This window comes from Pararhizobium sp. DWP3-4, from assembly GCF_049898205.1.
GTDB lineage: Bacteria > Pseudomonadota > Alphaproteobacteria > Rhizobiales > Rhizobiaceae > Pararhizobium.
The window spans coordinates 732,094-844,948 of sequence record NZ_JAFCXF010000001.1; the positions used below are offsets into that span (position 1 = coordinate 732,094).

Annotated in this window: 107 protein-coding genes, 1 pseudogene and 1 riboswitch (2 of these 109 running past the window's edge); of the genes and pseudogenes, 63 read left to right on the forward strand and 45 right to left on the reverse strand. The window is 60.3% G+C overall.

What is annotated here, in order from left to right; genetic code table 11:
- From ACP7E6_RS03450 to ACP7E6_RS03470, 5 genes are all read left to right on the forward strand, one after another.
- Positions 1–353: the end of a trimethylamine methyltransferase family protein gene (locus ACP7E6_RS03450; RefSeq protein ID WP_426227922.1), read on the forward strand. Its footprint begins 1,219 nt before the window's first position; 353 of the gene's 1,572 nt are visible here — the last part of the coding sequence; its start codon lies beyond the left edge, outside the window; the stop codon is at positions 351–353.
- Between the two features lie 107 nt (positions 354–460).
- Positions 461–1,162 (forward strand): ferredoxin, encoded by a 702-nt coding sequence (locus ACP7E6_RS03455; RefSeq protein ID WP_426227923.1) that lies wholly within the window; start codon positions 461–463, stop codon positions 1,160–1,162.
- 64 nt (positions 1,163–1,226) lie between these two features.
- Positions 1,227–1,982, forward strand: coding sequence for a phosphodiester glycosidase family protein (locus tag ACP7E6_RS03460; RefSeq protein WP_426227925.1), 756 nt, complete (start codon positions 1,227–1,229; stop codon positions 1,980–1,982).
- A 73-nt stretch (positions 1,983–2,055) separates the two neighbouring features.
- On the forward strand, positions 2,056–2,577 hold the full coding sequence (locus ACP7E6_RS03465; protein ID WP_426227927.1) for an RNA polymerase sigma factor: 522 nt from the start codon (positions 2,056–2,058) through the stop codon (positions 2,575–2,577).
- Positions 2,577–4,718, forward strand: a complete 2,142-nt coding sequence (locus ACP7E6_RS03470; RefSeq protein ID WP_426227929.1) for a YfbK domain-containing protein — start codon at positions 2,577–2,579, stop codon at positions 4,716–4,718. The genes ACP7E6_RS03465 and ACP7E6_RS03470 overlap by 1 nt, the downstream gene beginning before the upstream one ends.
- Before the next feature lie 92 nt (positions 4,719–4,810).
- Here the strand turns inward: ACP7E6_RS03470 and ACP7E6_RS03475 are convergent, their stop codons facing one another.
- Positions 4,811–5,158 (reverse strand): hypothetical protein, encoded by a 348-nt coding sequence (locus ACP7E6_RS03475; protein ID WP_426227930.1) that lies wholly within the window; start codon positions 5,156–5,158, stop codon positions 4,811–4,813.
- Between the two features lie 174 nt (positions 5,159–5,332).
- Here ACP7E6_RS03475 and ACP7E6_RS03480 point away from each other — a divergent pair, with 174 nt between their 5' ends.
- Positions 5,333–6,364 (forward strand): hypothetical protein, encoded by a 1,032-nt coding sequence (locus ACP7E6_RS03480; RefSeq protein WP_426227932.1) that lies wholly within the window; start codon positions 5,333–5,335, stop codon positions 6,362–6,364.
- Positions 6,365–6,427: 63 nt separating this feature from the next.
- On the opposite strand, the gene bmt is transcribed toward ACP7E6_RS03480, so the two are convergent.
- Entirely contained in the window at positions 6,428–7,447 is a 1,020-nt protein-coding gene (bmt, locus tag ACP7E6_RS03485) for a betaine--homocysteine S-methyltransferase (RefSeq protein ID WP_426228534.1), read from the reverse strand.
- A gap of 80 nt (positions 7,448–7,527) precedes the next feature.
- Positions 7,528–8,793 carry an O-antigen ligase family protein gene (locus ACP7E6_RS03490; RefSeq protein ID WP_426227934.1) on the reverse strand — a complete coding sequence of 422 codons (1,266 nt, stop codon included), beginning with the start codon at positions 8,791–8,793 and terminating at the stop codon, positions 7,528–7,530.
- 402 nt (positions 8,794–9,195) lie between these two features.
- On the opposite strand from ACP7E6_RS03490, the gene ACP7E6_RS03495 reads away from it, so the two are divergent.
- Complete coding sequence (locus ACP7E6_RS03495; protein ID WP_426227936.1) at positions 9,196–10,467, forward strand: acyltransferase family protein; 1,272 nt, start codon at positions 9,196–9,198, stop codon at positions 10,465–10,467.
- 12 nt (positions 10,468–10,479) lie between these two features.
- On the opposite strand, the gene ACP7E6_RS03500 is transcribed toward ACP7E6_RS03495, so the two are convergent.
- From ACP7E6_RS03500 to ACP7E6_RS03515, 4 genes are all read right to left on the reverse strand, one after another.
- A complete protein-coding gene (locus ACP7E6_RS03500; RefSeq protein ID WP_426227938.1) occupies positions 10,480–11,523 on the reverse strand; it encodes a quaternary amine ABC transporter ATP-binding protein in 1,044 nt (347 codons plus the stop codon).
- Entirely contained in the window at positions 11,516–12,424 is a 909-nt protein-coding gene (locus ACP7E6_RS03505; RefSeq protein ID WP_426227940.1) for an ABC transporter permease, read from the reverse strand. Before ACP7E6_RS03505 ends, ACP7E6_RS03500 begins: the two co-directional genes overlap by 8 nt.
- Before the next feature lie 306 nt (positions 12,425–12,730).
- Positions 12,731–13,729, reverse strand: a complete 999-nt coding sequence (locus ACP7E6_RS03510) for an ABC transporter substrate-binding protein (protein WP_426227942.1) — start codon at positions 13,727–13,729, stop codon at positions 12,731–12,733.
- 767 nt (positions 13,730–14,496) lie between these two features.
- Positions 14,497–14,826, reverse strand: coding sequence for a hypothetical protein (locus ACP7E6_RS03515; protein ID WP_426228566.1), 330 nt, complete (start codon positions 14,824–14,826; stop codon positions 14,497–14,499).
- 60 nt (positions 14,827–14,886) lie between these two features.
- On the opposite strand from ACP7E6_RS03515, the gene ACP7E6_RS03520 reads away from it, so the two are divergent.
- Positions 14,887–16,341 carry a cobyric acid synthase gene (locus tag ACP7E6_RS03520; protein WP_426227944.1) on the forward strand — a complete coding sequence of 485 codons (1,455 nt, stop codon included), beginning with the start codon at positions 14,887–14,889 and terminating at the stop codon, positions 16,339–16,341.
- Between the two features lie 14 nt (positions 16,342–16,355).
- Here ACP7E6_RS03520 and ACP7E6_RS03525 read toward each other — a convergent pair whose 3' ends face one another.
- Entirely contained in the window at positions 16,356–18,146 is a 1,791-nt protein-coding gene (locus tag ACP7E6_RS03525; protein WP_426228536.1) for a chloride channel protein, read from the reverse strand.
- 241 nt (positions 18,147–18,387) lie between these two features.
- A riboswitch (cobalamin riboswitch) is annotated at positions 18,388–18,783 on the forward strand.
- 174 nt (positions 18,784–18,957) lie between these two features.
- Here ACP7E6_RS03525 and cobU point away from each other — a divergent pair.
- From cobU to cobO, 4 genes are all read left to right on the forward strand, one after another.
- On the forward strand, positions 18,958–19,482 hold the full coding sequence (gene cobU, locus ACP7E6_RS03530; protein ID WP_426227946.1) for a bifunctional adenosylcobinamide kinase/adenosylcobinamide-phosphate guanylyltransferase: 525 nt from the start codon (positions 18,958–18,960) through the stop codon (positions 19,480–19,482).
- A gap of 3 nt (positions 19,483–19,485) precedes the next feature.
- A complete protein-coding gene (gene cobW, locus ACP7E6_RS03535) occupies positions 19,486–20,550 on the forward strand; it encodes a cobalamin biosynthesis protein CobW (protein WP_426227948.1) in 1,065 nt (354 codons plus the stop codon).
- Between the two features lie 225 nt (positions 20,551–20,775).
- Positions 20,776–24,945, forward strand: a complete 4,170-nt coding sequence (cobN, locus tag ACP7E6_RS03540; RefSeq protein ID WP_426227950.1) for a cobaltochelatase subunit CobN — start codon at positions 20,776–20,778, stop codon at positions 24,943–24,945.
- A gap of 48 nt (positions 24,946–24,993) precedes the next feature.
- The gene (gene cobO, locus ACP7E6_RS03545; RefSeq protein WP_426130148.1) at positions 24,994–25,638 is read left to right on the forward strand and encodes a cob(I)yrinic acid a,c-diamide adenosyltransferase; all 645 of its coding nucleotides are present in this window, start codon (positions 24,994–24,996) and stop codon (positions 25,636–25,638) included.
- A gap of 12 nt (positions 25,639–25,650) precedes the next feature.
- On the opposite strand, the gene ACP7E6_RS03550 is transcribed toward cobO, so the two are convergent.
- The 3 genes from ACP7E6_RS03550 to ACP7E6_RS03560 all read right to left on the reverse strand — a co-directional run bounded on the left by ACP7E6_RS03550 (position 25,651) and on the right by ACP7E6_RS03560 (position 27,046).
- A complete protein-coding gene (locus tag ACP7E6_RS03550) occupies positions 25,651–26,436 on the reverse strand; it encodes a TSUP family transporter (protein WP_426227952.1) in 786 nt (261 codons plus the stop codon).
- Between the two features lie 124 nt (positions 26,437–26,560).
- Complete coding sequence (locus ACP7E6_RS03555; protein ID WP_113247803.1) at positions 26,561–26,824, reverse strand: DUF1488 domain-containing protein; 264 nt, start codon at positions 26,822–26,824, stop codon at positions 26,561–26,563.
- Between the two features lie 57 nt (positions 26,825–26,881).
- The gene (locus ACP7E6_RS03560; protein ID WP_426227954.1) at positions 26,882–27,046 is read right to left on the reverse strand and encodes a hypothetical protein; all 165 of its coding nucleotides are present in this window, start codon (positions 27,044–27,046) and stop codon (positions 26,882–26,884) included.
- A gap of 536 nt (positions 27,047–27,582) precedes the next feature.
- On the opposite strand from ACP7E6_RS03560, the pseudogene ACP7E6_RS03565 reads away from it, so the two are divergent.
- The 6 genes and pseudogenes from ACP7E6_RS03565 to ACP7E6_RS03590 form a co-directional block, all read left to right on the forward strand.
- A pseudogene (locus tag ACP7E6_RS03565) lies at positions 27,583–27,978 on the forward strand (cobalamin biosynthesis protein); the annotation flags it as partial.
- A gap of 116 nt (positions 27,979–28,094) precedes the next feature.
- On the forward strand, positions 28,095–28,937 hold the full coding sequence (gene cobA, locus ACP7E6_RS03570; RefSeq protein ID WP_426227955.1) for a uroporphyrinogen-III C-methyltransferase: 843 nt from the start codon (positions 28,095–28,097) through the stop codon (positions 28,935–28,937).
- Positions 28,934–30,238, forward strand: coding sequence for a cobyrinate a,c-diamide synthase (locus ACP7E6_RS03575; RefSeq protein ID WP_426227957.1), 1,305 nt, complete (start codon positions 28,934–28,936; stop codon positions 30,236–30,238). Before cobA ends, ACP7E6_RS03575 begins: the two co-directional genes overlap by 4 nt.
- Complete coding sequence (gene cobD, locus ACP7E6_RS03580) at positions 30,235–31,239, forward strand: threonine-phosphate decarboxylase CobD (RefSeq protein ID WP_426227959.1); 1,005 nt, start codon at positions 30,235–30,237, stop codon at positions 31,237–31,239. Before ACP7E6_RS03575 ends, cobD begins: the two co-directional genes overlap by 4 nt.
- 12 nt (positions 31,240–31,251) lie before the next feature.
- Entirely contained in the window at positions 31,252–32,235 is a 984-nt protein-coding gene (gene cbiB / locus ACP7E6_RS03585) for an adenosylcobinamide-phosphate synthase CbiB (protein ID WP_426227961.1), read from the forward strand.
- 149 nt (positions 32,236–32,384) lie between these two features.
- Positions 32,385–32,813, forward strand: coding sequence for a L,D-transpeptidase (locus tag ACP7E6_RS03590; RefSeq protein WP_426227962.1), 429 nt, complete (start codon positions 32,385–32,387; stop codon positions 32,811–32,813).
- 59 nt (positions 32,814–32,872) lie between these two features.
- Here the strand turns inward: ACP7E6_RS03590 and ACP7E6_RS03595 are convergent, their stop codons facing one another.
- Entirely contained in the window at positions 32,873–33,898 is a 1,026-nt protein-coding gene (locus ACP7E6_RS03595) for a zinc-dependent alcohol dehydrogenase family protein (protein ID WP_426227964.1), read from the reverse strand.
- Positions 33,899–34,013: 115 nt separating this feature from the next.
- Between ACP7E6_RS03595 and ACP7E6_RS03600 the strand changes: the two genes are divergently transcribed.
- The 8 genes from ACP7E6_RS03600 (at position 34,014) to ACP7E6_RS03635 (ending at position 41,690) form a co-directional block, all read left to right on the forward strand.
- On the forward strand, positions 34,014–34,919 hold the full coding sequence (locus tag ACP7E6_RS03600) for a LysR substrate-binding domain-containing protein (protein ID WP_426227966.1): 906 nt from the start codon (positions 34,014–34,016) through the stop codon (positions 34,917–34,919).
- Positions 34,920–35,052: 133 nt separating this feature from the next.
- Entirely contained in the window at positions 35,053–35,337 is a 285-nt protein-coding gene (locus ACP7E6_RS03605) for an acyl carrier protein (protein WP_112834592.1), read from the forward strand.
- 225 nt (positions 35,338–35,562) lie between these two features.
- Positions 35,563–36,048 (forward strand): 3-hydroxyacyl-ACP dehydratase FabZ family protein, encoded by a 486-nt coding sequence (locus tag ACP7E6_RS03610; RefSeq protein ID WP_426227968.1) that lies wholly within the window; start codon positions 35,563–35,565, stop codon positions 36,046–36,048.
- Between the two features lie 2 nt (positions 36,049–36,050).
- The gene (locus ACP7E6_RS03615) at positions 36,051–37,256 is read left to right on the forward strand and encodes a beta-ketoacyl-ACP synthase (protein WP_426227970.1); all 1,206 of its coding nucleotides are present in this window, start codon (positions 36,051–36,053) and stop codon (positions 37,254–37,256) included.
- A gap of 12 nt (positions 37,257–37,268) precedes the next feature.
- The gene (locus ACP7E6_RS03620) at positions 37,269–38,552 is read left to right on the forward strand and encodes a beta-ketoacyl-ACP synthase (protein WP_426227972.1); all 1,284 of its coding nucleotides are present in this window, start codon (positions 37,269–37,271) and stop codon (positions 38,550–38,552) included.
- A gap of 53 nt (positions 38,553–38,605) precedes the next feature.
- Complete coding sequence (locus ACP7E6_RS03625) at positions 38,606–39,634, forward strand: zinc-binding dehydrogenase (RefSeq protein WP_426227974.1); 1,029 nt, start codon at positions 38,606–38,608, stop codon at positions 39,632–39,634.
- Positions 39,635–39,645: 11 nt separating this feature from the next.
- Positions 39,646–40,578, forward strand: a complete 933-nt coding sequence (locus ACP7E6_RS03630) for a lipid A biosynthesis lauroyl acyltransferase (protein ID WP_426228538.1) — start codon at positions 39,646–39,648, stop codon at positions 40,576–40,578.
- A gap of 398 nt (positions 40,579–40,976) precedes the next feature.
- Positions 40,977–41,690: a PAS domain-containing protein gene (locus ACP7E6_RS03635; RefSeq protein ID WP_426227975.1), complete on the forward strand. Its 714-nt coding sequence runs from the start codon at positions 40,977–40,979 to the stop codon at positions 41,688–41,690.
- A 46-nt stretch (positions 41,691–41,736) separates the two neighbouring features.
- Here ACP7E6_RS03635 and ACP7E6_RS03640 read toward each other — a convergent pair whose 3' ends face one another.
- Entirely contained in the window at positions 41,737–42,087 is a 351-nt protein-coding gene (locus ACP7E6_RS03640; protein ID WP_426227976.1) for a VOC family protein, read from the reverse strand.
- Positions 42,088–42,099: 12 nt separating this feature from the next.
- A complete protein-coding gene (locus tag ACP7E6_RS03645) occupies positions 42,100–42,498 on the reverse strand; it encodes an SRPBCC family protein (RefSeq protein WP_426227978.1) in 399 nt (132 codons plus the stop codon).
- Positions 42,499–42,871: 373 nt separating this feature from the next.
- Between ACP7E6_RS03645 and gndA the strand changes: the two genes are divergently transcribed.
- On the forward strand, positions 42,872–44,302 hold the full coding sequence (gndA, locus tag ACP7E6_RS03650) for an NADP-dependent phosphogluconate dehydrogenase (RefSeq protein ID WP_426227979.1): 1,431 nt from the start codon (positions 42,872–42,874) through the stop codon (positions 44,300–44,302).
- Positions 44,303–44,388: 86 nt separating this feature from the next.
- On the opposite strand, the gene ACP7E6_RS03655 is transcribed toward gndA, so the two are convergent.
- Positions 44,389–45,426, reverse strand: a complete 1,038-nt coding sequence (locus ACP7E6_RS03655; protein ID WP_426227981.1) for a LacI family transcriptional regulator — start codon at positions 45,424–45,426, stop codon at positions 44,389–44,391.
- 493 nt (positions 45,427–45,919) lie between these two features.
- On the opposite strand from ACP7E6_RS03655, the gene ACP7E6_RS03660 reads away from it, so the two are divergent.
- The 9 genes from ACP7E6_RS03660 to mgrA all read left to right on the forward strand — a co-directional run bounded on the left by ACP7E6_RS03660 (position 45,920) and on the right by mgrA (position 56,717).
- The gene (locus ACP7E6_RS03660) at positions 45,920–47,152 is read left to right on the forward strand and encodes an ABC transporter substrate-binding protein (protein ID WP_426227983.1); all 1,233 of its coding nucleotides are present in this window, start codon (positions 45,920–45,922) and stop codon (positions 47,150–47,152) included.
- A gap of 120 nt (positions 47,153–47,272) precedes the next feature.
- Positions 47,273–48,175, forward strand: a complete 903-nt coding sequence (locus ACP7E6_RS03665) for a carbohydrate ABC transporter permease (RefSeq protein WP_426227985.1) — start codon at positions 47,273–47,275, stop codon at positions 48,173–48,175.
- 85 nt (positions 48,176–48,260) lie between these two features.
- Positions 48,261–49,109 carry a carbohydrate ABC transporter permease gene (locus tag ACP7E6_RS03670; protein ID WP_426228540.1) on the forward strand — a complete coding sequence of 283 codons (849 nt, stop codon included), beginning with the start codon at positions 48,261–48,263 and terminating at the stop codon, positions 49,107–49,109.
- A gap of 4 nt (positions 49,110–49,113) precedes the next feature.
- The gene (locus tag ACP7E6_RS03675) at positions 49,114–50,199 is read left to right on the forward strand and encodes an ABC transporter ATP-binding protein (RefSeq protein WP_426227987.1); all 1,086 of its coding nucleotides are present in this window, start codon (positions 49,114–49,116) and stop codon (positions 50,197–50,199) included.
- A 191-nt stretch (positions 50,200–50,390) separates the two neighbouring features.
- Positions 50,391–52,856, forward strand: a complete 2,466-nt coding sequence (locus ACP7E6_RS03680; protein ID WP_426227989.1) for a beta-mannosidase — start codon at positions 50,391–50,393, stop codon at positions 52,854–52,856.
- Positions 52,857–52,865: 9 nt separating this feature from the next.
- Complete coding sequence (locus ACP7E6_RS03685) at positions 52,866–53,555, forward strand: D-lyxose/D-mannose family sugar isomerase (protein WP_426227991.1); 690 nt, start codon at positions 52,866–52,868, stop codon at positions 53,553–53,555.
- Between the two features lie 22 nt (positions 53,556–53,577).
- Entirely contained in the window at positions 53,578–54,339 is a 762-nt protein-coding gene (locus tag ACP7E6_RS03690; RefSeq protein WP_426227993.1) for a sugar phosphate isomerase/epimerase family protein, read from the forward strand.
- Between the two features lie 29 nt (positions 54,340–54,368).
- Positions 54,369–55,502, forward strand: a complete 1,134-nt coding sequence (locus ACP7E6_RS03695; protein WP_426228542.1) for a Gfo/Idh/MocA family protein — start codon at positions 54,369–54,371, stop codon at positions 55,500–55,502.
- A 183-nt stretch (positions 55,503–55,685) separates the two neighbouring features.
- Positions 55,686–56,717: an L-glyceraldehyde 3-phosphate reductase gene (mgrA, locus tag ACP7E6_RS03700; protein WP_426227995.1), complete on the forward strand. Its 1,032-nt coding sequence runs from the start codon at positions 55,686–55,688 to the stop codon at positions 56,715–56,717.
- A gap of 79 nt (positions 56,718–56,796) precedes the next feature.
- On the opposite strand, the gene ACP7E6_RS03705 is transcribed toward mgrA, so the two are convergent.
- The 4 genes from ACP7E6_RS03705 to ACP7E6_RS03720 all read right to left on the reverse strand — a co-directional run bounded on the left by ACP7E6_RS03705 (position 56,797) and on the right by ACP7E6_RS03720 (position 60,618).
- Entirely contained in the window at positions 56,797–57,816 is a 1,020-nt protein-coding gene (locus ACP7E6_RS03705) for a sulfate/molybdate ABC transporter ATP-binding protein (protein WP_426227997.1), read from the reverse strand.
- Positions 57,813–58,718 carry a sulfate ABC transporter permease subunit CysW gene (gene cysW / locus ACP7E6_RS03710; RefSeq protein WP_426227999.1) on the reverse strand — a complete coding sequence of 302 codons (906 nt, stop codon included), beginning with the start codon at positions 58,716–58,718 and terminating at the stop codon, positions 57,813–57,815. Before cysW ends, ACP7E6_RS03705 begins: the two co-directional genes overlap by 4 nt.
- Positions 58,719–58,720: 2 nt before the next feature.
- Positions 58,721–59,548 carry a sulfate ABC transporter permease subunit CysT gene (gene cysT, locus ACP7E6_RS03715; RefSeq protein WP_426228001.1) on the reverse strand — a complete coding sequence of 276 codons (828 nt, stop codon included), beginning with the start codon at positions 59,546–59,548 and terminating at the stop codon, positions 58,721–58,723.
- Between the two features lie 92 nt (positions 59,549–59,640).
- The gene (locus ACP7E6_RS03720) at positions 59,641–60,618 is read right to left on the reverse strand and encodes a sulfate ABC transporter substrate-binding protein (RefSeq protein ID WP_426228003.1); all 978 of its coding nucleotides are present in this window, start codon (positions 60,616–60,618) and stop codon (positions 59,641–59,643) included.
- 508 nt (positions 60,619–61,126) lie between these two features.
- On the opposite strand from ACP7E6_RS03720, the gene ACP7E6_RS03725 reads away from it, so the two are divergent.
- Positions 61,127–62,233, forward strand: a complete 1,107-nt coding sequence (locus tag ACP7E6_RS03725) for a TRAP transporter substrate-binding protein (protein WP_426228005.1) — start codon at positions 61,127–61,129, stop codon at positions 62,231–62,233.
- Positions 62,234–62,349: 116 nt separating this feature from the next.
- On the opposite strand, the gene ACP7E6_RS03730 is transcribed toward ACP7E6_RS03725, so the two are convergent.
- Positions 62,350–64,125, reverse strand: a complete 1,776-nt coding sequence (locus tag ACP7E6_RS03730; RefSeq protein ID WP_426228007.1) for a TRAP transporter large permease — start codon at positions 64,123–64,125, stop codon at positions 62,350–62,352.
- On the reverse strand, positions 64,122–64,697 hold the full coding sequence (locus tag ACP7E6_RS03735; protein WP_426228009.1) for a TRAP transporter small permease subunit: 576 nt from the start codon (positions 64,695–64,697) through the stop codon (positions 64,122–64,124). The genes ACP7E6_RS03730 and ACP7E6_RS03735 overlap by 4 nt, the downstream gene beginning before the upstream one ends.
- 359 nt (positions 64,698–65,056) lie before the next feature.
- Here ACP7E6_RS03735 and ACP7E6_RS03740 point away from each other — a divergent pair, with 359 nt between their 5' ends.
- A complete protein-coding gene (locus ACP7E6_RS03740; protein ID WP_426228544.1) occupies positions 65,057–66,667 on the forward strand; it encodes a glycoside hydrolase family 43 protein in 1,611 nt (536 codons plus the stop codon).
- Positions 66,668–66,808: 141 nt separating this feature from the next.
- A complete protein-coding gene (locus ACP7E6_RS03745) occupies positions 66,809–67,162 on the forward strand; it encodes an RcnB family protein (RefSeq protein WP_426228011.1) in 354 nt (117 codons plus the stop codon).
- A gap of 64 nt (positions 67,163–67,226) precedes the next feature.
- Here the strand turns inward: ACP7E6_RS03745 and zigA are convergent, their stop codons facing one another.
- Together zigA and znuA are read right to left on the reverse strand one after the other, a co-directional pair.
- Complete coding sequence (zigA, locus tag ACP7E6_RS03750; RefSeq protein WP_426228013.1) at positions 67,227–68,432, reverse strand: zinc metallochaperone GTPase ZigA; 1,206 nt, start codon at positions 68,430–68,432, stop codon at positions 67,227–67,229.
- Between the two features lie 95 nt (positions 68,433–68,527).
- On the reverse strand, positions 68,528–69,520 hold the full coding sequence (znuA, locus tag ACP7E6_RS03755; protein ID WP_426228015.1) for a zinc ABC transporter substrate-binding protein ZnuA: 993 nt from the start codon (positions 69,518–69,520) through the stop codon (positions 68,528–68,530).
- A gap of 104 nt (positions 69,521–69,624) precedes the next feature.
- Between znuA and ACP7E6_RS03760 the strand changes: the two genes are divergently transcribed.
- From ACP7E6_RS03760 to ACP7E6_RS03770, 3 genes are read left to right on the forward strand one after another with little or no spacing between them, the layout of a single operon-like run.
- A complete protein-coding gene (locus ACP7E6_RS03760; protein WP_426228016.1) occupies positions 69,625–70,548 on the forward strand; it encodes an ATP-binding cassette domain-containing protein in 924 nt (307 codons plus the stop codon).
- Positions 70,541–71,374, forward strand: a complete 834-nt coding sequence (gene znuB / locus ACP7E6_RS03765) for a zinc ABC transporter permease subunit ZnuB (RefSeq protein ID WP_426228018.1) — start codon at positions 70,541–70,543, stop codon at positions 71,372–71,374. Before ACP7E6_RS03760 ends, znuB begins: the two co-directional genes overlap by 8 nt.
- Positions 71,374–71,778 (forward strand): Fur family transcriptional regulator, encoded by a 405-nt coding sequence (locus tag ACP7E6_RS03770; protein WP_426228020.1) that lies wholly within the window; start codon positions 71,374–71,376, stop codon positions 71,776–71,778. Before znuB ends, ACP7E6_RS03770 begins: the two co-directional genes overlap by 1 nt.
- 88 nt (positions 71,779–71,866) lie before the next feature.
- Here ACP7E6_RS03770 and ACP7E6_RS03775 read toward each other — a convergent pair whose 3' ends face one another.
- The 3 genes from ACP7E6_RS03775 to ACP7E6_RS03785 all read right to left on the reverse strand — a co-directional run bounded on the left by ACP7E6_RS03775 (position 71,867) and on the right by ACP7E6_RS03785 (position 73,362).
- Positions 71,867–72,397 (reverse strand): gamma carbonic anhydrase family protein, encoded by a 531-nt coding sequence (locus ACP7E6_RS03775; RefSeq protein ID WP_426228022.1) that lies wholly within the window; start codon positions 72,395–72,397, stop codon positions 71,867–71,869.
- A gap of 11 nt (positions 72,398–72,408) precedes the next feature.
- Positions 72,409–73,092 carry a fumarylacetoacetate hydrolase family protein gene (locus ACP7E6_RS03780; protein ID WP_426228024.1) on the reverse strand — a complete coding sequence of 228 codons (684 nt, stop codon included), beginning with the start codon at positions 73,090–73,092 and terminating at the stop codon, positions 72,409–72,411.
- A 66-nt stretch (positions 73,093–73,158) separates the two neighbouring features.
- A complete protein-coding gene (locus ACP7E6_RS03785) occupies positions 73,159–73,362 on the reverse strand; it encodes a hypothetical protein (protein WP_426228026.1) in 204 nt (67 codons plus the stop codon).
- Positions 73,363–73,620: 258 nt separating this feature from the next.
- Between ACP7E6_RS03785 and ACP7E6_RS03790 the strand changes: the two genes are divergently transcribed.
- From ACP7E6_RS03790 to dusA, 3 genes are all read left to right on the forward strand, one after another.
- Positions 73,621–73,869 carry a hypothetical protein gene (locus ACP7E6_RS03790; RefSeq protein WP_426228028.1) on the forward strand — a complete coding sequence of 83 codons (249 nt, stop codon included), beginning with the start codon at positions 73,621–73,623 and terminating at the stop codon, positions 73,867–73,869.
- 252 nt (positions 73,870–74,121) lie between these two features.
- Complete coding sequence (locus tag ACP7E6_RS03795) at positions 74,122–74,364, forward strand: DUF982 domain-containing protein (RefSeq protein WP_426131813.1); 243 nt, start codon at positions 74,122–74,124, stop codon at positions 74,362–74,364.
- A gap of 343 nt (positions 74,365–74,707) precedes the next feature.
- Positions 74,708–75,814, forward strand: coding sequence for a tRNA dihydrouridine(20/20a) synthase DusA (dusA, locus tag ACP7E6_RS03800; RefSeq protein WP_426228030.1), 1,107 nt, complete (start codon positions 74,708–74,710; stop codon positions 75,812–75,814).
- Between the two features lie 223 nt (positions 75,815–76,037).
- On the opposite strand, the gene ACP7E6_RS03805 is transcribed toward dusA, so the two are convergent.
- Positions 76,038–76,250: a cold-shock protein gene (locus ACP7E6_RS03805; RefSeq protein WP_037095903.1), complete on the reverse strand. Its 213-nt coding sequence runs from the start codon at positions 76,248–76,250 to the stop codon at positions 76,038–76,040.
- A gap of 495 nt (positions 76,251–76,745) precedes the next feature.
- Here ACP7E6_RS03805 and ACP7E6_RS03810 point away from each other — a divergent pair, with 495 nt between their 5' ends.
- The gene (locus ACP7E6_RS03810) at positions 76,746–77,330 is read left to right on the forward strand and encodes a J domain-containing protein (protein ID WP_426228032.1); all 585 of its coding nucleotides are present in this window, start codon (positions 76,746–76,748) and stop codon (positions 77,328–77,330) included.
- Between the two features lie 11 nt (positions 77,331–77,341).
- On the opposite strand, the gene ACP7E6_RS03815 is transcribed toward ACP7E6_RS03810, so the two are convergent.
- Positions 77,342–77,761 (reverse strand): hypothetical protein, encoded by a 420-nt coding sequence (locus ACP7E6_RS03815; protein WP_426228033.1) that lies wholly within the window; start codon positions 77,759–77,761, stop codon positions 77,342–77,344.
- A gap of 679 nt (positions 77,762–78,440) precedes the next feature.
- On the opposite strand from ACP7E6_RS03815, the gene ACP7E6_RS03820 reads away from it, so the two are divergent.
- Positions 78,441–80,183 (forward strand): ATP-dependent nuclease, encoded by a 1,743-nt coding sequence (locus ACP7E6_RS03820; protein WP_426228035.1) that lies wholly within the window; start codon positions 78,441–78,443, stop codon positions 80,181–80,183.
- Positions 80,184–80,238: 55 nt separating this feature from the next.
- On the opposite strand, the gene ACP7E6_RS03825 is transcribed toward ACP7E6_RS03820, so the two are convergent.
- From ACP7E6_RS03825 to ACP7E6_RS03835, 3 genes are all read right to left on the reverse strand, one after another.
- The gene (locus tag ACP7E6_RS03825; RefSeq protein WP_426228037.1) at positions 80,239–80,712 is read right to left on the reverse strand and encodes a DUF3828 domain-containing protein; all 474 of its coding nucleotides are present in this window, start codon (positions 80,710–80,712) and stop codon (positions 80,239–80,241) included.
- Between the two features lie 390 nt (positions 80,713–81,102).
- A complete protein-coding gene (gene uvrB, locus ACP7E6_RS03830; RefSeq protein WP_426228038.1) occupies positions 81,103–84,477 on the reverse strand; it encodes an excinuclease ABC subunit UvrB in 3,375 nt (1,124 codons plus the stop codon).
- A 119-nt stretch (positions 84,478–84,596) separates the two neighbouring features.
- Positions 84,597–85,463: an RDD family protein gene (locus tag ACP7E6_RS03835; protein WP_426228040.1), complete on the reverse strand. Its 867-nt coding sequence runs from the start codon at positions 85,461–85,463 to the stop codon at positions 84,597–84,599.
- Between the two features lie 271 nt (positions 85,464–85,734).
- On the opposite strand from ACP7E6_RS03835, the gene ACP7E6_RS03840 reads away from it, so the two are divergent.
- Positions 85,735–86,088: a DMT family protein gene (locus ACP7E6_RS03840; protein WP_426228042.1), complete on the forward strand. Its 354-nt coding sequence runs from the start codon at positions 85,735–85,737 to the stop codon at positions 86,086–86,088.
- Positions 86,089–86,100: 12 nt separating this feature from the next.
- Here the strand turns inward: ACP7E6_RS03840 and ACP7E6_RS03845 are convergent, their stop codons facing one another.
- Positions 86,101–86,985, reverse strand: a complete 885-nt coding sequence (locus tag ACP7E6_RS03845) for an RDD family protein (RefSeq protein WP_426228044.1) — start codon at positions 86,983–86,985, stop codon at positions 86,101–86,103.
- Positions 86,986–87,203: 218 nt separating this feature from the next.
- Here ACP7E6_RS03845 and ACP7E6_RS03850 point away from each other — a divergent pair, with 218 nt between their 5' ends.
- The gene (locus ACP7E6_RS03850; RefSeq protein WP_426228045.1) at positions 87,204–87,977 is read left to right on the forward strand and encodes a hypothetical protein; all 774 of its coding nucleotides are present in this window, start codon (positions 87,204–87,206) and stop codon (positions 87,975–87,977) included.
- A 93-nt stretch (positions 87,978–88,070) separates the two neighbouring features.
- Here ACP7E6_RS03850 and ACP7E6_RS03855 read toward each other — a convergent pair whose 3' ends face one another.
- The 5 genes from ACP7E6_RS03855 to ACP7E6_RS03875 form a co-directional block, all read right to left on the reverse strand.
- Complete coding sequence (locus tag ACP7E6_RS03855) at positions 88,071–88,913, reverse strand: N-acetylmuramoyl-L-alanine amidase (protein ID WP_426228047.1); 843 nt, start codon at positions 88,911–88,913, stop codon at positions 88,071–88,073.
- Between the two features lie 250 nt (positions 88,914–89,163).
- Positions 89,164–90,030: an ATP-binding cassette domain-containing protein gene (locus tag ACP7E6_RS03860; RefSeq protein WP_426228049.1), complete on the reverse strand. Its 867-nt coding sequence runs from the start codon at positions 90,028–90,030 to the stop codon at positions 89,164–89,166.
- A gap of 32 nt (positions 90,031–90,062) precedes the next feature.
- Positions 90,063–90,842 (reverse strand): ABC transporter permease subunit, encoded by a 780-nt coding sequence (locus tag ACP7E6_RS03865; protein ID WP_426228546.1) that lies wholly within the window; start codon positions 90,840–90,842, stop codon positions 90,063–90,065.
- 171 nt (positions 90,843–91,013) lie between these two features.
- On the reverse strand, positions 91,014–91,982 hold the full coding sequence (locus ACP7E6_RS03870) for a sulfonate ABC transporter substrate-binding protein (protein WP_426228051.1): 969 nt from the start codon (positions 91,980–91,982) through the stop codon (positions 91,014–91,016).
- Positions 91,983–92,065: 83 nt separating this feature from the next.
- Positions 92,066–92,233: a hypothetical protein gene (locus ACP7E6_RS03875; protein WP_426228053.1), complete on the reverse strand. Its 168-nt coding sequence runs from the start codon at positions 92,231–92,233 to the stop codon at positions 92,066–92,068.
- A 68-nt stretch (positions 92,234–92,301) separates the two neighbouring features.
- Between ACP7E6_RS03875 and ACP7E6_RS03880 the strand changes: the two genes are divergently transcribed.
- Positions 92,302–92,871 (forward strand): hypothetical protein, encoded by a 570-nt coding sequence (locus tag ACP7E6_RS03880; protein WP_426228055.1) that lies wholly within the window; start codon positions 92,302–92,304, stop codon positions 92,869–92,871.
- A 28-nt stretch (positions 92,872–92,899) separates the two neighbouring features.
- Here ACP7E6_RS03880 and ACP7E6_RS03885 read toward each other — a convergent pair whose 3' ends face one another.
- Positions 92,900–93,487 carry a hypothetical protein gene (locus tag ACP7E6_RS03885; RefSeq protein WP_426228057.1) on the reverse strand — a complete coding sequence of 196 codons (588 nt, stop codon included), beginning with the start codon at positions 93,485–93,487 and terminating at the stop codon, positions 92,900–92,902.
- Between the two features lie 118 nt (positions 93,488–93,605).
- Positions 93,606–93,992: an acyl-CoA thioesterase gene (locus ACP7E6_RS03890; RefSeq protein WP_113549946.1), complete on the reverse strand. Its 387-nt coding sequence runs from the start codon at positions 93,990–93,992 to the stop codon at positions 93,606–93,608.
- A 204-nt stretch (positions 93,993–94,196) separates the two neighbouring features.
- Here ACP7E6_RS03890 and ACP7E6_RS03895 point away from each other — a divergent pair, with 204 nt between their 5' ends.
- The 8 genes from ACP7E6_RS03895 (at position 94,197) to ACP7E6_RS03930 (ending at position 102,283) form a co-directional block, all read left to right on the forward strand.
- Positions 94,197–96,011, forward strand: a complete 1,815-nt coding sequence (locus ACP7E6_RS03895; protein ID WP_426228059.1) for a methyl-accepting chemotaxis protein — start codon at positions 94,197–94,199, stop codon at positions 96,009–96,011.
- Positions 96,012–96,244: 233 nt separating this feature from the next.
- Positions 96,245–96,829, forward strand: a complete 585-nt coding sequence (locus ACP7E6_RS03900) for a Kazal-type serine protease inhibitor domain-containing protein (protein ID WP_426228061.1) — start codon at positions 96,245–96,247, stop codon at positions 96,827–96,829.
- Between the two features lie 73 nt (positions 96,830–96,902).
- Complete coding sequence (locus ACP7E6_RS03905; protein WP_426228548.1) at positions 96,903–97,712, forward strand: endonuclease/exonuclease/phosphatase family protein; 810 nt, start codon at positions 96,903–96,905, stop codon at positions 97,710–97,712.
- Between the two features lie 49 nt (positions 97,713–97,761).
- Positions 97,762–98,205, forward strand: a complete 444-nt coding sequence (locus ACP7E6_RS03910; RefSeq protein ID WP_426228063.1) for a DUF488 family protein — start codon at positions 97,762–97,764, stop codon at positions 98,203–98,205.
- Positions 98,206–98,419: 214 nt separating this feature from the next.
- Entirely contained in the window at positions 98,420–99,751 is a 1,332-nt protein-coding gene (locus ACP7E6_RS03915) for an extensin family protein (RefSeq protein ID WP_426228065.1), read from the forward strand.
- A 105-nt stretch (positions 99,752–99,856) separates the two neighbouring features.
- Complete coding sequence (locus ACP7E6_RS03920; RefSeq protein ID WP_426228067.1) at positions 99,857–100,243, forward strand: GFA family protein; 387 nt, start codon at positions 99,857–99,859, stop codon at positions 100,241–100,243.
- A gap of 355 nt (positions 100,244–100,598) precedes the next feature.
- Positions 100,599–101,525, forward strand: a complete 927-nt coding sequence (locus tag ACP7E6_RS03925) for an ATP-binding cassette domain-containing protein (protein ID WP_426228069.1) — start codon at positions 100,599–100,601, stop codon at positions 101,523–101,525.
- Positions 101,522–102,283: an ABC transporter permease gene (locus ACP7E6_RS03930; RefSeq protein WP_426228071.1), complete on the forward strand. Its 762-nt coding sequence runs from the start codon at positions 101,522–101,524 to the stop codon at positions 102,281–102,283. The genes ACP7E6_RS03925 and ACP7E6_RS03930 overlap by 4 nt, the downstream gene beginning before the upstream one ends.
- A gap of 112 nt (positions 102,284–102,395) precedes the next feature.
- Here ACP7E6_RS03930 and ACP7E6_RS03935 read toward each other — a convergent pair whose 3' ends face one another.
- From ACP7E6_RS03935 to ACP7E6_RS03955, 5 genes are all read right to left on the reverse strand, one after another.
- Entirely contained in the window at positions 102,396–103,535 is a 1,140-nt protein-coding gene (locus ACP7E6_RS03935) for a glycosyltransferase (RefSeq protein WP_426228073.1), read from the reverse strand.
- Between the two features lie 124 nt (positions 103,536–103,659).
- A complete protein-coding gene (locus ACP7E6_RS03940; protein ID WP_426228075.1) occupies positions 103,660–104,157 on the reverse strand; it encodes a hypothetical protein in 498 nt (165 codons plus the stop codon).
- 22 nt (positions 104,158–104,179) lie between these two features.
- A complete protein-coding gene (locus ACP7E6_RS03945; RefSeq protein ID WP_426228077.1) occupies positions 104,180–104,881 on the reverse strand; it encodes a TIGR02281 family clan AA aspartic protease in 702 nt (233 codons plus the stop codon).
- Positions 104,878–105,102: a DUF1289 domain-containing protein gene (locus tag ACP7E6_RS03950; RefSeq protein ID WP_426228079.1), complete on the reverse strand. Its 225-nt coding sequence runs from the start codon at positions 105,100–105,102 to the stop codon at positions 104,878–104,880. The genes ACP7E6_RS03945 and ACP7E6_RS03950 overlap by 4 nt, the downstream gene beginning before the upstream one ends.
- Positions 105,103–105,151: 49 nt before the next feature.
- Positions 105,152–105,940 carry an adenosylcobinamide-GDP ribazoletransferase gene (locus ACP7E6_RS03955; RefSeq protein ID WP_426228081.1) on the reverse strand — a complete coding sequence of 263 codons (789 nt, stop codon included), beginning with the start codon at positions 105,938–105,940 and terminating at the stop codon, positions 105,152–105,154.
- A 175-nt stretch (positions 105,941–106,115) separates the two neighbouring features.
- Between ACP7E6_RS03955 and cobT the strand changes: the two genes are divergently transcribed.
- The 5 genes from cobT to ACP7E6_RS03980 all read left to right on the forward strand — a co-directional run bounded on the left by cobT (position 106,116) and on the right by ACP7E6_RS03980 (position 111,767).
- Positions 106,116–107,132: a nicotinate-nucleotide--dimethylbenzimidazole phosphoribosyltransferase gene (gene cobT / locus ACP7E6_RS03960; protein WP_426228083.1), complete on the forward strand. Its 1,017-nt coding sequence runs from the start codon at positions 106,116–106,118 to the stop codon at positions 107,130–107,132.
- Positions 107,133–107,396: 264 nt separating this feature from the next.
- Entirely contained in the window at positions 107,397–107,813 is a 417-nt protein-coding gene (locus ACP7E6_RS03965; RefSeq protein WP_426228085.1) for a diacylglycerol kinase, read from the forward strand.
- Between the two features lie 162 nt (positions 107,814–107,975).
- Positions 107,976–108,995 carry an iron ABC transporter substrate-binding protein gene (locus ACP7E6_RS03970; RefSeq protein ID WP_426228087.1) on the forward strand — a complete coding sequence of 340 codons (1,020 nt, stop codon included), beginning with the start codon at positions 107,976–107,978 and terminating at the stop codon, positions 108,993–108,995.
- Positions 108,996–109,170: 175 nt separating this feature from the next.
- On the forward strand, positions 109,171–110,712 hold the full coding sequence (locus ACP7E6_RS03975) for an ABC transporter permease (RefSeq protein ID WP_426228550.1): 1,542 nt from the start codon (positions 109,171–109,173) through the stop codon (positions 110,710–110,712).
- Positions 110,709–111,767, forward strand: coding sequence for an ABC transporter ATP-binding protein (locus tag ACP7E6_RS03980; protein ID WP_426228089.1), 1,059 nt, complete (start codon positions 110,709–110,711; stop codon positions 111,765–111,767). Before ACP7E6_RS03975 ends, ACP7E6_RS03980 begins: the two co-directional genes overlap by 4 nt.
- Before the next feature lie 62 nt (positions 111,768–111,829).
- Here ACP7E6_RS03980 and ACP7E6_RS03985 read toward each other — a convergent pair whose 3' ends face one another.
- Positions 111,830–112,855: the 3' portion of a sensor histidine kinase gene (locus tag ACP7E6_RS03985; protein WP_426228091.1), read on the reverse strand. It continues 510 nt past the right edge of the window; 1,026 of the gene's 1,536 nt are visible here — the last part of the coding sequence; the start codon falls outside the window, past its right edge; the stop codon is at positions 111,830–111,832.

Sequence of the window (112,855 nt, forward strand, 5' to 3'; positions counted from 1 at the left end):
TCGATCAGGACCAGCTCGGCATGATGCAGAAGATGGCTGAAGGCATCGATCTCTCCGAAGATGCGCAGGCACTCGATGCTATCCGCGAAGTCGGACCGGGCAGCCATTATCTCGGCTGCGCCCATACCCAGGCCAATTTCCAGACGGCATTCTACCGCTCGGCTCTCGCAGACAACAATTCCTTCGAACAGTGGGAAATCGAGGGCGAAAAGCGCGTCGAGCAGCGCGCTAACGCGCTCGCCCGCAGCTGGCTGGAACATTACGAACGGCCGCCGCTGGATGCCGCGATCGATGAAGCGCTGCTCGATTTCATCGCCAAGAAGAAGGATTCGATGCCCGACGCCTTCACTTGAAGAGAGCCCGAACAAGCCAGGGAGCAAGGCGGAGCGGCGCAAGTAGCAGATTTCATCCAGAAGGAAGTCTGGCGCCCACATTACGACAGGCAGGGGCCGAAACCGAAATGACCGGTCCCGTGACATCCAACGATGTTTTGAGTGAACTCCGTGCAGCGCTTGCGCCGCACGGAGTTTTTTTACGCGGTGTCGTCAGCTTTGCCGATGGCGAAACGGCGCCTGTCTTGAGTGACGGACAGGCGGCCCGCAGTGTCGTGCTTCTGGGGAATGTGGGCGGCTCTATCTGGACGGCGTTCGAGCGCTGGCGCAATTCCTTGCCCGACCGTGGTGGCGAACATCCGCTCGATGCCTGGTCTAAAGTCGTGATCCAACCGGTCGCGGGCGCTTTTGGCGCCACCGCCTATTTCCCCTCGGATCCGCCCTGGCAGCCGTTCCAGCAATGGGCGATGCAGGCGGAGGGCTTGAAAGCGTCACCGCTCGGCATTCTCATTCATCCGCAGTATGGTCTTTGGCACGGATATCGCGGCGCGCTGGGTTTCGCGCAGGCTTTTCCACCGGCGGCGAGCCCCAATCATCTACATCCCTGCGATCACTGTCCCAGCAAGCCCTGTCTCACCAGCTGTCCGGCGCAGGCTGTTTTGCCTTCCGGATTTCAAATTACGCCGTGCCGGGCCTATCTCAAGACAGCGGAGGGGCAGGGCGGCTGCATGGCTGGGGGATGTATCGCCCGCAATGCCTGCCCTGCCGGGGCCGGGTATCGGTACCCGGCGGAGCAGCTGCATTTCCATATGGCTTCCCTCGGTTTATAGAACTCCTGCCTCCATTTTGCTGTTGTCGCGCGACAGGGTCGGACGCGTGTGAAATGAGGTGGATATGTTTCGTTCCTTAAGCATCGGGTTGGCCATGACCGCATCGATTCTGTCCGCAGAGGAATCAGAGGCTGCCTGCCGTAAGGTGACGCATCTGACGCAACGCTATGCGGTCTGCAGTTTCGATCCTGCCGCCAGTGATATCGGCATTTTTCATCGTGGCCGCGATGGGCAACCCTATGGCGGCTTTGAACCTCTCTTGCGGGATTTGCGGCAGGAGGGCGAATATCTGGAATTCGCCATGAACGGCGGCATGTACGAGCGCGATCTGACGTCGGTCGGCCTGCTGGTCACCGATGGCGTCGAGCGCAAAACCCTCGACCGCGGCCACAGCTGGGGTAATTTCTACCTGAAGCCCAATGGCGTTTTCTTTCTGCAGGGTGGCCGCGCCGGTGTCCTGGAAACCGAAGCCTATGTCGATGCAGCGATCAAGCCGGATTTCGCCACGCAATCCGGACCGATGCTGGTGATCGACGGTGCTGTGCATCCGGCCTTCCTCCCGAAAAGCGATAGCCTGCAGATTCGCAATGGTGTCGGCGTCGATCGGCAGGGCATGGCGGTTTTTGCCGTCGCGCTGGAGCCGGTGCGCTTCCACGATTTTGCGACCCTGTTTCGCGATCAGCTGGGTTGTGCCAACGCGCTCTTTCTCGATGGATCGATCTCCAGCCTGTTTTCTCCGGCTTTGGCGCGCTACGACAACACCCATCCGATGGGGCCGATCATTGCGGTGACACGGAAAATTCCAGGATCGTCAAAATAATTTCGATCCCGACCCAAGGATCGGCTAGGACCGAACGTCTTAGTACCAGTTGCATCAAATCCGGGCGGGTGATTTGGACGAGGATCTTATCGAACGGGCACAGAAGGGCGATCGAGACGCCTTCGGCCTGCTCGTCGAAAAGCATTATGATTTCGTCCATGCCGTTGCCTGGCGCTGGTCCGGCAATGTGGGCGATGCCGAGGATATCGCCCAGACGGTATGCCTGAAGCTGGGGCAGGCGATCCGGGCGTTTCGCGGTGCCAGCCGTTTTCGCACCTGGCTCTACACGCTGACCTTGAATGCCGCGCGCGATCATCAGCGCAGTCAATCACGGGAAAGACGCAACGCCGCAAACTTCCTGGCCGACCCGACCAGCGCAGCGGCAAACGACAATCACGGTCAGGCCGAGGCTTTATGGGAGGCCGTGCGGAAATTGCCTGATAAACAGAGCGATGCCGTGCTGCTGGTCTATGGGGAAGGTTTGTCCCACGCCGCCGCAGCCGATGTGATGGGATGTTCGGAAGCAACGGTGTCCTGGCATGTGCATGAAGCCCGCAAACGGTTGAAAATCCTGCTCGGCAGGGAGACGATGTGATGAACGACGATCTGAAAAACCTCGGTCAGATGACCCCGCCGGCGCCTTCACCGGCGGCGCGCGCACGCGCCCTGTCGCTGGCAATGCAGGCTTTCGATGCATCTGAAAATAATTCCGACGCCACCCAAGGAACCGCCGGTGGCCGGCGTCAAAGCTCCATATTCAACAGGCTATGGAGCTACGTCATGAACAAAAGATTCCTCGCAGGTTCGGCACTTGCCACACTTTTGGTGGTGCCCGCCGCCGCCTTTCTCACGCTGGAGCTGACGCGGCAGGGCTTGCCGGTGGATACGGTTAAGTCGACGGGTGTAGCGATGGATAACAAGGTGGCGAAAACGGAACAGGCCGATGCGCCTGCAAGTTTAGACAGTGAAGCGCAAAAACCTCATGCGGAAATGGCTTTGCAGGACCGTCAGCTGGTGCAGCCAGAGCCGCAGCAGAAAAAACAGCCAGGCGGCTATTCTGCCGACGAAACTGCGGCGCTTTTGAACAGCCAGGATACGCAGGGGGGAAGCGCAAAAAGGGTTGCCTCTGGAACTGCGGCCGCTTCATCAGCTGAACAGGCAGATGCCGTCGCCCAACCGGAAATGGCACCGCAAGTTCAAGGAGCCATGGCGGCGGCACCTGCTATTGAGCAAGGGATGATCAGCGAACGCCTCGCCATGCCATCTCCGTCCCCCGCCCCTGTCGATACCCTGGCGCAACCGGAAGAAAACCGCGACCGTTTTAGCTCGGCCGATACCAATCCGGTCAAGTCCGTCGCCACCGATCCTGTCTCTACCTTTTCGGCGGATGTCGATACGGCATCCTATTCCTTCGTGCGTAAATCGCTGATAGCGGGGGAAATGCCGGATCCCGAGAGCGTGCGGGTCGAGGAGATGATCAACTATTTCCCGTATGACTGGCCGGGTCCGGACGGCAAGGACACGCCGTTCAGGGCGACGGTTACCGTGCTGCCGACGCCGTGGAATGCCAACACGCGGCTGATGCATGTCGGGATCAGGGGATATGATGTTGCCCCGGCGGTGGCACCGCGCGCCAACCTGGTGTTCCTGATCGACGTGTCCGGTTCCATGGACGAGCCCGACAAGCTGCCGCTTCTGAAAAGTGCCTTCCGGCTTCTGGTCGAGAAGCTGAAGCCTGAAGATACCGTCTCCATCGTCACCTATGCCGGCAATGCCGGTACGGTGCTGGAACCGACGGCCATCAAGGACAAGGCGAAAATCCTATCCGCGATCGATACGCTGCAGCCGGGCGGCTCGACAGCGGGGGCGCAGGGGCTGGAGGCCGCTTACAATCTGGCGCAGCAGGCTTTCGTCAAAGGCGGCGTCAACCGGATCATGCTGGCCACCGACGGCGATTTCAATGTCGGCCCGTCCAGTGATGACGAATTGAAGGCAACGATCGAGGCCGAGCGCAAAAGCGGCATTTTCCTGTCGGTGCTCGGCTTTGGCCGTGGCAATTACAACGATGCGCTGATGCAGACGCTGGCGCAGAACGGCAATGGCACCGCTGCCTATATCGACACGCTGGCCGAAGCGCAGAAAACGCTGGTCGAGGAGGCCGGATCGTCGCTCTTCCCAATTGCCAAGGACCTGAAATTTCAGGTGGAATTCAATCCGCAGCAAATCGCCGAGTATCGCCTGATCGGTTACGAAACCCGTGCGTTGAACCGCGAGGATTTCAACAATGACAAGGTCGATGCCGGCGATATCGGCTCCGGCCACCGGGTCACTGCGATCTACGAGATCACGCCGAAGGGAAGCCCGGCGGTTCTCAATGACGATCTGCGCTATGGTGCCGCTGCTCTGGCTGAGGAGGTCGATGTCAAGGCATCCCCGGAGCTGGCCTTTCTGAAAATCCGCTACAAGCAGCCGGATAGCGATACGAGCCAGTTGATCACCACGCCGGTGACGCAAACGAATACCGTGGCAACGCTTGAACAGGCGGGACGGGATGTCCGGTTCTCCGTCGCCGTTGCGGCCTTTGGTCAAAAACTGCGGGGAACGGATGCCGTGTCCGCCTATCCCTATGGCTCGATCCTTGACCTTGCGTCTGGCGCAAAGGGCGAGGATGGCTATGGCTACCGGGCAGAGTTCCTCAATCTGGTACGGCTCGCCAAAAGCCTCAGTGGAGAATGATGTATCTGTTCTGACTTGCAACCAGACGCTTTCCGGTGAAACGGAGGGCGTCTTGCGATCGCCCCAAAGCCGCAGCCACATCGTTTGCGCATTCAGGCTTTTGGATAAGCCTTTTCCAAGCCGCCCGAACGCACCAGCCCGGCGCGGAACGCCTGATAGGCGGCATGGTGGCTGGATTTGGCCGCTTCCATCAGGCGGATCTGCAGCCGGGCAGGGGCATTTGAGCCCATCCATTCGCCAAGCTTTTCGAGCTTGAGCGAGTTCAACAGTTTGGCTGTCGAGGCAAGGTCGAGTTGGCGATACAGACCTTCGATCAAATTTTCGTCCTGCGCGGCATTTTGCATCATCAGCAAAAGGTAGGCTTGTTCGCTTTTGCCAAGCGCCGTCAGCTTTTCGGCAACGGAATCACGGGTGGAAAACGGGGTGGGTGTACCGTTCATCTCTAGGCTTTCTTTGTGTCACGACGGATCAGTCGAACGGAGGATTATCGGCCGAGGCTGGGGCAAAACTGGATTCAGCCCGCAAGGCTGGCGCAGCCTTGCCGGTGGTAATGGAGAATATTCGAATGTTATGGTCGGCCGATGGCGCCGATTGGATGTTCAGACATTTTTCGAATGGTACCCAGTATGGCCCAGCTTTCGATCTGCATGCCCAGCAACCGGCCGTTGACGCAGTCGCTTAGTGCGATCGAGAGTGCGCTGGCCTATGCCGAGAAAACCGGCGCGCGGCTGATCGTGTCCGACAATTCCCGCGATCCGGAAAAGCGCGCGTTTCTTCAAAACCGTTCGCCCAATCTGCTCTATCATTCTTCGCCGAGCGAGGATGCGTCCGGCAATTGGCTGGAAGCCATGTCACTCGCTGACACGCCGTTCCTGCTGCCGATGGGCGATGACGATCAGATCCATTTCAACGCGGGCGAAACGCCGGTCGATCTTTCCTCGCTGCCAGGTGACGTTATTGGTGTTCGTCCGCACACGCAGATCTGGACGGCGGAGACTGGGGTTTGCCAGACGGAGTGTTTTGCGATCGATGCGTTGTCACCGGCCGAGCGTTTGCAGGAATTTTCCCGCAAGGTGATGGGCAATAACAGCATTTTCTACAGCATTTACCGGACCAGCGCTTTTGTGCCGTTGCTGCGGTTCTTCACGCAGGCTCACCCGACCAAGGGCGGCTATTGCGACTGGAGCCTGACCTTTGCATTGATCACCGCCGGCAGAATTCTCCATGATCCGTCGCTGATCTACCGGTACGATCTCGGCATCTGGGCGACGGGAAAAGGGATTGCGGACGCCTCCAGCAATCTTTACGTGAAAGCAGGCCTTCCTGCGGACAGCGAAAAATATGCCGCCCTTTTGCGGTTTTTGGACGTGCACGTTTTCACGCTGCGCGGCTCGCTGCGATTGTCACCTGCGGAACGCGGCGACGTGCTGCTGATGAACGGCCGGCTCGCCATGGCGGAATTTCTGCAGAGTGTGCGGACCAAGGCTGCAGAGTATGATGAGGTGGTGGTTTATCTGGCCGAAATGATCGAACAGGAGCGGGAGATCGAAACGATCTTCCATCTGGCGCTGTTGATGACGGATTGCATCAAGCCGGGCTTGAAGGATGGCTACATCCGCTTCTTCCAGGCCGCTGCCACAGCCTGAAACGAGAATAGCCTGAAAACCATTTGATTTTCAGGCCCTTCAAGTTTGACGACTGTGTTCCGCTCAGCCGCGGCGGCGGTTGCCGCGTTCACGCGCCGGGGCGGATGGGCCTTCATTGGCGGTCTTGTTGCGCATCGGGCCGATACGCTCGACGATGGCTTCGACGGTCGGCCGTTCACCCGGTACATAGGTGTCGAGCGCTACGCGCATCGCGGCCAGATGCTCGCAGGATGTGCCGCAGCAGCCGCCGATGATCTTGGCGCCGGCATCTCGGGCAAGACGGGCATAGTCGGCCATCAGCGGCGGTGTGCCGGAATAGTAGATTTCCGAACCGCGGAATTCCGGAATGCCGCAATTGCCCTTGATGATGATGTTCGCTTCTGGATTGGCGTCCGTCATGTCGAGCAGTGACGACAGGATATCGGAAGCACCGACGCCGCAATTGGCGCCGGTTGCGACCGGGCCGCTGCCGATGTCCTGGGCGACGGCGAACATATCTTTCGGATGCAGGCCCATCATCGTCTTGCCGGCCGTGTCGAACGAGCCGGTATAGACATAAGGCAGCCCGACCTTGACGGCTGCTTCCGCTGCAGCGCGGATTTCGTCCGTTGCGGACATCGTCTCGATCCAGGCGACTTCGGCGCCGCCGGCCTTCAGGCCCTCGATCTGCTCGACAAATGCCTCGACCGCATCCTCATAGCTCATGGCGCCCAGCGGGATCAGCAATTCGCCGGTCGGACCGACGGAGCCTGCCGTGATCACCTTGCGGGGAGCCTTGTCGGCAACGGCACGGGCGATTTCGGCGGCGCGCTTGTTGAGATCGTAAACGCGATCCTGCGCCTGATGCAGTTTCAGGCGATGACGTGTGCCGCCGAACGAATTGGTCAGGATGATGTCGGCGCCTGCATCGACGAAATCCTGATGCAGCTTGGTGATGTTTTCAGGCTTGGCTTCGTTCCAGAGCTCCGGCGCTTCGCCCGCTTCCAGTCCCATTGCAAACAACGAGGTGCCGGTCGCACCATCGGCGAGCAGAACACCCTTTTCGGCGAGCAGGTCGGAAAGCGGATTGGCGTGCACGGTCATGGGGGATCCTGATCTCATCGGGTTTTCCAATCATATAAAGATATCCTTATATGATTGCAAGTGCGCAGTACCTGATGTTCTCAGTCCGCATTGCGCCGCAAGTTGCAGTGTGCCGCCATGTTCAGTCCGAAAACCGCCAGTGCCAGAAGCATCCACTGCGGGTCGGCTCGGTTGAGAATAAAGGACTCCATCATGCCGTTATAGGTCATGAAGATGATGACCATCATGCAGAACTCGGAGAAATTCCTGCTGTCACTACGGCGGGCGGCGCGGATATAGTCGATGAGCGGTTTGACGAAGAGAAGCAGGATGATCACCACGCCGCCCGGAATGCCGAAGGTCAGCAGCGCGTCGAGAAAGGTGTTGTGGGCCGATACGATACCGCGCACGTCCCAATCCGCTTCGAAATTGGCCTCCATGCCGCGAATGACCGGCGATTGCCAAAAGCTGGCATAGCCATGTCCAAACCAGGGATGCGCGGCGATGCTGTCTGATGCAAACTGCCAGATTGCATCGCGGCCGGTGAAGGTCGGATCATCCAGCACGGCTGCGGTCATCGCAAGCAGGCTGGGGGAATAGATCGTGCCGACGGTGAGGCAGGTGACGAGCACCGCGAAACACAGGTGCACGATGACGATGGCGCCGGAACTGCGGATGGCGCTGCCGCACAGCACGATGCCGATCGCCAGCGGCAGGAAGCCGATGGTCGTCTTCGAGCCGGTATGAAGAACGAAGATGACGGCAAGCAGCGTGATGGCCCATCCGCGCATGCGCGCGCCGGAGCGAATACAGTAGATGCCGAACATGGCGATCACCGAAAAAACCGGGGCCGACACATTCTTGTGCGAAAGATGACCGCGCCAATAGCCGGCGTGCCATGACTCCAGAGCAGAGGCCTGATGGATCGCCCTTTCGGGCAATAGCACGAGGGCGGCATAATTGATGATGAGCAGGAGCAGCACGGCATTGGCACAGGCCTCGACAAAGTCCTTCTCGCTGCGCGGCAGGACCAGCACGCCGGCGACCACAAGCATGGCGACAAGGCTAAGCGTCAAGCCGCGTGCCGAGGCCGTCGGATCGTAGGACTGCAGGCAGGAGAAATAGGCGATGGCAAAAATGATCAGCCAGCTGGGTGAGACCAGCTTCATCAATGTGCGGGGATCAACGGAGGCCAGCATGGAGAAAATGAACAGCGCGCCCAGCCCGAGATAGCCGATCTGGTTGACCACATTCGCCGTCGTTCCAACGTCGCCCTCGGACACCACATCTCCCATGAAGGGATTGAGGGTGAAGATCATGACGAACAGGCCGAACGCCGACAGCAATGTCGTTGCGGCGCGCCTCATCGTCGCAACCCCTTCGGGCGCCGGCCGCGGTATGAACATTCTGGTGTCTGCGTTTCGCAAGGCGGTGTCCGTAACTGGCGGCGAAGACGTTGGCGGTCATTGCCGTCCATCCCATTCCGGAGCGACCCGTTCTAGTCGCGCGACGGGCGTGGAACAGCGGTTTGGGTGCCTTTTTGCACAGTGCCTCGACATGGTTAAATCGTGGTAAAGATCGGTTCATTGGCAGGCGGGTGTTGAGCTGGCGGCGGTCCCGTCTGCCGAATTCATTTACCTATTTGCCGGATTTTTGCCTATGCAGCGGTCCGGTTAACGCAAAATTTCGGGCGCGCCGCATAACGCTTTCTCCATCGTCATGCGCGTTAGGCGTGCATGTTTTGCGCCGTGGGTGGAGCCAGCAGGATCATGACCAGTTCCGAAATCCGCAACTATGCTGCCGCCGATCCCAACGGCACCGGAAGCCCGGCCAGGGTTCGCTTCGCGGTGCTGGATTCCTGGCGGGGGATTTGCGCGCTGCTCGTCGCTATGATGCACTTTCCTGCGTCCGGGCCGCTGTCGGAAAGTCTTGTCATCCGCAACGCCTATCTGTTCGTCGATTACTTTTTCGTTCTGTCCGGTTTCGTCATCGCCCACCGTTACCGCTCCAGTATTTCCAACCGTACCGCCTATCTCCGGTTCGCGATCGTACGGCTCGGCCGTGTTTATCCGCTGCACCTGGCGGTGCTTGCGGTTTTCGTCGCGTTCGAACTGCTCCGGCTGACGGTACCGGCACTGCGAGGCGACGGCGCCCCGCCTTTTTCGGATGGCAACAGCATCGGCGAGCTGATCAACAGCCTGCTGCTTCTGAACGGGATTGGGATGGACGTGCGCCTGGCCTGGAATAGTCCCAGCTGGAGCATTTCGGCGGAGGTCTGGACCTATCTTCTGTTCGGTCTTGCCGTCCTGTCGCTCGGCCGCCGCCACTGGATCGTCTTCATTCCGGTGATCGCGGCCGGGATGGCGGCAATCTATGCCTGGTCGCCGGACCATATGGACACCACATGGCATCTTGGCCTTGTCCGTTGCCTCTACGGCTTTTCACTGGGGGCGCTGCTCTATCACGTCCTCGGGCCGTGGCTGGTCGCCCGCCACCTTGGCGCGGCTACGCCGCGCGGCACCTCCGTTGCTGCCACATGCGTCGAATTTCTCGCGCTGGGTGCCATTCTTGGGTTCGTCGCGCTTGCCGGCAAGGGGCCGGTGAACATTTTTGCGCCCTTTGTGTTTGCGCTGGCCATCTGCGTGTTCAGTTACGAAGGCGGTGCGCTCAGCCGCATTCTCAACCACCGGATTTTCCTGTGGCTGGGGACGTTGTCCTACGGCATCTACATGGTGCACATTTTCGTCCAGGCCCGCATGATCAACGCCGCCAGCGTCATCGAAAAACTGACGGGACAAGCCTTCGTCGGCCCGTTCTCGATTGCACAGGAGGAGTTCTTCGGGTTCGGCGTGCGCGGGGCGGCTTTCGGCGTGATCATGACCCTTGTGATGGTCACACTCGTTGTCGTGACCGCACTTGTGGCTCATTTCGCCATCGAAAAGCCCGGCGTTCGGTTGTCGAAAACAATTGCCGATAGATTGGGAGGCGAGCCTCGCAAGACGGGGGCGGGACAGGCCGGGTTGTCCGCCCTGTCCTCCTGAGAAAGGCAGTTCTCAGGCTGCCTGCAGTTCATGGCCGATCGGCGTCACCATGGCGGAAATGATCGTGCGAAGGTCGAGCGAGCCGACCGGCCGGCCATTGGCATCGACGACATGGGCAATATTCTGATTGGCCATCGTCATCAGCCGGGCAGCGCTTTCGAGCACGGTTCCGATCGTGACCGGCACGCCTTCGGGGTTGCCGGATAGCGGTTTCATGATCGTTTCGACATTGATGACGCGACCGCGGTTCACTTCCTTGACGAAGGCGGTGATGTATTCGTCAGCCGGTTTGAGCACGATATCCTGGCCGGTACCTTGCTGGATCACCTTGCCGTCGCGCAGGATGGCGATCTTGTCGCCGAGCCGAAGGGCTTCGTCGAGATCGTGGGTGATGAACACCACGGTTTTCTTCAGCTCCTTCTGCAGGTCGAGTAGCACCGTCTGCATATCGACGCGGATCAGCGGATCAAGCGCCGAATAGGCCTCGTCCATCAACAGGATATCGGCATCGTTTGTCAGCGCCCGGGCAAGCCCGACGCGCTGCTGCATACCGCCCGAGAGCTGGTTGGGGTAGTGGTTTTCAAACCCCTTGAGGCCGACGCGTTCGATCCAGCCCTGCGCCCGCTTGCGGCTCTCCTCCATCGGCACGCCCTGGATTTCCAGGCCGTAGACGGTGTTTTCGATGATCGTGCGGTGGGGCAGAAGCGCAAACTTCTGAAAGACCATCGCCGTCTTGTGGCGCCGGAATTCGCGCAGGTCGTTTTCGTTCATCTTGCAGACATCGACGCCATCGTAGAGCACTTCGCCGGCCGTCGGGTCGATCAGGCGGTTGATGTGGCGGATCAGCGTCGATTTGCCGGAGCCGGACAGGCCCATGACCACCATGACGCCGCCGGCCGGCATGGAGATGTTGATGTCCTGCAGGCCGAGCACATGGCCATGCTTTTCATTGAGTTCGGTCTTGCCGAGCCCGGTTTTGACCTGATCGACGAAGTCGCGGCCGCGTGGTCCGAAGATCTTGTAGAGGTTCTTGACCTCGATTGCGTGACTAGCCATGGATCACCTCCGAGTGCTTTTGCAGCCGCTTGCCATAGGCCTGGCTGGTGCGGTCAAAAATGATGGCGATCGCAACAAGCGCGAAACCATTGAAGAAGCCGACGGTGAAGAACTGGTTGTTGATCGCCTGCAGCACGTTGCGGCCAAGACCGCCAACGCCAACCATCGATGCGACCACGACCATGGCGAGAGACATCATGATGGTCTGGTTGATGCCGGCCATGATGGTCGGCAGCGCCAGCGGCATCTGGACATTTTTCAGCCGCTGCCAAGGCGAAGAGCCGAACGCATCGGCCGCTTCGAGCACTTCCTTGTCGACCAATCGGATGCCGAGGTTGGTCAGCCGGATCATCGGCGGGACGGCATAGATGACGACGGCGATCAGGCCCGGAACCTTGCCGATACCGAAGATCATCACCACAGGGATCAGATAGACGAAACTCGGCATCGTCTGCATGACGTCGAGTATCGGATTGATGATCGACTGGGCGCGCTCGGAGCGGGCCATCAGGATACCGATCGGCAGCCCGACGATGATGGCGATGAACGTGCAGACCGTGACCATGGCCAGGGTCACCATCGTGTCGTTCCACAGGCCGACAAGGCCGATCAACACCATTGAGAGGATCGTGCCGATGGTGATGCGCATGTCGCGGCTGCCATAGTAGACGATGGCAACCATCACGGCCAGGATAACGATCCAAGGCGAGCTCACGAACAATTTTTCAAGAAAATTCAGAAACACCTGAAGCGGCTGGACCAGAGCATCGATGATATTGACATATTCGCGGACGAGGGCCTTGAAGCCATCATCAACGCTTTTGCGAGCCATTCGTATCGTCGTATCGTCGATTGCCGGAAATTTACAAAGCAGATCTGGCAAGTAACTGCATATTGCCATGTTGTTCCCCTTTAAACCGGAAGTTTTATAGTGCCGGCCGCGTCATCAGGACCTTGTTCAGGGCTACGCGCAGACTTGGGTGGTTTCTTCCGAACCCCGGCATGTCGAAAATGTGACAGCTTTTCGTCACAAGCGACTATGCCGTTTGCGACGATTTTCGTTTTTTTACTCGTATTTGATGGAAATACCGGCGGCATTTCGTGTCGCCGGTATCGGGTTCACCTGTCTTCCGGTGCTGCGGCAACGTGCCGTGTGATTGACCGAAAGCCGGCAGCGACGTCAGCGCCGCTGCCGCAGGACAATCCCTTAGAGGGCTGCCTTGACCTTTTCGGCCACGTCCGGTGCCACCCACTTGGTCCACATGTCGGGATAGGTTTCCAGGAAGTACTTGGCAGCGTCTTCGTTGGTGCCCTGGTTGTCGGTCATCCAGGCGAGTACCTTGTTGACGGTGCCATTGTCCCACTTGCGGACCTTGACATAGTCCATGGCAACGCCGGCCTTCTCGGAGAAGGCCTTGGTCACGACCGTGTAGACGTCCGACGTTGGATAGGAGTTGACCTTCGGATCGGCGCAATCTGGAACCGCCGTGCAGGCGTCCCAGTCGGCCTTGCTATGTTCGACGCCGAAGCTCAGCCGTGTCATCTGGTACTTGCCGAGGATAGCCGTGGGCGCCCAGTAGTAGCCGAGCCAGCCCGACTTCTTTTCAAAGGCGTTGGAGATCGAGCCGTCGAGGCCCGCTGCCGACCCGGTATCGACCAGTTCGAAGCCTTCTTTTTCGGCGTTCAGGGCCTTGTAGAGGTTTGCAGTCGAGACCTGGCAGTTCCAGCCCGACGGACAATTGAAGATGGCGGCCTTCGAAGCGTCTTCTGGCGCCGGGAACAGTTCCGGATGCTTCAGCGCGTCCTGAACGGTCTTGATGTCAGGATGAGCGTCAGCCAGGAATTTCGGAATCCACCAGCCTTCGACGCCGCCTTCGCTGAGCAGCGGCGCTGCTTCGATCAAGCGGCCTTCCTTGATGGCGGCATCAAGCGGGGTGCGCACGGCATTGACCCACAATTCGGGCGCCATGTCCGGCTGGGCTTTTTCATTCATGGAAGTGAAGGTCGGCATGGTATCGCCGGTCACAAGCGTCACCGTGCAACCATAGCCGTTTTCAAGAATATACTTGTCGACATGCGCGGCGACGCCGGCCGATGCCCAGTTCATTTCTGCAATGCTGACTTCGCCGCATTCAGCGGCCTGAGCGGAGCCGGCAAGCGCATAGAGGCCGGCGGCGAGAATTGTGGAAGCGAGGAGCTTCTTCATGTTTAAGACCTCCCAGTCTTATGCAGCCAAAATCGTGGGGTCCATCGGGATACTGCATCTCCCGGAAACCCGATCGTTCAGGTTGAAGCAGGCCGGGGGGCTCTTGTGGCAAGGCCAATCTTTCATCCCCGCTGCGACGGCGTTGGAGTTTTATTGTCTGGCCGCGGAACTCTGCCGCCAGCCATCTCTCCTTTTACCGTTAGGATCAGCGTAAGTATTCCACAGGAGAAATCAACCTCCGGAATCGCTTTAAGCCACGCAGGCAGCATTTTCGCGGCCTTGAAAGGTCCGTGCAAGCTGTTGAATTTTAATGAGCCGGGCAAGATTTTTGTGCAAATGCGCCCCTCTTTGGCGCAAAATTAGCACTGCTTCACACAAGAGTTGCAGAGCGTGTTTTATCGCAGACAAATTGTGTTCCGTATGCGCCTTCACATTGATTTTCATCCGGCACGAAAAAAAGTGAAAAAAACACGCAATTCATCTTTGGTTAAGCTCTCACTAACCATCCGGTAACACTGTCAGGCTAATTGTTTTCCTGCGGCGGGGGATACTTGGCCGCCCGGCTGGATCAGGTTTTGCGTCCCGGCCGGAGCGATCTCCGGGTGTATGCCGGAGCGGCCATGTGTAGCTTTGGCAGACCGCACGGTTCCGCAAGGAACGGGTGCGGTTTTCGCGTTTCTGAGATATCGTTATCCGTGGCCAGGCACAAAAAAACCGCGCCATTCAAACAAGGGCGCGGTTCGAAGTGTCAGTCTGGGAGAGGGGGTTCAGCCGACGCTGCGTGTCCGGATGAAGCCAAGCGGACCGAAAGGCGCGGACATGACCGTGTTGCGCACACGCGACTGGCTGTCGGGAACCTTCGAGTTCCAGGCGATCTGAACGAAATTTGGCTTGCTGAAGATGAACAACATCGGGGTTTGACCTTGGGTGTGGAGCGTCTTTCGCTCCGTGATTTGATGGTGCTGATATAAGCCCGTTTTCGCCGAATACAACGAGTATTTTTGCCACGCGATGTCGCTTTTTGGACAGTTCGACATCCGTGCCGCACAAGCCTCGCAGCAGCTTGAAATATCGCGTGAAAAACCGGCATCAAACACGGCGGAAATGCGGCGGAATATGGCTTTTCTTGCGGTGGATGCAATGCTAGATCAGGCGCCATGACAAAGACGATCATGCTTCAGGGAACCGGCTCCGATGTCGGAAAAACGGTACTCGTGGCGGGGCTCTGCCGCATCGCTGCCAATCGCGGCCTGAAGGTCGCTCCGTTCAAGCCGCAGAACATGTCCAACAACGCGGCAGTCTCCGACGATGGCGGCGAGATCGGCCGGGCTCAATGGCTGCAATCGATGGCGGCACGCATCCCATCATCGGTGCATATGAACCCGGTTCTGTTGAAACCCCAGTCGGAGACGGGCAGCCAGATCATCGTCCAGGGCAAGGTGGCGGGGCAGGCGAGAGGGCGCGATTATCAGGCCTTGAAGCCGAAGCTGATGGGCGCCGTCATGGACAGTTTCGAGATCGTCCGGTCCGGCGTCGATCTGGTCGTCGTCGAAGGGGCGGGGTCACCGGCCGAAATTAACCTGCGTGCCGGCGATATCGCCAATATGGGCTTTGCCACGCGCGCCAATGTGCCCGTGGTCCTGGTCGGTGACATCGATCGCGGCGGCGTTATCGCATCGCTGGTCGGTACCCACACCATTCTGTCCGGCGAAGACCGCGCGATGATCAGCGGCTACATCATCAACAAGTTCCGTGGTGACGTGTCGCTGTTTGACGATGGGATCGCAGCGGTGAACGGCTTTACCGGCTGGTCTTGTTTCGGCGTCGTGCCCTGGCTGAAAAGTGCTGCCCGTCTGCCGGCCGAAGATTCCGTGGTTCTGGAAAAGCTGGCGCGAGGGACGGGAAGGGCGCTCAAGGTCGCCGTGCCGGTTCTGTCGCGCATCGCCAATTTCGACGATCTTGATCCGTTGGCTGCCGAACCCGAGGTCGATCTCGTTTTTGTTCGGGCCGGCGAGCGCATTCCCGCTGACGCCGGTCTGGTGGTGATCCCGGGATCGAAGGCGACGATCGCCGATCTCGCCGATTTTCGCGCGCAAGGATGGGACCATGATCTGCAGGCACATGTGCGGCGCGGCGGCCGTGTCATCGGCATCTGCGGCGGCTTTCAGATGCTCGGAGCGCGCGTCACCGATCCGCACGGCATCGAGGGCAATATCAGTGAGATCGATGGGCTTGGCTTGCTCGCAGTCGAAACGGAGATGGCGGCGGAAAAAACGGTGCGTAACAGCAGCGCCCGCTCGGCGATCTACGATGTGACGCTGGAAGGCTATGAAATTCACCTCGGCCGCACCACCGGCGCTGACTGCGCCCGCCCGGCGGTGATTATCGACGGCCGGGCAGACGGGGCGGTGTCGGCCAACGGCATGGTCAGCGGGACCTATCTGCACGGCCTGTTTGCCAGCGACGCCTATCGTGCGGCACTGCTCAAAAGTTTCGGCATCGAAGGCGGCGGCGAAAACTACCGCCTCTCGGTTGACCGTGCGATCGACGATGTCGCAGCCGAGCTGGAAGCGGTGCTTGAGCCGCGATGGCTCGACAGCCTGATGTCCTGAGCGGGGCGAACCCTTCAGATTTCTCCGGATGCCTCGCGGCGTCTGCGGTCAAGCTCTTCGCTGTAGCGTCGCAGCGTATGGCTTTCCGTCAACAGGCCGACGACGCGCCGTTCGATGAGATTGTTGACTACGGCCAGCCCATCGCTCTCCGTGGTGTCGAACAAGGCGGCTGCCTGCTTGGCGTTCATGTTTGGCTGCAGGAAATCGTTGGGAAGGCGGATGAAGCCGGAAAGGTCCTGCTTTTCCTCGCTGGCTTCGATGGGGCTGGCATAGACTTCCGGCACCTGGATGATGCCTGCATATTTTGCGCCATCGACGACGACGACCCGTTGTGTCGATCCAAGCGGAAAATCTCTCCGGAAATCCTCCAGCGTTGCCTGCGCATCGATTGTACGGACATCTGTACGCATAAGGCGGCCGACGGTGAGGTTCCGGATCCAGCCAACATCATGAGCACTGCGGATGCTCTCGCCGCGCAGGTGAAAACGCCAGGTGGCGAACGAGTAGCCGAAGGTGGTGCGCACAACGAGCGAGGAGGTGATCACGGCCGCCAGAACAAGGACGGTGATCGGGAAGTCGCCGGTGATTTCCAGCGCCAGGAACGTCATCGTCAACGGTCCGCCGATAATGGCAACCGCCAGCGAACTCATGCCGACGACCGCATAGATGACCGGCGTCAGCGTTGCCTGGGCAAAGACGTAGGGCGCGGAAAAGGCAAACAGCTTGCCGAGCAGCGCGCCCATGAACAGCGACGCAAAGAACAGGCCGCCGCGAAAGCCGGAACCGATCGAGACCGCCGAGGCGAGGGATTTCATCAGGAACAGGCCGATCAGCATCGGGATTGCGGGCGAACTGGCGAGATTGAGATGCAGGGCACCGTGACCGGCCGACAGCACCTGGGGCGACACCAGTGCCAGAAGGCCGACGACGATGCCGCCGAGCGCCGGGCGCGCGGGAGCGGGGATAAAACTGCGTCGGGCAAGCCCCTCGATCAGCGAGACGCCCTTCATCAAGAGGATGCCCATGGCAGCGCAGAAGCAGCCGAGCAGCAATGCCGGCAGATAGTCGGCCGGGACGACGGCGCCGAACTGGCCGACATCGATGGTGAAATCGCCCGCATACAGCCATCTGGCCACGAGATTGGCGATCAGGGCGGAAACGACGACCGGCGTCAGCGACACGATCGTATAGGTGCCGATGATCAGCTCGAAGGCATAGAAGGCACCGGTCAGCGGCGCATTGAACGCGGCGGCGATGGCGCCGGCAGCGCCGCAACCGACCAGGGTGCGCAGATCCGAGCGGCGAAGCTGCAGCGAGATGCCGAGCTTGGAGGCGATGCCGGATGCCAGCTGCGTGTAACCGGCCTCGAGCCCGACGGAGGCGCCAAAGCCGTTGGAGATCAGGTTCTGTATCGCGACGACGATGCTGTCGGTGAGCGAGAGACGGCCGCCATGCAGGGCGTTGGCCTCGATCGGATCGACCATCGGCTTCTTGCGCCAGGATGCCAGAAGCACCATCACCAGGCCGAGAATGATCCCACCGGCCACCGGCGCGATCAATACGGAAATTTCGCCCTGCAGATTGCTGGAACTCAGCCTTTCATCATCGGCAATACCGAAAATCAGGCTGTGCAGGCGGCTGGATATGATGCTCATCGCGGTGACGGCAAGACCCGACGTAACACCGACGATCATGCCCGCGACGACCAGGCCGAGTTCGCTCCGCCGCGCAAAGGCCCGCATCCGCCCGAGATCGAAAAGCAGCGAGAGATAGCCGAGCCGCCGCAGGTTAAGTTTCGGAATCATCTTCAGCTTCATTGCCTGGCCATCCTGTCTCTGCGCCGTCGTGGGCATTTCCGCTTTGCTTCGAATTGCGAAAACCGCCTGTCTTTTTTTCTACGCAATTTCGGACGCAAAACCGCTGCGCACTTCCGCTGGAATTGCTCTAGAAGGCATGGTCTGGGAGATCAAGCTTAGTCTTGCCGAGGCCGGGCCAAACCATGGCGGCGAGAGAGTGCCGCAATTGACTTGATCCAGGCGAGCGCCTAATCATCGGTCATTGGATGGTTCCCGATATGCCGTTGCATGTTGGGAGTAAATGGGAATGCGACGGGCCGGACCCAGACCGGGCGTCCTTATCGCAGCCGACCCCGCGACTGTAGAACGGTCAGGGTTCGCCATCCGGGAAAGCCGATGTTTCCGGACTGTCCGCATTCGCGGCAGCGGTAAGGATCGGCCCAACCGGAAAAGCCACTGGAGTAGCATCACGATCTGCCGGGGCCGGACGCCTCTAAATCTACGAATCGTCCACCTCTTCGTGATATCAGTCGGTTGCGGTGACGCAATCTGGCGCAAAAACTCCGGGAAGGCGAGGCGGGCCCGTTCGTCCCTTTTGGGGCGTGGCGCCGTGAGCCAGGAGACCTGCCATCCTCAAGGGCCCCGTCTTCGATAGGGCTCGCCCAATCCAGGGAGAGATACTCCCGACGCCAGCACGGAGGTTGTCATGGCTTTATTATCCCGTTCCCGGAACGGCCTGTTTCGCGTTGCCGCGAATGCCGCTTTGCGTGACCCAAGGGTTCCTGTCCTTTCCGGCGCGCGCTGAGGCCAGGATCTTTTCATGACATCGATACTGTCAGGCAGCGTGCTGGTTCTGGGCGGCGCCCGTTCCGGAAAATCCGCTTTCGCCGAAAAACTCGTGACGGCGTCGGGTCTGCGCATGCATTACGTCGCGACCGGAAGGGCCTGGGACGACGAGATGCAGGCAAGGATTTGCGAGCATCGCGATCGCCGCGGCGCCGATTGGCAGACCCATGAAGAGCCGCTCGACCTTGCCGGCTGCCTGAAGGCGATCGATGCGCCTGATCGCATCGTTCTGATCGATTGCCTGACGCTCTGGGTCACCAATCTGATGATGGAGCATCGGGATATCGCGGCGGAATTTGAACGGCTTGCGGCCTATGTGCCGCTGGCCAAGGCCAAGCTGGTCTTCGTCTCGAACGAAGTCGGGCTGGGCATCGTGCCGGAGAACCGGATGGCGCGCGACTTTCGCGACCATGCCGGCCGGCTGCACCAGATCATTGCGGAGATTTCCGCAGACGTCTATTTTATCGCGGCTGGATTGCCGCTGAAAATGAAGGGTTGATCCATGACCGTTGAAAAAGCCGCCCACGGCAAGATCCCAGCCACCGTTATCACCGGCTTTCTCGGTGCCGGCAAGACGACGATGATTCGCAACATCCTGCAGAATGCCGGCGGCCGGCGCATCGCGCTGATCATCAACGAATTCGGCGATCTCGGTGTCGATGGCGACGTGCTGAAGGGCTGCGGCGCCGAAGCCTGCAGCGAGGATGACATCATCGAGCTGACCAATGGCTGCATCTGCTGCACCGTCGCCGACGATTTCATCCCGACGATGACGAAGCTGCTCGAGCGTGAAAACCGCCCGGACCATATCATCATCGAAACGTCCGGTCTGGCGCTGCCACAGCCGCTGATCGCCGCCTTCAACTGGCCGGATATCCGCACGCAGGTGACCGTCGATGGCGTCATCACAGTGGTCGATAGTGCCGCCGTCGCTGCCGGACGCTTTGCCGACGATCATGAAAAGGTCGATGCCTTGCGCGTCAACGACGACAATCTCGATCATGAAAGCCCGATCGAGGAACTGTTCGAAGACCAGCTCACCGCTGCCGACCTGATCATTCTCAACAAAACCGACCTGCTCGATTCGACCGGCCTTGCCTTTGTCCGCAACGAGGTTGCGTCACGCACCAGCCGCAAGCCGGCGATGATCGAAGCGAAGAACGGCGAGGTTTCCGCCGCCGTCCTGCTCGGCCTCGGCGTCGGCACCGAAAGCGATATCGGCAACCGCAGGTCCCATCACGAGATGGAGCACGAGGCCGGCGAGGAGCACAGCCATGACGAATTCGACAGCTTCGTCGTCGAACTGGGTTCGATTGCCGATCCGGCCGCCTTCATCGAAAAGCTGAAGCCGATCATTGCCGCGCATGACGTGCTGCGTCTAAAGGGCTTTGCCGATATCCCCGGCAAGCCGATGCGCCTTTTGATCCAGGGCGTCGGCGCCCGCATCGACCAGTATTTCGACCGCCCCTGGGCTGCCGGCGAAGTGCGCCGCACCCGCCTGGTCGTCATCGGCCTCCACGACATGGATGAAGCCGCCGTGCGTGCCGCGATCGCTGCGGCGGTTTGAGGGCGCTTTGACCGGGCGAGACCATAACCCCTCCCCAACCCCTCCCCACAAGGGGGAGGGGCTTGGACTGCGTTTGCCGCGCCTTTCGTGGCTGTTTGAACCGTTCGGAGTACGCTTCTTGGATGAGGTTACCGGGTTTGGCATAAGGGTTCGGCAGATAAGCCCCGCCCCCTTGTGTGCAGGGGTTGGGGAGGGGACTTCCTTATCCAGCACGGGAGACAATGCATGCATCTCCTCCTAGCCCAGAAAGGCACGATTACCGACGGCGAGGAGGCGATCGATCTCGGTCAATCACCAGCCGATATTCTGTTCCTGTCGGCAGCCGATACCGAGCTTTCGTCGATTGCTGGCGCGCACCGCACGCGTGGAGGAAAGTCGAGCCTGCGGGTGGCAAGCCTTCTGACGCTCAAGCACCCGATGTCGGTCGATACCTATGTCGAGCGCACCGCCCGGCATGCCAGGCTGATCATCGTTCGCCCGCTCGGCGGCGCCAGCTATTTCCACTATGTGCTGGAGGCGCTGCATGCAGCCGCCGTCACCCATAAATTCCAGATTGCCGTGCTGCCGGGCTGCGACAAGCCTGATCCCGGGCTGGAGCCTTTCTCGACCGTCTCTGCCGAAGACCGCAACCGCATGTGGGCCTATTTCACCGAAGGCGGCGCCGACAACATGGCGCGGCTGCTGCGCTATGCCGAGGCGCTGATCGACGGCGCGGAAAAACCGGAATCGGCAGCGCCGCTGATGAAAGCCGGTATCTGGTGGCCGGGGCGGGGGGTGATCGGAGTTGAGGCCTGGAAGAAGGCTATTGGGTTTAGTGCCGCCGGTAAGATACCCCCCTCTGTCAGCTTTGCTGACATCTCCCCCTCAAGGGGGGAGATCAACGCGCGGCATACACGCCAATCCCAAGCGGAATTTGAGATTGCGGAACCTGATGTGGGAATGCGGGAGCGTGCTCCAGCGATCTCCCCCCTTGAGGGGGAGATGCCCGACAGGGCAGAGGGGGGTATGCCTCCGAGAAACAAGAGCATCCCATCCCATTCGACGGTGGTAGCGGGAGAGGGGCTCGAACCCCCGACCGTTGCCCTCTGCTTCTACCGCGCGCTGGTTCAAAGCGGTGAGACCAAACCTGTCGAGGCCCTGATCGAAGCACTCAGTGCCGAAGGTTTGACGGTGCTGCCGGTGTTCGTGTCCAGCCTCAAGGATGCCGTGTCGATCGGTACGCTGCAGGCGATCTTTGGCGAGGTGCCGCCCACCGTGGTGATGAATGCCACCGGGTTTGCGGTTTCCGCGCCCGGCGCCGACCGCAAGCCGACCGTGCTTGAGTTTTCCGATGCGCCGGTCCTTCAGGTGATCTTTTCAGGCTCCTCGCGGGCCGCCTGGGAAGCCTCGCCGCAGGGCTTGATGGCGCGCGATCTGGCGATGAACGTGGCACTGCCGGAGGTCGATGGGCGCATTCTGTCGCGGGCCGTCTCGTTCAAGGCGGCGGCTGTCTATGACACCGATGTCGAGGCCAATATCGTCGGTCACGAACCGCTGGCCGACCGCGTCATTTTTGCCGCCAAGCTGGCGGCCAACTGGGCGAGGCTGCGTCAGGCCGCAACGGCCGATCGGCGCGTGGCGATCATCATGGCGAATTACCCCAACCGCGACGGGCGGCTCGGCAATGGCGTCGGCCTCGATACGCCGGCCGGGACGATCGAGGTGATGAAGGCGATGGCCACCGAAGGCTACGTCATCGATTCCATCCCTACCGACGGCGACGCGCTGATCCGCCACCTGATGGACGGCCCGACCAATTCGGTACGGGCGGATTGCCAGATCCGCGAAACGCTTTCGTTGAATCAATACAACACCTTCTTTGCGTCCATTCCCGTTCAGATTCAGGCTGAAGTCACGGGCCGATGGGGCGAGCCGGAGAGTGATCCATTCTTCCGGGACGGCTGCTTCGCCTTGCCGCTGACGCGTTTTGGAAAAACGCTGGTCGGCATCCAGCCGGCGCGTGGCTACAATATCGATGCGAAGGAAACCTACCACTCGCCGGATCTCGTGCCGCCGCATGGTTATCTGGCGTTCTATGCGTACCTCCGCCGCGAATACGGCGCTCATGCCATTGTCCATATGGGCAAGCACGGCAATCTCGAATGGTTGCCTGGCAAGTCACTGGCGTTGTCGGAGACCTGCTACCCGGAAGCGGTCTTCGGTCCGATGCCACATCTCTATCCGTTCATCGTCAATGACCCGGGCGAGGGAACGCAGGCCAAGCGCCGCACCAGTGCCGTCATCATCGATCATCTGACGCCGCCGCTGACGCGGGCGGAATCCTATGGTCCATTGAAAGACCTGGAAGCGCTGGTTGACGAATATTATGACGCGGCCGGCGGCGATCCGCGCCGTCTGCGCTTGCTCAGCAAGCAGATCCTCGAACTGGTGCGCGATATCGGCCTTGATCATGACGCTGGCATTGCCGGTACGGACGGCGAGGACAAGGCGCTGGAAAAGCTCGATGCCTATCTCTGCGACCTCAAGGAACTGCAGATCCGCGATGGCCTGCATATCTTTGGCGTGGCGCCGGAAGGCCGCTTGCTGACGGATCTGACGGTGGCTCTGGCCCGCGTGCCGCGCGGGCAGAGCGAGGGCGGCGACCAGAGCCTGCAGCGGGCGATCGCGGCCGATGCTTTTCGGGGAAACCCCTCCCCAACCCCTCCCCACAAGGGGGAGGGGATTAACCCAGCGCGCGTTTCCGACCCCCATAGACCCACTGTTCAAGACATCGGGGTTGCTACGGCTGCAAAGGTTGGAGATGGGCAGACGGGCGAGCCGCAGATTAGTCCCTCCCCCTTGTGGGGAGGGGTTGGGGAGGGGTTCATTTCTTTTGACCCGCTCGACTGCGTCCTCTCAGATGGTTGGCTTGGCCCCAAGCCGGCCATCCTTGCCGAAGTCTCGGACGCCCCGTGGCGTACCGCCGGAGACACCGTCGAGCGCATCGAACTGCTGGCCGCCAGGTTCGTCTCTGGCGAATTGCCGTGCCCGGATGACTGGACTGCCACCCGCGCCGTTCTTCACGAGATCGAAACCTGCCTCAAACCCTCCATTACCCAATCCGGCCCCGCCGAAATCGCCGCCTTGATGACCGGTCTCGACGGCCGTTTCGTTGCGCCTGGCCCTTCCGGTGCGCCGACGCGCGGGCGGCCGGATGTGTTGCCGACGGGGCGCAACTTTTATTCGGTCGATAGCCGGGCCGTGCCGACGCCTGCGGCGTTCGAGCTCGGCAAGAAATCGGCGGAGCTGTTGATCCGCCGCTATCTGCAGGATCATGGCGACTGGCCGACATCCTTCGGGCTCACCGCCTGGGGCACGTCGAACATGCGTACGGGCGGCGACGATATCGCCCAGGCGATGGCGCTGATCGGCACCAAGCCGGTCTGGGATATGATGTCGCGGCGGGTGACCGGCTACGAGATCGTGCCGCTGGCCATGCTTGGCCGTCCGCGCGTCGATGTCACCTTGCGGATTTCCGGGTTTTTCCGCGACGCCTTTCCCGAGCAGATCGCCCTGTTCGACACGGCAATCCGCGCGGTTGGCGGGCTCGAAGAGGATGACGCCGACAACATGATTGCCGCTCGCATGCGCGCGGAAACCAAACGGCTGGAGGCCGCCGGCGTTGCGCCAAAGGAAGCGTCACGGCGGGCGTCCTACCGTGTCTTTGGGGCCAAGCCCGGCGCCTATGGTGCCGGATTGCAGGCGCTGATGGACGAGGGCGGCTGGGACAATCGCGCCGATCTTGCCGATGCCTATCTCACCTGGGGAAGCTACGCCTATGGCGCCGGCGAGGACGGCAAGGCCGAGCGCGGGCTTCTCGAAGCGCAGCTGAAGACCGTCGAAGCCGTCGTCCAGAACCAGGACAACCGCGAGCACGACCTGCTCGACAGCGACGACTACTACCAGTTCGAAGGCGGCATGAGCCTGGCCGTCGAGCAGATGGCCGGCACGCGGCCGGTGATCTATCACAATGACCATTCGCGTCCGGAAAAGCCGGTGATCCGCTCGCTGGAAGAAGAGATTGGCCGGGTGGTGCGCGGCCGCGTCGTCAATCCGAAATGGATTGAGGGCGTCATGCGCCACGGCTACAAGGGCGCCTTCGAGATCGCCGCCACGGTCGACTACATGTTTGCCTTCGCGGCAACGACCGGCGCTGTTCGCAGCCATCATTTCGAGGCGGTCTACCAGGCCTATGTGATGGACGAGCGCGTCCGCCGGTTCATGGAGGACAAGAACCCGGACGCTCTGCGCGAAATGACCGACAAGCTGATGGAGGCGATCGACCGCGGCCTCTGGTCGCCGCGCTCCAACTCGGCCCGGTTCGAGTTGCAGGGGCTTTCGACGGCGGCCGAGTAACGGCGCTTCGCCAATGACAAAAACAAACGAATTCGCAGAGGACACACCATGAGTGAAGACGACGTACAGACAACCGAGACCGGCCCAGTCCACGATGAGGCACGCCACGCCATGAAGATGGCGAAGAAGAAGACCGCGCGCGAAAAGATCATGGCGACGAAGACGGACCAGAAGGGCCTGATCATCGTCAATACCGGCAAGGGCAAGGGCAAATCGACGGCCGGTTTCGGGATGATCTTCCGTCACATCGCCCATGGCATGCCGTCAGCCGTCGTCCAGTTTATCAAGGGCGCCTGGGAAACCGGCGAGCGCGACCTGATCGAGAAGCATTTTGGCGATGTCTGCCAGTTCTATACGCTGGGCGAAGGCTTTACCTGGGAAACACAAGACCGTTCGCGCGATATCGCAATGGCGCAAAAAGCCTGGGAGAAGGCCAAGGAGTTGATCCGCGACGAGCGCAACTCCATGGTTCTACTCGACGAGATCAACATCGCGCTGCGCTACGATTATATCGACGTCGCGGAGGTGGTGCGGTTTTTGAAGGAAGAAAAGCCGCACATGACCCACGTCGTGCTGACCGGCCGCAACGCCAAGGAAGAATTGATCGAGGCTGCCGACCTCGTCACCGAAATGGAGCTGATCAAGCATCCCTTCCGCTCCGGCATCAAGGCGCAGGTCGGCGTCGAATTCTAAGGGGCGCTGCTGTTACCAGCCAAGCCAGATCCGGACCGGGTGGCCCGGATCGGCCAGGAGCTTGATCGCCAGCGCGATGCAGGTGACGACCAGAAGCGGCTTGATGATCTTGGCGCCGTTCTTCATCGCAAAGCGTGAGCCGACCTGCGCGCCGGCAAATTGGCCGACACCCATCACAAGGCCGACCTTCCAAAGGATCACGCCGTACAGCCCGAAGACGATGAAGCCGCCGACATTCGAGCCGAAATTCAGGAATTTCGTGTGCGCCGTCGCCTTCAAGACGCCGAAACCGGCCAGTGTCACAAAACCCAGCATGAAGAAAGAACCCGTGCCCGGGCCGAAGACGCCATCGTAAAAGCCGATCAGCGGAACGAAGATCAAGCCAAAGAGAAATGGTGTCATCCGGCGTGTCTGGTCGGTGTCGCTGATGTTCGGCTTGAGGCCGAAATAGAGCGCGATGGCGATCAGGAAAAACGGCAGCGCCACTTTGAGGACATCGCCGGGAACGATCGTCGCCAGCGCTGCGCCCAGCCCACCGCCTATCATCGCCAGCGCTGCCATCGGCAATTGTTCGACAAGGTTGACATGCCCACGCCGCGCATAGGCGATGCTGGCGGAGCCCGATCCGAACAGTGACTGCAGCTTGTTGGTGCCGAGCGTTTCGAGCGGCGGGATGCCAGCGATCAGCATCGCCGGTATGGTGATCATGCCGCCGCCACCGGCGATGGAATCGATGAAACCGGCAAGAAACGCGGCTGCAAACAGGAAGGCGAGGAGGTGGGGAGCAAGATCGTGCACGGGGAGACTCGGACAGCCAGAGCGGATGGAAATTCAGCCACTGTGTGTCAGAGCTTTGCCGGAAATGCAAAGGCCGCAGAAAGGACCACGCTGTCCCTTCCTGAAAATCATGACGGGTTTGTGCCTATTTGAAATGTGCCTCGGTCAGCACGTAGCTGTCGCGACGGTCGCGCCCATAGGCCTTGCGGGCGATATCGTGCACCGCGTTGCGTGCCGCATCGAAGGCGGCAAGGCAATCGGCCTCGCTCGGGGCGCGCGAAACGATCTTTGGAAGGGCGCCGATTTCGACGAAGAATTTGACCTCGAACATGCCGTCATGGCCGAGAAAGCGGACGCGTCTGGCAGTTTCGTCGTAACTGCGGCTGGTGTTCGGAAACGTCAATGCCATGTAGGGATATGCCTTGGATGATTGAAATACGTCATATTGACTGTCTGAGCCGTTAGATCACAGAAGGCGGTTGTCTTCGACGGTGCGCAGCATGCGGCGGTGTTGACCGTCGCTATCTGGTTTCCTCGTCGCCTTGATCTTGATCTCGGCCGTATTGCGCACCGGCTTGGGCGCGGTTGCCGAGAGAACCTTGATCAGCGGCTTTTGCTTGAAAAACATCATGCGCAGTCCTCCATCGGACCGGCGGCAGGCCGCGAACGATCGATGGTGTTGTGTCAAATGCCGCCACGCCGAACGCACATGTCCCGTGGTTCGTGCAATCACTCAATTTCATCGGTATCGCGGTGAGGAGAGCAGATGGAGCTCGTCACCTTCAGAAAATTCCAAAGCGGAATGGAGTGCCGCAGGCGTGTGCGTATTTTATGTGAACCTGTTTTCAGCCGTATGGGGCAAATGAGGTTTAAGTGAGTTGATGTTGCGGATCGGCCCAATTGACCTCCAAAGTCGCGGATAATCGTCTGTATGACGCGGCCTGCTCTGCGAATGGCGTAATCCGGTTTGACCGGGCAGGTGGCCTCCGGTAAACAGGAGGAACGTGCGACGGTGCCCATCACGGTGGGCTGAAAGAGCGTCCGGTGCGGCTGACCCAGTCAGGGGGCTTCATCCGGTGCTGTCCAGACCGCTTCGAAGCCTCTGGCTGTCGAGGACCCCGGCGCATTGTGATCATGCGGCTTGGGAGGCCCGTCTCTTTGATGCATATGGATATCGGCGATCAGGCTGGCCGCAGGCTGCTCGTTCTCGGCCTTGGCTGCGAGCGCGGTACACCTTCCGGCGAGGTGATATTGCTGGCCGAGAAAGCATTGGCAACGGCTGGCCTCGATCGCCTCATGCTCACTGGCATCGCTTCGCTGGATAGCCGTGAGGCGGAACCGGCGATGATTGCGGCTGCGGCGCATTTTTCAGTTCCCTTCGTGGTCTTTGATGCCGGAACGCTGGAGGCGCAGTCTTCGCGGCTGCAAAACCCGTCTGACATCGTCTTTTCTTTGACCGGCTGCCACGGCGTGGCGGAAGCGGCAGCCCTTGCCGCAACAGGAACGTCTGGCGTGCTGGTCGTTCCGAAGATCAAGTCGGCCCATGCGACAGCAGCCATTGCTTGTGGAGAATTTGCCGAATCAAGTCAGCAGGTTGCCGCCGGGCGTTGGCAAAGTGATTCCACGTCCTCACATCTGGAATCAGCGCTGGAAATGTTAACAGTATCGGGAGCAGCGCCATGACCGACGCAGTGTTTTCAGGTCTGCCCGAGCTGGCGCCAGGCTCGGTCTGGCTGGTCGGCGCGGGTCCGGGCGACCCCGGCCTGTTGACCCTGCATGCCGCCAATGCGCTGCGCCAGGCCGATATCATTGTCCATGATGCGCTGGTGAACGCCGATTGCCTCAGCCTGGCCAAGCCGGGCGCCATACTGGAATTTGCTGGAAAACGCGGCGGCAAACCATCGCCGAAACAACGCGATATTTCGCTGCGGCTGGTCGAACTGGCACGGCAGGGCAAGCGCGTATTGCGGCTAAAGGGCGGCGATCCCTTCGTCTTCGGCCGTGGCGGCGAGGAGGCGCTCATGCTGGTCGAGCATGGCATTCCGTTTAGGATCGTGCCGGGCATTACCGCAGGTATCGGCGGGCTGGCCTATGCCGGCATTCCGGTCACGCACCGGGAGGTCAATCACGCGGTGACGTTTCTCACCGGCCATGATTCCTCGGGTTTGGTTCCCGACCGGATCCACTGGGAAGGCATCGCCAAAGGCTCGCCGGTGATCGTCATGTATATGGCGATGAAACATATCGGCCAGATTGCTTCCAATCTCATTTCTGCCGGCCGCTCACCGGACGAACCCGTCGCCTTCGTTTGCAATGCCGCGACGCCGCAACAGACGGTTTTGGAAACGACGCTGTCGCGCGCCGAGGCCGATGTCATCGCATCTGGGCTTGAACCACCGGCCATCGTCGTTGTCGGCGAGGTGGTGCGCCTGCGGGCGTCGCTCGACTGGCTGGGCGCTCTCGACGGCCGCGTTTTGACGGCCGATCCGCTGTCGAGCCGGACTTACAAGGACCCGGCATGAGCGGTTTGTTGATCGCGGCGCCTTCGTCCGGTTCCGGCAAGACGACGGTGACGCTCGGAGTGATGCGAGCCTTGCGCAACCTTGGAATTCCGCTGGCACCGGGCAAGGCTGGCCCGGACTATATCGACCCGGCTTTCCATACAGCCGCGAGCGGCAAGATCTGCCTGAACTATGACCCGTGGGCGATGCGTCCGGAGCTGCTCCGCGCCAATGCAGTCCTATCGACTGCGGGCCGCGAGGCGCTGATCATCGAGGCGATGATGGGGCTCTATGACGGTGCGATCGACGGCACAGGCTCGCCCGCGGATCTCGCCGCGATGCTGGGTCTTTCCGTCATACTGGTGGTCGATTGCGGCCGTATGGCGCAATCGGTTGGGGCGCTGGTGCGCGGCTATGCCATGCACCGCGACGATGTGCATGTGTCCGGCGTCATCCTCAACAAGGTCGGTAGCGTCCGCCACGAAACGATGCTGCGCGGTGCGCTGCATGCGATCGGCATGCCGGTGCTGGGCGTCTTGCGGCAGGATGCTGCAATGAAGCTGCCGGAACGCCATCTCGGCCTTGTGCAGGCCGGGGAGCACGGTGCGCTGGATGCTTTCATCGAGCACGCAGCAATGCAGGTCGAAAAGGGTTGTGATCTGGACGCAATCCTGTCCCTTGCGCGGTTGAGCCCGTTCCCGCGTTCGCAGGGCGATGTCCCGCCCTTGAAACCGCTCGGCCAGAAAATCGCCATCGCCCGCGATGTCGCCTTTGCCTTTTGTTACGAGCATCTGCTGTCTGGCTGGCGGCGCGCCGGTGCCGAGCTGACATTCTTTTCGCCCCTCACCGACGAGGCGCCTGCTGCCGATGCCGATGCCGTCTATCTACCGGGTGGCTATCCCGAGCTTCACGCCGGGCTTCTGGCCGATGCCGGGCGGTTCAAATCCGGCATGGCAACGGTGCGGGATCGTGGTGCGCGGATTTTCGGCGAATGCGGGGGGTACATGGTGCTGGGTGAGGGGCTTGTCGCCGCCGATGGCAAGCGCTACGGAATGCTCGGTTTCCTGCCGCTCGCCACCAGTTTTGCCGAGCGCAAGCGGCATCTGGGCTACCGGCGGGTCACTCCGCTCGATGCCGTTTTTTTTGATGGTCCGATGATGGCGCATGAGTTTCACTATGCCACGATCCTGTCGGAGGGCGCTGCCGACCGGCTGTTCGATACGGCCGATGCCGCAGGCACACTGCTCGGGCCTGCCGGGTTGCGGCGCGGACAGGTGGCCGGTTCCTTCATGCATCTCATCGACACGGTTCGCTCCGCATGACTGCGCCGATCGTGCACGGTGGTGGAGTTACCGAGGCTGCGGCGGTGTTCGGCGGCAGACCCGAGGACTGGCTGGACCTCTCGACCGGCATCAATCCCAATCCTGTCGCGTTGCCGGATGTGCCGATCCAGGCATGGCACCGCCTGCCGGATCGTCATTTGGTGGACAGTGCGCGAAATGCGGCTGCGCGCTACTATCGCAGCGATGACAGTCTGCCGCTTCCCGTTCCCGGCACTCAATCGGTCATCCAGCTCTTGCCGCGGCTTGTCGCGCCGGGCAGGCGCATCGCCATTTTCGGACCGACTTACGGCGAATATGCGCGAGCCTTTACCGGTGCCGGTTTTGCGATCGACGAAATCTCGGCGACCGATCAACTGACGCCGGATCATGGTCTGGCCGTTCTGGTCAATCCCAACAATCCGACCGGACGGACCTTCTCGCCAACGGATATCCTCGATATGGCGCGGCGTATGAAGGCCAATGGCGGCCTTCTGCTTGTCGATGAAGCGTTTGGCGATACCGAGCCGCAGCTCAGTGTGGCAGCCCAGGCCGCCGGTCACGACACTCTCATCGTCTTCCGCTCCTTTGGCAAATTTTTCGGTCTGGCCGGGCTCCGGCTCGGTTTTGTCATCGCAGCAGAACCGGTTCTTTCGGCCTTCCAGGAATGGCTCGGCCCCTGGGCGGTGTCGGGACCGGCCCTGGTGATGGCGACAGAACTGATGGGGGGCGATACGCAAGCAATTCGGTCGCTGATTCTGGCGCGCAAGCAAGGTCTTGAAGCGGTCCTGCGGCAGGCCGGGCTGACGATCACCGGTGGCACGCCGCTTTTCACCCTGATCGAGCACAAACGGGCATCCGATCTGCACGAATATCTCTGCCGAGGGTGGATTTTGACGCGGAAATTCGCCTATGCGCCGTCCTGGCTGAGGATTGGGCTTGCACCCGATGCGGCAGGCGATACACGTTTGGCGGATGCCTTGCGCAGCGCGCACCTCGCCTGAACGGACCCTTCTATGTCGACCGGAATTCTGCTTGTCCTGATCGCCGCCCTTCTGCTCGACCGGATCGTCGGCGATCCCGATCGGCTGTGGCGCCGGCTGCCGCATCCGGTGGTGCTGTTCGGTGCGATGATCGGCTGGTGCGACCGGACGTTCAACCGCAAGCGCCTGGGGGAAGAGGCCTTGCGGATCAGCGGTGTTCTGGTCATTTCCGGATTGCTGCTGTGGAGCCTGTTTTGCGGCTGGTTGCTGCACAAGGTGTTCATGCACATCGGCATTTTCGGCTGGTTGCTTGAAACGATCGTCGTTGCGGTATTCCTGGCCCAGAAAAGCCTCGCCGATCATGTGACGCGGGTGGCCACCGGTCTTCGCACCGGCGGACTGGAAGGTGGCCGCAGGGCGGTGTCGATGATCGTCGGACGCGATCCGGAAACCCTGGACGAGCCGGCGGTTTGCCGGGCGGCGATCGAAAGCCTGGCGGAGAATTTTTCCGACGGTGTCGTCGCTCCGGCCTTCTGGTATGCGCTGCTCGGCCTGCCGGGCCTGATTGCCTACAAGATGCTCAACACCGCCGATTCGATGATCGGCCACAAGACCCCGAAATACCTTCATTTCGGCTGGGCTTCTGCCCGTCTCGACGATGCCGCCAATATTCCGGCTGCGCGGCTGTCGATCCTGCTGATTGCTGCCGGTGCCACCCTGACCACCGGGCGGCGCGCGGCCGGCAATGCCCTTGGTGTCGCATTGCGCGACCACGGACTGCATCGCTCGCCCAATTCCGGCTGGCCGGAAGCTGCGATGGCCGGCGCCCTTGATGTACAACTGGCAGGCCCCAGAATCTATGCGGGCGCACTGGTCAATGAACCGATGATCCACGGAGCGGGCAGGGCAGTGGCAACGGTCGCAGATGTGGAGACGGGCGTTTCCATATTCTACGGCGCTTGCGGATCACTGGTAGTCTTGGTGGCCATCGTGGCCGTTCTCTTCAGTATAGTTTAAAGTTTTTACTCGGATCGAAAAAATTGAACGCGTTCGCGTTAACGCAGAATTTTCCAATTGTCTTAAACGTCTATCATTTCAAAGACTGTAAAGTCTGTGTCGTGTCGGGACACCAGTAAAAATCTGCGTATTTTTCGGAGAGAGTTTTCATGCGTAAATTCTTCGTTGCCTCTTTGGCCGTCTTATTGATGCAATTTCAGTCGCCGTCGGTCTTTGCCGCCAATCTTGTTGCAAGGGTCAGTCTTTCTTCTCAAACCATGACTGTGTCGCAGAATGGTTTCGTGCGGTATCGCTGGAAGGTTTCCACCGCGCGCAAGGGCTATGTGACGCCGCAGGGAAGCTGGAAGGCAAAATGGCTGTCGAGAGATCATCGCTCGCGCAAATATGACAATGCACCAATGCCTTATGCGGTATTCTTCAACGGTGGCTATGCTGTTCACGCAACGTTTGACCTCAAGCGCCTCGGCCGTCCGGCTTCGCATGGCTGCATCCGCCTGCATCCGGAAAACGCCGCCGAGTTTTTCGCGCTGGCCAGTGAGTATGGTCTGAAGAACACCCAGATCGTCGTCAGCCGCTAAGGCGATGCGACCATCTTCTCGGAGCTGGCCAAGACGCCAGCCGAAGCCGTTTCGTGCGATCAGTTGAGATCGATGACGATCTTGCCGAATGCACCGCGATCGAGATGGTCGAGCACCTGGTGAAGGTCTTCCAGCCGATAGCGGCCATCGATGACCGGTTTGATCCCGGTCGAATCGATGGCGCGAACGAAATCCTCCAGCGATCGCCTGTGGCCGACGCTGATCCCCTGAATGACCGGCGATTTCAACAACAGTGGCCCTGCAGGCCCGGCGACCTCGAAACCTTCGAAAACACCGATGACCGAAATCCGTCCATGCACCGCCACGGCGCGGATGGACTGCCCAAGATTGGCGCCGCCGGCGATTTCCAGAATGTGATGGGCGCCTTCGTCGCCGGTGATCTTGTAGACTGCCTCGACCCAATCCTCCTTGCTGCTGTTGATGCCATGATCGGCGCCGAGCGCCTTGGCCCGTTCAAGCTTGCTGTCGCTACGGGAGGTGACGATGACATTTGCGCCATGCGCCTTGGCGATCTGAACCCCGAACAGCGCGACGCCGCCGGTGCCCTGGACGAGCACGGTCGATCCGGCCCTCAGCTTGCCGAGTTCGATCAGCGCAAACCAGGCGGTCAATCCAGCAACGGGCAGGGTGCTTGCCTCGGCATCGTCAAGGCTGCGCGGCGACGCGGCAAACCAGCCTTCCGGAAACACGACATAGTCGGCCAGAACGCCCTGATAGGCGCCGCCAAGGGTCTTGTAGGCCGGCGTGCGGGCAGTGCCATTGTCGCGACCGTCGATCCAGTCCGGCTTGAAGGTGGACATCACCCGGTCGCCGGGCTTGAAGCGGGTCACATCAGGTCCGATGGCATCGACAACGCCGGCCATGTCGGAAGCCGGGACTAACGGTGTTGGCAGAGGCAGGCCCATGCCCGTTTCGATGACCAGCTTGTCGCGATAGTTGAGCGAGGCGGCCGAAGCCTTTACGCGGATTTCGCCCGGTCCCGGCTCCGGGATTGCCACCGTCTCCAGTTTCAGATTGTCGCGGCCGACGGCCGCCATCGACCAGCGCCTCATTGTTTCCGTCATGTTTGTCTCCTGGCTCTTGGCTCGATTCAAGCGATGAGGCAAAGCTAGCATTGCGTTTCAGTCGCCAGTGGCGATATGATTTCCAATCATTGTTTCCTTCAGAGCTACAAAGCAGATGAACGATCGTTTGAATGGTGTATCGGTCTTCGTCGAGGCCGTGGAAGCCGACAGTTTTTCTGCGGCCGCACAGCGGCTCAATCTGTCCCGCTCTGCGGTCGGCAAGACTATTGCCAGGCTGGAAGACCGATTGGGGGCCCGGCTGTTTCACCGCACCACCCGCAGCCAGACCCTGACGGAGGATGGCCAGGCTTTCTATGAACGCTGCCTTCGGGCGCTGGAAGAGCTGAGAGCCGGCGAAGCCATGCTCGAATCGGGCCGCAAGGAGGTGGCGGGCCGGTTGCGGGTTTCAATGCCCGTCCTGTTTGGCCGCCGCTGTGTTGCTCCGATCCTCTTGAAACTGGCCGGCGAATATCCGAAGTTGGAGCTCGACCTGAATTTTACCGATAGCCGGATCGATATCGTCGAAGACGGGTTCGATCTCGCCATACGGAGTGGTCCGCTCGGTGAGTGGCCGGGACTGATGACACGCCGGCTGGCGCATCAGCGTATGACGGTCTGCGCCTCTCCGGACTATTTGCGCATCCATGGCACGCCAAAAACACGGCATGAGTTGGGGGATCACCATGGCATCCTTTATGCCCGCTCCGGACGGGTCCGCTCATGGCTTTTCCCCGTGGATGGGGGGCCAGACGCCGAAATCCTGCCGCGGTCGCGCATGCGTTTCGATGATTTGGAGATGATCGCCGACGCGGCCGTCGCGGGGCTCGGCCTTGTCTGGCTGCCCTGTTGGCTCGTTCAGGACAAGGTGCGCGACGGCCGCCTTGCCCGGCTGTTTACGGGTGAACGCCGCCTGTCTTTCGATTGTCACGCCGTCTGGCCGCAGACACCGCATCTGCCGCTGCGTGTCAGGCTCGCGATTGACGCTTTAGCTGCTGATCTGCCAGCCGCCACGGACCCTTGAGAGGCTTTATTGCAAGGCTTGGCTTGCTGTTTGGGCAACACCACGGGCATAAATGCAACTCTTGCGCCCAAGGCCATTGGCTTTTCAGCCGCATTTACCTATAGGTTCGCCAAAACATGTATTCTAACGAGGTATGCGCGTGACAGCTACATTCGACAAGGTTGCCGACATCATTGCGGAAACGAGCGAAATCGACCGCGAGACGATTACGCCGGAAAGCCACACTATCGACGATCTCGGCATTGACAGCCTGGACTTCCTCGACATCGTCTTTGCGATCGACAAGGAATTCGGCATCAAGATCCCGCTCGAGCAGTGGACGCAGGAAGTCAACGAAGGCAAGGTTTCGACGGAAGAATATTTCGTTCTGAAGAATCTCTGCGCCAAGATCGACGAGTTGAAGGCCGCCAAGGGCTGATGGCGATATCGCGCGTTTGATGCGCGCGAACACGTGCATGAAACATATCAATGCCGCCTGTCGCGTGGACCGCGCTTGACAGGCGGCATTTGCGTTTTTACTTGACGTCGCATGATCGCGACACCGGATCTGTTTCGGGCGGGGTCATGCGCGGATTTGAAATCCGGAGTGTTCAAGCGCTGCCTCCAAGGCGCCACGCTCCGGGCCAAGCTGGATTTGCTCCTGATGCTCCTTGAATATTTTCAGATGATCGATCGGGTTGAAACGGTCGATCTCAACGCCAGGACGCTGACGGCGCGTTCTGTGGTTCCGGCCAAAAGCCCCGTCTTTGAAGGCCATTTTCCCGGCTATCCGCTGGTGCCTGGTGTTCTCTTGATCGAGACGATGGCGCAGGCCTGCGGTTTCCTTGTTCTGGCCGCCACCGATTTCGCCGCCATGCCGTTCCTGATGTCAGTCGACAGCGCCAAGATGCGCAGTTTTGTCGAGCCGGAAGCCGTACTCGACATCGAGGCCTTTCTTGAACATGACGGTTCCGGCTTTGCCGTCGTCAAGGCGAAGATCACCTCGCAGGGCAAGAAGGTCTGCGACGCACAGTTGAAACTGCGCACCATGCCGTTCGATCAGGTGCCGCTCGGCCCGATCGTCCGGACACGTGCCGAAGACGTGGGGCTGATGGCTGCAATCGCTGCCTCGGCAGCGACGGGGGAATGACGATGAGCAAATCCGCCAATGATGTCGTGATCACCGGTGTCGGCATCGTAACCAGCCAAGGTGTCGGCACCGAGGTGCACACGGCTCTCCTGACTGCCGGAGAGCCGCCGGTGGTTCGTGTCGATACCGAGCGCTTTGCGCCCTATCCGATCCATCCGCTGCCGGAGATCGACTGGTCGCAGCAGATCGCCAAGCGTGGTGACCAGCGGCAGATGGAAAACTGGCAGCGTCTCGGCGTCTTCAGCGCCGGCCTGGCGCTTGACGATGCCGGTTTCAAGGACGATCTGGAAGCCTGCGGCAGCATGGACATGATCGTGGCCGCCGGTGGCGGCGAGCGCGACATCAATGTCGATTCGCTGATTGTCGACGAAGCGCTGAAGCGCAACGACCGCGAACAATTGCTCAACGAAAAGCTGACGACGGAACTGCGCCCCACTTTGTTCCTGGCCCAGCTTTCAAACCTGATGGCCGGCAACATCTCCATCGTCCACAAGATCACCGGCTCGTCGCGCACCTTCATGGGGGAGGAAGGGGCCGGCATCTCGGCGATCGAGACCGCCTTTGCCCGCATCAAGGCCGGGCAATCGACCCATACGCTGGTCGGCGGCGCGTTTGCGGCCGAGCGTCAGGACATGATCCTGCTGATCGAGGCTGTTCAGGGCCATGCGCTCGGCGAACACCACCCGATCTGGTCGCGCAAGCCTGAAAATGGCGGCGGCATGATCACCGGTTCCGTCGGCGCGTTCCTCATGCTGGAATCCCGCGAACATGCCGAGGCTCGTGGCGCCCGCATCTATGCAACGATCGATGCCGTCGGCGGAGATCGCGGCAGCCGCGAAGGGGATCGCTTCGAGCAGCGTCTGCAATATCTCTCCCAGCCTGCCGCCGGCACTGATCCGTCCACGACGGTGGTCTTTTCCGGCACCACCGGTTTTCATGCGCTTGCAGCGCGCGAGAAAGCGTTTCTCGACGCACAATTCCCCAAGGCTGCGGTGCGGGCCTATGGCGGTCTTGTCGGTCACACGCTGGAGGCCCAGTTTCCGCTGGGATTGGCTTTTGCGGCTCTGTCGCTCGGCGCGGGCGCCAAGGTGCCGCCATTCGATCCGGCGGGTGAGGCCCTCATGGAAAAGCCTGCAAAAACGGCCATCGTCACGACGATCGGTCATGCGCGCGGCGAAGGCATCGCCGTGCTTTCGGCAGAACAATAAGGAGCGGCAGATATGACCAGCGCTTACAAGGATCATCTCGGCCGCCCGCTGATCGCCGTCACCGGCATGGGTGTCATTACTTCGCTTGGCCAGGGCGTCGAGGACAACTGGAAGGCGCTGACATCGGGCGTCTCCGGCATCCACAAGATTACCCGGTTCCCGACCGAAGGCCTGTCGACCAGAATCAGCGGAACCGTCGATTTCATTGATATTCCAGCGGAAAACTCCGTCGAGCGGTCCTACGCTTTTGCGCGTGAAACGACGGCGGAAGCTCTGGCGCAAGCCGGCCTGTCCGGCGATTTCAACGGTCCGCTGTTTCTCGCGGCGCCGCCGATCGAGCCGGAATGGGGCGCCCGCTTCGAGCTTGCCGACCGTTCGCCGCCGTCGCAGAAACCGGGCGATGCCTATGACCGTTTTCTGGCCGCTATGCGCGATCGTGCCGATCCCGCGTTCCATGAGGCGGCGTTGTTCGGTGCCATCTCCGAGCGGCTGTCCGACCGGTTTGGGACGCGCGGCCTGCCTGTGACCCTATCGACGGCCTGCGCCTCGGGTGCAACCGCGATCCAGCTCGGTGTCGAAGCGATCCGCCAAGGACGCACCGACCGGGCACTGACGGTTGCCACGGACGGTTCGGTCAGTGCCGAAGCCCTGATCCGGTTCGCACTTCTGTCTGCTCTTTCGACCCAAAACGATCCGGCCGAGCGAGCCTCGAAGCCTTTCTCCAAGGATCGCGACGGTTTCGTCATTGCCGAAGGGGCTGCAACGCTGGTGCTGGAATCGCTGGAAGCTGCGGTTTCGCGTGGTGCAAAAATCTACGGCATCCTGAAAGGCTGCGGCGAAAAGGCGGATTCATTCCACCGCACGCGTTCGTCGCCGGATGGCGGCCCGGCGATCGCGACGATCCGCGCAGCGCTTGCCGATGCCGGCCTGAGCGAAGGCGATATCGGCTACATCAACGCCCATGGCACATCGACGCCAGAGAACGACAAGATGGAATATGGCGCGATGCTTTCCGTGTTCGGCGAAGCACTGCCGTCCATTCCAGTGTCGTCGAACAAGTCGATGATCGGTCACACATTGACGGCCGCCGGCGCCGTTGAGGCGGTGTTCTCGTTGCAGACGATCCTGACCGGCACCCTGCCGCCGACAATCAACTACCAGAACCCCGATCCGTCTATCGTTCTCGACGTCGTGCCGAATGTGAAGCGGGATGCGCAGGTTAATGCGGTCCTGTCGAACTCCTTCGGCTTCGGCGGCCAGAACGCCAGCCTTGTCATGGCTGCCGAACCGGCCTAATCGGACATCATATTTTTTCGAGGCAATACGCCTCGGGCTTAAGGACTTATCTCATGCGCGCTTTGCAACTGGTCGATGACCGCAAGCTGGAAATCACCGACCTTCCCGAGCCGGAAGCCCCAGGTCCCGGTGAAGTCACCCTTCGTGTGAAGGCCGTCGCGCTCAATCATATCGACGTCTGGGGCTGGCGAGGGATGGCCTTTGCCAAGCGCAAGATGCCGCTGGTGATCGGCGCCGAAGCATCCGGCGTGGTCGATCAGATCGGCCCTGGCGTTTCCAATGTTTTGCCGGGACAGCTTGTCTCCATCTATGGTGCGCGCACCTGTGGCCTCTGCCGTCCGTGCCGCGAAGGCCGCGACAATCTGTGCGAACATGTCGGCGGCGTGCACGGCTTCCATCTTGATGGCTTTGCCCAGGAGAAGGTCAATCTGCCGGCGCGCCTGCTCGTTCCGGCACCTCCGGGCATCGATGCGGTGGCTGCGGCCGTGGCGCCGGTCACCTTCGGTACCGTCGAGCACATGCTGTTCGACAATGCCAAGCTTGAACCCGGCGAAACGATCCTCATTCACGCCGGCGGTTCCGGCATCGGCTCGGCGGCTATCCAGCTCGCCAAGAAGATCGGCTGCACGGTCATCACCACCGTCGGTTCCGACGACAAGATCGAGAGGGCCAAGGCGCTCGGCGCCGATCACGTCATCAACTACCGCAAGGACCGTTTTGAGGGCGTGACGCGCAAGCTGACCAAGAAGAAGGGCGTCGATGTCGTCTTCGAACATGTCGGCAAGGATACTTTTGCAGCGTCCATGTTCGTTCTGAAGCGCGGCGGGCGCCTGGTGACCTGCGGCTCGACCTCGGGCGTTTCGACGGAAATGAACCTGATGATGCTGTTCCAGCAGCAGCTGAAGCTGTTCGGCTCCTTCGGTTGCCGCATGGAGAACATGGCCAACGCCATGCAGAAGATGGGGCGCGGGCTCGTTCATCCCGTCATCGATACCGAAGTGGGATTCTCGGAAATCGACAAGGCGCTGGAGCGCATGGAAACCCGCCAGGTCTTCGGCAAAATCATCCTGCGGATGGACTGAACGCCGTGCGCATGCTGATCACACGGCTGGTTCTGTCGGCGGAGCGTTTTCGCCAATGGTCGATCGCCCAGTTCGTCTTTCTGCTGCTGGGCACACTCAAGCTGTTCCCGGCCAGAGGGGCCATCGAATTCTCCGCCCGCTTCACCCGCTGGCTCGGGCCGAAGCTGAGGCATCGTCATCGATTGACGATGACCAATCTTCGCAACGCGTTTCCGGAAAAGAGCGAGGCGGAGATCGAAGCCATTGCCCTGGAAAGCTGGGGCAGTATCGGCCGGCTCGCGGCTGAATATGTATTCCTCGACGAACTGTTTGATTTCGATCCGGAGAACCCGAAACCCGGCCGTATCGAGGTTACCGGCACTCCGATTTTCCTCGAATTGCGCGACAACCCGCGCCCTTTCATCGTTTTTACCGCCCACACCGGCAATTTCGAGCTGCTACCGGTCGCAAGTGCCGCGTTCGGGCTGGATGTGACGGTGCTTTTCCGGCCGCCGAACAATCCCTATGTTGCTGAAAAGGTTTTTGATTTCCGCAAGCAGCGGATGGGCAATTTGGTTCCCTCGCATGCCGGTTCTTCATTCACGCTGGCGCGCAAGCTGGAGGCCGGAGGTGCTGTTGGGGTTCTGGTTGACCAAAAGTTCCGCAAAGGGCTAACGACGACGTTTTTCGGCCGTGATGTGAAGACCAATCCGTTACTGGCAAAGCTGGTGCGGCAATTTAATTGCGAAGTCTACCCGGCTCGCTCCATCCGGCTGCCGGATGGGCGCTTTCGCCTTGAGCTGGAGCCGGCGATTGAAATTCCGCGCAAGCCGGACGGCGGTGTCGATGTCAACGCCACGGCGCAGTTGCTGAACGACAAGGTCGAGAGCTGGGTACGTGAATATCCTGGCCAGTGGCTCTGGTACCATGATCGCTGGCACATCAAAAAACATTTGAAAGATTGAGTATATTCTTGGCCCTCCTGATCTCTGGGGGCGATCAATCCATCTTGGCGACACCCGGGTTGGATGCGTCAATCTTTGCTTTTAGGCATGCTGCCGTTGATTTGCCGGTTTACGGGGTGCCTGCGCGGCAGATGCAGCACCGGTTGCAGAAAACGGCGGAGCATTGCGGCGCATTTCATATGGGTTGCCTAAAATAAGTTCACCGGAAACGTTTCAGGTAATTTTTCAGGTGTTGAACCCCACCGTTTTGGGTGTAAACTTCAAATATTACTAAGGAGGATTGCAAGCGCTTCGGGTCCGTGAAAATAGCGCCTTCAATCGATTTATTTTTTTGATTGCGTTCAATAGTCCAAGCTTTTCAGGCTGAAATGGGAAATTGAATGGGAGTGGGGTGAAAATTGAAGGCACTGATCGAGCTCTTCTGGTTTAAATATTCTCAGCTGCAATATGCGGTCAAATCCGGTGATGATTTGCTGATCAGCATTCTTGATCGCGAGATCGATCCGGTTCTCACCACAATCTATGAGGAGAAGGCCGAGAACGTCGCCGACGCGCGCCTGCAGTTCCAGTTCGTTCTCGATCTTCTGCGCAAGGAAGCCGACGATGTATCGAGCGTGATGCGCCAGCGCGATGTGCTGCAGATGCTGGCCGATCGGTATTTTGCCGGTAACACCCATGATGTCGCTGGAAAACCGTGGATGTCGCCGCCTCCCGCTGTCGCAGCACTAAAGGGCCGGGCCGACGAAGGGTTTCTCAACGAAGCAATCCTCGACTGTTTGCCGGACCGGGTCGCCGTGATCACGCCGGACTACCGTTACCTCTATACCAATCCGGTCAACGCGGCCCGGCTGGAAGAGCGCCCGATGGATCTGGTCGGCCGCCATATTGTCGAGTTCGTCGGCATTCAGCGCTTCGAGCAGCGGGTGAAACCCAATCTTGACAAGTGTTTTTCCGGTGAACTGGTCGACTACACCTTCGCCAAGGATGTCGGCAACCGCACTGTCGTGGTCCGCTGCCGGATGACACCCTGCATGTCGGGTACGGGCAAGATCATCGGCGCCATTTTAGTGCTGCAGGAAATCGCCGACCGCCGCCGTTCAATCGCCGCCTGAGTGCGGGAGGCGAGGGCGGTTGTCCTCGCTCGCGGCTCGCTGGCGGCTATTTGTCCGACCAAACGGCCAGTTCGTACCCATCCGGATCCTGGAAGTGGAAGCGTCTTCCTCCTGGGAAGGAGAAGGTTTCGACGATAATGCGGGCGCCTTGCGCTTCGAGCCGCGCCTGAGTGTCCGCAAGATCGTCGGCATAGAGGATGATCAGCGGACCACCAGGCCTTGGTATTCCCGTGGACAGGCCGCCGGTTAGCCGGCCATCGGTGAATTCGCAATAGTCCGGACCGTAATCCGTGAACGTCCATCCGAATGCCGTGCCGTAGAAACCCTTTGAGCGCTCAATATCGGTCACCGCAAACTCGATATTATCGATCTGGCGATCGGTGCCCTTTTTTCCCATAGCGGTGCTCCTTTATGCTTCCAGCAGTTTTTTCAATGCGATGAGGTCCTTCTTAACGCAGTCGGCATCGCTGTCGAACTGTTCCTTGCTCATGCCGGGCTGTCTGAGCAGCGTGAACATCACTTCCGCTGCGCTGCCGTTGGGTACGACACGCAGAGCGTTGTGCACCGCAAGTCCCGTTTCCAGTGTGACGCGGTGGTCGAGTACGCCAAAATCATTCAGAGGGGTGAAGCGGATGCGGGCATTGCCGAGCGCGCCGTGTGCCGCCCATTCTTCGCCGTCCGGCTCCAGCCCTTCGGCAAGGCCGGACGCCCAAAGTGGCATATTGTCCGGCTTGGCCGCAAACGCATAGACGTCGCGCCAATTTCTCTCGATCGTGATATGGACGATTTTTGCTTCCATCGCAGCCACGCTGTTTCCTCCGTTCAAACCATTGCCGAATATGCCGCCGTCATGGAGCAGAAGATGGAGCAAATGGCGATCCCGCCGCAGTCTGCAGCCTGAAGCTCAACGGAGGCAATGCTTGATTCTACCGTTATCCGCGTGGTTTTCCCAGTGTGACGCTCACGGCTTCAAAGCCTAGCTCATGACACCGGAAAACTATCACTTTTGACAACAATCACTTGTCGTTAATCGATTTGAATGCCAAAACTCCCTCAGCATCCGCAGAGCGTGTTCAGGCATCCCGCAGCCGAACAAAATCACCCTGCAAGTTCAATCTGGTGGAGCCGTGCGCACGCCCAGCCGGGCCTTGGCACCTTCACTGTCCAACGGAGGCACATACGTGGCACAGGCAGAAATCGGCCTTATCGGTCTTGGCGTTATGGGATCGAATCTGGCGCTCAACATTGCCGAAAAGGGCAACAAGATCGCAGTCTTCAACCGCACCGTCGAGGCGACGCGGAAATTCTATGCCGAAGCAGGCAGCCTGCAGAGCCAGATTGTGCCTTGCGAGACCATTGAGGAATTCGTCGCGGCGATTCGCCCGCCGCGGCCGATCATCATCATGATCAAGGCCGGCGAGCCGGTCGATCAGCAGATGGAATTGCTCAAGCCCTATCTTCAGAATAACGACATCATGATCGATGCCGGAAACGCCAATTTCCGCGATACGATGCGCCGCTTCGACAATCTCAAGGATAGCGGCCTGACCTTTATCGGCATGGGCGTCTCGGGTGGCGAAGAGGGTGCGCGCCACGGCCCGTCCATCATGGTCGGCGGCAAGGAAGAGTCCTGGAAGCGCGTCGAAAAGGTGCTGACCTCGATCGCTGCCAAATACAACGATGATCCGTGCGTTGCCTGGCTGGGCGAGAACGGCGCCGGCCATTTCGTCAAGACCATCCACAACGGCATCGAATATGCCGACATGCAGATGATCGCCGAAATCTACGGCATCCTGCGCGATGGCCTGAAGATGAGCGCCACCGAAATCGGCGAAGTCTTTGGCGAATGGAACAGGGGCCGCCTCAATTCCTATCTGATCGAAATCACCGAGACGGTTCTCAAGGCCGCCGACCCGATCACCGGCAAGCCGATCGTCGATCTCATCCTCGACAAGGCTGGCCAGAAGGGCACCGGCAAATGGTCGGTGATCGAAGCCCAGAACATGGGTATCCCGGCAACTGCCATCGAAGCCGCCGTTGCTGCCCGCAGCATCTCGTCGGTCAAGGGCGAGCGCGAAGCAGCTGAAAAGGTGCTTGGCCTGCCGAATACCGGCGAGTTCAAGGTTGCCGACAAGGCTGCCTTCCTGAAGGATCTGGAAAGCGCGCTTCTGGCTGCCAAGATCGGTGCCTATGCGCAAGGCTTTGCGGTGATGGCGGAAGCTTCGCGCGAGTTCAAATGGAACCTGCCGATGCCGACGATCGCCAGGATCTGGCGCGCCGGCTGCATCATTCGTTCGGCCTTCCTCGACGAAATCACCACGGCCTTCACCAAGGATCCGAACGTTGCCAACCTGATCGTCACGCCGGCCTTTTCCGGCATGGTCAAGGAAACCGATGGTGCGCTTCGCCGGGTCGTTTCCGCAGCCGTCCTTGGCGGCCTGCCGGTTCCGGCCCTTGCCTCGGCACTCGGGTATTTCGACAGCTATCGCCGTGGCCGTGGCACGGCAAACGTCATCCAGGCGCAGCGCGATTTCTTTGGGGCGCACGGGTTTGACCGCATCGATGGTGCCGATTCCCATCACGGCCCGTGGGGCAGTGGCTTGAACGCCTGATCATTTGCTGAGCAGATAGATGAAATCGGGAACGGCCGCTGATCGACAGCGGCCGTTCTGCTTCCGAGGTCATGTTGCGAAGCGGATCAGTCCTGAAGAACTGGAAAACTTAAGGTCTGCAGCTCGGATGCCGGCCGGCCTTCGATGCGGGCGATCACTGCTTTTGCCAGGTCGCGCCCGGCCAGCCTGAAGTCCTCCCTGAGTGTCATAACTTCAGGACGAAGCCATTGCAGGAAGTCGTTCGACTGTTTCGAAACCATGTCGACATCGCGCGCCAGCTTCAATCCGGCGTCCTCGATGCCGGCAACCAGCGCGACGGCACCGCCGCCGCTGCCGGAGATCACGCCATCGGGAGCACCCGGAGCGCGCATCGCCGCCTCGCAGGCAGCCCGGATATCCACCAGGGTGTTGTCGAGATCGACCGTGTTGAACGGAACCGATATCGCCCCGAAGTCGCGTAAACCCCGTTCGAAGCCGGTGCGCATGTGCATGTGATAGGTCAGCGACGGCGGCGGATGCAGCAGCATGATCCGGCGCCGGCCGCGCTCCACCAGCATGCGAACGGCATCATAGGCGAAACGCTCGTTGTCGAAGTCGTGGTAGGGATGGACGAGGCCCATTTCCGTGCGGCCGTGTGTTCCGAAGGGAAAATTACGCTCCATCATCAGGGCGACGCGGGGATCCTTCGGCTCGGTTCGCGAGATAATGACACCGTCGGCCGCGCCCGTTTCAAGCACGTAACGTACCGGATCGAGCGGATCGCTTCGAGCGCTGTAGGGGGTGATGACGAGATGATACTGAGTGGCAGCCAGAATCTCCGAGATACCCACGACCATGGGGCTTGTCAGGCCGATGAATTCTTCTTCCAGGCTGAGGATCAAGCTGATGACATTGGTCTTGCCGGTGCGCAGGCGCACGCCGGCACGGTTGGGGTGATACCCGACCTGGGCTGCGACCAGTCGAACGCGCTCCTTCGTTTCGGCACCGATATCGGGTGCATCCTTCAAAGCCCGCGACACCGTGGTGATACCGAGCCCGGTCATGAAGGCAATGGTCTTCAAGGTCGGACGTTCATTTAGCGAGGGCGGCGCGATTGCTGCCCGGCTCTTGTGTTTCTCGTCCATTCCCCGCCCATCGCCTTCCCAATTTCAGGCCACAACGTCGCCGGGGCGGTGTTTGCCTGCAGCCGACCCAGGGAGCTCGCCAGCCTTATATATGATTCACGACGTCGGGGCACCCACCGCCCCGTTCTGGCTTTGAACTCAAAATCTGTAACGATACAGTAGGCTTGTCGAGCTGTTTTTTCGGTTTCCCTAACGTGGTTCTCTGTAAAGTTGCATCATGCACTGCGTCATAAGCTCTGTGCATCCGCGAGAAGTCGGTCGAGGCCAGTCGGTTGAAATTTCAAGAAAAATAAAGAAAAATCCGTGGTTTCTGGCGATTTTTAACCGAAAATGCGCCGCAACAATCCGTCGATCTCCGTATGAGCTCGACTAGCAATGCACCGCTTCAGGTTGTTTTAAGATTTTTATAAGGAATTATACGTTGTTGCGGTTGCGTCCGCTAATCGATTGAACTAAGTTTTTACGGTAACGTTACAGTGAGGGAGGAAAACTCATGAAACTGCGTTTGTTGGCTGCTGCATTGGCGGCGACTGTAGTGCTTCCATTGGGCATCGCTAACGCTGCCGATCTGGAAGTGACACATTGGTGGACGTCCGGTGGCGAAGCCGCCGCCGTTGCGGAACTGGCCAAGGCATTCGATGCCACCGGCAACAAGTGGATCGATGGCGCGATCGCCGGTTCCGGCGGCACGGCGCGGCCGATCATGGTCAGCCGCATCACCGGCGGCGATCCGATGGGCGCCACCCAGTTCAATCATGGCCGTCAGGCCGAAGAGCTGGTGCAAGCCGGCCTGATGCGCGATCTGACCGATGTCGCGACGAAAGAACACTGGAAGGACATCATCAAGCCTTCGAGCCTGCTCGACAGCTGCACGATCGACGGCAAAATCTATTGCGCCCCGGTCAATATCCATTCCTGGCAGTGGCTATGGCTTTCCAATGCCGCCTTCAAGACGGCCGGCGTCGAGGTGCCGAAGAACTGGGACGAGTTCGTCGCAGCCGCACCGGCGCTGGAAAAGGCCGGTATCGTTCCGCTTGCCGTTGGTGGCCAGCCCTGGCAGTCCGCCGGCGCGTTTGACGTGCTGATGGTGGCAATCGCCGGTAAGGACACCTTCAACAAGGTGTTCGGCGACAAGGACGAGGAAGTCGCCGCAGGTCCTGAAATCGCCAAGGTGTTCAAGGCTGCCGACGACGCCCGTAAAATGTCTAAGGGCAGCAATGTCCAGGATTGGAACCAGGCCACCAATATGGTCATCACCGGCAAGGCCGGCGGCCAGATCATGGGCGACTGGGCCCAGGGCGAGTTTCAGCTTGCGGGCCAGAAGGCCGGTACCGACTATACCTGCCTGCCGGGTCTCGGCGTCAATGAAATCATCTCGACCGGTGGGGACGCTTTCTACTTCCCCCTGCTGAAGGATGAAGAAAAGTCCAAGGCTCAGGAAGTGCTCGCTTCGACGCTCATCAATCCTAAGACACAGGTCGCCTTCAATTTGAAGAAGGGCTCGCTGCCGGTGCGTGGCGACGTCGATCTGGCTGCCGCCAACGATTGCATGAAGAAGGGTCTCGAAATCCTTGCCAAGGGCAATGTGATCCAGGGCACCGACCAGCTTCTGTCTGCCGACAGCCAAAAGCAGAAGGAAGACCTGTTCTCCGAGTTCTTCGCCTCCTCGATGACGCCGGAAGATGCGCAGAAGCGTTTCGCCGAAATCATCGCCGCCGCCGATTAACGGGGCAGTTTCTGTGGAAGACCGGCCCCGCTCGCGGGCCGGTCTGAAGCCCTTGGTGATTTCATGCCGGGCTTCGTCACGTCCTCATCAGAAAAACGCGATCCAGGGGAGGGTTGACCTATGACGGGCCAAGCAAACGCCGGCCGGCCAAACCAGTTGCTGCGCAATCTGCATTCGAAGATTGCCTCAATTCCAATGATACTCACCGCCGTCGTCATCTTTCTCGGCGGTACACTCTGGACGGTGTTTTATTCCTTCACCAATTCCAAGCTTCTTCCGCGCCTGACATTTGTCGGACTGGATCAGTACGAGCGTCTGTGGGCCGCACCCCGCTGGCTGATATCCATTCAGAATCTGGCCATCTACGGTATTTTTTCGCTGATTTTCAGCCTCGTCATCGGCTTCCTGCTGGCGGCGCTGATGGATCAGAAGATCCGCTTCGAAAATACCTTTCGCACGATCTTTCTTTATCCGTTCGCGCTCTCCTTCATCGTCACCGGCCTTGTCTGGCAGTGGATACTCAATCCGGAGTTCGGTATTCAGTCTGTTGTCCGCTCGCTCGGCTGGAGCACGTTTGCATTCGACCCGCTCTACAATCCCAGCATCGTCATCTACGGCATCCTGATTGCGGCACTCTGGCAGGGGACTGGACTTGTCATGTGCCTGATGCTGGCCGGTCTGCGCGGTATTGACGAGGATATTTGGAAGGCCTCGCGTGTCGATGGCATCCCGATGTGGAAGACCTATCTTTTCATCATCATTCCGATGATGCGCGCCGTGTTCATCACCACGCTGGTGATCATCGCCAGCGGCATCGTCCGGGTCTACGATCTCGTCGTCGCTCAGACCAGCGGCGGCCCCGGTATCGCTTCGGAGGTCCCTGCAAAGTACGTCTACGACTACATGTTCCAGGCGCAGAATCTCGGGCAGGGCTTTGCCGCCTCGACCATGATGCTGCTCACCGTCGCCATCATCGTCGTCCCCTGGGCCTATCTCGAATTCGGAGGACGCAAGCGTGGCTGAGGTCTTAACTCTCGACAATCCGTCTGCCAAAACTGGCACTGCAACCAAGCTTGCCGCAGGGCCACAAGGCAAGAAGCCGCGGCCGATGCTGTCGCCGCGAAACATCATGATCTACGGCGCTTTGATCTTTGCCGCCGCCTACTATCTGCTGCCGCTTTACGTGATGGTTGTCACCTCGCTGAAGGGCATGCCGGAAGTGCGGCTCGGCAACATTTTCTCGCCACCGCTGGAGATTACCTTCGAGCCCTGGGTCAAGGCTTGGTCCAGCGCCTGCACGGGTCTTAATTGTGACGGCCTGTCGCGCGGCTTCTGGAATTCGGTGCGGATCACCATCCCCTCGACGCTCGTCTCCATCGCGATCGCTTCGATCAATGGCTATGCGCTGGCCAACTGGCGCTTCAAGGGTGCTGACCTGTTTTTCACCATCCTGATCGTCGGTGCCTTCATCCCCTACCAGGTGATGATCTATCCGATCGTCATCGTGCTGCGGGAAATGGGGCTTTACGGCTCGCTGACCGGCCTGATCATCGTGCATTCGATTTTCGGCATGCCGATCCTGACACTGTTGTTCCGCAACTATTTCTCCTCGCTGCCGGAGGAATTGTTCAAGGCGGCGCGTGTCGATGGTGCCGGTTTCTGGACGATCTATTTCAAGATCATGCTGCCGATGTCGCTGCCGATCTTCGTCGTTGCGATGATCCTGCAGATCACCGGCATCTGGAACGACTTCCTTTTGGGCGTCGTGTTCACCCGGCCCGAATATTATCCGATGACCGTCCAGCTCAACAATATCGTCAATTCGGTCCAAGGCGTGAAGGAATACAACGTCAACATGGCGGCAACCATCCTGACCGGTGCCGTGCCGTTGATCGTCTATTTCGTCTCCGGACGGCTTTTCGTCCGTGGCATCGCCGCCGGCGCAGTGAAAGGGTAATTGCATGAATACCAACAGCGTATCGGTCAGGGATCTGTCGTTGAGTTTCGGTGCCGTCACCGTGCTTCAAACTCTCAATCTCGACGTCAAGGACGGCGAATTCCTGGTGCTTCTCGGCTCGTCCGGTTGCGGGAAATCGACGCTTCTCAATTGCATCGCCGGTCTTCTCGACGTGTCCGAAGGTCAGATCTTCATCAAGGACAAGAACGTCACCTGGGAAGAGCCCAAGGATCGCGGTATCGGCATGGTATTCCAGTCCTATGCGCTCTATCCGCAGATGACTGTGGAGGGCAATCTGTCCTTCGGCCTGAAGGTCGCCAAGCTGCCACAGGCGGAAATCGACAAGCGCGTGGCGCGTGCATCCGAAATCCTACAGATCCAGCCGTTGTTGAAGCGCAAACCATCCGAGCTTTCGGGCGGCCAGCGCCAGCGCGTGGCAATCGGCAGGGCGCTGGTGCGGGATGTCGACGTCTTCCTGTTCGACGAACCCTTGTCCAATCTCGACGCTAAGCTGCGCTCCGAACTGCGTGTCGAAATCAAGCGGCTGCACCAGTCGTTGAAGAACACGATGATCTACGTCACCCATGACCAGATCGAGGCGCTGACGCTGGCCGACCGGATCGCCGTGATGAAGAGCGGCGTCATCCAGCAGTTGGCCGATCCGATGACGATCTACAACATCCCGGAAAACCTGTTCGTTGCCGGCTTCATCGGTTCGCCGTCGATGAATTTCTTCCGGGGTGAGATCAAGGACAGGGGCGGGCGCAAGGTCATCGAGATCAACGGTGTCGATTTCGCTATGGATGCCTATCCGGCCCGCGGCCCGCTGGAGGCTGGCCGCAAGGTCGTTCTCGGGGTCCGCCCCGAACACGTCAAGGTCGATGAGCCCGGCGCGGAAATCCATGACGCGGTTGTCGATATCGAGGAGCCCATGGGTGCAGACAATCTGTTGTGGCTGAAACTGGCAGGGCAGACCATATCGGTGCGCATTGCCGGCGCCCGGCGCTATGCGCCCGGAACGGCGCTCAAGCTTAGCTTCGACATGTCGTTGGCATCTGTGTTCGATGCTGTGACGGAGAACAGGATTTAGCGTATTTGGGAGAGGCTTACCCCCTTTGTCCCTCTGGAACATCTCCCCTCAAGGGGGAGATCAGCCGAGAGTTTGTGCCACTCTTACGATTGAGGCACTGATGGTTGCGGTCATCTGCCCCTGAGGGGCAGATGTCACGACGTGACAGAGGGGGGTAACCCCCTACACGAAAATATATTGGATAGTTTCGCATGACCACATTCATCCAGAACACCGCCATCGACCTTTCCGGCGATTGGCAGCTTGCTTCGTCCGACAACAGCCACGCGCTGACGATCGCCATTCCCGGTGACGTCCACAGCGCGTTGCAAGCGGCAGGCATGATCGCCGACCCTTATGCCGGGCGCAACGAGGATGATGTGCAATGGGTGGCGCACAAGGACTGGGTACTGGAGCGGACGTTCGATATTGACGCGTCAGAGCTTTCGGGCAGCTGGTATCTCGACATCGAGAGCCTCGACACGGTAGCCGAGGTTTATCTCAACGATGAAGCCGTGCTCCATGCTGAGAATGCCTTCCGCCGGTATCGACCCGATGTCGGCTCCGTGCTGAAGGCTGGGCAGAACCGTTTGCGGATCGTCATCCGCTCTTCGATCGCCGCCGGCGAAAAAGCGCAGGCAGCTCAGCCGTTCTACATTCCCTATTCGACCGGCAATTCGCCGATCGCCAACGGCAACATGCTGCGCAAGCCGCAATGCCACTTCGGCTGGGACTGGAACATCGCGATCGCGCCGCTCGGCATCTATGGAACGATCGCGCTGAAAAAGCTCTCAGCCGCCCGCATCGAGCATGTGACAACGCGGCAGGTGCATCAGGTGGGCGGTGCCATCGATCTTCAGGTCACGGTGACGCTGTTTGCCCAGGAGCCCGGCGTCGTCGGAATCGATTTTGAACTTGATGGGCAGCACGAGCATCTGGATTGCGGCGTCAACGCCGGCGAAACCCGGGTCAGCCATGTCTTTAGCGTAGACAACCCACAATTCTGGTGGCCGGCAGGCAGTGGCGAGCAGGCATTGTCGCAGCTGACTGTCGGGGTGCCGGGCGAAACCGTCACCCGCCAGATCGGTTTTCGTACGGTCGAACTGCTGACCGACAAGGATGCGGCCGGCAGCCGTTTCGCATTCCGTGTCAATGGCCGTGAAATCTTCTGCAGGGGTGCCAACTGGATCCCTGCCGATGCGCTGGTTTCGCGCGTCACGCCCGAGGGTGTCGAGGACCTGTTGCAGTCGGCCGTCGATGCCAACATGAACATGATCCGCATTTGGGGCGGCGGCTTTTACGAACCCGACTGGTTCTACGATCTCTGCGACCGGCTCGGCATCATGGTCTGGCAGGATTTCATGTTCGCCTGCAATCTCTATCCCTCGACGCCGGATTTCCTTGAAAACGTCGCAGCCGAGGTCGACTATCAGGTCAAGCGGCTGTCTTCGCATCCCTCGATCGTTCTCTGGTGCGGCGACAACGAACTGGTCGGTGCGTTGACATGGTTCGAGGAAAGCCGGAAGGACAGGGATCGTTATCTCGTATCCTACGACCGTCTGAACCGTATCATCGAGACCGGCATCAAGGCGGCCGCACCCGAGGCGATCTGGTGGCCGTCTAGCCCGTCGGTCGGCCCGCTTAATTTCGGCGATGCGTGGCATGCCGATGGTTCGGGCGACATGCACTACTGGTCCGTCTGGCACGAGAACAAGTCGTTCGACAATTACCGCACCGTGCGGCCGCGCTTCTGCTCGGAATTCGGTTTCCAGTCCTATACCTCGATGCCAATCGTTCGGCAGTTTGCAGAGCAGAAGGATCTGAACGTTGCGTCTCCGGTGATGGAAGCGCATCAGAAGAATGCCGGTGGCAACGAGCGCATCGCCGCCACGATGTTCCGCTATTTCCGCTTCCCGAAGGATTTTTCCAATTTCGTCTATCTCAGCCAGATCCAGCAGGGACTGGCGATTCGCACCGCCGTCGATTTCTGGCGATCGCTGAAACCGCATTGCATGGGCACGCTCTACTGGCAGCTGAACGACACCTGGCCGGTCGCGTCCTGGGCCAGCCTCGACTACGGCGGCAACTGGAAGGCGATGCACTACATGACCCGGCGGTTCTTCCAGCCGGTCGCCGTCGCTGCCATCCCGTCCGATGATGGCAAAACCATCAGCTTTTCGATGGTCAACGACACGGCAGCGCCGGTCACGGTCGAATTGCAGACTTTTGCCGTTTCGCTGTCGGGTGAAAAACAGCCCTTGATGGCCGCTGCCGGCAGCTGCAGCCCGGATCGGGCCGATACGCTGATGACCATTGCCGCTTCCGAGATTCCCAGGGATGCGGTGCTGTTCTGGTCCTTTGAGGCCTCGAACGGCATGCGCGGCGAGGGACATCATGTTCAAGGCACCTACAAGGCGTTTGACCTTGAGCCTTCGGGGCTGTCCATCTCAGCGACACCCGTTGGTGACGGTTCCTATGGTGTCACGGTCTCTGCGACCGGTCTCGCCTTGCATGTGATGATCGAAGCCGATGTCGAAGGCCGCTATTCCGACAATGCCTTCGACCTGACGGCTGGTGAAAGCCGGGTCATTCGCTTTACGCCCCGGCAACCGCTCGCAGCTGGCGTTGCACCAGTCTTTACCGGCCACGACCTGCAGTCCTGTCAGGGCAATGGATAGGAGACCGTCATGCTGCGAAGCGAAGTCAACGCTATTATCGAGCGAAGCGATGCCTTCATGCGCCAGCATGGCTTCGTTCTGCCGCCGTTTGCCTACTGGTCGCCAGAGGAGCTGAAGACGCGGGTTGCGTCCGACACGCCATCGATCCGCGACACCCGTCTCGGCTGGGACATCACCGATTACGGCAAGGGCCGCTTCAGCGAGTTCGGCCTTGTGCTCTTCACCCTGCGCAACGGTTCGGCCGCAGCGCTCGCCCATGGCCGTGGCATGCTCTATGCCGAAAAGCTGATGATTACGGCCAAGGACCAGGTCAATCCACTGCATCGGCATGCGGTGAAAACCGAGGACATCATCAACCGCGGCGGCGGCACGCTGGTGCTGCAGATGTTCAATTCTTCAGCCGACGGCGATGTCGATGAGGCAACCGATGTGGTGGTTGCCACAGACGCCCGCCTGCGGACGCTGAAGGCCGGCGCCTTTCTGCGCCTGTCGCCCGGTGAAAGCGTCACGCTGCTGCCCGGCAACTGGCACGCCTTCTGGGCAGAAGGTGCTGATGTGCTGATGGGCGAGGTTTCCACCGTCAACGACGATCTCACCGACAATTATTTCCGCGAGCCCGTCGGCCGCTTTTCCACCATCCAGGAAGACACCAAGCCGAGCCATCTCTTGGTGTCGGACTACGACACCTGGCTCTCATAATCGATCCCAAGGAGGAATTCCCATGCAGACCGTCAGCTTCCAGCTTTACAGCGCCCGCAATTTCCCGCCGCTTGCCGATGTCCTGAAGACTGTCGGTGCCGCCGGCTACAAACAGGTCGAGGGATATGGCGCGCTCTATGCCGCACTCGACGATGCAGCTCTTGCCGCGCTGAAGGCCGACATGGACAACAGCGGTGTCACCATGCCGTCCGCCCATTTCAGCCTCGACCTCCTCGAATCCGATCCGGAACGCGCCCTGCACATCGCCAAGACGCTCGGTATCCAGTCGATCTATTGCCCTTACCTTGCTGTCGAGGACCGTCCGACGGATGCGAGCGGCTGGAAAGCCTTTGGCGAGCGTCTGGAAAAGGCCGGCAAGCCCTTCCGCGATGCCGGTCTCGATTTCGGCTGGCACAACCATGATTTCGAATTCTTGGCGCTGCCCGACGGATCGATCCCGCAGGACCACATCTTTGCTGGCGGACCAAACCTGTCCTGGGAGGCGGATATCGCCTGGGTTATCCGCGGCGGTGCCGATCCCTTCGCCTATATCGAGAAATACGGCCAGCGCATCACCGCCGTGCACGTCAAGGACATCGCTTCGGCGGGCGAGAATGCCGATCAGGACGGCTGGGCCGATGTCGGCCATGGCACCGTCGAATGGGCCAGACTGTTCAAGGCGCTGTCGGCGACACCTGCCAAATATTACATCGTCGAGCACGACAATCCCAAGGACTACAAAGTGACGGCCGAGCGCTCGATCGCTTCGATCAAGACCTACTGAGAGAAAGACAGACCATGACACAGGAACGAGTGACAGGGGACCTTGGCGTCGGCATCATCGGATGCGGCAACATCTCCACCACCTATTTCACGCTCTCGCCGCTCTTTAAGGGCATCAAGGTTATCGCCTGCGCCGATATCAATCCGGCCGCCGCCGAAGCGCGCGCGTCCGAATTTGGCGTCAAGGCACAGACCATCGCGGAACTGCTGGCCAATCCGGAGATCGACATTGTCGTCAATCTGACGATCCCGGACGCGCATTTTCCAGTCTCCAAGATGATCCTCGAAGCCGGCAAACACGTCTATTCGGAAAAACCGCTGGTGCTGTCGCTGGAGCAGGGCGAGCAGCTGCGTGGGATCGCCACCGCCAACAACCTCAAGGTTGGCTGCGCTCCCGACACGTTCCTCGGCGGTGCCCACCAGCTGGCGCGCGACTATATCGACCAGGGCAAGATCGGCCGTGTCACCTCCGGCACCTGCCACGTGCTCAGCCCCGGCATGGAGATGTGGCATCCGAACCCGGACTTCTTCTTCCTGCCCGGCGGCGGCCCGATCCTCGATCTCGGCCCTTACTACATCGCCAACCTCATCAACCTGATCGGCCCGGTCAAACGCGTCGCGGCACTGACCTCGATGGCCAGTCCAAACCGCACCATCACCAGCGAGCCGCGCAAGGGCGAGGTTATTCCGGTGGAGACGCCGACCAACATCCATGCGCTGCTTGAATTCCAGAACGGTGCGACGATCACCTTGTCGGCCAGCTGGGATGTGTGGGCGCACAACCACGCCAACATGGAACTTTATGGCACGGAGGGCTCGCTGTTCGTACCGGATCCGAACTTCTTCGGCGGCACGGTCTCGGCCAGCGGCCGCGACAAGGACATCCAGCCGCTGGAGACCTGGGATCACCCATTCTCCGTTCCTAACCAGGAACACAAGCAGGGCATGATGGCCAATTACCGCACCGCCGGCCTTGCCGACATGGCGCTCGCCATCCTGGACGGGCGCGACGCGCGTTGCTCGCTGGAACGGGCTTTGCACGGCGTCGATGTCATGGTGTCGATCCTGAAATCCGGCGAAGAGGGCCGGTTCATCGAATTGACGACGACCTGCACCCAGCCGGCAGCCCTCGGCATCGAGGAAGCCAGGGCGCTGTTGCGTTAAAGCAAGTCCAGCAAAAGTGCGCATCGGTTGTGTCCGGATTGCAAAAACAAAGCCAAATCTGCGGTTACCCGGCAGTATCGCTTTGCACCGTCATCGCAATAAAATATACCGGATCTATCCCAATCCTTCCCGGAGCATCGCTGCTCCGGGAATTCCATTTTCAAAACAGGGCAGGATAAAACGATGAGCTGGCAACCGGCTGATAATCGCTATGAGACGATGAAGTACAATCGCTGCGGCAAGACCGGGCTGAAGCTGCCGGCGATCTCGCTCGGCCTCTGGCACAATTTCGGCCATGAGACACCGCATGAGCGCAAGCTCGACATGTGCCGCACCGCGTTTGATCTCGGCATCACCCATTTCGACCTCGCCAACAATTACGGCCCGCCTCCAGGTGCTGCCGAAACCGCATTCGGCGAAATCCTGCGCACCGATTTTGCCGGTCTGCGCGACGAGCTGATCATCTCGTCCAAGGCCGGCTACGACATGTGGCCGGGTCCTTATGGCGAATGGGGCAGCCGCAAGTACATGATCGCCTCCTGCGACCAGAGCCTTGCCCGCATGGGTCTCGATTACGTCGATATCTTCTATTCGCACCGCTTCGATCCCGAAACGCCGCTGGAAGAAACCTGCGGCGCGCTCGACCATATCGTCCGCTCGGGCCGGGCGCTGTATGTCGGCATTTCCTCCTACAATTCGCAGCGCACCCGTGAAGCCGCCGCGATCCTGAAGGATCTCGGTACGCCGCTGATCATCCATCAGCCAAGCTATTCGATGCTCAACCGTTGGGTCGAGGATGACGGTCTGGTCGATACGTTGGAAGACCTCGGCATCGGTTCGATCGTGTTTTCGCCTTTGGCGCAAGGCATGCTGACGACCAAATATCTCGGCGGCATCCCGACCGACAGCCGCGCGGCGCAGAACCACTTCCTCAAGAAGGATTTCATCCGCCCGTCGATCATCGACAACATCAAAAAACTCAACGAGATCGCCGAAAAGCGCGGCCAGACCCTGGCACAGATGGCGATCGCCTGGGTCCTGCGCGGCGGCCGCATCACGTCGGCACTGATCGGCGCCAGCCGTTCGTCGCAGATCGTCGATTGCGTGGCAGCGCTGAAGAACGACACGTTCACGGCGGAAGAACTGGCCGAGATCGACGCCTACGCCAAGGAAGCCGACATCAACCTGTGGGCCTCCTCGGCCGAGCGCGACTAAGCATCGGCTTACCTCCTCACGCAATAGAAAAAGGCACCGGGTCGCAAGATCCGGTACCTTTCGCATTCAGGGAGCCTATTCAAGCCGGATACACGCGCGGGCGGCGGATATCGACGAAGCCGCGCGCATCGGTGCGGAATGGGAACTCCGGGGCGGCGTCGAACTCGATGGACTGACCATCGACCGTCAGGGCAAGCACACGTTTGGAATCGGGCCGGTCGATAACGCGGGCGATGGTTGCCTGAATGCCGTGGCCGTCTTCGCGCCATGTCACGTCGGCCGGCCGAAAGAAGAGCTCGGCCGGGCCGTTGGCGATATCGGGCGCATCGAAGGCGACGTTCTGGATTTCGGCCTTTTCGTTTGAAACCGTTACCTTCAAGCGGTTGGCGTCGCCAAGAAAATTCATCACGAAGGCGCTGGCCGGGGCGCGGCAGACTTCTTCCGGCGTTCCGGTCTGGACGATCCTGCCCTTGTCGAGAATGACGACACGGTCGGCGAGGTCGAGGGCTTCGGCCTGGTCATGGGTGACGAACAGGGTGGTGATGCCGAGTTCGTCGTGGATCTTGCGCAGCCAGCGGCGCAGGTCGCGCCGCACATTGGCATCGAGCGCGCCGAACGGTTCGTCAAGCAACAGTACCTTCGGATCGACGGCGAGCGCCCGGGCCAGCGCCACGCGCTGCCGTTGGCCTCCGGAAATCTGGGCCGGGAACCGGTCCTCGAGGCCTTCGAGTTGCACAAGACGCAGCAGATGCGCAACCCGGCTGGCAATCTCTGCAGTCGAACGCCTGGTCTTCGAGACCTTCATGCCGAAGGCGATGTTTTCGCCAACCGTCATATGCGGGAACAGCGCGTAGTGCTGGAACACGAAGCCGACGCCGCGATGGCGCACTTCTATATCGGTGGCGTTTTCATCGCCGAAATAGATGGCGCCGCCATCAGGAAATTCGAGGCCCGCCACCATACGCAGGATCGTCGTCTTGCCGGAACCGGAGGGCCCAAGCAGCGCCACCAGTTCGCCGCTTTCGATGTCGAGCGAGAGGCCATGCACGGCGCGAAACGTGTCGAATGTCTTGACGACGGTGTCGAGGCGGATTTTCACGGTGTGGTCTCCGAAATATCAGGCGCTGTGCCGGCAAGCGATGGGCGGCGGACGCGGCCGGCGCCCCGGCGCTCGAGCGCCACCTTGGCAATCAGGGTAACGACGGCAAGTGCTGCAAGGATCGATGCGGCGGCAAAGGCGCCGACGGCGTTATAGTCGTGATAGAGCAGTTCGATATGCAGCGGCAGGGTATTGGTCTGGCCGCGAATATTACCGGACACTACCGAGACGGCGCCGAATTCGCCCATCACCCGCGAATTGCAGAGAATGACGCCGTAGAGCAGTGCCCATTTGATGTTGGGCAGCGTCACGAAGAAAAATGTCCGCCAGCCGCTGGCGCCGAGCGAGGTGGCCGCTTCTTCCAGATCGCGGCCCTGCGCCTGCATCAGTGGAATGAGTTCACGGGCAACGAAGGGGGCGGTCACAAACATGCTGGCAAGCACGATGCCGGGCAGGGCGAAGAGGATTTTGACGTCGGCCGATTGCAGCGTCTCGCCGAACAGACCCTGCAGGCCATAGACGAATAGATAGGCGACGCCGGCAACGATCGGCGACACCGAGAAGGGGATCTCGATGACGATCAACAGCAGGCGACGCCCCGGGAAGTCGAACTTGGTGAGGGCCCAGGCCGCTGCCACGCCGAATGCGGTGTTGATGGGAACGGCGATCAGTGCCGTCATTGCCGTCATCAGGATGGCATGGCGGGTGTCGGAATTAGTGATGGTCTTGCCGAAATAGGCAATGCCCTTGGAGAAGGCTTCGAAGCCGATGACGGCGAGCGGTGCGATGATGACCAGGGCCACCAGCGTCAGCACGATGGCGATCATCGTGTTGCGAAACAGGGGCACTTCGCCGATCCGCGGCGGGCGCCTGGTCTTGGTTCTGGCTTGGGCTTTGGCCATGATCAACCCTTTACCGTGTAGCGCAGGGCGCGAGCCTGCAGGAGGTTGGTGACGGCCAGCATCGTGAAGGCGGCAATCAGCATCACCGAGGCGATCGCCGCCGATGCGGGATAATCGTATTCTTCCAGCCGGATGAAGGCGAGGAGGGCGGTGATTTCCGTGTCGAACGGCTGGTTCCCGGCGATGAAGATGATGGCGCCGAATTCGCCGAGGCTGCGCGCGAACGAGAGCGACAATCCGGCCAGCAGCGCCGGCGCCAATTGCGGCAGGATCACCCGCAAAAAGATTTCCAGGTCGCTGGCGCCGAGTGTCTGGCCCGCTTCCTCCAGCGCCGGATCAAGCTCTTCCAGCACCGGCTGCACCGTGCGCACAATGAAGGGCAGGCTGGTAAAGGCCATGGCGATGATGATGCCGAGCGGCGTGTAGGCAACCTTGATGCCGATAGCGGCAAGCGGCGCGCCGAACCAGCCATTCGAGGCAAACAGCGTCGTCAGCGCAATGCCGGCAACGGCGGTCGGCAAGGCAAAGGGCAGGTCCACCAGGGCATCGATGAAGCGCCGGCCGGGAAAGCGGTAGCGGACGATGACCCAGGCCAGGGCCATGCCGAACACCAGGTTGAACAGGGTTGCCGCAAGAGCGCACAGAATGGTGACGCGATAACTGGTGATGGCGCGCTCGGATGACACGATCCGCCAATAGTCTTCCGGACCAAGGCTCGCAGCCTTGAAAATCAGTGCGCCGAGCGGCAGCACGACAATGATTGCGACATACACGAGTGTAATGCCGAGCGTCAGGGGCAAGCCTGGAAGAATGCGCCGTGCCAAAAACATGCCCTTTGAAAATCGAGTTTAAAAATAACGGGGAGGCCGCGGCGGAATGGGTTTCCGCTGCGGCCTCCGTTTTTCACATTCTGCGTGTGGGATCAACGATTTCCGTAGATTTTATCCAGGGCAGCACCTTCAGCGAAATGCTCTTCCTTGACCTTGCCCCAGCCGCCGAAGACATCTTCGACCTTGAGCAGGCGGACCTCGGGGAACTGATCCTTGAACTCGGCAGCGACCGACGCGTCGTTGACCCGATTGCCGTTCGCGGCCAGAATCTTCTGGCCTTCCGGCGTGTAGAGGAAATCGAGATAGGATTTGGCCAGATCGCGGGTGCCGTTCTTGTCGACCACCTTGTCGACGATCGCCACCGGGAACTCGGCGAGAAGGCTGACCGACGGCGTGACGATGTCGAACTTGTCTTCGCCGAATTCCTTGGCAATGCCCTTGGTTTCGGCTTCGAAGGTGATCAGCACATCGCCGGTTTCGCGCTCGACGAAGGTGGTTGTGGCCGCACGTCCGCCGGTATCGAATACCGGAACGTTGTCAAAGATCTTCTTGACGAATTCTTCGACCTTGGCCGGATCGTTGGCAAATTTTTCTTTCGCATAGGCTGTGGCCGCCAGATAAGTGTACCGGGCGTTGCCCGATGTCTTCGGGTTCGGGAAAATCACCTTGACGTCATCGCGTGCCAGATCGTTCCAGTCTTTGATGCCCTTCGGATTTCCTTCGCGGACCAGGAAGGACGGGAAGGAGTAGAATGGCGAGGCATTGTTGGCGAAGTCGCTCTTCCAGTCTTCCGAAACGAAGCCGCCCTTCACCAGAGCATCGACGTCGGTCACCTGGTTGAAGGTCACAACGTCGGCCTCTAGACCTTCGAGGATGGCGCGGGCCTGCTTGGACGAGCCGCCATGCGATTGGTCGATGGTAACGCCGGGATGGGCACCGATGAAGGCTTCGTTGACCTGTTCGAACAATTCACGGGAAATGTCGTAGGATGCATTGAGCAGCTTGTCTGCAGCGGCGGCCGGAGCGGTCAAGGCCGCAAGCGCGACACCGATGAGCAGTAGACGTTTCATGAAGAACTCCCGAGATTTGATTTCGGCTGGAGCATAGGGCGCGTGCGCGCGCGTGCCGAGGAACCCTTCTGTGAATGTTTCCGTCACATTGGAAAAATATTGCCGGAAAGCCTGCAATCGCGAAACGGTGGCCTTTAACGGGTAAAAATCGGCCTGGACTTCCGAATCCGGTATATTAGCTGTTTCAATAGTTTGCCGCTTTCTCTTCACAGATTCGTTGTGGCGGGACTGCTGTGATCAACTTTGCGTAAGCCGCTGCAAACATTGACGGTTGCCTTAGACAAAAGTCGAAGATCGTCATTTTCCCGCACGACTGGACATGAGGGGGTGAGCGTGTAATCTGCCGGATGGAGGCACGCGGATTCCGTGGAAATCGTGTGTCCGGATAAAATGGATTGAGATTGCGCATATCCGTTTTTGACCGGCCGATATCGGCCGGTGCGGTTTGTGCCCGCGGGGAGGAGCAGGTCCGGCTTTGCCGGCTGTCCGCGACAACAGAGGAGAGAACATGGATCGCCGTCTATTCATCAAGCGCGCGGCTCTCGGTGGCGTCGGCGCCGCTGCTGCCACGACGCTCGCAGCGCCTGCCATTGCCCAGAGCAATCCGAAGATCAACTGGCGCCTGGCATCGTCGTTCCCGAAGTCGCTCGACACGATTTATGGCGGTGCTGAAGTGCTGTCGAAATATCTGTCCGACGCCACGGACGGCAACTTCAAGATTCAGGTCTTCGCCGCCGGTGAACTCGTTCCGGGGCTGCAGGCTGCCGATGCCGCCGCTGCCGGCACGGTCGAAGCCTGCCACACGGTCTCCTACTACTACTGGGGCAAGGACCCGGTATGGGCGCTGGGTGCCGCCGTTCCGTTCGCGCTCAATGCGCGCGGCATGAACGCTTGGCATTACCATGGCGGCGGCATTGAGATGTTCAACGAATTCCTGGCAACGCAGGGGCTCGTCGGTTATCCGGGCGGCAATACCGGGGTGCAGATGGGCGGCTGGTTCCGCAAGGAAATCAAGACTGTTGCCGACATGCAGGGCCTGAAGATGCGCATCGGCGGCTTTGCCGGCAAGGTCGTCGAAAAGCTCGGCGTCGTGCCGCAGCAGATCGCCGGCGGCGACATCTATCCGTCGCTGGAAAAGGGCACGATCGACGCGGCCGAATGGGTCGGCCCCTATGACGACGAGAAGCTCGGCTTCTACAAGGTGGCGCCGTATTACTACTATCCCGGCTGGTGGGAAGGTGGACCGACGGTCCATGCGATGTTCAACAAGGCAGCTTTCGATGGCCTGCCGAAGAACTATCAGTCGCTGCTGCGCACCGCCTGCCAGGCGACCGACGCCAACATGCTGCAGAAATACGACTATCTGAACCCGGCCGCGATCAAGCGTCTGGTTGCAGCCGGCGCCAAGCTCAGCCCGTTCAGCCCGGAAATCCTGGCAGCCTGCTTCGACAAGGCCAATGAGGTCTATGCCGAGATGGAAGCGACAAATCCGACTTTCAAGAAGATCTGGGACTCGATCAAGGCCTTCCGCGGCGAGTATTATCTCAATGCGCAGATCGCCGAATACAATTACGACACGTTCATGATGATCCAGCAGCGCGGCGGCAAACTGTAAGCGCTGCTCGGATACCGTCACGGAAACGAAAAACCCCGAAGCTGAGAGGCTTCGGGGTTTTTCGTTGTCTACTAAATAGAGGAAGGGGCCGGTTCGAGAACCGGCCCCTTGGGCTGTCAATTGAAAGAGGGCGGAGCGCTCAGGTCGTTGGCGGGTTTCTGATCCGCCGGCTTCTGGTTGCTGCCGTCGAGCGGATTGCCGCCCGGCAACTGCAGGCCGCCCGGCAGACCGAGGCCGCCGCCATTGTCGGGCAGGGCCAGCCCACCACCACCCGTTCCAAAGCCCGGCACGACGATGTTGATCGTGGCCGGATCCACCACTGCGGCATCGCCCTTGTAGTGCATGACCATCTGCGGGAACATGATGGTGAGGGCCACCATGATGATCTGGATGCCGACGAAAGGCACGGCACCCCAATAGATCTGCCCGGTTGTCACCGGTTGCGTCACCTTGCCCGTCACCTTGTCGAGGTAAGGCACCTTGGCGGCGACCGAGCGCAGGTAGAACAGCGCGAAGCCGAAGGGTGGGTGCATGAAGCTTGTCTGCATGTTGATGCCGAGAAGCACCCCGAACCAGATGAGGTCGATCCCGAGGGCATTGGCTGCCGGAACGAGCAGTGGCACGATGATGAAGGCGAGTTCGAAGAAATCCAGGAAGAATGCCAGGAAGAAGACGAGCAGGTTGACCGTGATCAGGAAGCCCGTTTCGCCGCCGGGCATGGCGACCAGCAGATGCTCGACCCAGATATGGCCGTTGACGCCGTAGAAGGTCAAAGAGAATACCCGCGCACCGATCAGGATGAACAGCACGAAGGCCGAGAGCCGTGTCGTGGCGGCCAGTGCCGAGCGGATCACGTCCATGCTCAGCCGCCCCTTGATCGCCGCCATCACCAGCGCGCCGACCGCACCCATGGCGCCGCCTTCCGTCGGCGTGGCGATGCCGAGAAAGATCGTGCCGAGTACCAGAAAGATCAGTGCCAGCGGCGGGATCAAGACGATGATGACCTGCTGGGCAAGCCTGGACATGGCGTTGACCTTCAGACCCTTGTCGAGAAGAGCGACGACGTAGATGAAGCCGATGCCGACGGTCGCGCCGAGAATGTCGGCGTTTTCGCCATGCGTCGGATAAAGGTAGACATGGGCGGCATAGGCAAAGCCGGCCGCGACGACGAGTGCGATCAGCAGTGATGTCACGCCGGAGCCCAGCGTGCGGGCTTCAAGCGGCAGGGCCGGCATGGAATCGCGCCGGACGAAGGTCATGATCAGGATGTAGAGCATGTAGAGCCCGGTCAGAATCAGGCCGGGGATCAGGGCGCCAGCATACATGTCGCCGACGGAACGGCCGAGCTGGTCGGCAAGAACGATCAGCACCAGCGATGGCGGGATGATCTGCGCAAGCGTGCCGGACGCGGCAATGACGCCGGAGGCGACGCGCCGGTCATACCCGTAGCGCAGCATGATCGGCAGCGAGATCAGGCCCATGGCGATGACCGAGGCGGCAACGACGCCCGTTGTCGCCGCAAGCAGCGCACCAACGAAAATCACGGCATAGGCGAGGCCGCCGCGGATCGGGCCGAACAGCTGGCCGATCGTATCGAGCAGGTCTTCGGCCATGCCTGACCGTTCCAGCACAATCCCCATGAAGGTAAAGAAGGGAATGGCGAGCAAAGTGTCGTTCGACATCACCCCCCAGAAGCGATCGGGCAGGGCGTTCAGCAACGGCCAGGACAGGTTGATCGAGCCGCCGGACAAGGGCGCGAGTTCGACGCCGACGATGAAGAACAGCAGGCCATTGGCGGCGAGCGAGAAGGCGACGGGATAGCCCAGCAAAAGAAAGATGATCAAGGATACGAACATGATCGGCGCGAGATTGACGGCGATAAACTCCATCATGGGCGTGCCTCCGGAACGGTGACATCGTCAAGCGGCGCGTGGGTCGGCACATAGGGCGTCGGATCGTCCATATTGCCGGTCATGATCGCCACCTTCTTGATGATTTCGGAGACACCCTGCAGCGCAAGCAGCACGAAGCCGAACAGCAGGATGGCCTTGGCCGGCCAAACGATCAGGCCGCCGGCGCTGGAGGATCCTTCCTGCGAGCGAACCGACATCAGCACGTAGGGAATAAGATAATAGGTCATCAGCAGTACGAACGGCATCAGGAAGAAGACGTGACCGAACAGGTCGATCCAGTGTTGCGTCCGGCGCGAAAACTTGCCGTAGACGACGTCGATGCGGATGTGCTCGTTCTGGCTGAGCGTATAGGCCGCCGCCAGCATGAAGGCGGCGCCGAACAGGTACCATTGCGCCTCTAACCACGCATTCGACGACATGTTGAAGATTTTTCGGATGATGGCATTGCCGGCGCTGACCAGTACGGCCACCAGGATCAGCCATGAGACTGATTTGCCGATGATCTCCGTGACACGGTCGATGAGCCTGCTGATACCGAGCAGTGCGGCCATAGACGTTTCCTCCCCCGCTAAGCTGATTGTCGATGTTTTTTTGCCAAGCACAGCCACAGTGCCGATTTCAAGCCCCGATTCAAGTCCGCGCCCGGATTTTCCGGCATAGTCCGGCAACGTCATACCAAAGTCGCATCCAGACGGTTCTGTCTTTGCCTAAAGCTTGAGCAGGAGCTGTGGGAAACCGCGTCCGGGCCTAACAACTTGTATATGAGATGCTGCCCGTGCTCAGGCGAAACGCCGAGTCGGTGAGACTGTGAAGAATGTTCTTACAGGGTAAGACGGGGGCTTGAAACTGCGCCGAGTTTAAGGCGGTATGGCATTCCGAGAATCCATGAGGTACGTTCGTCATGACCACGGTGATCCGCAATCCCATTCTGCCGGGCTTCAACCCGGATCCATCGATCTGCCGCGTCGGCGACGATTACTATATCGCCACCTCCACCTTCGAATGGTATCCGGGGGTGCAGATCCATCATTCGCGCGATCTGGTGAACTGGACATTGGTGCGCCGGCCATTGGAGCGGGCGAGCCAGCTCGACATGCGCGGCAATCCCGACAGCTGCGGCGTCTGGGCACCGTGCCTGTCCTATGCGGATGGCCAGTTCTTTCTGGTCTATACCGACGTCAAGCGCTTCGATGGCAATTTCAAGGACGCCCATAATTACATCGTCACCTCGCCGACTGTCGAAGGGGAATGGTCTGAGCCGATCTATGTCAATTCGTCGGGCTTCGATCCGTCGCTGTTCCATGACGATGACGGCCGCAAATGGTTTCTCAACATGCAGTGGAACCACCGCACCGAGAGTTTCGGCGGCGCGCCGAAATCCCCGGCCTTCGACGGCATCCTGCTGCAGGAATGGGATCCGGCCACGAAACAGCTCACCGGCCCGATCCGCAACATCTTTGCAGGCAGCGCGCAGGGGCTGGTGGAAGGGCCGCATCTTTTCAAGCGCGACGGCTGGTACTATCTGACGACCGCCGAGGGCGGCACCGGTTACGATCATGTGGTCACCATGGCGCGCTCCCGGACGATCGAAGGTCCCTACGAGATGCACCCGCAGACGCATCTGATCACATCGAAGGATCATCCGGATGCCGTGCTGCAAAGGGCAGGGCATGGACAATATGTCGAGACGCCGGACGGCCAGGCCTACCATACCCATCTGACCGGCCGTCCTTTGGCACCACAGCGGCGTTGCACGCTCGGGCGCGAGACAGCGTTGCAGAAATGCGTCTGGGGCGAGGACGGCTGGCTCTATCTCGCACAGGGCGGCGTCGTTCCCGCTGTCGACGTTCCGGCGCCGGGCGAGGCTGCCGTCATCGAGAAACCGGCACGCATTGAAAGCGAATTCGACGGTCCAAATCTGCCTATGGATTTCCAGTGGCTGCGGACGCCGGCGCCGGAGCGGATTTTCTCGCTGACGGAAAGGCCGGGACATCTGCGGCTGTTCGGCCGGGAAAGTATCGGTAGCTGGTTCGAGCAGGCGCTGGTGGCGCGGCGCCAGGAGCATCATTCGTTCAGGGCCGAAACAGTCGTCGAATTCGAGCCGGACACCTATCAGCAGGCGGCCGGATTGACCCATTATTACAATCGTCACAAATTTCATGCGGTCGCGGTAACGCTGCATGAACAACTCGGCCGCGTGGTGACCATCTTTTCCTGCAATGGCGATTTTCCGCATAGCCGCATGACTTTTCCGGCCGGAAGCGGCGTTGCCGTCCCGTTTGGCCGGGTACACCTGGCCATGGAAATTCGCGATAACGATCTGCAGTTCTTCTGGCATCCGGACGGCTATCGCACATGGCGCAAACTCGGGCCTTTGCTGGATGCCGGGGTCGTTTCCGACGAGGGGGGACGCGGCGAGCACGGGTCCTTCACCGGGGCGTTTGCCGGGGTCTTTGCCTTCGATACCTCCGGCCGGGCGCAGGCCGCGGATTTCGACCGGTTTGCCTACGAGGCGCTGTAATCATCGGTTGCAACTTTGTGCATTGTATCAGTTAATTCTTATAATTAACTGATATCATTACAATTTTGTAATTTACGGTTTCAGTTTCCCTTCATCTTTATGGTCGTAGTTTCGGGGTGTCAAAAACGAAAGGACACCCCGATGAAACGTCTGCTGATTGCGCTGGTCGCAAGCTCCTTCCTCACGGCGCCGATGGCCTTCGCGCAGCCGGCCAAGCCCTTCGAAGTCGCCCAGGTGAAAGAACGCCATGTCGAGAAACGTGTCTATCGGCAGGGCAACACCAAAGTTGTCGAAAAGCGTGTCATCGAGAAAAAGCGCTGGGCACGCGGCCACCGCCTGTCGCCTTCGGAGCGCCGCCGTATCGCTGCGGTCAACGACTACCGACGCTACAAGCTTCGCGCGCCGCCGCGTGGCCAGCAGTGGGTTCGGGCCGGTAACGACTTTCTGCTGATCAGCGTCGCCACCGGCGTCATCGTCAATCTGACGACTCGCTGATCAGGTCGAACACGACAAGGGCGGCATTGAGCCGCCCTTTCTACACGGATCGCTGTCCAGCAGCCTAGCTAGCTCTTGCGGACCACTCCGTGAACGGATCCGCCAAGGCCCGCCAGCGGTCTGGTGTGAATGCGGTGGCATCGATCAGACAATCGTCGAGTTCCGCCTCCAAGGTTGCCTGGTCCATCGGGTCGGCGCCGATGAAGACGATTTCCTGGCGCCGGTCGCCCCAGATAGGATCGAGATAAGGCTTCATCATCGCAAGGAAGCCCGGGTCGTCCGGCCATTGGGTTTTAGGAACCGCCGACCACCACAATCCCATTTTCGAGGTCCGCACCATCGGTCCGGCCTGGCTGAGTTCGCCGGCGTGATGCGGCCGTGTCGCCAGCCAGAAGAAGCCCTTTGCCCGCACCACACCCGGCCATGGCCGGTGGACAAAATCGTGAAACCGTTCCGGATCGAAGGGTTTTTTTGCCCGGTAGACGAAGGAGCGGATGCCATATTCCTCGGTTTCGGGGATGTGATCCTTGAAACCGTGCAGTTCCTTGTACCAGAGCGGATGCTGCTCGGCCTTCTGCATGTCGAACAGGCCGGTGCCGAGAACGTCGCGCAAGGCCACTTTGCCAAAATCCGTCTCGATCAGCCGCGCATCGGCGTTCAGCCCGACGATGATTTTTCGCGCGGCATCGCGCTGCTCAGGTGTTGCACTGCCCGTCTTGTTGAGAATGACGACATCGGCAAACTCGATCTGTTCGACCAGCAGATCGACGAGCGTGCGGTCGTCGTTGTCTCCGGCAGTATCGCCACGGTCGGCCAGGAAGTCGGCGGAGGAATAATCGCCCAGCAGGCTGACCGCATCGACCACCGTCACCATGGTGTCGAGCCGTGCGACATCCGCGAGGCTGTTGCCGGCCTCGTCGCGGAATTCGAACGTGGTGGCGACGGGCAGGGGCTCGGCGATCCCGGTCGATTCGATCAGAAGGTAGTCGAACCGGTCCTGCTCGGCGAGCTTGCGCACCTCGTTAAGCAGATCGTCGCGCAGGGTGCAACAGATGCAGCCATTGGTCATCTCGACCAGTTGTTCCTCGGTCCGCGACAGGTTGGCGCCGCCCTCGCGCACCAGTGCCGCGTCGATATTCACCTCGCTCATATCGTTGACGATGACGGCAACCCGCAACCCGTCGCGATTGTTGAGAATGTGGTTGAGCAGCGTGGTCTTTCCGGCGCCAAGAAAGCCGGAGAGAACGGTGACCGGAAGTTTATCGGACATCGGTAACTCCTTTTAATGTTATATCATTACATTTGATGGCCTGAAAAAGGCGGACCTGTGCTGGTCCGCCTTTTCACGGTCTTGGGAGGACCTTTTTAGCTACCGTTGGAAAGGCAGGTTTTCAGCGATGTGCCGATGCTCTCCATCAATTGGAAATAGAGGTCGGGACCGGCCTCAAGCGTTGCCGCTTCCGGATCCAGCGTGCCGGACTTTGCCGACGTGCCTTCAAGCACGACGTTGACGAGTTTGGGTTCGAACTGCGGTTCGGCAAAAACGCAAGTGGCGCCGAGTTCGACGATCTTTTCATGGATCTGCTTCAGACGGGCAGCACCGGGCAGGGTCTCGGGGCTGACGGTTATCGATCCTGCCACCTTCACGTCGTAACGATGCTCGAAATACTGGTAAGCATCGTGAAAGACGATGAACGGCTTGTCCTTGATGGGCGCGACCGCCTCGACAAGCGACTTGTCAAGGGCTTCGAGCCGGATGTTCAGGGCATCGAGATTGGTTTTGTAGGTTGCGGCGTTGGCGGGATCAGCAGCGGCCAGCGTCTTTTCGATCTCTGCTGCCATTGCCTTGGCATTGGCGGGATCGAGCCAGAGATGCAGGTCGAACTCGCTTTCGTGGTGGTGATGACCGGCCTCATGGGCATGGCCCTCCGCACCTTCGGCGCCCGCTTCGTGCCCGTCGCCGTGATCATGGGCTTCAAAGGCTCCGCCTTCGCGGAATTTCAGTTTTTCAAGACCGGGCGCATCTTCCAACTCAACGATCTTGGCATGGGTGCCAAGCGATTCCAGCGGCTTTTCGAGAAAGGCTTCCAGTCCATGTCCCACCCAAAAGACCACATTGGCCTTTTCCAGCGCCGAAGCGTTCGAGGGTTTCATGCTGTAGGTGTGGGGGGAGGCGGCGCCTTCGACAATCAGCTTAGGTTCGCCGACGCCCTGCATGATAGAGGCGACTAGGGAGTGAATCGGCTTGATCGAGACGACGACATTGGGAACTTCGGCATGGGCGGTGCCGGCTGCCAGAAGCATGGAGGGGGCGAAAATCAGCGCCGATGTCAAAAGGAGGGAATTTTTCAGGCTCATGCGGGTACTCCTGTCTTGTAAATCAATGTAATGTTATTACATCAATTGCGTTATGCTATAACGTGTGGCATAGCGGCTGGCAACACCCCATCCGGATTTTTTTGATGCTGAATTTCCATAAGTCCGATCAGTCACCGCTCGTCTCGCTCAACAATGCCGGCATTCGGCGCAATGGCCGTTGGCTGGTGCGCGGCGTCGAGTTCTCGATCAGCCGTGGCGAGATCGTCACGTTGATCGGTCCCAACGGCTCCGGCAAATCGACGACGGCCAAGGCCGCGATCGGCGTGCTGAAGCCGGACGAAGGCTGGGTCGAGAAGCTGCCGGGTCTGACGGTCGGTTATGTGCCGCAGAAGCTTTCGATCGATTGGACGCTTCCACTGACCGTCGAGCGGCTGATGACGCTGACCGGACCGCTGAAGGGACGTGAAGTCGAGGAAGCGCTGCATTCGACCGGTATCGCCCATCTCGCCCGCGCCGAGGTGCAGCATCTGTCCGGCGGCGAGTTCCAGCGCGCCCTGCTTGCCCGCGCCATTGCCCGCAAGCCGGATCTGCTGGTGCTCGACGAGCCGGTGCAGGGCGTCGATTTTTCCGGCGAGATCGCGCTTTACGACCTGATCAAGTCCATCCGCAACAAAACCGGCTGCGGCATCCTGCTGATCTCCCACGATTTGCACGTGGTGATGGCCGAGACCGACACGGTGATCTGCCTCAACGGCCATGTCTGCTGCCGCGGCACACCGCAGATGGTCAGCCAGAGCCCGGAATATCTAAAACTGTTCGGCAGCCGCGCTGCCAAATCGCTCGCCGTCTACAGCCACGACCACGACCATACCCATCTGCCGGATGGCCGCGTATTGCATACCGATGGCAGCATTACCGAGCATTGCCACCCCGATGACGGCCATCATCATGGCGACCATTCGCATGACGATCACGCCACACGTGATCACGTGCATGGGCCGGATTGCGGCTGTGGTTACAAGAGCCGCCTGCAGGGCTACGATACCAAGGAGAGCGGCCGTGTTTGATGATTTCTTCACCCGCGCTCTCATCGCCGGCATCGGGCTAGCCATCACCGTTGGTCCGCTCGGCTGTTTCGTCATCTGGCGGCGCATGGCCTATTTCGGCGATACGATGGCCCATTCCGCTTTGCTCGGTGTAGCGCTGTCGCTGCTGCTCGATCTCAATCTGATGCTCAGCGTCTTCATCGTCGCGGCTGCCGTGTCGCTGCTCCTCTTGCTGCTGCAGAAGCGTGGTGCGCTTTCCACCGACGCTTTGCTCGGTATTCTCTCGCATTCGTCGTTGTCGATCGGCCTCGTCATCGTCGCCTTCATGACCTGGGTGCGGATCGATCTGGTCGGCTTCCTGTTCGGCGATATTCTTGCGGTCTCCGAGGCGGATATCGATCTGGTCTGGGGGGGCGGCATTCTCGTCCTCGCCGCGATCGTCTATCTCTGGCGGCCGTTGCTTGCCTCCACCGTCAACCCCGAACTGGCCGAGGCCGAGGGCCTGCAGCCGGAGCGGGCGCGGCTCTATTTCATGCTGCTGATGGCACTGGTGATTGCCATCGCCATGAAGATCGTCGGCATCCTGCTGATCACCTCGCTGCTGATCATTCCGGCAGCGACTGCCCGCCGCTTTGCCACGTCGCCCGAGATCATGGCGGTGCTCGCATCGGTCATCGGCGCGCTGGCGGTCACCGGTGGGCTTTTCGGCTCTCTGCATTTCGATACACCGTCCGGCCCGTCGATCGTGGTTGCGGCGATGGGGTTTTTCGTGCTCAGTCTGCTGCCGTTCGGCCGCAACAAACAGGCAGAGACGGCGATACACTCGACGCATGGAGGACATCACTGATGGCGGCACAACAACTCACCAAGAACCAGTCGCTGGTCCTCGACACGCTCAATCATGCCGATGGCCCACTCAGCGCCTACACCATCCTCGACAAGCTGCGCGATCACGGGTTTCGCGCGCCGCTGCAGGTCTACCGGGCGCTCGACAAGCTGTTGGAATTCGGCTTGATCCACCGGCTCGAAAGCATGAATTCCTTCGTCGCCTGTGCCCATCCTGATCATCACCATCACCATGATCATGGTGTGACGGCCTTCGCCATCTGCGAGGACTGCGGCCAGGTGACCGAGATGCATGACGAGGCAATGGAAGCGCGTCTGTCGGTGCTGGCCGGCAATCAGCATTTCAAGACCGAAAAGACCACGATCGAGATTCGTGGCCACTGCCAGAACTGCACGGCTGAATAGACGGGCGAGCGCCTGATCCAGCTTCACTTCTCGCCCGCCAACATATGGCGAGGACGCCCGGTTCCAGATGCGTCAGCTCCGGCGTCGCCTATCCGATAACGGCAAGGCTGGTTGCAAACAGCTGCCATTTGCTGACGTAGCTATCCGCCGATTTTCTCAATCCAGCGACGGCGGCCTCATCCAGCAATCGGATGGCTTTTGCCGGCGCCCCGACGATCAGCGATTTGTCCGGAAAGGCTTTACCCTCGGTCACCAGTGCATTGGCGCCCACCAGGCAATTGTTGCCAATGACGGCACCATTCAGCACCGTTGCCCCCATGCCGATAAGCGAATTGTCACCGATCGTGCAGCCGTGCACTATGGCGCGATGGCCGATGGTGCAGCCTTGCCCGATGGTGACGGGCAGGCCGGGATCGACATGAATGACCGCGCCCTCCTGGATATTGGTGCGGGCGCCGATCCGGATCGGCTCGTTGTCGCCGCGCAGCACTGCACCGAACCAGATGCCGACATCGTCGCCCAGTTCGACCTCACCGATGACATGGGCGTCCGGAGCGATCCAATAGCGGCCGAACGGCGGCACGGTGGGCCGGGTGGAGCCAAGAGCATAGAGCGGCATGGGTGTCTCCCTCAAACGACCGTGACGGTCATCGTCGCGATACCATCGATACCGCACGATACTGCGTCGCCGCGGGCTACCGGCCCAACGCCCGACGGCGTGCCGGTCATGATGATGTCGCCGGCGGCAAGCGTAAACAGTTTCGACAGTTCGGCGATGATTTCCGGGGTTTTCCAGATCATCTGGTTGAGATCGCCCTGCTGCTTGATCTTGCCGTTGATCTTCAGCCAAATGTTGCCGTCTGTGGGATGTCCGATAACCTCTGCCGGCACGATCTGCGACAGCGGCGCCGAATATTCGAAGGCTTTTGCCGCCGCCCAGGGTTTGCCCGCAGCCTTCGCCTCTGCCTGCAGGTCGCGGCGGGTGAAGTCGATGCCGACGGCATAACCATAAACGCAATCGAGCGCATCGCCGGCGTCAATGGCATCGCCACCCTGTTGCAATGCGATCACCAGCTCAACCTCGTGATGCACATCGCTCGATAGCGGCGGATAGGGGAATTCAGCTGCCTGGACAAGATTGTCCGGATTTTTTTGGAAGAAGAAGGGCGGTTCGCGATCGGGATCATGGCCCATCTCGATCGCGTGGGCGGCGTAGTTGCGCCCAACGCAATAGACCCGGCGGACGGGAAACCTCTGCTGGGAATTCAGCACCGGCAAAAGCACCGGGGCGGGAAGGGGGAATACAGTTGTCATCGACGTCCACCATTCGATTGCGAATGCTGGACGATAGCACCCATTTCAGGGGTGGGGAAAGCGGCTTCAGCTGCAGACGTAGGCCTGAAGCTGGTCGCGTGTCAGAAACTCGCTGTCTGCCCGGGAATTGTATTCCGGATGAGTATATTCCAGGCTCGGGACATCTGGAAGCTCCAGCGCCTGACGGACGGTCATAATGCCGACGTCGCGGCGGTCACTGCCGTGCTTCAAGCTGACTTCGACGATCCGATACAGATTTTCCTCTACCATTGTGTTCTCTCCCGTCTCTTATTTTTTGATTCTGGGTTGTAGTAGCCACTCCGAAATTGGTTTTTATGAGGCACCTCCTCTATTAGCATGCCACACATGAAGAAATCACAACAGTGATTTTTTAGCAGATGCTTAGATTTGTGCCGGAATGAAACGCGTTACCGAACATCACTTCCGATCCGTATTTGCCGACGTCCGGGCAACTTGGAACAATGCGGCGGCTCGGGTGTTTTCCAGCGAACAGCAAAGGAGTGCGAGATGGCGAATATCAAGAATTTGCGGACCGGTTTTACCGGCGAACTCGATGAAACCAGCGGTGTAGCGGCCAAAGCGAAACAGGCGGCCAGCTATGTCCGGGACGAGGCCACTGCTGTGGCGCAAAATGCTCAGGATCATCCCTCCGCCACCAGCACCGCCTTGCTGGTCTTCGGTGCAGCCGCTTTCGTTGCGGGCTATCTGATCGGCAGCGCATCCAGTGGCCAGGAGACACGAAGACGTTACTGGTAACGGTTGCGTTGCATCAAATTTTATTTGATTTTTGTGCGACGCAACATTATAGTCATATTTATCGCAGCGATTCACCTCCTCCCGAAAAGCTGCGACCGATCAGCGGTCACCTCCTCCCGACCGTGGGTCATTTTCAGAAGCCTGCCGCACCTCCTCCCGCGGCAGGCTTTTTTCGTTTTGTGCTCTGCCCAACGGGAACCAAATCGGTTATGTTACCGTTATGGTCTGGCAAGACATTCGGAGGAGACGCTCATGCCAAATACCAAATGGTCCAACCCCGTCGAAGTCGGATTTGCGCACAAGGGTTCTCAAGTCGTTTTGGGACCGTTCGACGCGTTGATCTGCCTGATGGACACTTGGCCCGATCTTCGCGGTCCCCGTTACGTTGCAGCCCGTAGCTTCTGCCGCGCCGCCATTGACGGCCGCAAATCGCCTGAAGAGGCCCGCGCGGTGTTCATTGCTGCCGCCGAGGAGGCCAAGCTGCAAGCGCACTGACGCTTTTTGCAGCGATGAACTGACCTCAATCGCGCGTACGGCGCGGTAATCTGTCGTTTTCTCATTTTCTCTCATATCCATCTGCTGACCTCAACCACGACCGTGCGGGATGCCTCGATATCCGCAGCCGGTTTGGCTCGCGATATGCTTTTGCGCTTTTGCCCTCGACCGCCAGTCATCAAACCTTTCAAAGTCCCGTCTCGCTTTCAAAACCTCGCCGCTGTATAAGGCGGCGATTGGTTGGGCCGCTTCGAGCTGCGGGATATCCGTCTCCGGTTGCGCGCCTGTTTCTCCACTACAGTATACCGCCTGCAATGCGTGCGGGGATGAAGGTATTTTTTTGATGGGCACTGCAGCGATTTCGGCATCGATCGGCACCGCTTCGACATATTTCGCAGCGCCGGTCTTCGCCGTAGCCCCGATGATCGACTGGACCGACAGGCATTACCGGTTCCTGGCCCGGCAGCTTTCCAAACACGCCTTGCTCTATACCGAGATGATCGTCTCCGAAGCGATCCTGCGGGGTGACCGTCAGAGGTTGCTAGGGTTCGATGCGGTCGAGCGGCCGGTGGCGCTGCAACTGGGCGGCAATGATCCTCGCAAGATGGCGGAGGCCGCGCGGATCGGCCAAGCGTTCGGTTATGCCGAGATCAACATCAATGTCGGCTGTCCTTCGGACCGCGTACAATCCGGCACGTTTGGCGCCTGCCTGATGCGCGAGCCTTGGGTCGTGGCGGAATGCGTCGCGGCGATGAAGGCGGCGGTGTCCATTCCCGTGACAGTCAAGTGCCGGATCGGGGTCGATGATCAGGACCCGGAGATCGCGCTGCGCGATCTGGTATCGCGGGTGGCAGAGGCCGGAACCGATGCGGTCTGGGTTCATGCGCGCAAAGCCTGGCTGCAGGGGCTGTCGCCGAAGGAGAACCGCGATATTCCGCCGCTGGACTATGGTCTGGTTCACCGGCTCAAGGCGGAACATCCCGGTCTTTTCATTGGTCTCAATGGCGGTCTTGGCAGTTTGAGTGAGGCTGTTGAAGAACTGAATCACGAAGCGGTGCTGGATGGGGTCATGCTCGGGCGGGCGCCGTATCATGATAGCGCCATGCTGACCGGCGTGGACGGGTATTTTCCGCATCCGCTGACGGGGGCGGCTGCCGTCGATTTCTCCGGCGAAGCCTTTACCGCCAATGGCCACCGCCAGTCTGCGGATTTCTGGGCCGGGGTGCGCGATGCGATGATGGGCTATGCGGCCGGGCATATCGCTGCCGGCGGACGGCTGATCCATGTCACCCGCCACATGGTCGGGCTGTTCCAGAGCTGGCCGGGCGCACGGCGGTTCCGGCAGATCCTGTCGGCCGATGCGACGCGGGCAGGGGCCGGGCCGGAGGTGATCGCGGCGGCATTCGAGGCGATCTTTCTGGCTGCCGAGGCAAAACAGGCGGCGGAGTAGGAGTTGGCGAATAGTGAGTAGTGAGTAGTGAGTAGTGAGTAGTGAGTAGCGAATGGTCAGTAGTGCAGGCTTCTCTATTCTATTCTATTCTATTCTATTCTATTCTATTCACTATTCACTATTCACTATTCACTATTCACTATTCACTGCCACGCCGCCACAAAAAAAAACGGCGCCCGGGGGACGCCGTTTAATCAGTCGTCGCAAGCAGTCGGATCGAGGCTTAGTCAGCCTGGATGTTGACGGCCTTCGGGCCCTTGCCCATGCGATCCGGCTCGGTGTCGAAGGTGACCTGCTGGCCGTCCTTCAGGGTCTGGAGACCAGCGGCCTGCAGCGCGGAGATGTGTACGAACACGTCTTTGGCGCCGCCTTCCGGCGTGATGAAACCAAAACCCTTGTCCTGGTTGAAGAATTTTACGGTGCCCTTGGTGGCCATGGGAGAAGTCCTTTTTTCCCTTAATGATATGTCCTCACCCCTGCCAGGGTGGAGACGTTTTTCTTTCCGGTTTTGTCTTTATTCCGGAAAGCCAGTCGGAGAAGTCGATAACGGGGAAAGAACGTCTACAGTGCCTTTCGGCACGCCCGGATTTTTCCGGGACCATACAGCCAGTCCAGTCTCCGGGATGCTAACGCCCGAACGCGGAAATATTTGCAGCAAAAAAAGAAAATAGCAAGCGTTTAATCCTTTGCACTCAACCGCCTGTCGGTACCGGCCGGACGCTGCACCAAGACGCAACCGGATCGGTTTTCCGGCGCCGCTGCGGCCGCGGCCGGGGAAAACCGCGCGCCGTCCCGATCTCGCCCCAATTTGGTCCCGGCGATGTCGGATCAAGGGCCCGGCGCGCCGCATCGCTTTTGGGTTGATGCCGGCCGGGCGAAGGGTTAGGTCAGGGACGGACTGGACGAATGCAGGGACTGAAGAGGTGGCGTTGTGATCGACCCCTATGAAACGCTGGGACTGGACCGCGGCGCCGACGAACCGGCGATCAAGGCGGCCTATCGCCGCCAGGTGAAGGCCGTCCATCCCGACAGCGGCGGCGATACCGAGGCGTTCGGCCGGCTGCAGGCCTGCTACGACCTGTTGAAGGACCCGGTGCGCCGCAAGGTCTACGACAATACCGGCTACGACCCGCAGCTGGCCGACCCGCGCGACCTGCAGGGCATTTTGAAGCTGGAAACGCTGGTCAACGATTTCATCCTCGACGAGCGCGAGCCCGGCAGCTTCGACCCGGTCGCCGCCATGCGCCGCAAACTGTCCGACGATATCGTCAAGAGCCGCTTCCACATTCTCGAGCTGGAGCGCCACCGCGCCCGGGTGCGCCAGCATCTCGACCGCCTCGGCCGCCGCCCCGCCGCCGATATTCTCGGCTCGATGCTGCGCACCCGCTCGCAATCGATCGCCGAGGCCATCCGCAGCGCCGAAGCGCAGATCGAGGCGACCGAACAGGCCTATACGATCCTGGAGGACTATTCGTACGAGCTGGAAATACTCGACGCGGTGAAGGCGGCGGAGTAGGGCGGCAGACATCAGTAGCACCGGGCGGGGAAGGTGGCGGCGGCTTGCAGCGAGACCGGGCGACGGCCGGACTTGCGCGACAGCTTGTACCACCACGGCAGGGACGCATGCAGCCAATGGCCGCGCGGCTGGGCGCGGCGGACGATCTCGCCGACCAGCGCCAGATAGGGATCGTCGATTGCGCCGATATAATGGGAGAGGAAATGCAGCGGGTCGTCGTCAGCCCATTGGCAGGTCCGCAGCACTCGCCTGTAGAATGTCTGGCCGGCCGCATCGAGAAGGCGCAGGCAATCCGGAGCCTGCGGCGCGGCGCTGAGGCAGCGGCCACGCCGCCGGCAGGCGGGATCGGTGCAGAGATCACCCGGCAGGCCGAACATCTCGATGGTGCGCTGCCGCAGGGCTGTCTGGCGCTGCTCGTAGGACGATATCATGGTTTCTCCTGATGGTGAGCCAATGGCTGGGGGGCGGGAAGCGAGCACGCCGCCGCCTTCGCGCGGCCGGACGGCCCGCGGTTTGCCTGCATGCCGTTTTCGCCTGCGCGCTCTGCGCGCAGGAGTTCGGTCGGGGCGCTCGCAAGAGCCTCGTTGGGTAATGGGAAAGTGGCTCTCGCCAGCGCCCCGTTCGGCGGTTTTTGCCCGCAAACTTGTTCCGCTACGGCCTTTCAGCCCTCTGTGCATCGCACGCCCGCAGCAGCTTCAGCCTGCGGAGGGGAACTGTCTCGCGAACCCCGGATGGGAGGACTTCCGTCTTTTCCTCAAACCCGGCACCGGCCCCGCCTCGCTGCCACGGCTGGCAGTGTATCCGTGGCGGAACGGAAGAAGTATGGCACGGGTTTTGGGGGCGGGGATTTTGGAGGGGTAGTGGGGAGGGGGATGGCGCAAACAGATTTTGCTAAATTATTGATTTTACGCTCACTGTCGCCGGAGGAAACAAGGCTCAGTGTCATGATTTCACGCAAAATCATCCCCGCGTAAGAAGACGCTGCAGCTTTCGCTTGGTTTAATTAAAAGCGCGCAATCTTCCGGTTCATCCCATAGTTGTTTTACAAATTCGCGCAAATTGCTCCGGGAAGCATTTTGTGTCTAATTCCTTGCAAACTAGGAAGCTGAGATGTTGACAGAAATACGGCTAACGAATTTTCGAAAGTACGAAAACTATATAGTTTCGTGCAAAAAGGGTAACGTTTTAGTAGGTCCGAATAACGCGGGCAAATCAGGAATTATTGAAGCATTGCGCATCCTTGATAATTGCATAAGAATCACAAGACGAAAAAAACCAATCCCAATACAGATGCCAAATGGAGACGTCGGTGATGGTTTTCTTATTCTAGAATCTGCCATAGACGTTGAGTTGAGTCATTCAAGCCACAACTATATCGATGCTCCATCGATATTAGAGTATAAAATCTCAAACGGTACCAAGGCTATAATTGTGATACGGCGCGATGAGCAGGTCCAATTTATTTTGGATGGTGGTGGTCCTCGCATAAACTCAATAGCAAAGTTTCAAAAATATTTTCCGTTAGAGCTAACGATTGTCCCAACTCTCGGTCCTCTTGAGAGAGAGGAGGTATATGTTCAGGATGATACAATAAAAAAATCGATTTCCAGGAAGACTTCAAGTCGTCATTTTAGGAATGTCTGGTATCGTAAGACTCAAGAAGATTTCGATGTTTTCGCTACTGACGTGTCTTCTGCTTGGCCAGACATTTCTATTCAGAAGCCCGAAAGAAATATCGGTGATCGATCATTGCTCGAAATGTTCTATAGCGAAAATCGGTATGATCGAGAGGTAAGGTGGGCCGGCTTTGGGTTTCAGATTTGGTTGCAGATACTCACACATCTCAGCCGAGCGGGAGCTGATAGTGTTGTGGTCATCGACGAGCCAGATATCTATCTCCATCCTGAAATTCAAAAAAAGCTTTTAAAGCTTTTAAGAGACAGATTTTCACAGTTTATAATGGCCACTCATTCGGTTGAGATAATCAATGAGGCTGATGAGATGGAGGTTGTTTCAATAAACTCAAAGTATAAGAGCGCTAAAAGAATTAAATCTGAAGAAGATTATAATAATATTAGAATATACGTCGGATCTTCCACAAATTCTGATTTTGCTAGAGTAGCAAAAACTAGAAAAGTTGTTTTTGTGGAAGGAGAAGATAGAAAAGTTATGCAAATACTTGCCAGGCGTTTTGATTTGCACTCTTTGTCGGCCAGTGCTGTTCCATTTGTCAAATTAGGCGGGTTTCAAGGGTGGGAAAAGGCATTAGGTGCCGTTTGGGCATTTAAAGAGATATTGGATTTAGATATTGAGGTCTTTTGTTTGTTTGACTCGGATTATCGCTGTTCCGAGGAAATAAAATCATTCGAAGAGAAGATTGGTTCGGCTGGACTTAGGTGTAATGTTCTAGGAAGAAAAGAAATAGAGAATTACTTCCTAGATTTTGATGCACTTTACCAAGCTGCCAACAAAAGGTCGCGGGACAGAGTTAAAAAAGAAATTGGTGTCGCTGATTTTTATAAGCTATTGGAAAATATAACCAAGAAAATAAAATCCAGAGTATTTGCCCAGCGTGGAATGAAAGCGGTAGAATATCATAAATCGATTGGCGACAAACGTGACTCCGCGACAGTTTCTCAGTTAATTCATGAGGAAACGGAAGAGCTTTGGGCCGATATGACAACCAGACTACAAATTTGTCCTGGAAAAGAGGTGCTGTCGGAACTGAATTCCAGTCTGCAAACATGCGGCATAGGATCGCTTACTATGAGGATGATATCGGAGCAAATTAAGGTAGAAAACTTCGATAAAGAATTCTTTTCAATACTTTCTGATCTCGATAGACTAAAGTAAGTTGAGGACCGTCTTTAGGGCGACTTGCGGGCAGGGTAACTTGTATTCGAATCCCCTACCGCGCCCCATCAAACAACGCACTCAGGCTCCACGGATAGTCCCCCTGCTGGTTGGCGATGTCGTCGACTTTCCAGCCGCCGTGTTCCTTGACCAGGGTGTAGTAGAGCGTCACCGGCTCGAAATTCTTGAACGTCACCTCGACCTCGGCGGTATCGTCGAGGACGATCGGCTGGCCGACTTCGACCTCGGTGGCTTGTCCGTCCTGGCCTGATATCACCGGGTCGAAATCGATGGTGCCGCTGTCGCCGGGTTCGGTCGTGTCGGCATCGTCCTGGAAGCGGGCGTTCAGCTGATCGGAGAAGAACGGCGAATAGAGCGACGGCGCGTTTTCGGCCGTCCGGCTGGTGTCATTGCTGTAGAGCGACTTGAGCAGCGCTTCCGGGGTCTTGTAGGTCTGGGCGGCGGCGGGCAGGGCCGAGAGCGCCGACAGGGCGAAGACGGCGGACAGGAAGAGGGCGGGCAGGCGCATGGCGGGTCCTTTGGCGGCGGGTGTTGCTTGAGCAGTAGCCGATGGGGAATGGTCTGGCCATGCAGCATTTTTGGGGATGTGGGTGTGGTGTGCTCTTCTCCCCAGCGGGGAGAAGTGCCGAGCGGATGCGAGGCGATGAGGGGGCTTCGGCGCAGCTGGAGCCAGGTAGAAGCTGGCCTTCGGCCCCCCTCATCCGGCCCTTCGGGCCACCTTCTCCCCGCTGGGGAGAAGAGGGAGCGGGTGGAGTTTGAGGATGGCGCGGCACTCTGCCGGCAGAGCCGGCATCTCCCCACAAGGGGGGAGATCGGGTCCGTGGTCTGGGCTGTCACCCCACCCCGGCGCTTTGCGCCGACCCTCCCCCTCAAGGGGAGGGTGTTTGGGGGGAGGGTGTTATTGGCCGGGGCGGCCGGTCTTGCCCTTGGTTTTCTTCTGGCGCTTGAGGTCGCCGGCGTCCTCGTAGGAGCCGGCGCCGGATTTGGCGCGGATGAAGGGTTTTGGGTCGCCGGCCCCCCTCACCAAGTTCGCCGAACCAATCGGCTTTGCCTCTTGGGGATCCTCTCCCCGCTGGGGCGAGGAGGACGCGCCGCGTTTTTCCGGCTGGCCTTCGAGCAGCGGCGAGACGCGTTTTGCGGGCTCGGTCTTTGGCTTTTCCGGCAGCTTGCCCGTGGTGTTGAGCGGCTTTTCGGTGCGGCCGACGGTCATTTCGTCGAGGCTGTTCTTGCGGAACAGGCTGGTTTCCGGGCGGGCGGGCACGGCGATATTGTGGCCGATGTCTTCCAGCGTGGGTTTGCGGAAGCCTGATTGCCCCTGGCTTCCCGCAGGGGGGACGGAGCTGTCCGATGCCGCCGGTTTGCGGGCCGGGCGGGTCATGTCTGTGCCTGGGCCCATGTCGTCGAGGGTTGGTTTGGCAAAGAGGCTTTTTCCCTCCCCCTCGTGGGGAGGGTGGCCCGAAGGGCCGGGAGGGGTGTTTGCGGCAGATTCAGGTGATGGGGTCTGCCCCTCCCCAACCCTCCCCACAAGGGGGAGGGAGTCGAGTGAGGATGCCGGGCCCTTCCTTTTCGAGCCGGTGGGCTTGCCACCGCCTTCCATCGCCCGCGCCACATTGTTTTGCGTCCCTGTCCGGCCTTCGGCCGTCCGCGCCTCTTGTCTCGCCATCGGGTCGTCCATGACGGCGAGTTCGGCGGCTTTGAGGCGTTTGATTTCGTCGCGCAGGCGGGCGGCGGTTTCGAAGTCGAGATCGGCGGCGGCGTTGCGCATCTGCTTTTCGAGCGCTTCGAGATGGGCGGCGAGATTGTTGCCGACCATGTCGGTAATGCCGCCCTTGACGCCCCTGATGCCGATATCGGCACGGACATGGTCCTTTTCGTAGACCGAATCGAGGATGTCGGAAATGCGGGCCTTGACCGATTCCGGGGTGATGCCGTGGGCCTCGTTATAGGCCACCTGCTTTTCGCGGCGGCGCGAGGTTTCCTCCATGGCGCGCTTCATCGAGCCGGTGATGTTGTCGGCATAAAGGATGACCTTGCCGTCGATGTTGCGCGCGGCGCGGCCGATGGTCTGGACCAGCGAGGTTTCCGAGCGCAAAAAGCCTTCCTTGTCGGCATCGAGGATGGCGACGAAGCCGCATTCGGGAATGTCGAGGCCTTCGCGCAAAAGGTTGATACCGACGAGCACGTCGAAGGCGCCGAGGCGCAGATCGCGGATGATCTCGATGCGCTCCAGCGTGTCGATGTCCGAGTGCATGTAGCGGACACGAATGCCCTGTTCGTGCAGGTATTCGGTGAGGTCCTCGGCCATGCGCTTGGTCAGCACGGTGACCAGCGTGCGGTAACCGGCCAGCGCCGTCTCGCGGATTTCGCCAAGCACGTCGTCGACCTGGGATTTGGCCGGGCGGACTTCGACCGGAGGATCGATCAGCCCCGTCGGGCGAATGACCTGTTCGGCAAAGACGCCGCCGGCCTGTTCCATCTCCCAGGCCGCCGGCGTTGCCGACACCGCGATCGTGTCCGGGCGCATGGCGTCCCATTCCTCGAAGCGCAAGGGCCGGTTGTCCATGCAGGACGGCAGGCGGAAACCGTATTCGGCAAGCGTTGCCTTGCGGCGAAAGTCGCCCCGGTACATGCCGCCGATCTGGCTGACGGAGACGTGGCTTTCGTCGATGAACAACAGGGCGTTGTCGGGGATATATTCGAACAAGGTCGGCGGCGGCTCGCCGGGGCTGCGGCCGGTGAGGTAGCGCGAATAGTTCTCGATGCCGGCGCAGGAGCCGGTGGCTTCGAGCATCTCGATATCGTAGCGGGTGCGCTGCTCCAGCCGCTGGGCTTCCAAGAGGCGGCCGCCCTTTTCCAGCTCGGCCAAACGCAGTTTCAGCTCCTCCTTGATCGACTTGATCGCCTGGTTGAGCGTCGGGCGCGGCGTCACATAGTGGGAGTTGGCGTAGATTTTCACCGACTTCAGGTCGTCGGTCTTCTGGCCGGTCAAGGGATCGAATTCGGTGATGCCGTCGATCTCGTCGCCGAACATCGAGATACGCCAGGCTGCGTCTTCCAGGTGGGCCGGGAAGATTTCGATGGTGTCGCCTCTCACCCGGAAGGAGCCGCGCTGAAAATCCATGTCGCGCCGCTTGTATTGCTGGGCGACGAGATCGGCGAGCAATTGCCGCTGGTCGAGCCGGTCGCCGACCGTCATCTGGAAGGTCATGGCGGTATAGGTCTCGACCGAGCCGATACCGTAGATGCAGGAGACCGAGGCGACGATGATGACGTCGTCGCGCTCGATCAGCGAGCGGGTGGCCGAGTGGCGCATGCGGTCGATCTGCTCGTTGATCGAACTCTCCTTCTCGATGAAGGTATCCGAGCGCGGCACATAGGCTTCCGGCTGGTAATAATCGTAGTAGGAGACGAAATATTCGACCGCGTTGTCGGGGAAGAAGTTCTTGAATTCGGAATAGAGCTGGGCGGCCAGCGTCTTGTTCGGCGCCAGGATGACGGCGGGGCGCTGGGTGGCCTCGATCACCTTGGCCATGGTGAACGTTTTTCCCGAGCCGGTGACGCCGAGCAGCACCTGGCTCCGGTCGCCGTTCGACAGGCCCTCGACGAGGTCCTTGATGGCGGTCGGCTGGTCGCCGGCGGGCTCGAAATCGGATTGCATACGGATGGCGATGCCACCTTCGGACTTTTCCGGCCGGGCCGGCCTGTGCGGCGTCCACAGCTTGCCGTCCTTGAACAGAGGATTGCCGCTCTCGATCAGGGCGGAAAGGGCCTCGACGGTGGCGGTGACGGCGGAGGGGGCAAGCGCATCCTCAAGCGCCGTGTCCATGCCGGCCACGGGATTCAAACCGGCGGCGGCGCGGGCTTTCGGGTCGGACGTGCCGCCCATGGAGGTGCCGCGGGCCGACCGGCTGGCGCCGACCGCATCCTTAGCGCTCACGCTGCCGGCGCTCTGCGCCTTCGCTCCGCGAGGGCCTCGCACGGGCTCGGACGCCCGTTCGGGCTTGCCGCCTGCGGCCGATTGCGCGGCAGCCTCGTTTTTCGCCTTCTGGGCGGCGATCTCGACCTTCTTGCGGTGTTTTCCGGCCTTGGAGGCGACGTCGTGGCGGGTCTCGATGGTTTCGGCCTCGGCCATGCGCTGCAGCTCGTTGGCCCAATCGGCGACGTTCGACGACAGGGAGCCGGACGACAGGGGCGCGCCTTCGAACGGGGCCTGGGGAGCTTCCTCGAAGCCGCCAAGGTCGGGATGGGAGGATTTTTTCGGTGCTTTTGACATGGGGGGAATATGGAGAGAGTCCGGTGAAATGTGAAGAGGGCGATGAGTACAAAAAGGCAACGGGATGGTGGGCTACTGCCAGTTTCTGGCAACAGAAGACGGGTGTTCCGTCAGTGTGCCTATCCCGCCGCTCGGGAGGATGGCCGGTCCTGCCGCACCACAGTGCAACCGGCAATCCGGTCATAATAGGTCTGGCCACGCCAGGACAGAAACGGTAGCAGCCACCAGAGCAATTGTCCTATGCCGCAACCAATGACCAGCACGGCAGATAACGGCAAGTTCGTCGCACTCATCTCGCGTGATTGGGTAATCAGATGACCAAAAAAATCGGGTCTCAGAAAAGTATGCACAGTCGTCGCGATGCTCGCAATGCTGCCAATCATCAGCGGTGCGAATTTCAGCAGTTCTCGCCGCGCGGCTCGGGGAAGGCCCGGCGCGATGCCATGGGGTGTCATCACCTTCAACCTTAAAAACCGTTTCCCGGGCGTGCGACGGCCATGGGTGGTGAAATAAATGAAGAGGCCAATGATGGCAGCGAGCGGCAAAGATGATGTCAAGATTTGCGAAAGCAGTGCGGACCGCATTTCGCCGGGTGGAAGCGGAGCGCCGTTCTCGTCGGATGCCACGGTAACCCATTTCGACCAAGTATTGAGCCCTTTTGTCTTGGTGGTGGTGGACGTAAAGACGTAACCGGTCCTGTCAAACGGAAACGTCTTGCGGCAGAGGGTGTTTGTTCGCTCCAGCCCGAATTCCAGCGGCCATTCACTATCGACCTGCGCCACCAACGGGCTCGGTGGAGCGGGGCGGCATTCGGTATAGATCATGGTACTGACCCCGATATTCCATGGGCTAAGCACGCTAACTACCAGCAAAACAGCGGAGATTGCGATGTAGAACAGAATGTTGTCGATGATGAATGCGAGCCCGCGACGCCAGAAAAGACGTTGCGGACCATCCGCGTAGCGCGACGCTGAAGATGCAGTCATAAAATCCCCGGGTGTATTTTGTCTCGATATTTAAATCCTCTCGCGAGCGAGTCAACGTCTGATTGCATAAAAGCGTGGCCGCGGCGCTGCAGATAGCGGGCAGAGCAACAATGGCCGACTTGTCAAGAAGTGCACGCGGGAGATGGTGTGCTCTCAACTTCACATCGTTTTGAGTTCGGCGAGAGGTCCACGCCGGTTTCCAGCTTGAACGGCGAAGGATTGGCGGTACATGCTTGCCCGCCTATCACACCATTGTTCCAAGGATTCGCTGATGCCCTTTTCGCTGAATACGGCTGCCGTGCTGCCGATCGTTTTGCTCGTGTTGTCGAATGTCTTCATGACCTTCGCATGGTACGGCCATCTGAAATATACCTCGTCGCCGCTCTACATGGCTATCATCGTCAGCTGGGGCATTGCGTTCTTCGAATATTGCCTGGCGGTTCCGGCCAACCGGATCGGCCATGAAGTCTATTCGGCGGCGCAACTGAAAACGATGCAGGAAGTGATCACGCTGGTGGTGTTTGCGGGTTTCTCGGTGTTTTGGCTGAAGGAATCGCTGACCTGGAACCACGCCATCGGCTTTTGCATGATTGCCGGCGGTGCGGCGTTCGTGTTCAAGGGTTAGGTGCTCCTGCTCCTAATGCTGGGAAGGTGTGGACTGATCTTCGATGGCGTCCGACCGCAGCACGATGCAGCCGGCGAGGCGGTCGTAAATCGTCTGGCCCTGCCAGAGGATGAACGGGCCGAGCCACCAGAGGGCACCGAGGAGCCAGGCGATGAGGCCGACAGCGAGCAATGTGCTGAAGTCGGGTGCCTGCATGTCGCGGGCGGCATGGATGACATCGACGAATGCGCCGGAGGCCAGTGTCGATAGTCCCGGCAGGTTCTGGGCGGCATGGATGGTGACCGCGATGCCGAGAAGGCAGGATGGCAGGAATTTCCAGATTTCCCTGGTCAGGCAGTGCTTGAATGGCGGCACGGTGCGCGCAATGTCGAGGATGCGCAGGAACATCAGGGCCTTGCCGGGTGTGCGTCGGCCGGATGCCGTTATTCTCGCGGTTGCCAGAACGAACAGCGCCAGGAGGAAAAGCTGAAGCAGGATGTTCGACGCCGTGCTGGTGCCGGAAATATCCAGCGGGATGGCTTTTCCGTCCTGATCGATGCCGATCGACACGAAGCGGCTGGCGCCGTTTGCGTCCGCGGTTTTCGTCACCGTTGAAATGAAGAAGCGCTGCTGCATGCCGATGCTGGAATTGATGCAGATCTGGTTTGTCCGGGTTTCGCCGTCAGCCAGCGGCCATCCGGTTTCGACCTCATGGATCAGCGGACTGTCCCCCGTGACCTCGCATGTTGTCGATTGTCCGATGTAAAAGCCGAGGTTCCAGCCGGTGACGGCCTGGAGCGGCAGAGCCAGTACCATCAGGATGCTGTAGAACACCGCAATATCGACAGTGAACGCGACGGCACGCCGCCAGAACAGGCGCGGCGGGCGTGTTGTGGGCATGAAAATACCAGCGGTCATCGAATCTTCTTTCAGCGAGCCCCGTGATCTGGGTTCATAGGGTGTCATGCCTGGCATCGGCAATGGGCCGCGCAGGCTTTTCGAAGTGCGGTTTTTCGCGGATTGACATTTTCCGGCCATGGCGGCATCGGCTTTTACGCCGATTGCCATCTCACCGGCGGAGCGGCAAGCAAGGTTTTGTGTCCGGGCGTTGAGCCACCGGCCATCTGCAGACAGGAATGAACGGGACTGGCATGCTTCTCTTGAAACTGACTTTGGTTCCCTTCTTTCTGTTTGCCGTTTCGATGGCGGCCGTGCGCTGGGGACCGGGCGTGGCAGGCTGGCTTGCCGGATTGCCGATCGTGGCGGGGCCGATCCTCTATCTGCTGGTGCTGGAGCAGGGGCCGGTGTTTGGCGTCGGTGCCGCTGCTGCGGCCCTGTCGGCCATCTTCGCATCCGAAGCCTTCAATCTGGCCTATGCCTGGACGTGCCGCCGGTATCCCTATGGCATCGCGGCGCTGATGGGGCTTGCGGCGTGGTTTGTCGCGGCCGTCGGCCTGACGAGCCTGCCGGGAACGGCTGCCGTTGCGCTCGGTGCGGCGCTGCTGGGCGTTGTCGCGGCACAGATGTTTCTGCCGCGAACGAATGTGGCCAGCAAGGTGATATCGATCACCCGGACAGACCTGATGATGCGCATGGTGGCCGGTGCGGTTCTGACGCTGGCCGTGACGATGCTGTCGGCTTCGCTTGGCGCACAATGGAGCGGGGTGCTGACGGTTTTCCCCCTGCTGGGTTTGATCCTGTCGGTGTCCTCGCAGCGCGCCTATGGGCCGGACTTCGTTGTCCGGCTGCTGCGCGGCATGGTGCTGGGGCGCTTTTCGTTTGCAGCCTTCTGCCTCTGCCTGATCTGGCTGCTGCCCAGGCAGAATGCCGAGATCGCATTTCTGCTCTCCTCCGTCGTCTCCGTCACCGTTCAATGGGCGAGCCGGCAAGTGGTTGCCATGGCGCGGTGAGGTCTGCCGCCGCAAGCCGCTCCGACGTCCAGCCGCTCTAACGTGCCGGGGCGGGCGGGGGGCGTCGAGGGTGATGCGCTGGGCCGCCGGCGGTCAGGCCGCCCGCAGCCAGACGCCGTGGACCCAGCCGGAGAAATCCGGATCGCCGTTGTCGTTGAGCACCGAGACGTAGCGCCAGCTGCCTTCCTGCTCGTGGACGAGCACCGGCGTGCCGTCTGACAGAGCGTCCGGCCGCACTTTAGGATGTTCTGCCCCCGGTCCGGAGCGGATGTTGAGGCCGGTTGGCGAGCGTACCCGCCAGATCGCACTATCCTCGACGGCATCGCCGATGACCCGGGTTTCGAAATCCGCCATGCTCCAGGCTGGGCCCGGATCGGATTTGCGGCCGGGGGAGATATCGTCGTGGCCAAGAATCTCATCAATTCCATAGGCGGCGCAGATAGCCTTTGACGCAGCCACGCAGGCGTCGATCTGCGCCTGTGTGAACGTTTCCCATCCGATGACGGGGCCGCCGAACTTGTGACGGGCCTGAACCACGAAACCTGGATCGACCGGAATGCCCGTCCAGGACAGCCAGCCCTTTCCTGTCCGGTTCAGCGGTCCCCAGTTTTCCAGCTCGATGCCGATCGAGGTGCCGTTCAGGGCCGTGTGTTTCTTTCCCGCCTTGTCCGTCCACATGCTTTTGCCGGCGTGCCAGGCCTTCACGTTGAGGGGCACGCATTGGGTAATACGGCCGGCGCGGTCGATCACCAGATGGGCCGAGACCTCCGCACTGGGCTTGGCGAAATAACGGGCCATGTCGTTGCCGAGGCCTGATGCAGTAAAATGAATGATCAGAAACTGCGGCTCAATCTCTCCGCCGATATTGGGAGAGCGGATGAACTCGACATTGCTGCCACCCGACGAAAGCTTATGATTCTTGACGGTGTAATTCATGGATTTCACCCCCCCCTGCAGCGCAATATCCGCGCGGCATGAGAGTAACAAAAAACATGGTTAATGCAACTTAATATTGTAAATCTGGTTTAGTAAATTTCAGGTTGCAGGTGATTGTGATGACCTGGCGGTGCGTTGCGGCAACCCCATCCGGCAGCCTTCGGCGCCGTGAAAACGATGTGACGGATTGATTTTCGGGGCGCCGTTCGATCGGGTCGGACGGTCTGGCGCACGAATGCGCCGCAAAACGCTACTTGTTTTCGCCGAACAATGTGTCGAGGATACGCCCTTCCAGCCGCGCCAGTTCCGGCGAGCCGTGGCGGCGGGGGCGTTCCAGCGGGATATCGAGATCAAGCGCGATCTTGCCATGATCGATGACGATGACGCGGTCGGCCAGCGCCACGGCTTCCGCAACGTCATGGGTGACCAGGACGGCCGTGAATGTCTGCTGTTGCCAGATGCTTTCAAGCAGATGCTGCATCTCGATGCGGGTCAGCGCATCGAGCGCGCCGAGCGGCTCGTCGAGCGCCAGAATATAGGGATGGGCGACAAGCGCCCGGGCAAGGGCGACGCGCTGGCGCTGGCCGCCGGAGAGGACGGACGGCCATTCTTCGGCACGGTCGGCAAGGCCGACTTCGTTGAGGATGGCGAGCGACTTTTCGCGGGCTTGCGCGCCCTTGGCGATGCCGGTCAGGCCGACCTCGACATTTTTGGCGATCCTGGCCCAGGGCAGAAGACGCGGTTCCTGAAACATGATGCGGGTTCGGTTTTCACCTTGCGCGCCCTTGTTGACCGTCAGCGTGCCGGATGTCGGCTTGTCGAGACCGGTCAGGAGCCGTAGCAGCGTGCTCTTACCGCAGCCGCTCTTGCCGATGACGGCGATGAACTGGCCGGCGGGCACATCCAGATCGATATTGTCGAGCACGGTCTTGTCGCCGAACTTGCGGCTGATGCCCCGGAAGGAAAAGGCGATGTCGCGGTTTTCCCGCTCGCGCGGCTTGGGAGCGGCATAGGGGAACCATTGGCCCGGGGCGGTTTCGCGCAAAGCCCGCGCCTCCGCCGTTTCCTTGGCCGTGTGAGCTGGCTTGATTTTTTGATCGAGGGCGATGACGGACATTTTTGGTACTCCGTATTTCGTTTCGCGAGAAATCAGGCGGTCTGGAAGGCGGGATGCCATTGCAGCGTCAGCCGTTCCAGCAACCGGGCAAAGCTGTCGGCGAGCTTGCCGAGCAGGGCGTAGATCAGGATCGACAGCACGACGACGTCGATCAACAGGAACTCGCGGGCCTGCATGGCCATGTAGCCGAGGCCGGAGGAGGCGGCGATGGTTTCGGCGACGATCAAAGTCAGCCACATGATCCCCAGCGCATAGCGCAGCCCGACGAAGATGGCGGGCAGGGCGCCGGGCAGGATGACGCGGAAGAACAGCGTAGGGCGCGACATGCCGTAGACGCGGCCCATCTCGACCAGCTGCGGATCGACGCTCTGGATGCCGAGCAGGGTGTTGACATAGATTGGGAAGAACACGCCGAGCGCCACGAGGAAGAGCTTTGCCTCCTCATCGATGCCGAACCAGAGGATGACCAGCGGGATCAGCGCCAGATGCGGGATGTTGCGGACCATCTGCAGGGTCGTATCGGTCAGGTTGCGCGACAGGCCCGAAAGGCCGTTGGCAAGGCCGAAGATCAGGCCGATCGAGCCGCCGATGACGAAGCCGGACAAAGCGCGGGCGGTGCTGACGCCGATATTGCGGACGAGTTCGCCCGACAGGAGCAGGCGCCAGAAGGCCTCGGCAACGGCGGACGGAGCTGCCATGACATTCGGCGAGATCAGCCCGGTGCGGGCGGCGATTTCCCAGGCGAGAACGATCAGGGCCGGCAAAAGCCAGCCCGTGCCATTGCGCAGGATCGATTGACCGGTGGATTTCATCATCTGCCCTTTGCTTCGATTGTTTCCGGCTTCGATTGTTTCCGTTGTCCTGGAAACGCGAAAACACTCTGTCTCTTTGTCTTTACGCAACACCGCTGCGTACCCTTGCTGGAACTGCTGCCTCGTGTGCCGGCCCGGATCGACCGGCACACCGCATTTCCTGGGAGGAAATCAGTTTGTCGGTGCCGTCCAGACGGCATCCGATATGGTGATCTGCTTGGGGATCAGGCCGAGCTTGAAGAACCGGTCGGCGGTCTGCTGCTGGCTGGCGATGATCTCCGGGGTGATCGGCTCGATGCCGAACTTGCTGCGGTTGGCGGCAATCGTCTGGGCTTCCAGCGGCACGCTGGTGACCTCATGCAGGGCTTCCGCCACCTTGTCGCGGTTGGCATCGGCCCAGATGGCGGCTTCCTTCAAGGCGGCGATCGTGGTGGTGACCGTTTCCGGGTGTTCCCTGGCAAAAACGCGGTTGGCGAGGAAATAGGTTTTGACGTTCAGCGTCTCGGCCGAGGTGGTCAGGACGCGCGGCTTGTAGCGGGTTTCGGCGATGGCGAAGAAGGGATCCCAGACGGCCCAGGCGTCGATCTTGTCGCTGGCAAAGGCTGCGGCCGCATCGGCGGGGCTCAGATAGACCGGGGTGATGTCCTTGAAATCGATGCCGGCCTTTTCCAGCGCCGCAACGACGAGATTATGAGCGCTGGTGCCCTTGCCGACGCCGATCGTCTTGCCCTTCAGGTCGGCCAGCGACTGGATCGGCGATTCCGGCTTGACGAAGATGGCTTCGCCGGCGCCGTTGGAGGGAAGAGCGGCGACATAGGTGATGGCGGAGCCGGCGGCCTGGCCGAAGATCGGTGGCGCATCGCCGGTCCAGCCGACATTGATCGAGCCGACATTCAGCGCTTCGACCAAAGGCGGGCCGGCGGTGAATTCGACCCAGGAGACGGTGATGCCCTTCGGCTCGAGCGCCTTCTCGATGATCTTCTGCTGGCGGGCGATCACCGGCAGGCCGGTCTTCTGGTAGCCGATCTTGAACTCGGTCAGTTCGGCGGCGGCCACTCCGGCGGCGGAAAGGCCGGTAGCGGCAAACAGGCTGGCGGCGATGAGGCCGGCGCCGAACAGGCGTCTTGTCAGTGTGTACATCGATCCCTCTTATGGTTGGCGGACGCTGTTTCCGCTGCACGTGGGATCATGCTAGTTAAATCTATTGGGATTATAGAGTTTATTTATTTTGTAGATCGCGTGCGCAGGGAAACGCTTTTCCGTGACGGCAGGGCAATCGGCGGGATTTTTCCGTTGCGGTCGTCACCGGCATAAGCCGGGCGATGCGGTGGCGGCGGCGGATGCGGCAGGGTAATGTCGCGCTGGGCGCTGGACCTCGCAATTTGCGCCATGTTCTCTCTTGGCCGAATCTGCCATATCAGCTCCCGGTTTGCCGATCTGTCCGGGAGTTTCATTGCACGTGATCGACGAAGGTTTCTTCTATCCCCGCACACCTGTTGCGATCGTTGCCCTTGGTGATTCCGGCGAGGCGCTGCTGATCCGCGCCATCCTGGAAAATCTTGGGGCGGCGGTGGTTCTGCATCTGCCCGGCACGCCCGGCGATGCCATCAAGTGCCTGCAGCGGCAGGAGAACGATCCCGAATACATCATCCTTTCCGGCCACGGCGACGAGAACGGCTTCGTGCTCGGCGAGTTTATCAGCGATATAGACACCGGGATGCTCGTTGACGGCAGCCTACCCGCCGGTGCTCTGGCGGGCGCCATCAGGCTGCCGGCCAAGACGGTGATCAGCACCGCCTGCGTCACCGGAACGGATGCATTCGGCGAGGCCTTTCTCGCCGCCGGCGCGCGGGCCTATGTTGCGCCTGCGGACTTTCCGGACGGAGCCGCTGTTCCGCTGTTCCTGCACGGTCTGTTCTATGAACTGCTGCACCGGGGGAAGACACTGGAAGAGGCGATCGAAACAGCGCAATCCTTCGACCGGGACGATGAACTGTCCTTCGTCCTGTTCAAGGCGAAAGCCGGCTAAGCCCCGCGTTTCGCCTGGCTCTCGCCGCTCAATCCAGCAGATCGAACGCCCGAAAGATCCAGACGAGCTGGTAGGTCAGGCCGGCGATCAGGAAAGTCGCGTGGAAACGGCGGTTGGCGGTGAACGCGGCGATGATGCAAAGCACAATGTAGGTCGCGTTTCTGAGCGGATATTCCAGGCCGTAGGAGAGGAAATAGGCCTTGCCCTTGACGGCGGTGTCGACGAGATCGACGGCGTAGGCGAGCGCCAGGAAGCCGAAGAACCAGGCGCGGCGCGACATGAAATAGTGCTCGTAGCCGCTGTAATCCTCCATCGAAGTTGGAAACAGCAGCACGCAGAGGAAGAAGAAGATGCAGCAATAGGAGATGACGAAGAGGTAGACGCTGAAATCGATCACCGGCACGGAATGCAGCCGGTATTCCCACCACCAGAAATAGATCAGGAACAGGAACATGAACAGCACCCAGCCGAGGTGCAGCCAGTAGATCCTGGTCTTGCCGGGATGCTGGACGAACAGCGCCAGGCCGGTCAGCAGGCGGGCCATCGAGAGACTGATGACCATGCCCATGACGACGCGGATATGGGAGAAAAGCTGCGGATCGATGGGCTGGTCCATGGTGCGGCCTTTATGAGCGTCAGGCTTGCCGTTATCAGCGGCGGGCTTGCCGTTATCAGCGGCGGGCTTGCCGTTATCAGCGGCGGGCTTGCCTTTATCAGCGGCGGGCTTGAAAGTGTCAGGCTTCCGGGGGCACCGGCTTTGGGTGGCCGTTCTCGTCCAGCGCCACCATGACGAACAGCGCATCGGTGACCTTGTCCATCCGGTCGGAAAGATAGCGCTGCGCCCAGGCTTCGACCTTCAGCGTCATCGACGTGCGGCCGACCTTGACGACATCGGTATAGATGCAGAGCGTATCGCCGATCTTGACCGGCATTTCGAAGGCCATTTCCTTGACGGCGGCGGTGACGACGCGGCCGCGGGCGCGCTCGGCGGCGCGGATGCCGCAGGACAGGTCCATCTGCGCCATGACCCAGCCGCCAAAGATATCGCCCGCCGCATTGGCGTCCGCCGGCATGGCCAGCGTGCGCAGGGTGAGGTCGCCGTTCGGTTTGGCCATGGTCATCGCTCTCCGTTTTTTCGATGTAACCCGAGGAGGTGCAGTCGGAAAAGACCTTCTGCGGAAATTTGCCGAACGATTGTGCCTCAGCGTGCCTTCTATGAACAAAGCGTAAATTCAGCCTTATCAATTTTAGCGGCATCCTGTTAGGAAGTTCGAAAATTCCATTCGGTATCGTGCGGTCATAAAAATCTGAGGGGATTTGGCCGTATGAAACATTTCCGTATTTCCGTGCGCCTGTATGCGCTGGTGGGGCTGGCGCTTTTGACCATGGCCGCCGTCATGATGCTCGGTCTGTTCCAGGAACAGGACAAGCTGGTGGCGCAGCGAAAGGCCATGCTGGAGGCGATGAACGAGAACGCGGTTGCCGTGTTCGATGCCTATTACAAGCAGGAGCAAGCCGGCACACTTAGCCAGAAGGATGCCCAGGCGCGCGCCATCGAGGCGATCCAGGCGATGCGCTATCAGGGCAACGGCTATTTCTTCATCACCGACGTGAAGAGCACGATGATCATGCATCCGATCAAGCCGGCGCTGAATGGCACCGACCAGACGGAGAACAAGGACCCGACCGGAAAGCACATCTTCGTCGAGTTTGCCAAGACGGTTGCTGCCCAAGGCAAGGGTTTCGTCGATTACTATTGGCCGAAACCCGGTGCCGAAGAGCCGGTGTTGAAATATTCGCATGTTGCCGGTTTTGCGCCCTGGGGCTGGATCGTCGGCACCGGCGTCTATGCCGACGACCTTGCCGCCATGTTCACCGAAGGCCTGATCCAGGTTGCAGTCATCTGCGGTCTTGCCGCACTGGTCATTCTCCTGGCCGCCTTCTCCATCGTTCGCAGCGTCGTCGCCCCGATCGAGCGGCTGAAGACGTCGATGCGGGCGATTGCCGACGAGGACGTCTCGTCTGCCATTCCCGAAACCGACCGCAAGGACGAGATCGGCCAGATGGCCGGCGTGCTGGCGGAACTGCGTGATTCCGTCAAGGAACGTATCGGCCTGCGGCAGCGCGAAGCCGAACAGCAGAGCCAGCTTGATGACGAGCGGCGCAGCAACGAACATCGCGCCCAGTCCGACGCGCAGACGCAGGCCGAGGCCATGGGGGCAATCGGCAGCGCGCTGGAGAAACTGGCAGGCGGCGACCTGACCGCGGAAATCGTCCGGATCGCTCCGGAATATTCCAAGCTGCGCGATGATTTCAACACGGCCGTCACGGCACTGCGCGGCGTCATCCAGTCGATCGCCCATTCGACGGAAGTGGTCTATGGCAGCGCCGGCGATATTTCGGAGGCCGCCAACAATCTGTCGCGGCGCACCGAACAGCAGGCCGCCGCCCTTGAAGAGACGGCTGCAGCGCTGGACGAGATCACCTCGACGGTCAAAAGCTCATCCGACCGCGCCGCTGAAGCCCGCGAAATGGTCAACGAAACGAAGGGCAGCGCGGCCAAATCCGGCGATATCGTCCGCAACGCCATTGCCGCGATGACCCGCATCGAAGGGTCTTCGACCAAGATCAGCCAGATCATCGGCGTCATCGACGAAATCGCCTTCCAGACCAATCTTCTGGCGCTGAATGCCGGCGTCGAGGCAGCAAGGGCAGGCGAGGCCGGCCGCGGCTTTGCCGTGGTCGCCCAGGAAGTGCGCGAACTGGCACAGCGCTCGGCCGGTGCCGCCAAGGAAATCAAGGAACTGATCCGCAACTCCGCCACCGAAGTCGAGACCGGCGTGACGCTGGTGCGCTCGACCGGCGAGGCGCTGACCGAAATCGAAAGCCTGGTCAACCGGGTCAACGAACATGTGGCCTCGATCGCCACAGCGGCCCGCGAGCAGGCAACCGGGCTTGCCGAGGTCAACACCGCCGTCAACAGCATGGACCAGATGACCCAGCAGAATGCCGCCATGGTCGAGGAGACGACGGCGGCCAGCCAGACGCTGGCGCAGGAGAGCCGCGAGCTGAAGAGCCTGCTGCAGACGTTTCGCCTTTCACCCGACAACCGGCAGGGCAGCTACAGCCGCGCTGCCTGACGCAATTCAAAAAGACGGAAATGCCGATTGCCCGCGTTCGAAAGGACGCGGGCTTTTCTTGTGTCTTGAATGGTTGTTAGGCGGAGCCTGGCACCATCACCGGTTTTGGGTGCTTGTTTGACCGATGCGCTTGACCCGAGCGGATTTCCCGTGAGAATGAGGCCGTGATTCAAGGGGTTACAGTATCCTGTCGTATCGGCCGGGACATGTGACCCTCCAAGGGGGGACTGGAAATGACGCTGTTTCAACGGGTTGTGATCCGTATTGCCGCGCTGCTGGCGCTTGGGGTGCTCTCCGCATGCACCGTTGTGGTCGATGAGCCCGGCGGGCGGCCGTATCCCCGGCCGGAACCGTCGAACCCGCAAATGTGCACGATGCAATACGACCCGGTTTGCGGCGAGCGCGGCAACAACCGCCGGACCTTTGGCAATGCGTGCCAGGCACGGGCGGAAGGATACCGGATCTCCGGCCGGGGCGAATGCCGCCCGCAAAGGCCGGATTTCGGCGACGACCGGCCGCAGGTCTGCACCCGCGAATATGCACCGGTCTGCGCCCGTCAGGGACGCCGCGAACAGACGTTTTCGAATGGCTGCATGGCCGAGGCGGAAGGGTTTCGCGTGATTGGCCGTGGCGAATGCGAGCGCGGAAACGACCGGCCCGGCGATGGCTCGGGTATGCGCCCGCGCGAGCCGCAGATGTGCACGAACGAATATGCGCCGGTTTGTGCCCGTCAGGGCGGGCGGGAACAGACATTCCCGAATGGCTGCACGGCGCAGGCCCAAGGGTTCCGCGTCATCGGTGACGGTGAGTGCCGCTGAACTGAGCGCAACAGGCAAGCGAACTGTTCTGGCTAGGGCAGTTTGCTTGCGTCCATGACTGTGGAGTGAGTGGATCGTGCTGCGGATCGTTTCCTTGAACGCCTGGGGCGGAAGCCTGCATGCACCGCTGATGGACTATCTCGCCGATGTGGATGCCGATGTGATCTGTCTGCAGGAGGTGGCGCGAACGCCTTCGTCCGCGCAGGATTGGTTGACCTATCGCGACCACGACGTCGCGTTGCAGCAGCGCGCCAACCTGTTCGATGAAATCCGTGCAGCTCTGCCGGGGCACGATGGTTTTTTCGCGCCGACGGCGCGGGGGGATTTGTTCGATGGCGACAGGGCTATTCCATCTGAATTCGGGCTGGCGACCTTCGCGCGCACGTCGCTGACGGTGATCGCCCAGGCGCAGGATTTTGTCCATGGTGCGTTTTCGCCGGATGGATGGGGGCCGCATCCGCGCGCCCGCAACGCCCATTGCCTGCGCCTTTTCAACCACGAGGACGGATTTTCGATCACTATCGGGCAGATGCATGGCCTGCGGGATGTTGCAGGCAAGGGCGATACGCCGGCGCGCGATACGCAGACGCAGGCGCTGATCGAACTGATCGGGCGGGTATGGCGCAGCGACGAGCGGCTGGTGGTCTGCGGTGATTTCAACGTTCTGCCGGACAGCCGGATGTTCGGGGCTTTGGGGGAACTTGGCCTGACGGACCTGATCACGTCGCGCGGGCATACCGATACACGCACCTCCTACTATCAAAAGCCCGGGCGTTTTGCCGATTACATGCTGGTGACGCCGGATGTCGAAGTGATCCGCTTCGATGCCGTCGCCGAACCGGAGGTTTCCGACCATCGCGCCTTGCTTTTGGAGATGCGCTAGGGCCAGGAGCAGGGCTGAATTGGGAAACGCAAAAGCGGGATCGCTGCAGATGCAAATCGATGTCACCACGATCGGGTTCACCCAAAGCACTGCGGCAGATTTCTTCGGCCGGATCCGGCAGGCCGGCGTCAAGCGGGTCGTCGATATCCGGCTGCACAACAGCTCGCAGCTTGCCGGTTTCGCCAAGGCCAGCGACCTGCCGTATTTCCTGAAAGAGCTTTGCGGCGTGGATTATGTGCATCAGCTCCTGTTGGCGCCGACGGAGGAGATCCTGACATCTTTCAAGAAGGAAAAGGGCGATTGGAATACGCTGCGCCACCGGTTCATGAGCCTGATGGAAGAGCGGCAGATCGAGGCGCGGCTCGAACCTTTAGCGTTTGAAGGTAGCTGCCTGCTCTGTTCCGAGGCGAAGCCGCATCAGTGCCACCGCCAGCTCGTCTGCGAGTATCTCGATGGGAAATGGGGCGGCAAGCTCAGCGTCCGGCATCTCTGAACCGCCGCTTCCCGCGCTGGAGGCCGCAATGCCCAGAACCGGTGAAGCCTTCGAAAGCCTTCGTTTACCCTGTTTGCATAAAATCCGCTTCAGTTCCGGTCTTTCCCGTCCCGCGCCTGCCTTTCGACACAGGTGGCCCGCAGGTTTTCAAGCGGGACCGGGCGGGTGGAGATGGTGCGTTTCGAGGCATTGTCACGGCAGAGGCGGCAAGAGTATGGCGTATGTTTCCCTTTTCCGGCGGCCGGTGGCGGTTTTCGTGCTGTCGTTGTCGCTTACCGCCTGCTCGACGGACGATCTCACTCCGCCGGGCCGGATCGATCAGTCCGCACGGGTGAGTGCCATAGAACCGGTGAACCGCCATGCGCGCGGTTCGCGGGAAAATCCCTATCCTGCAGCCAATACGCCGGTCAGCACCTTCTCTGAAAATTCGGACGATGCCGTCCCTGCCGATCCGCGCCTGCCGGCGTCCGGCCGCCGGCTGCCGATGATCGACAGCGAGCCGGCGCAGCAGCAGCCGCTTGCCGTTGCCGGTGCGCAGTCGATGACCGTGCCGGCCGAAGGTGTCAACATGGATGCGATGATGGGCGTCGAAACCGGCTCGACGCCGGTTGTCGGTCTGGCTGAGGAACAGAACCGCGATTATGGCCGGGGCAATCAGATCGCCAAAGGCAATCAGATCGCCAAAGGCAATGAGATCGCCGAGGGCAATGCCAGCCAGCCGGTGGTCGGCGGCATCGGCGGCGACAGCGTCCAGCAGCTTGGCGGGCCGCAAGACATGTCGGCCAATGCAGCCGATCCGGGCTACGATCCGGACCTGCCGCCGCTCAACGCGGAAAAGCAGGCCGCCGAGGAGGCACGCAAGGCGCAGTTCCTTGACCAGCAGCAGCGCGTGATGCTGCGCAACAGCCAGGCCGGGCAGGAGCAGCAGGTGGCGTTCCTGCCGCGTGGCGGAAATCCGCTGTCTGAAACCGAGGCTGATTTCACCGGGCAGATGCCGGCCTCCGAAGTGGCCTGCCGCCAGCGGCTGAGGAAAATGCGGGTGGAATTCACCGATATTCCGCGCATTTCCAACGGCAAGGCCTGCGGCATCGACTATCCGATCCAGCTCACCGGTCTCTCCGGCGGTATCGATATCAAGCCTGCCGTCAAGCTCAACTGCGAGGTGACGGAAGCCTTTGCCAAATGGGTGAAGAACGAACTCGCACCGTCGGCCCGCTACCGCTATCTTTCCGGTATCAAGACGATCAAGCCGCTCGGCGGCTATTCCTGCCGAACGATGAATTCCAAGCGCGGCAATCCAATGTCGGAGCATGCCCACGGCAACGCCATCGATGTCGGCAAGTTCGTGCTGAAGTCCGGCAAGGAGATCGACGTGCGCAAGCCTGGCTTCTTCGCCTTCCGCGAAAAGGGCCTGCTGAAGGCGGTGCGCAGCGACAGCTGCAAATATTTCAACACCGTGCTTGGTCCCGGCAGCGATCCGCAGCACAAGGATCATTTCCATTTCGACCTGAGGGAACGCAAGTCGGGCTACAGGCATTGCGATTGATCGGAGGGTGGCACTCGCACGTACATCCGGTTTACGATAATCGTCTTGCTATGCGGGTTTGAAGGCGATTATTGCGGCTTGGCGTGGACGAAAACAGGATTCGCAATGGAAACCAGGACATATCTCGGCGGATGCCTGTGCGGAAACATCCGTTTCCGGGCAACGGGCATGCCCGGCAACCCGCACACCTGCTCCTGCGAAAACTGCCAAAGGCATTCCGGCGCGCAGACGCTCTGCTGGGTGGAGTTTTCACGCGATGCCGTCGAGTGGACCGGCGAGGGCGGAAGGCCGGCGGTCTATCGTTCGTCCGATTATTCCAGCCGTTCCTTCTGCCCTAAATGCGGCAGTACCCTGGGCGCCATCGACGATGAACCGGTCATTGCGCTGGTCACCGGCAGTTTCGATGTGCAGGACGTTGAGGAATTGCGCCCGATCTCGCATTCGTTTGAGGATGACTGCCCGAGCTGGTGGAAAATCCCGGCAGCGGGGTAGGCCAAGCGCTCCATTTCGATAAGCAGCGCACAAAAAAAATGGCCGGCGAGAACCGGCCTAAAACGAACCTTGCCGGAGAGGGGACTGCCGGCGGGTTCTTGCAAATCACGTGCGTCTGTGTCCCACGGCGCGAAAATGGCCGAACACCATCACCGTTTGATGACAGCAGCCTTTGAAAGGCGCTGATCGTGGCGGTCATTCCAGCGGAATGACTGGGGTGGAAGCCCTGGCCGGGGCGGCTGCAGCCTCTTTCGCTGATTTGTTTTCGTCTGCTTGCGATTTGCAGCTGAAATTTTCGAAAGAACACCCCATATAGAGCATCTCCTTCCGCCTCACATTCCCCGGAACATATTTCATGGCGCCCATCGTTTCCGTTTCCAATCTGGTGAAAACCTATGCGTCCGGCTTTGAGGCGCTGAAAGATGTCAGTCTCGATATAGAGGAAGGCGAAATCCTCGCCCTTCTGGGGCCGAACGGCGCCGGCAAGACGACGCTGATCTCGATCATCTGCGGCATCGTCAATCCATCGGGCGGCACGGTGCTGGTCGGCGGCCATGACGTCGTCAAGGATTTTCGCGCCACCCGGGCGATGATCGGGCTGGTGCCGCAGGAGCTGACCACCGACCAGTTCGAGACTGTGTGGAACACCGTGTCGTTTTCGCGCGGGCTGCACGGCAAGAAGCCGAACCCTGCGCATATCGAGAAGGTTTTGAAAGACCTGTCGCTCTACGACAAGAAGGACAACATGCTGCGCGAGCTTTCCGGCGGCATGAAGCGGCGGGTGCTGATCGCCAAGGCGCTCAGCCACGAGCCGCGCGTGCTGTTCCTCGACGAGCCGACCGCCGGCGTCGACGTCAACCTGCGCAAGGACATGTGGCAAGTGGTCGAGAAACTGCGCGAGACCGGCGTGACGATTATCCTGACCACGCACTATATCGAAGAGGCGGAAGAGATCGCCGACCGGGTCGGCGTCATCAATGGCGGCAAGATCCTGTTGATCGAGGACAAGAAAGACCTGATGAAGAAGCTCGGCCGCAAGGAATTGCGCGTCGATCTTCAGGATCCCATTTCGAGCCTGCCCGAGGCACTTTCCTCTTACGATCTGACGATCGAGGACGGCGGTCATTCGCTGATCTACGACTACAATACGGCCGGCGAACGCACGGGCATCACCACGCTGCTGACGGCGCTGGCCGAGGCCGGGATCAGGCTCAAGGACATCTCGACGCGGCAAAGCTCGCTCGAGGACATTTTCGTCGAACTGGTGGGAGCAAAGGCATGAACCTCGAAGCGGTCAAGTCGATCTATTTCTTCGAGATGGCGCGTACGCGCCGAACGCTCCTGCAGAGCGTCGTCTCGCCGGTGATCTCCACCTCGCTGTATTTCATCGTCTTCGGCGCCGCTGTCGGCTCGCGCATCCAGGAGATCGACGGGGTGTCCTATGGCGCCTTCATCACGCCCGGGCTGATCATGCTGACATTGCTGACGCAGTGCATCGGCAACGGCTCCTTCGGCATCTATTTCCCGAAATTCACCGGTACGATCTACGAACTTCTGTCCTCGCCGGTCTCGATGACCGAGATCGTGCTCGGCTATGTCGGGGCGGCGGCGACCAAGGGCATGATGATCGGCATCATCATCTTGGGGACGGCCTCGCTGTTCGTCGATCTGTCGATCGCCCACCCCTTCGTGATGCTGCTGTTCTTCGTGCTGACGGCCATCACCTTCAGCCTGTTCGGTTTCATCATCGGCATCTGGGCCAAGGACTTCGAGCAGCTGAACCTGATCCCGATGCTGGTCATTCCGCCGCTGGTGTTTCTCGGCGGCAGCTTCTACTCGGTCAACATGCTGCCGCCCTTCTGGCAGGCGGTCAGCCATTTCAACCCGGTGCTCTACCTGATCAGCGGCTTTCGCTGGAGCTTCTTCGAGATCGCCGATGTCAATCCGGTGGTCAGCTTCGCGATCATCATCGTGTTTCTGGCGGTGCTGATGGGGTTGCTGACGTGGATCTTTAAGACGGGGTACCGGTTGCGGAACTGAGTAGGGAATAGGGAATAGCGAATAGGGAATAGGGAATAGGGAATAGGGAATAGGGAATAGGGAATAGAACTACTCGCTACTCGCTACTCGCTACTCGCTTTTCCCTATTCGCTCACTGCACCACTTCTTCCAAATCGCAGCCCTTGGTGTCGATCGTCATGGCGTTGCCGCGCCAGACGAAGGCGCCACTGCCCCAGCTTCGTATCCAGACCAGCGGCAGCATGATGTCGCGCACCAGGATGGCCGGCAGAGAGAGAAGAGAGACGCGCCAGCCCTTGGCAAGGCCAAGTGCCAGTTCCGGGAGGTAGATTGCGGCGACGACGGCGGCGCCGGTCGCAGGGGCATTGACGTCTGCGAGAATAGCGGCGGCAAGCGCGAAAAGGAGCGGTGGCAGGGCGCCCAGCAAAACTTCCGGCGCGAAGAACAGCGGAAAGGTGACGCGGCGCAGGCGTGCCCATCGTGTCTGGCGCGACCACACGTCGTGGCGGGTACGGCGGCCGAGCGGCTGGTCGAAGGGGGATGAGACAAGATGGACCTTGTATCCCAGACGATTGACCAGCTTGGTTGCTGCGGCATCCTCGGCGATCTCGGCGGCGAGCGCTTCAATGCCGCCATTGCCGTCAAGCAGCGGCTTGAACCACAGCATGCTCTTTCCTTGCGCGAACCCGAAACCGATCGCTTCGCCCGCATATTGCCAGCGGGCCTGCTGCGTGTTCAGAAACATGCATTCGACCTCGGCCCAGAAACCTTCCGGCCGCGCGCCGATCGGCGTCGAACACACCAGACCGGTGTTCTTGTGCCGGCCCGCCATAAGGTGGGCCACGTAGTCGTTCGGCATCAGCACGTTGGAATCAGCGAGGATCACCCAGTCGTGCCGGGCGGCCTTCCAGCCCTTGACACAGTTGTTGAGCTTCGGATTGGCGCTGATCCGGTCGTCGCCGGTCAGGATGCGTGCCGAAACGTGGGGATTTGCAGCCATCGCCCTGCGCATTTCGGCAATCACGGGATCCCTGGGATTGGCGACGCAGAAGATCAGTTCGTAGTCCGGCCAGTCAAGCGCGAAGGCGCGCGCGAGTGTCTCGACGGCGAACGGTTCGATGCTGCGGGCGGGCACGACGATCGAGACCGGCGGCCGTTCCTTGACCAACGGAGCCGGTGTCCCGCTTCGCGCCATTCGCCAGCCGGCGATGATGATGCTGAGAAGATTGACGAGGACGAGGATTGCGGCCGCAGCGGTAAACGCGATGATCATGCACTGTCCCTTGCTCGCACAGCCGCTTCATGACGAATCTGCGACTGCTGCTTTGCGACCAGCAACACCATTGTCACATGACATGCGGATGACAGGCAGCTTGTCTAATACCTATGGGTTCCTATCATCGATCCTTGGTATAACCAGGTGCGCCGGGGTGAGCGAGGCTTGAAAAGCTGGTCCTCGACACCGGCGGAAAGCGTCCTCGCTCTTCGAAGCCGGGCGTTGGCCGGCTGAAAACGCCCTTGATCGTGCTGGTCGTCCCATCATCCGATTTGACCACCATCAGTATGTGGAGCCGTTCGTCCCTACGGACAAACCCAAGCTCGAAAGGGGCGTTGCGATAGACGGCGGATGTCACGTTCCGCCATTGGCCGGCACCTGCGGCAAGCAGTGCCTGTCCCCGGCGGTCGGCCTGGATGACGGCCGACCAGCCGTTGTTGGCCGTTACCGTCAGAATATCGCCGTGCCTGACTATGGCGATGAGGCAGGCGTTGCATCCGCCCGCATTCGAACCCAGCTGCTGCCATCGCCCGTGGAAAACGGGATCGCCGGCATACGCGGCGACAGCGGATAATGTCGCAGCAGCAACGATCAGTACCGATTGCAACAGCCGGTTCATGCATGGCCTCCCGCCGGTTTCGTTAGTCCCTCAGGCGAAGTTCGTCCGTCTGCATCTGCAGGAAATCCAGTGTCGACAGAAAGCTCATGCCGAGCAGGCTCTGGTCGAGCTTGCCTTCTTCCGTGACCATGGCCTTGATATTCTGGCGGACGATCGGGCCGATCGAGACTTCGGCGAGCGTTACCGATGCTGCCCGGGCCTCGCCATTGGCGGTCGAGACCGTCTGGGTGAAGGCGAGGCCGGTGGGATTGAGACCGAGGAGTTCGGCATCCTCAAAGGAGAGCGCGACCCGGCTTGCACCGGTATCGACCAGCATCTGGACGGTGGCGCCGTTGACCGTGACCGGCGTTTCGAAATGGCCGTTGAGCACCTTGTGCAGCACGACTTCCTGAATGCCCTCATTGTCGGTGAAGACAGCCGCGCGGCCGGGAACGAGGCCGGCGACCAGGCGGTTGCCGAACGATTGCAGGTCATTGCGGTAGAGATAGCCCGAGACGAGAACGAGGATGATCAGCACCCAGATGCCGAACTGGCGCAGGCTTTGGCCGATATGGCGGCGGCTTTGCACGATGCCGGTTGCAAACATCGCAGCGATGGCGCCAAGCGTAACCAGGCGGCCGAATTCGTCGTTCATGATGCCGAAAGTGCGGCCGCTGTCATGATTGAGGATCAGAAACACCAGGCCGACGGCCAGGATGCCCAGAAGGATGGTCAGCCTGGTCATTCGCCGTTTACCCGTTCGCGGGCCATGCGTGTGCGGCGGGTCTCGCGGCGCGGCTTGCGTTCCAGCGTTTCCAACCGGGCCGGCAGGCTATCCATGATGTCGCGGCGTTCCTGCGCCGTATAGAGCGTCCAGGCGCCGATCTCGTCGCGCGTGCGGCCGCAACCGAAGCAGTATCCGGTTTTCATGTCGATCGAACAGACGAGAATACAGGGTGTTTCCATTGATGCGTAACAATCCGGACAAGCGGTGGTTCAAACTTATATCGTCGTTTCAAATGGCCAGCGCAAGGGCGGCGAAAACAGCGATTTCGGTCAATTGTTGTGTGGCACCGATCGTGTCCCCGGTATGTCCGCCGATCTTGCCGTTGACGATTTCGCTGAAGGCAGGAACCGTGGCGGCAAAGGCGGCGATTGCGAGGACCGCTGCCAGCAGCGAGGCGCCCGACAAAAGCAGCAAAAGCGCTGCCGACACGACGCCGAAGATCAACGCGAAAGTGACGGCAGAGGCCTGCGGTTCACCGGCAGATGCAGCAACGCCATCCTGGCGGGCAGGGGGCAGTTTCGACCAGTGCCAAACCATGGCGGTGCGGCTGAGGGCTGCCGTTGCAAGGACGAGAAGCCCGCTGCCGCTTGCCGAAACGAGCGGAATGACCGCGGCAAGCGCCGAAACCCTGAGGCCGAACGACAGGATGAGGGCAACGGCGCCATAGGAGCCGATGCGGCTGTCCTTCATGATGACAAGCGCTTTTTCCTTGGTCTTGCCGCCGCCCAGACCGTCTGCCGTGTCGCTGAGACCGTCTTCATGCAGGGCGCCGGTGATCAGCGCCTGGATCGTCACCGCGACGAAGGCGGTGAACAGCGGCGAGACCTGGAGGGCGCCGAAGACCGAAACGGCGGCGGCGGCGGGAAGCACGATCAGCAGTCCGGCCAGCGGAAAGGCCCGCACGGCGCGGCTGAGGCGGCCGTCGAAATTGACAAAATGGCGTTGCGGCATGTGGACGCGGCTGAGGAACGCCACCGAGCGTGCCGTGTCGTCGATGAAATCGCGGATATCGAACATGACAGAATTCCCCCAAGCCGATCCGCCCCCGCGAATCGGTGTTTTCCTGCTGATCATGCGACGGCGACACGAACCGGCGCAAATGCCGTTGCCGGATTTGTCGCAGCACTTTATGAGGGAGCACCTTTGCGGAGCCATGCTTCGCCGACGACGAGACGATACAAGGATATGCTTCATGAGTGCCAGCGGCCTGCCGTTCGACGATTTCCGTGAATTGCTGCGTAACCTGCCAGGGCCGGACAGTGCGGCACTGGTGGCGGCGCGCGAACGCGATGCGCAGCTGACCAAGCCGCCGGGCGCGCTTGGCCGCCTCGAAGAGATCGCTTTCTGGCTTGCCGCCTGGACGGGCAGAGCGCCGGCCGTCAACCGGCCGCTGGTGGCGATCTTTGCCGGCAACCATGGCGTGACGAAACAGGGCGTCACGCCGTTTCCGCCTTCGGTGACGGCGCAGATGGTCGAGAATTTTGCAGCCGGCGGCGCTGCCATCAACCAGATCTGCGTCAGCCATGATCTTGGGCTGAAAGTGTTCGATCTGGCGCTGGAATATCCGACCGGCGACATTACCGAGGAAGCGGCCCTGTCCGAGCGTGATTGTGCCGCCACCATGGCCTTCGGCATGGAAGCCGTTGCCGGCGGCACCGATCTGCTGTGCATCGGCGAGATGGGGATCGGCAACACGACGATCGCGGCGGCGATCAATCTGGCGCTCTACGGCGGCACTGCCGAGGAGTGGGTTGGACCCGGAACGGGCGCGCAGGGCGAGGTTCTGGCGCGCAAGATCGCTGCGGTCGAAAAGGCTGTGACGCTGCATCACGATCATCTTTCCGACCCGTTCGAAGTGCTGCGCCGCCTTGGCGGCCGCGAGATCGCCGCGATGGCCGGTGCGATCCTTGCCGCGCGCATGCAGAAGATTCCCGTGATCATCGACGGCTATGTCGCCACATCCGCAGCGGCCATCCTGAAGGCCGCCAATCCGGCGGCGCTCGATCACTGCCTGATCGGCCATGTCTCGGCAGAGCCCGGCCATATGAGGGCGATCGAGATGCTCGGCAAGACGCCGCTTCTGGCACTCGGCATGCGGCTCGGCGAAGGCACGGGGGCAGCCCTTGCTGCCGGGATCGTCAAGGCCGCGGCAGCCTGCCATTCCGGCATGGCGACGTTTGCGCAGGCCGGCGTCAGCAACAAGAGCTGACAGCGGTTTCCATGCTGCGATCCGCAGGCCGCTTTTGGCCGTCCTATCGCCGGGCCAAGGCTGATCTGCGGCGGATACTGTAAATTGTGGGGCCTGCCAGGCTCCGACGCCATGCCGGGGGCTTGATAGCCTCCGGCTTCTCACCTATTCGGGAGCGGCGATCCTTCCGATCGTCTTAGCCCGTATCGCCCGTATTCACGGCGCATTCAGGCTGATGTCAGTATCGCGTGTTCCTTGCGGCATTTTGCAGAGCGCGGAGCGAACATGTATCTGAACGAGGACTATCGTCGAATGGCCAGCGAGAAGCCGGTAAAAAAGCTGACGGGTATCCGGCATTTCTTTGCGGCCGCGACCTATTCCTTTGGCGGCGCCAAGCGCCTGCTGGGCGAGGCGGCTTTCCGCCATGAGCTGGGCGCCTTCGCCGTGGCGATGATCGCGTTTGCCATTACCGGCGCCACCTTCTTCCAATATGTTGCGGCCTTCGTTTTGTTCCTGCTGATGATTGCATTCGAGGCGCTGAACACGGCGATCGAGGAAATCGTCGATCGCGTTTCGCCGGAAATTTCCGATATGGGCAAGAATGCCAAGGATCTGGGCTCGCTGGCCTGCCTGTGCATTATCCTCGCCAATGGCGGTTATGTCGCCTATGTCGTGGTTTTCCGGCATTTTATCGGCGTTTGATACCTTAATCGCCGTGTCGCGATTTTATTCCCTCTTCAGCAGTCAAATTTAATTGAGCGGTTTCTTTCTGTCCTAGTGCTCATCAAAGTTGACGCGAAACATCAGGATTATATACCGGGGCCGCCGGACAAGATGGTCCGCAGAAAACTCGGAGAGGTTTCCATGACAATTTCCTTCTCAGGTTCAGCAGGTGCTTTGGCGCTCGCGGCCCTTTTCGCCAGCACGGGCGCGACCGTTGCCCAGGCCCAGGAAGATATCGGCATCGTCGTCTATAATGCCCAGCACGAAAGCCTCGGCGTTGCCTGGGCCGAAGCCTTTACCAAGGAAACCGGCATCAAGGTGACGCTGCGCAAGGGCAGCGACATGGAATTCGCCAACCAGATCGTCCAGGAAGGGGCAGCATCCCCCGCCGACGTGTTCCTGACGGAAAATTCGCCGGCCATGTCGCTGGTCGATGGTGCCGGGCTGTTCGAGCCGGTCGCTGCCGAGACGCTGGCGCAGGTGCCGGAAAATTTCCGCCCGTCGAACGGCCACTGGATCGGCGTTGCCGCGCGCTCGACCGTGTTTGCCTATGACAAGACCAAGCTGACCGAAGACAAGCTGCCGAAGTCGATGCTGGATCTGGCCGATCCGAGCTGGAAGGGCCGCTGGGCAGCATCGCCGTCGGGCGCCGATTTTCAGGCGATCGTCAGCGCGCTGCTATCGCTGAAGGGCGAAGAGGCGACGGCGTCCTGGCTGAAGGCGATGAAGGAAAACTTTACCGCCTACAAGGGCAATTCGACGGCGATGAAGGCCGTCAATGCCGGTGAGGTCGAGGGTGCGGTGATCTATCACTACTATTATTTCGGCGATCAGGCGAAGACCGGCGAAAACAGCAAGAACGTCGCGCTGCACTTCTTCAAGAACCAGGATCCGGGCGCCTTCGTCAGCATTTCCGGCGGCGGCGTGCTTGCCTCCAGCCAGCACAAGGAGAATGCCCAGAAGTTCCTCGCCTGGATTACCGGCAAGGGCGGGCAGGGCATCCTGCGCGACGGTACTTCGTTCGAATATGCCGTCGGCAATGGCGAAGCCTCGAACACGGCACTGCCGGCCCTTGCCGATCTGCAATACCCGAAGGTCGATCCGGCCACACTCAACAGCGCAAAAGTCACAGACCTGATGACGGACGCCGGTCTGCTGTGATAGGCAGAGCCTAAACCTGATCGGAACGCTCCGGTTAGGTATCGTCATTCCGGACTACCGGTGACCTTCGCAGCCGCTCGATCAGGGCGGCTGCGAACGTCGTTTTGGTTTGAAAGCAGAGACTTTGAGCGCCACCGCGTTTCCTGCCGAGCCCGCCTCCGCCTTGCGCCGGCTGATCATCGCCGCCAAGGGGCGATCCAGGGGTGCCTATCTCTGGGTCACCATCGTTGCGGCTTTCGTGTCGCTCGTCAGCCTGATGCCGCTCGGCTTCATCGCCTGGATCACCGTCCAAACCGGATGGGAAACCGCATCAAGGCTGATTTTTCGCGGCCGTGTCGGCGAACTGTTGATCAACACGGCGCTGCTTGAACTCTGCACCCTGCCGCTGACCATTGCCCTATCGGTCGCACTTGCCTGGCTGACCGAGCGCACCGATCTGCCCGGCGCGCGGCTGTGGTCGCTGCTGGCGGTGGCGCCGCTTGCCGTTCCGGCCTTCGTGCACAGCTACGCCTGGATCAGCCTGGTTCCGGGGCTGCACGGCCTGACCGGCGGCGTGCTGGTGTCTGTGCTGGCCTATTTCCCGTTTCTCTATCTGCCAATTGCAGCGCAGTTGCGCCGTCTCGATCCGGCCATCGAGGATGCGGCGGCCTCGCTTGGCCTCAACCCGTGGCAGGTGTTTTTTCGCGCCGTCCTGCCGCAGTTGCGGCTGGCGATCTGCGGCGGTTCGCTGCTGGTTGGCCTGCATCTGCTTGCCGAATACGGGCTCTATGTAATGATCCGGTTCGACACGTTTTCCACGGCGATCGTCGATCAGTTCCAGTCGGCCTTCAACGGCCCGGCGGCGAACATGCTGGCCGGCGTGCTGGTGTCGTGCTGCCTGCTGCTTCTGGTCATCGAGGCGGTGTTGCGCGGCGGCGAGCGCTATGCGCGGGTCGGCTCCGGGGCCGCCCGGCCTGCTGACCGGCGCAGGCTTGGCCGGATGGTGATTCCCGCATTGGCGCTCAATGTGTTCACAGCGGCGCTGGCCATCGGCGTGCCGTTCGTCACCCTGACGCGCTGGCTCTATATCGGCGGCCCCGAAATCTGGCGGATCGATCTTGTCGGCGGTGCGTTCGCTCAAACCGTGGTTCTGGCCATTGCCGGCGGCATCCTGGCGACCATTGCGGCGGCGCCGATGGCCTGGCTGTCGGTGCGTGCGCCCGGGCGGCTTCAGCGGGTGCTCGAAGCCTGCCACTATTATGTCGGCTCGCTGCCCGGCGTCGTGGTGGCGCTGGCGCTGGTGACCATCACGGTTCGTCTGGTGCTGCCGCTCTACCAGACATTCGCGACCCTGTTCCTCGCCTATATCATGCTGTTCTTGCCGCGCGCCATGGTCGGCCTGCGCACTAGCATCGCGCAGGCCCCGGTCGAGCTCGAGCGGGCCGCCATGGCGCTTGGCCGCACGCCGTTTCAGGCGGTGCGCCAGACGACGATGCGGCTCGCAGCGCCCGGCATTGCGGCCAGCACGGCCTTGGTGGCGCTCGGCATCACCAATGAACTGACGGCGACCCTGATGCTGTCGCCGACCGGCGTCGAGACGCTGGCGACGAAATTCTGGTCGCTGACCAGCGAGATCGACTATGTCGCGGCGGCGCCCTATGCGGTGATGATGGTGCTGTTGTCGCTGCCGCTGACCTTCCTTCTTTACGTTCAATCCAGACGGGCAACCGGACAATGACGTTTCTGACACTCGATGCCATCAGCAAATCCTACGGTCCGACGGTGGCGCTCGACGCCATCGGCATGAGCATCGCGGCGGGCGGGCGCACGGCGATCGTCGGCCCGTCCGGATCCGGCAAGACGACGCTGCTGCGCATCATCGCCGGTTTCGAGACGCCCGACAGAGGTTCGCTGGTGCTGGATGGAAAGACGCTTGCCGGTTCCGGCATGCTTGTCCCCGCGCACCGGCGCGGCATCGGCATCGTTTCGCAGGATGGCGCGCTGTTTCCGCATCTGACCGTCGCCGACAATATCGGTTTTGGATTGGCCAAGAATGCCCCCGGCCGCAGCCAGCGGATCGCCGAGTTGATGGAGATGGTCGAACTTGACGAGGTCATGGCGACCCGGCGCCCGCACCAGCTTTCCGGCGGCCAGCAGCAGCGCGTGGCGCTGGCACGCGCTCTGGCGCTGAAACCCCAGCTGATGCTGCTGGATGAACCATTTTCAGCGCTGGATACGGGATTGCGCGACACGCTGCGGCGGGCGGTGGCGCGCGTGCTGCGCGCGGCCGGAACGACGGCAATCCTGGTGACGCACGATCAGGCCGAAGCCTTGTCCTTTGCCGATCAGGTGGCCGTGTTGCGGCAGGGGCGGCTTGTCCAGTTCGGTTCGCCGCGCGCGCTCTACGGAAAACCCAGGGATCGCGAGACCGCGACCTTCCTCGGCGAAGCCATCCTGCTCGACGCCAGCATCGCATCCGGCCGGGCGCAGTGCGCCTTGGGCTCTCTGGTCGTCGAAGCGGGGCTCAAGGAAGGCAAGGCGACCGTGATGTTGCGCCCCGAGCAGATCCGGCTGAAGACCGCTGCTGCCGGAACAAAGATCGAGGGACCATTCGGGCGCGTCGATGATGTCGAGTTCGGCGGCGGCAACTGCATGGTGCTGGTGCGGATCGATCGCAGCGACCGGGCGATGCCGGATTTCCTGTCGATCAAATGCGCCGGCGCCGACATTCCAGAGCCCGGCGACCTGGTCGGGATCAGCGTCCACGGCACGGCGCATGTTCTGCCCGAGTGATCGCAGCGCTGCGCGTCGTTCATGACGCGCAAAGGTCGCTGTGCGCTTGAATTGTGTAGGGGTTAGGCAAAGCTCTTCCTGCGGCGCTCGACCGCCGGGGCATCTTCGATCGCCGGAATGCTCTGAAGCACGCGTTTCGACGGCAGGATGGCGATGGCTTCGGTGCCCTCGCGCAGTTTCGAGCGCAGGATGAAGTCGCCATTGTGCTTGGCCAGGATCGCCTGAACGATCGGCAGCCCGAGCCCGGTTCCCTGTTCGGCACTCTTGATGGCGATCGAGCCCTGACCGAACGCCGACAGCACGACCGGAATTTCGTCTTCCGGAATGCCCGGGCCGTTGTCCTTGATGGAGAGATACTGGCCGCCGCCGGCCGTCCAGCCGACCTTCACCGAAATCTCGCCGCCGGACGGGGTGAATTTCACCGCGTTCGACAACAGGTTGAGGATCACCTGCCGCATCGCCTTTTCATCGACCCATACCGAAGGCATGCCGTATTCGAACTGTTCGGTGATGCTGATATTCTTGGTGCGGGCGCGCAGCTGCACCATGCCGATGCAATCCTCGGTGATCTCGACCAGGTGGATGGCTTCCTCATTCAGGTCGTATTTACCGGCCTCGATGCGCGAGAGATCGAGGATTTCGTTGATCAGATCGAGCAGGTGCTGTCCGGAACGATGGATGTCGCCAGTATATTCCTTGTAGATCGGATTGTTGAGCGGCCCGAGAACCTCCGTCGACATGACTTCGGAGAAGCCAAGGATGGCGTTGAGCGGCGTGCGCAATTCGTGCGACATGGAGGCGAGGAAGCGGGATTTTGCCATATTGGCTTCCTCGGCACGGCGGCGCGCTTCGTCCGACATCGATTTGGCCACTTCGAGTTCGGCGATCAGATCGTCCTTTTCCGCTTGGACCGAGAGGATGTGCACGTTGCCGCGGTGCATGCGATTGGTCATAAAGACGAGGAAAATGAGCAAAGTCGCGACAATGATGGTCAGTGCCAGATAGCCGGGATTTCCGGTTTTGAGCGTCAGGGCACCAAGTGCCACAACCACCGGGACGAAGGTGAAGAGCAGTGCATTGCGCAGCAG

What these genes read in the sequence shown, in the direction of transcription:
- ACP7E6_RS03455 (WP_426227923.1), top strand. Translation starts at nt 461, where the DNA reads ATGACCGGTCCCGTGACATCCAACGATGTTTTGAGTGAACTCCGTGCA.
- ACP7E6_RS03460 (WP_426227925.1), top strand. Translation starts at nt 1,227, where the DNA reads ATGTTTCGTTCCTTAAGCATCGGGTTGGCCATGACCGCATCGATTCTG.
- ACP7E6_RS03470 (WP_426227929.1), top strand. Translation starts at nt 2,577, where the DNA reads ATGAACGACGATCTGAAAAACCTCGGTCAGATGACCCCGCCGGCGCCT.
- ACP7E6_RS03475 (WP_426227930.1), bottom strand. Translation starts at nt 5,158, where the DNA reads ATGAACGGTACACCCACCCCGTTTTCCACCCGTGATTCCGTTGCCGAA.
- ACP7E6_RS03480 (WP_426227932.1), top strand. Translation starts at nt 5,333, where the DNA reads ATGGTACCCAGTATGGCCCAGCTTTCGATCTGCATGCCCAGCAACCGG.
- bmt (WP_426228534.1), bottom strand. Translation starts at nt 7,447, where the DNA reads ATGACCGTGCACGCCAATCCGCTTTCCGACCTGCTCGCCGAAAAGGGT.
- ACP7E6_RS03490 (WP_426227934.1), bottom strand. Translation starts at nt 8,793, where the DNA reads ATGAGGCGCGCCGCAACGACATTGCTGTCGGCGTTCGGCCTGTTCGTC.
- ACP7E6_RS03495 (WP_426227936.1), top strand. Translation starts at nt 9,196, where the DNA reads ATGACCAGTTCCGAAATCCGCAACTATGCTGCCGCCGATCCCAACGGC.
- ACP7E6_RS03500 (WP_426227938.1), bottom strand. Translation starts at nt 11,523, where the DNA reads ATGGCTAGTCACGCAATCGAGGTCAAGAACCTCTACAAGATCTTCGGA.
- ACP7E6_RS03505 (WP_426227940.1), bottom strand. Translation starts at nt 12,424, where the DNA reads ATGGCAATATGCAGTTACTTGCCAGATCTGCTTTGTAAATTTCCGGCA.
- ACP7E6_RS03510 (WP_426227942.1), bottom strand. Translation starts at nt 13,729, where the DNA reads ATGAAGAAGCTCCTCGCTTCCACAATTCTCGCCGCCGGCCTCTATGCG.
- ACP7E6_RS03520 (WP_426227944.1), top strand. Translation starts at nt 14,887, where the DNA reads ATGACAAAGACGATCATGCTTCAGGGAACCGGCTCCGATGTCGGAAAA.
- ACP7E6_RS03525 (WP_426228536.1), bottom strand. Translation starts at nt 18,146, where the DNA reads ATGATTCCGAAACTTAACCTGCGGCGGCTCGGCTATCTCTCGCTGCTT.
- cobU (WP_426227946.1), top strand. Translation starts at nt 18,958, where the DNA reads ATGACATCGATACTGTCAGGCAGCGTGCTGGTTCTGGGCGGCGCCCGT.
- cobW (WP_426227948.1), top strand. Translation starts at nt 19,486, where the DNA reads ATGACCGTTGAAAAAGCCGCCCACGGCAAGATCCCAGCCACCGTTATC.
- cobN (WP_426227950.1), top strand. Translation starts at nt 20,776, where the DNA reads ATGCATCTCCTCCTAGCCCAGAAAGGCACGATTACCGACGGCGAGGAG.
- cobO (WP_426130148.1), top strand. Translation starts at nt 24,994, where the DNA reads ATGAGTGAAGACGACGTACAGACAACCGAGACCGGCCCAGTCCACGAT.
- ACP7E6_RS03555 (WP_113247803.1), bottom strand. Translation starts at nt 26,824, where the DNA reads ATGGCATTGACGTTTCCGAACACCAGCCGCAGTTACGACGAAACTGCC.
- ACP7E6_RS03560 (WP_426227954.1), bottom strand. Translation starts at nt 27,046, where the DNA reads ATGATGTTTTTCAAGCAAAAGCCGCTGATCAAGGTTCTCTCGGCAACC.
- cobA (WP_426227955.1), top strand. Translation starts at nt 28,095, where the DNA reads ATGACCGACGCAGTGTTTTCAGGTCTGCCCGAGCTGGCGCCAGGCTCG.
- ACP7E6_RS03575 (WP_426227957.1), top strand. Translation starts at nt 28,934, where the DNA reads ATGAGCGGTTTGTTGATCGCGGCGCCTTCGTCCGGTTCCGGCAAGACG.
- cobD (WP_426227959.1), top strand. Translation starts at nt 30,235, where the DNA reads ATGACTGCGCCGATCGTGCACGGTGGTGGAGTTACCGAGGCTGCGGCG.
- cbiB (WP_426227961.1), top strand. Translation starts at nt 31,252, where the DNA reads ATGTCGACCGGAATTCTGCTTGTCCTGATCGCCGCCCTTCTGCTCGAC.
- ACP7E6_RS03590 (WP_426227962.1), top strand. Translation starts at nt 32,385, where the DNA reads ATGCGTAAATTCTTCGTTGCCTCTTTGGCCGTCTTATTGATGCAATTT.
- ACP7E6_RS03595 (WP_426227964.1), bottom strand. Translation starts at nt 33,898, where the DNA reads ATGACGGAAACAATGAGGCGCTGGTCGATGGCGGCCGTCGGCCGCGAC.
- ACP7E6_RS03600 (WP_426227966.1), top strand. Translation starts at nt 34,014, where the DNA reads ATGAACGATCGTTTGAATGGTGTATCGGTCTTCGTCGAGGCCGTGGAA.
- ACP7E6_RS03605 (WP_112834592.1), top strand. Translation starts at nt 35,053, where the DNA reads ATGCGCGTGACAGCTACATTCGACAAGGTTGCCGACATCATTGCGGAA.
- ACP7E6_RS03610 (WP_426227968.1), top strand. Translation starts at nt 35,563, where the DNA reads ATGCTCCTTGAATATTTTCAGATGATCGATCGGGTTGAAACGGTCGAT.
- ACP7E6_RS03615 (WP_426227970.1), top strand. Translation starts at nt 36,051, where the DNA reads ATGAGCAAATCCGCCAATGATGTCGTGATCACCGGTGTCGGCATCGTA.
- ACP7E6_RS03620 (WP_426227972.1), top strand. Translation starts at nt 37,269, where the DNA reads ATGACCAGCGCTTACAAGGATCATCTCGGCCGCCCGCTGATCGCCGTC.
- ACP7E6_RS03625 (WP_426227974.1), top strand. Translation starts at nt 38,606, where the DNA reads ATGCGCGCTTTGCAACTGGTCGATGACCGCAAGCTGGAAATCACCGAC.
- ACP7E6_RS03630 (WP_426228538.1), top strand. Translation starts at nt 39,646, where the DNA reads ATGCTGATCACACGGCTGGTTCTGTCGGCGGAGCGTTTTCGCCAATGG.
- ACP7E6_RS03640 (WP_426227976.1), bottom strand. Translation starts at nt 42,087, where the DNA reads ATGGGAAAAAAGGGCACCGATCGCCAGATCGATAATATCGAGTTTGCG.
- ACP7E6_RS03655 (WP_426227981.1), bottom strand. Translation starts at nt 45,426, where the DNA reads ATGGACGAGAAACACAAGAGCCGGGCAGCAATCGCGCCGCCCTCGCTA.
- ACP7E6_RS03660 (WP_426227983.1), top strand. Translation starts at nt 45,920, where the DNA reads ATGAAACTGCGTTTGTTGGCTGCTGCATTGGCGGCGACTGTAGTGCTT.
- ACP7E6_RS03665 (WP_426227985.1), top strand. Translation starts at nt 47,273, where the DNA reads ATGACGGGCCAAGCAAACGCCGGCCGGCCAAACCAGTTGCTGCGCAAT.
- ACP7E6_RS03670 (WP_426228540.1), top strand. Translation starts at nt 48,261, where the DNA reads ATGCTGTCGCCGCGAAACATCATGATCTACGGCGCTTTGATCTTTGCC.
- ACP7E6_RS03675 (WP_426227987.1), top strand. Translation starts at nt 49,114, where the DNA reads ATGAATACCAACAGCGTATCGGTCAGGGATCTGTCGTTGAGTTTCGGT.
- ACP7E6_RS03680 (WP_426227989.1), top strand. Translation starts at nt 50,391, where the DNA reads ATGACCACATTCATCCAGAACACCGCCATCGACCTTTCCGGCGATTGG.
- ACP7E6_RS03685 (WP_426227991.1), top strand. Translation starts at nt 52,866, where the DNA reads ATGCTGCGAAGCGAAGTCAACGCTATTATCGAGCGAAGCGATGCCTTC.
- ACP7E6_RS03690 (WP_426227993.1), top strand. Translation starts at nt 53,578, where the DNA reads ATGCAGACCGTCAGCTTCCAGCTTTACAGCGCCCGCAATTTCCCGCCG.
- mgrA (WP_426227995.1), top strand. Translation starts at nt 55,686, where the DNA reads ATGAGCTGGCAACCGGCTGATAATCGCTATGAGACGATGAAGTACAAT.
- cysW (WP_426227999.1), bottom strand. Translation starts at nt 58,718, where the DNA reads ATGGCCAAAGCCCAAGCCAGAACCAAGACCAGGCGCCCGCCGCGGATC.
- cysT (WP_426228001.1), bottom strand. Translation starts at nt 59,548, where the DNA reads ATGTTTTTGGCACGGCGCATTCTTCCAGGCTTGCCCCTGACGCTCGGC.
- ACP7E6_RS03720 (WP_426228003.1), bottom strand. Translation starts at nt 60,618, where the DNA reads ATGAAACGTCTACTGCTCATCGGTGTCGCGCTTGCGGCCTTGACCGCT.
- ACP7E6_RS03725 (WP_426228005.1), top strand. Translation starts at nt 61,127, where the DNA reads ATGGATCGCCGTCTATTCATCAAGCGCGCGGCTCTCGGTGGCGTCGGC.
- ACP7E6_RS03730 (WP_426228007.1), bottom strand. Translation starts at nt 64,125, where the DNA reads ATGATGGAGTTTATCGCCGTCAATCTCGCGCCGATCATGTTCGTATCC.
- ACP7E6_RS03735 (WP_426228009.1), bottom strand. Translation starts at nt 64,697, where the DNA reads ATGGCCGCACTGCTCGGTATCAGCAGGCTCATCGACCGTGTCACGGAG.
- ACP7E6_RS03745 (WP_426228011.1), top strand. Translation starts at nt 66,809, where the DNA reads ATGAAACGTCTGCTGATTGCGCTGGTCGCAAGCTCCTTCCTCACGGCG.
- zigA (WP_426228013.1), bottom strand. Translation starts at nt 68,432, where the DNA reads ATGTCCGATAAACTTCCGGTCACCGTTCTCTCCGGCTTTCTTGGCGCC.
- znuA (WP_426228015.1), bottom strand. Translation starts at nt 69,520, where the DNA reads ATGAGCCTGAAAAATTCCCTCCTTTTGACATCGGCGCTGATTTTCGCC.
- ACP7E6_RS03760 (WP_426228016.1), top strand. Translation starts at nt 69,625, where the DNA reads ATGCTGAATTTCCATAAGTCCGATCAGTCACCGCTCGTCTCGCTCAAC.
- ACP7E6_RS03770 (WP_426228020.1), top strand. Translation starts at nt 71,374, where the DNA reads ATGGCGGCACAACAACTCACCAAGAACCAGTCGCTGGTCCTCGACACG.
- ACP7E6_RS03775 (WP_426228022.1), bottom strand. Translation starts at nt 72,397, where the DNA reads ATGCCGCTCTATGCTCTTGGCTCCACCCGGCCCACCGTGCCGCCGTTC.
- ACP7E6_RS03780 (WP_426228024.1), bottom strand. Translation starts at nt 73,092, where the DNA reads ATGACAACTGTATTCCCCCTTCCCGCCCCGGTGCTTTTGCCGGTGCTG.
- ACP7E6_RS03785 (WP_426228026.1), bottom strand. Translation starts at nt 73,362, where the DNA reads ATGGTAGAGGAAAATCTGTATCGGATCGTCGAAGTCAGCTTGAAGCAC.
- ACP7E6_RS03790 (WP_426228028.1), top strand. Translation starts at nt 73,621, where the DNA reads ATGGCGAATATCAAGAATTTGCGGACCGGTTTTACCGGCGAACTCGAT.
- ACP7E6_RS03795 (WP_426131813.1), top strand. Translation starts at nt 74,122, where the DNA reads ATGCCAAATACCAAATGGTCCAACCCCGTCGAAGTCGGATTTGCGCAC.
- dusA (WP_426228030.1), top strand. Translation starts at nt 74,708, where the DNA reads ATGGGCACTGCAGCGATTTCGGCATCGATCGGCACCGCTTCGACATAT.
- ACP7E6_RS03805 (WP_037095903.1), bottom strand. Translation starts at nt 76,250, where the DNA reads ATGGCCACCAAGGGCACCGTAAAATTCTTCAACCAGGACAAGGGTTTT.
- ACP7E6_RS03815 (WP_426228033.1), bottom strand. Translation starts at nt 77,761, where the DNA reads ATGATATCGTCCTACGAGCAGCGCCAGACAGCCCTGCGGCAGCGCACC.
- ACP7E6_RS03820 (WP_426228035.1), top strand. Translation starts at nt 78,441, where the DNA reads ATGTTGACAGAAATACGGCTAACGAATTTTCGAAAGTACGAAAACTAT.
- ACP7E6_RS03825 (WP_426228037.1), bottom strand. Translation starts at nt 80,712, where the DNA reads ATGCGCCTGCCCGCCCTCTTCCTGTCCGCCGTCTTCGCCCTGTCGGCG.
- uvrB (WP_426228038.1), bottom strand. Translation starts at nt 84,477, where the DNA reads ATGTCAAAAGCACCGAAAAAATCCTCCCATCCCGACCTTGGCGGCTTC.
- ACP7E6_RS03835 (WP_426228040.1), bottom strand. Translation starts at nt 85,463, where the DNA reads ATGACTGCATCTTCAGCGTCGCGCTACGCGGATGGTCCGCAACGTCTT.
- ACP7E6_RS03840 (WP_426228042.1), top strand. Translation starts at nt 85,735, where the DNA reads ATGCCCTTTTCGCTGAATACGGCTGCCGTGCTGCCGATCGTTTTGCTC.
- ACP7E6_RS03845 (WP_426228044.1), bottom strand. Translation starts at nt 86,985, where the DNA reads ATGACCGCTGGTATTTTCATGCCCACAACACGCCCGCCGCGCCTGTTC.
- ACP7E6_RS03850 (WP_426228045.1), top strand. Translation starts at nt 87,204, where the DNA reads ATGAACGGGACTGGCATGCTTCTCTTGAAACTGACTTTGGTTCCCTTC.
- ACP7E6_RS03855 (WP_426228047.1), bottom strand. Translation starts at nt 88,913, where the DNA reads ATGAATTACACCGTCAAGAATCATAAGCTTTCGTCGGGTGGCAGCAAT.
- ACP7E6_RS03860 (WP_426228049.1), bottom strand. Translation starts at nt 90,030, where the DNA reads ATGTCCGTCATCGCCCTCGATCAAAAAATCAAGCCAGCTCACACGGCC.
- ACP7E6_RS03865 (WP_426228546.1), bottom strand. Translation starts at nt 90,842, where the DNA reads ATGAAATCCACCGGTCAATCGATCCTGCGCAATGGCACGGGCTGGCTT.
- ACP7E6_RS03870 (WP_426228051.1), bottom strand. Translation starts at nt 91,982, where the DNA reads ATGTACACACTGACAAGACGCCTGTTCGGCGCCGGCCTCATCGCCGCC.
- ACP7E6_RS03875 (WP_426228053.1), bottom strand. Translation starts at nt 92,233, where the DNA reads ATGGCGCAAATTGCGAGGTCCAGCGCCCAGCGCGACATTACCCTGCCG.
- ACP7E6_RS03885 (WP_426228057.1), bottom strand. Translation starts at nt 93,487, where the DNA reads ATGGACCAGCCCATCGATCCGCAGCTTTTCTCCCATATCCGCGTCGTC.
- ACP7E6_RS03890 (WP_113549946.1), bottom strand. Translation starts at nt 93,992, where the DNA reads ATGACCATGGCCAAACCGAACGGCGACCTCACCCTGCGCACGCTGGCC.
- ACP7E6_RS03895 (WP_426228059.1), top strand. Translation starts at nt 94,197, where the DNA reads ATGAAACATTTCCGTATTTCCGTGCGCCTGTATGCGCTGGTGGGGCTG.
- ACP7E6_RS03900 (WP_426228061.1), top strand. Translation starts at nt 96,245, where the DNA reads ATGACGCTGTTTCAACGGGTTGTGATCCGTATTGCCGCGCTGCTGGCG.
- ACP7E6_RS03910 (WP_426228063.1), top strand. Translation starts at nt 97,762, where the DNA reads ATGCAAATCGATGTCACCACGATCGGGTTCACCCAAAGCACTGCGGCA.
- ACP7E6_RS03915 (WP_426228065.1), top strand. Translation starts at nt 98,420, where the DNA reads ATGGCGTATGTTTCCCTTTTCCGGCGGCCGGTGGCGGTTTTCGTGCTG.
- ACP7E6_RS03920 (WP_426228067.1), top strand. Translation starts at nt 99,857, where the DNA reads ATGGAAACCAGGACATATCTCGGCGGATGCCTGTGCGGAAACATCCGT.
- ACP7E6_RS03925 (WP_426228069.1), top strand. Translation starts at nt 100,599, where the DNA reads ATGGCGCCCATCGTTTCCGTTTCCAATCTGGTGAAAACCTATGCGTCC.
- ACP7E6_RS03930 (WP_426228071.1), top strand. Translation starts at nt 101,522, where the DNA reads ATGAACCTCGAAGCGGTCAAGTCGATCTATTTCTTCGAGATGGCGCGT.
- ACP7E6_RS03935 (WP_426228073.1), bottom strand. Translation starts at nt 103,535, where the DNA reads ATGATCATCGCGTTTACCGCTGCGGCCGCAATCCTCGTCCTCGTCAAT.
- ACP7E6_RS03940 (WP_426228075.1), bottom strand. Translation starts at nt 104,157, where the DNA reads ATGAACCGGCTGTTGCAATCGGTACTGATCGTTGCTGCTGCGACATTA.
- ACP7E6_RS03945 (WP_426228077.1), bottom strand. Translation starts at nt 104,881, where the DNA reads ATGACCAGGCTGACCATCCTTCTGGGCATCCTGGCCGTCGGCCTGGTG.
- ACP7E6_RS03950 (WP_426228079.1), bottom strand. Translation starts at nt 105,102, where the DNA reads ATGGAAACACCCTGTATTCTCGTCTGTTCGATCGACATGAAAACCGGA.
- ACP7E6_RS03955 (WP_426228081.1), bottom strand. Translation starts at nt 105,940, where the DNA reads ATGTTCGATATCCGCGATTTCATCGACGACACGGCACGCTCGGTGGCG.
- cobT (WP_426228083.1), top strand. Translation starts at nt 106,116, where the DNA reads ATGAGTGCCAGCGGCCTGCCGTTCGACGATTTCCGTGAATTGCTGCGT.
- ACP7E6_RS03965 (WP_426228085.1), top strand. Translation starts at nt 107,397, where the DNA reads ATGTATCTGAACGAGGACTATCGTCGAATGGCCAGCGAGAAGCCGGTA.
- ACP7E6_RS03970 (WP_426228087.1), top strand. Translation starts at nt 107,976, where the DNA reads ATGACAATTTCCTTCTCAGGTTCAGCAGGTGCTTTGGCGCTCGCGGCC.
- ACP7E6_RS03980 (WP_426228089.1), top strand. Translation starts at nt 110,709, where the DNA reads ATGACGTTTCTGACACTCGATGCCATCAGCAAATCCTACGGTCCGACG.